General features: G+C 63.9%; 95 protein-coding genes and 12 pseudogenes (1 of these 107 running past the window's edge). 54 read left to right on the forward strand and 53 right to left on the reverse strand.

Translation table 11 applies throughout. From position 1 onward, the window contains the following. Positions 1-322 precede the first annotated feature (322 nt). The 3 genes and pseudogenes from BM013_RS40770 to BM013_RS28860 all read right to left on the reverse strand — a co-directional run bounded on the left by BM013_RS40770 (position 323) and on the right by BM013_RS28860 (position 2,267). Positions 323-895 carry a plasmid pRiA4b ORF-3 family protein gene (locus BM013_RS40770; protein WP_143098401.1) on the reverse strand — a complete coding sequence of 191 codons (573 nt, stop codon included), beginning with the start codon at positions 893-895 and terminating at the stop codon, positions 323-325. Between the two features lie 99 nt (positions 896-994). Further along, positions 995-1,174: pseudogene (locus BM013_RS40775) on the reverse strand (transposase domain-containing protein); the annotation flags it as partial. A 775-nt stretch (positions 1,175-1,949) separates the two neighbouring features. Beyond that, positions 1,950-2,267, reverse strand: coding sequence for an ArsR/SmtB family transcription factor (locus BM013_RS28860; protein ID WP_093131507.1), 318 nt, complete (start codon positions 2,265-2,267; stop codon positions 1,950-1,952). Between the two features lie 474 nt (positions 2,268-2,741). On the opposite strand from BM013_RS28860, the gene BM013_RS28865 reads away from it, so the two are divergent. Then, positions 2,742-3,713: a zinc-binding dehydrogenase gene (locus tag BM013_RS28865; protein ID WP_093131509.1), complete on the forward strand. Its 972-nt coding sequence runs from the start codon at positions 2,742-2,744 to the stop codon at positions 3,711-3,713. Positions 3,714-3,776: 63 nt separating this feature from the next. Further along, positions 3,777-4,019 (forward strand): nuclear transport factor 2 family protein, encoded by a 243-nt coding sequence (locus BM013_RS28870; RefSeq protein WP_093131511.1) that lies wholly within the window; start codon positions 3,777-3,779, stop codon positions 4,017-4,019. Positions 4,020-4,217: 198 nt separating this feature from the next. Here BM013_RS28870 and BM013_RS28875 read toward each other — a convergent pair whose 3' ends face one another. Genes BM013_RS28875 through BM013_RS28885 form a run of 3 tightly spaced genes read right to left on the reverse strand, consistent with a single transcriptional unit; the run spans position 4,218 to position 7,825 of the window. Further along, positions 4,218-5,195 carry a Bug family tripartite tricarboxylate transporter substrate binding protein gene (locus tag BM013_RS28875; protein ID WP_093131513.1) on the reverse strand — a complete coding sequence of 326 codons (978 nt, stop codon included), beginning with the start codon at positions 5,193-5,195 and terminating at the stop codon, positions 4,218-4,220. A 30-nt stretch (positions 5,196-5,225) separates the two neighbouring features. Beyond that, a complete protein-coding gene (locus BM013_RS28880; RefSeq protein WP_093131515.1) occupies positions 5,226-6,488 on the reverse strand; it encodes a DUF1254 domain-containing protein in 1,263 nt (420 codons plus the stop codon). Further along, positions 6,485-7,825 carry a CaiB/BaiF CoA transferase family protein gene (locus BM013_RS28885; protein ID WP_256221740.1) on the reverse strand — a complete coding sequence of 447 codons (1,341 nt, stop codon included), beginning with the start codon at positions 7,823-7,825 and terminating at the stop codon, positions 6,485-6,487. Before BM013_RS28885 ends, BM013_RS28880 begins: the two co-directional genes overlap by 4 nt. Here BM013_RS28885 and BM013_RS28890 point away from each other — a divergent pair. Beyond that, positions 7,778-8,755, forward strand: a complete 978-nt coding sequence (locus tag BM013_RS28890) for a LysR family transcriptional regulator (protein WP_093131688.1) — start codon at positions 7,778-7,780, stop codon at positions 8,753-8,755. The two genes, BM013_RS28885 and BM013_RS28890, sit on opposite strands and share 48 nt — an antisense overlap. A gap of 260 nt (positions 8,756-9,015) precedes the next feature. Here BM013_RS28890 and BM013_RS28895 read toward each other — a convergent pair whose 3' ends face one another. Further along, positions 9,016-9,570, reverse strand: a complete 555-nt coding sequence (locus BM013_RS28895; RefSeq protein WP_093131519.1) for a tripartite tricarboxylate transporter substrate-binding protein — start codon at positions 9,568-9,570, stop codon at positions 9,016-9,018. A gap of 137 nt (positions 9,571-9,707) precedes the next feature. On the opposite strand from BM013_RS28895, the pseudogene BM013_RS41910 reads away from it, so the two are divergent. Beyond that, a pseudogene (locus BM013_RS41910) lies at positions 9,708-9,905 on the forward strand (transposase); the annotation flags it as partial. Positions 9,906-10,022: 117 nt separating this feature from the next. Here BM013_RS41910 and BM013_RS28900 read toward each other — a convergent pair. Together BM013_RS28900 and BM013_RS40790 are read right to left on the reverse strand one after the other, a co-directional pair. Beyond that, the gene (locus BM013_RS28900; RefSeq protein WP_093131521.1) at positions 10,023-10,424 is read right to left on the reverse strand and encodes a hypothetical protein; all 402 of its coding nucleotides are present in this window, start codon (positions 10,422-10,424) and stop codon (positions 10,023-10,025) included. Between the two features lie 307 nt (positions 10,425-10,731). Next, entirely contained in the window at positions 10,732-11,691 is a 960-nt protein-coding gene (locus BM013_RS40790) for a LysR family transcriptional regulator (protein ID WP_177225600.1), read from the reverse strand. 115 nt (positions 11,692-11,806) lie between these two features. Between BM013_RS40790 and BM013_RS28915 the strand changes: the two genes are divergently transcribed. Both BM013_RS28915 and BM013_RS28920 read left to right on the forward strand, forming a co-directional pair. Beyond that, positions 11,807-12,787, forward strand: coding sequence for a Bug family tripartite tricarboxylate transporter substrate binding protein (locus BM013_RS28915; protein ID WP_177225601.1), 981 nt, complete (start codon positions 11,807-11,809; stop codon positions 12,785-12,787). 3 nt (positions 12,788-12,790) lie between these two features. After that, positions 12,791-13,672 (forward strand): alpha/beta fold hydrolase, encoded by an 882-nt coding sequence (locus BM013_RS28920; RefSeq protein WP_093131527.1) that lies wholly within the window; start codon positions 12,791-12,793, stop codon positions 13,670-13,672. A 155-nt stretch (positions 13,673-13,827) separates the two neighbouring features. Here the strand turns inward: BM013_RS28920 and BM013_RS28925 are convergent. Further along, positions 13,828-14,284, reverse strand: a pseudogene (locus BM013_RS28925) (integrase core domain-containing protein); the annotation flags it as partial. A gap of 109 nt (positions 14,285-14,393) precedes the next feature. On the opposite strand from BM013_RS28925, the gene BM013_RS28930 reads away from it, so the two are divergent. Further along, the gene (locus BM013_RS28930) at positions 14,394-14,828 is read left to right on the forward strand and encodes a TOBE domain-containing protein (RefSeq protein WP_256221765.1); all 435 of its coding nucleotides are present in this window, start codon (positions 14,394-14,396) and stop codon (positions 14,826-14,828) included. Here BM013_RS28930 and BM013_RS28935 read toward each other — a convergent pair. Then, positions 14,806-15,711 carry a GntR family transcriptional regulator gene (locus tag BM013_RS28935; protein ID WP_218153694.1) on the reverse strand — a complete coding sequence of 302 codons (906 nt, stop codon included), beginning with the start codon at positions 15,709-15,711 and terminating at the stop codon, positions 14,806-14,808. The genes BM013_RS28930 and BM013_RS28935 overlap by 23 nt on opposite strands. A gap of 129 nt (positions 15,712-15,840) precedes the next feature. Here BM013_RS28935 and BM013_RS28940 point away from each other — a divergent pair, with 129 nt between their 5' ends. The 7 genes and pseudogenes from BM013_RS28940 (at position 15,841) to BM013_RS28970 (ending at position 24,994) form a co-directional block, all read left to right on the forward strand. After that, positions 15,841-17,205 carry an omega-aminotransferase AptA gene (locus BM013_RS28940; protein ID WP_371281098.1) on the forward strand — a complete coding sequence of 455 codons (1,365 nt, stop codon included), beginning with the start codon at positions 15,841-15,843 and terminating at the stop codon, positions 17,203-17,205. A gap of 23 nt (positions 17,206-17,228) precedes the next feature. Then, positions 17,229-18,320 carry a C45 family autoproteolytic acyltransferase/hydrolase gene (locus BM013_RS28945; RefSeq protein ID WP_093131530.1) on the forward strand — a complete coding sequence of 364 codons (1,092 nt, stop codon included), beginning with the start codon at positions 17,229-17,231 and terminating at the stop codon, positions 18,318-18,320. Between the two features lie 46 nt (positions 18,321-18,366). Beyond that, on the forward strand, positions 18,367-19,962 hold the full coding sequence (locus BM013_RS28950; protein WP_093131532.1) for an ABC transporter substrate-binding protein: 1,596 nt from the start codon (positions 18,367-18,369) through the stop codon (positions 19,960-19,962). Between the two features lie 7 nt (positions 19,963-19,969). Further along, positions 19,970-20,914 carry an ABC transporter permease gene (locus tag BM013_RS28955; protein WP_093131534.1) on the forward strand — a complete coding sequence of 315 codons (945 nt, stop codon included), beginning with the start codon at positions 19,970-19,972 and terminating at the stop codon, positions 20,912-20,914. After that, entirely contained in the window at positions 20,911-21,726 is an 816-nt protein-coding gene (locus BM013_RS28960) for an ABC transporter permease (RefSeq protein ID WP_093131536.1), read from the forward strand. Before BM013_RS28955 ends, BM013_RS28960 begins: the two co-directional genes overlap by 4 nt. Then, entirely contained in the window at positions 21,723-23,435 is a 1,713-nt protein-coding gene (locus tag BM013_RS28965; protein WP_256221742.1) for an ABC transporter ATP-binding protein, read from the forward strand. Before BM013_RS28960 ends, BM013_RS28965 begins: the two co-directional genes overlap by 4 nt. 534 nt (positions 23,436-23,969) lie before the next feature. Then, positions 23,970-24,994: pseudogene (locus BM013_RS28970) on the forward strand (IS110 family transposase). Between the two features lie 348 nt (positions 24,995-25,342). Here BM013_RS28970 and BM013_RS28975 read toward each other — a convergent pair. Next, a complete protein-coding gene (locus BM013_RS28975; protein ID WP_177225603.1) occupies positions 25,343-27,325 on the reverse strand; it encodes a YadA family autotransporter adhesin in 1,983 nt (660 codons plus the stop codon). A gap of 150 nt (positions 27,326-27,475) precedes the next feature. Between BM013_RS28975 and BM013_RS28980 the strand changes: the two genes are divergently transcribed. After that, the gene (locus BM013_RS28980; protein ID WP_093131541.1) at positions 27,476-28,477 is read left to right on the forward strand and encodes a helix-turn-helix transcriptional regulator; all 1,002 of its coding nucleotides are present in this window, start codon (positions 27,476-27,478) and stop codon (positions 28,475-28,477) included. A 673-nt stretch (positions 28,478-29,150) separates the two neighbouring features. On the opposite strand, the gene BM013_RS28985 is transcribed toward BM013_RS28980, so the two are convergent. The 3 genes from BM013_RS28985 to BM013_RS28995 form a co-directional block, all read right to left on the reverse strand. Then, positions 29,151-29,474 (reverse strand): hypothetical protein, encoded by a 324-nt coding sequence (locus BM013_RS28985; RefSeq protein WP_143098387.1) that lies wholly within the window; start codon positions 29,472-29,474, stop codon positions 29,151-29,153. Then, positions 29,471-30,289 carry a response regulator transcription factor gene (locus BM013_RS28990; RefSeq protein ID WP_256221766.1) on the reverse strand — a complete coding sequence of 273 codons (819 nt, stop codon included), beginning with the start codon at positions 30,287-30,289 and terminating at the stop codon, positions 29,471-29,473. Before BM013_RS28990 ends, BM013_RS28985 begins: the two co-directional genes overlap by 4 nt. Positions 30,290-30,562: 273 nt before the next feature. Further along, positions 30,563-31,282 carry a response regulator transcription factor gene (locus tag BM013_RS28995; protein WP_093131547.1) on the reverse strand — a complete coding sequence of 240 codons (720 nt, stop codon included), beginning with the start codon at positions 31,280-31,282 and terminating at the stop codon, positions 30,563-30,565. Between the two features lie 27 nt (positions 31,283-31,309). Here BM013_RS28995 and BM013_RS29000 point away from each other — a divergent pair, with 27 nt between their 5' ends. Both BM013_RS29000 and BM013_RS29005 read left to right on the forward strand, forming a co-directional pair. Continuing rightward, positions 31,310-33,400: a sensor histidine kinase gene (locus BM013_RS29000; RefSeq protein ID WP_093131549.1), complete on the forward strand. Its 2,091-nt coding sequence runs from the start codon at positions 31,310-31,312 to the stop codon at positions 33,398-33,400. A 408-nt stretch (positions 33,401-33,808) separates the two neighbouring features. Next, positions 33,809-34,753 (forward strand): annotated as a pseudogene (locus tag BM013_RS29005) (IS110 family transposase); the annotation flags it as partial. A gap of 310 nt (positions 34,754-35,063) precedes the next feature. Here the strand turns inward: BM013_RS29005 and BM013_RS29010 are convergent. Then, positions 35,064-37,343, reverse strand: a complete 2,280-nt coding sequence (locus tag BM013_RS29010; RefSeq protein WP_256221743.1) for a TonB-dependent receptor — start codon at positions 37,341-37,343, stop codon at positions 35,064-35,066. A gap of 141 nt (positions 37,344-37,484) precedes the next feature. On the opposite strand from BM013_RS29010, the gene BM013_RS41655 reads away from it, so the two are divergent. After that, positions 37,485-37,619, forward strand: coding sequence for a transposase (locus BM013_RS41655; protein ID WP_143098388.1), 135 nt, complete (start codon positions 37,485-37,487; stop codon positions 37,617-37,619). Between the two features lie 1,642 nt (positions 37,620-39,261). Here the strand turns inward: BM013_RS41655 and BM013_RS29015 are convergent. Beyond that, complete coding sequence (locus tag BM013_RS29015; RefSeq protein WP_093131553.1) at positions 39,262-39,882, reverse strand: ATPase; 621 nt, start codon at positions 39,880-39,882, stop codon at positions 39,262-39,264. Positions 39,883-39,912: 30 nt separating this feature from the next. Then, positions 39,913-40,497 (reverse strand): hypothetical protein, encoded by a 585-nt coding sequence (locus tag BM013_RS40800; protein ID WP_143098389.1) that lies wholly within the window; start codon positions 40,495-40,497, stop codon positions 39,913-39,915. Between the two features lie 293 nt (positions 40,498-40,790). Between BM013_RS40800 and BM013_RS29025 the strand changes: the two genes are divergently transcribed. Then, positions 40,791-41,141 carry a hypothetical protein gene (locus BM013_RS29025; protein ID WP_143098390.1) on the forward strand — a complete coding sequence of 117 codons (351 nt, stop codon included), beginning with the start codon at positions 40,791-40,793 and terminating at the stop codon, positions 41,139-41,141. A gap of 307 nt (positions 41,142-41,448) precedes the next feature. Here the strand turns inward: BM013_RS29025 and BM013_RS29030 are convergent. From BM013_RS29030 to BM013_RS29045, 3 genes and pseudogenes are all read right to left on the reverse strand, one after another. Beyond that, positions 41,449-41,766: pseudogene (locus BM013_RS29030) on the reverse strand (IS3 family transposase); the annotation flags it as partial. Positions 41,767-42,210: 444 nt separating this feature from the next. Further along, positions 42,211-43,071: a DMT family transporter gene (locus tag BM013_RS29040; RefSeq protein WP_093131561.1), complete on the reverse strand. Its 861-nt coding sequence runs from the start codon at positions 43,069-43,071 to the stop codon at positions 42,211-42,213. Further along, positions 43,071-43,907, reverse strand: a complete 837-nt coding sequence (locus tag BM013_RS29045) for a MurR/RpiR family transcriptional regulator (protein WP_256221744.1) — start codon at positions 43,905-43,907, stop codon at positions 43,071-43,073. Before BM013_RS29045 ends, BM013_RS29040 begins: the two co-directional genes overlap by 1 nt. A 129-nt stretch (positions 43,908-44,036) precedes the next feature. On the opposite strand from BM013_RS29045, the gene BM013_RS29050 reads away from it, so the two are divergent. Further along, positions 44,037-44,933: an oxidoreductase gene (locus BM013_RS29050; protein ID WP_093131565.1), complete on the forward strand. Its 897-nt coding sequence runs from the start codon at positions 44,037-44,039 to the stop codon at positions 44,931-44,933. A gap of 511 nt (positions 44,934-45,444) precedes the next feature. Here the strand turns inward: BM013_RS29050 and BM013_RS41915 are convergent. Continuing rightward, positions 45,445-45,828, reverse strand: a complete 384-nt coding sequence (locus BM013_RS41915) for a tripartite tricarboxylate transporter substrate-binding protein (protein ID WP_371281107.1) — start codon at positions 45,826-45,828, stop codon at positions 45,445-45,447. Here BM013_RS41915 and BM013_RS41365 point away from each other — a divergent pair. From BM013_RS41365 to BM013_RS29075, 4 genes and pseudogenes are all read left to right on the forward strand, one after another. Further along, a complete protein-coding gene (locus BM013_RS41365) occupies positions 45,775-45,957 on the forward strand; it encodes a hypothetical protein (RefSeq protein WP_177225594.1) in 183 nt (60 codons plus the stop codon). The genes BM013_RS41915 and BM013_RS41365 overlap by 54 nt on opposite strands. A 533-nt stretch (positions 45,958-46,490) precedes the next feature. Next, entirely contained in the window at positions 46,491-47,822 is a 1,332-nt protein-coding gene (locus BM013_RS29065; protein WP_093131569.1) for a HipA domain-containing protein, read from the forward strand. Positions 47,823-47,918: 96 nt separating this feature from the next. Further along, a pseudogene (locus BM013_RS29070) lies at positions 47,919-48,748 on the forward strand (DDE-type integrase/transposase/recombinase); the annotation flags it as partial. Between the two features lie 363 nt (positions 48,749-49,111). Next, entirely contained in the window at positions 49,112-52,339 is a 3,228-nt protein-coding gene (locus BM013_RS29075; RefSeq protein WP_218153695.1) for an EAL domain-containing protein, read from the forward strand. Between the two features lie 43 nt (positions 52,340-52,382). Here the strand turns inward: BM013_RS29075 and BM013_RS29080 are convergent, their stop codons facing one another. Both BM013_RS29080 and BM013_RS29085 read right to left on the reverse strand, forming a co-directional pair. Continuing rightward, on the reverse strand, positions 52,383-52,823 hold the full coding sequence (locus BM013_RS29080; RefSeq protein ID WP_093131571.1) for a DUF932 domain-containing protein: 441 nt from the start codon (positions 52,821-52,823) through the stop codon (positions 52,383-52,385). 471 nt (positions 52,824-53,294) lie between these two features. Beyond that, on the reverse strand, positions 53,295-53,726 hold the full coding sequence (locus BM013_RS29085; protein WP_218153696.1) for a LysE family translocator: 432 nt from the start codon (positions 53,724-53,726) through the stop codon (positions 53,295-53,297). A 106-nt stretch (positions 53,727-53,832) separates the two neighbouring features. Between BM013_RS29085 and BM013_RS29090 the strand changes: the two are divergent. Then, a pseudogene (locus BM013_RS29090) lies at positions 53,833-54,186 on the forward strand (penicillin-binding protein 2); the annotation flags it as partial. A gap of 85 nt (positions 54,187-54,271) precedes the next feature. Here BM013_RS29090 and BM013_RS29095 read toward each other — a convergent pair. Continuing rightward, positions 54,272-54,640 (reverse strand): YkvA family protein, encoded by a 369-nt coding sequence (locus BM013_RS29095; RefSeq protein WP_093131573.1) that lies wholly within the window; start codon positions 54,638-54,640, stop codon positions 54,272-54,274. Between the two features lie 537 nt (positions 54,641-55,177). Here BM013_RS29095 and cheY point away from each other — a divergent pair. Continuing rightward, positions 55,178-55,576 carry a chemotaxis response regulator CheY gene (gene cheY / locus BM013_RS29100; protein ID WP_093131575.1) on the forward strand — a complete coding sequence of 133 codons (399 nt, stop codon included), beginning with the start codon at positions 55,178-55,180 and terminating at the stop codon, positions 55,574-55,576. Positions 55,577-55,789: 213 nt separating this feature from the next. On the opposite strand, the pseudogene istB reads toward cheY, so the two are convergent. Further along, positions 55,790-56,527, reverse strand: a pseudogene (istB, locus tag BM013_RS29105) (IS21-like element helper ATPase IstB); the annotation flags it as partial. A 104-nt stretch (positions 56,528-56,631) separates the two neighbouring features. Next, on the reverse strand, positions 56,632-56,871 hold the full coding sequence (locus tag BM013_RS29110) for a hypothetical protein (protein ID WP_093131577.1): 240 nt from the start codon (positions 56,869-56,871) through the stop codon (positions 56,632-56,634). 806 nt (positions 56,872-57,677) lie between these two features. Here BM013_RS29110 and BM013_RS41920 point away from each other — a divergent pair. Beyond that, positions 57,678-57,973, forward strand: a pseudogene (locus tag BM013_RS41920) (DNA polymerase ligase N-terminal domain-containing protein); the annotation flags it as partial. Between the two features lie 778 nt (positions 57,974-58,751). Here the strand turns inward: BM013_RS41920 and BM013_RS29120 are convergent. From BM013_RS29120 to BM013_RS41380, 9 genes are all read right to left on the reverse strand, one after another. Then, positions 58,752-59,264 carry a nucleoside 2-deoxyribosyltransferase gene (locus BM013_RS29120; RefSeq protein ID WP_093131579.1) on the reverse strand — a complete coding sequence of 171 codons (513 nt, stop codon included), beginning with the start codon at positions 59,262-59,264 and terminating at the stop codon, positions 58,752-58,754. A gap of 22 nt (positions 59,265-59,286) precedes the next feature. Next, positions 59,287-59,544, reverse strand: coding sequence for a hypothetical protein (locus BM013_RS40810; protein WP_143098391.1), 258 nt, complete (start codon positions 59,542-59,544; stop codon positions 59,287-59,289). After that, the gene (locus tag BM013_RS29125; RefSeq protein WP_093131581.1) at positions 59,541-59,732 is read right to left on the reverse strand and encodes a hypothetical protein; all 192 of its coding nucleotides are present in this window, start codon (positions 59,730-59,732) and stop codon (positions 59,541-59,543) included. Before BM013_RS29125 ends, BM013_RS40810 begins: the two co-directional genes overlap by 4 nt. Before the next feature lie 33 nt (positions 59,733-59,765). After that, positions 59,766-60,008, reverse strand: coding sequence for a hypothetical protein (locus BM013_RS29130; protein WP_093131583.1), 243 nt, complete (start codon positions 60,006-60,008; stop codon positions 59,766-59,768). Between the two features lie 388 nt (positions 60,009-60,396). Then, on the reverse strand, positions 60,397-60,936 hold the full coding sequence (locus BM013_RS29135) for a hypothetical protein (RefSeq protein ID WP_143098392.1): 540 nt from the start codon (positions 60,934-60,936) through the stop codon (positions 60,397-60,399). Further along, positions 60,933-61,616 (reverse strand): hypothetical protein, encoded by a 684-nt coding sequence (locus BM013_RS29140; protein WP_143098393.1) that lies wholly within the window; start codon positions 61,614-61,616, stop codon positions 60,933-60,935. The genes BM013_RS29135 and BM013_RS29140 overlap by 4 nt, the downstream gene beginning before the upstream one ends. A 248-nt stretch (positions 61,617-61,864) precedes the next feature. Continuing rightward, the gene (locus BM013_RS41370) at positions 61,865-62,077 is read right to left on the reverse strand and encodes a hypothetical protein (RefSeq protein ID WP_177225604.1); all 213 of its coding nucleotides are present in this window, start codon (positions 62,075-62,077) and stop codon (positions 61,865-61,867) included. A gap of 53 nt (positions 62,078-62,130) precedes the next feature. Then, positions 62,131-62,415 (reverse strand): hypothetical protein, encoded by a 285-nt coding sequence (locus tag BM013_RS41375; protein WP_177225605.1) that lies wholly within the window; start codon positions 62,413-62,415, stop codon positions 62,131-62,133. A gap of 60 nt (positions 62,416-62,475) precedes the next feature. Next, entirely contained in the window at positions 62,476-62,838 is a 363-nt protein-coding gene (locus BM013_RS41380) for a hypothetical protein (RefSeq protein WP_177225606.1), read from the reverse strand. 2 nt (positions 62,839-62,840) lie between these two features. Between BM013_RS41380 and BM013_RS29150 the strand changes: the two genes are divergently transcribed. After that, a complete protein-coding gene (locus BM013_RS29150) occupies positions 62,841-63,095 on the forward strand; it encodes a response regulator transcription factor (RefSeq protein ID WP_093131589.1) in 255 nt (84 codons plus the stop codon). Positions 63,096-63,979: 884 nt separating this feature from the next. Here BM013_RS29150 and BM013_RS29155 read toward each other — a convergent pair. Further along, complete coding sequence (locus tag BM013_RS29155) at positions 63,980-64,384, reverse strand: hypothetical protein (protein WP_093131590.1); 405 nt, start codon at positions 64,382-64,384, stop codon at positions 63,980-63,982. Between the two features lie 777 nt (positions 64,385-65,161). Between BM013_RS29155 and BM013_RS29160 the strand changes: the two genes are divergently transcribed. Then, a complete protein-coding gene (locus tag BM013_RS29160) occupies positions 65,162-67,639 on the forward strand; it encodes a membrane-bound PQQ-dependent dehydrogenase, glucose/quinate/shikimate family (RefSeq protein ID WP_093131592.1) in 2,478 nt (825 codons plus the stop codon). A 798-nt stretch (positions 67,640-68,437) separates the two neighbouring features. Here the strand turns inward: BM013_RS29160 and BM013_RS29165 are convergent. Then, positions 68,438-69,244, reverse strand: coding sequence for an alpha/beta hydrolase family protein (locus BM013_RS29165; protein ID WP_143098394.1), 807 nt, complete (start codon positions 69,242-69,244; stop codon positions 68,438-68,440). 1,364 nt (positions 69,245-70,608) lie between these two features. Here BM013_RS29165 and BM013_RS29170 point away from each other — a divergent pair. The 7 genes from BM013_RS29170 (at position 70,609) to BM013_RS42245 (ending at position 76,479) form a co-directional block, all read left to right on the forward strand. Continuing rightward, a complete protein-coding gene (locus BM013_RS29170) occupies positions 70,609-71,124 on the forward strand; it encodes a hypothetical protein (protein WP_143098395.1) in 516 nt (171 codons plus the stop codon). A gap of 133 nt (positions 71,125-71,257) precedes the next feature. Further along, on the forward strand, positions 71,258-71,752 hold the full coding sequence (locus tag BM013_RS29175; RefSeq protein WP_093131598.1) for a response regulator transcription factor: 495 nt from the start codon (positions 71,258-71,260) through the stop codon (positions 71,750-71,752). Between the two features lie 1,457 nt (positions 71,753-73,209). Then, positions 73,210-73,509 carry a DUF3619 family protein gene (locus BM013_RS29180; protein WP_093131600.1) on the forward strand — a complete coding sequence of 100 codons (300 nt, stop codon included), beginning with the start codon at positions 73,210-73,212 and terminating at the stop codon, positions 73,507-73,509. A gap of 321 nt (positions 73,510-73,830) precedes the next feature. Continuing rightward, a complete protein-coding gene (locus tag BM013_RS29185; protein ID WP_256221748.1) occupies positions 73,831-74,067 on the forward strand; it encodes a hypothetical protein in 237 nt (78 codons plus the stop codon). A 1,004-nt stretch (positions 74,068-75,071) separates the two neighbouring features. Beyond that, positions 75,072-75,311: a hypothetical protein gene (locus BM013_RS29195; RefSeq protein WP_093131606.1), complete on the forward strand. Its 240-nt coding sequence runs from the start codon at positions 75,072-75,074 to the stop codon at positions 75,309-75,311. Between the two features lie 437 nt (positions 75,312-75,748). Then, complete coding sequence (locus BM013_RS29200; RefSeq protein ID WP_256221749.1) at positions 75,749-76,057, forward strand: hypothetical protein; 309 nt, start codon at positions 75,749-75,751, stop codon at positions 76,055-76,057. Positions 76,058-76,368: 311 nt separating this feature from the next. Continuing rightward, positions 76,369-76,479, forward strand: a complete 111-nt coding sequence (locus tag BM013_RS42245) for a non-homologous end-joining DNA ligase LigD (RefSeq protein ID WP_371281154.1) — start codon at positions 76,369-76,371, stop codon at positions 76,477-76,479. A 963-nt stretch (positions 76,480-77,442) separates the two neighbouring features. Here BM013_RS42245 and BM013_RS29205 read toward each other — a convergent pair. Together BM013_RS29205 and BM013_RS29210 are read right to left on the reverse strand one after the other, a co-directional pair. Further along, positions 77,443-77,844: a hypothetical protein gene (locus BM013_RS29205; RefSeq protein WP_093131608.1), complete on the reverse strand. Its 402-nt coding sequence runs from the start codon at positions 77,842-77,844 to the stop codon at positions 77,443-77,445. Positions 77,845-78,679: 835 nt separating this feature from the next. Beyond that, positions 78,680-79,243 carry a TetR/AcrR family transcriptional regulator gene (locus BM013_RS29210; protein ID WP_093131609.1) on the reverse strand — a complete coding sequence of 188 codons (564 nt, stop codon included), beginning with the start codon at positions 79,241-79,243 and terminating at the stop codon, positions 78,680-78,682. Positions 79,244-79,398: 155 nt separating this feature from the next. Between BM013_RS29210 and BM013_RS29215 the strand changes: the two genes are divergently transcribed. Further along, positions 79,399-80,808 carry an amidase gene (locus tag BM013_RS29215; RefSeq protein ID WP_093131611.1) on the forward strand — a complete coding sequence of 470 codons (1,410 nt, stop codon included), beginning with the start codon at positions 79,399-79,401 and terminating at the stop codon, positions 80,806-80,808. Between the two features lie 139 nt (positions 80,809-80,947). Here the strand turns inward: BM013_RS29215 and BM013_RS29220 are convergent, their stop codons facing one another. Beyond that, on the reverse strand, positions 80,948-81,169 hold the full coding sequence (locus BM013_RS29220) for a hypothetical protein (RefSeq protein ID WP_143098398.1): 222 nt from the start codon (positions 81,167-81,169) through the stop codon (positions 80,948-80,950). Between the two features lie 375 nt (positions 81,170-81,544). Here BM013_RS29220 and BM013_RS41925 point away from each other — a divergent pair. Further along, a pseudogene (locus BM013_RS41925) lies at positions 81,545-81,628 on the forward strand (NAD(P)H:quinone oxidoreductase); the annotation flags it as partial. 3 nt (positions 81,629-81,631) lie between these two features. After that, positions 81,632-81,913: a hypothetical protein gene (locus BM013_RS41385; protein WP_177225607.1), complete on the forward strand. Its 282-nt coding sequence runs from the start codon at positions 81,632-81,634 to the stop codon at positions 81,911-81,913. A gap of 138 nt (positions 81,914-82,051) precedes the next feature. Here the strand turns inward: BM013_RS41385 and BM013_RS29230 are convergent, their stop codons facing one another. Continuing rightward, on the reverse strand, positions 82,052-82,342 hold the full coding sequence (locus tag BM013_RS29230) for a helix-turn-helix domain-containing protein (protein ID WP_093131614.1): 291 nt from the start codon (positions 82,340-82,342) through the stop codon (positions 82,052-82,054). A 1,259-nt stretch (positions 82,343-83,601) separates the two neighbouring features. Between BM013_RS29230 and BM013_RS29235 the strand changes: the two genes are divergently transcribed. Next, positions 83,602-84,030, forward strand: coding sequence for a response regulator (locus tag BM013_RS29235; protein ID WP_256221751.1), 429 nt, complete (start codon positions 83,602-83,604; stop codon positions 84,028-84,030). Positions 84,031-84,637: 607 nt separating this feature from the next. Here the strand turns inward: BM013_RS29235 and BM013_RS41930 are convergent. The 3 genes from BM013_RS41930 to BM013_RS29255 form a co-directional block, all read right to left on the reverse strand. Beyond that, positions 84,638-85,027, reverse strand: coding sequence for a Ku protein (locus tag BM013_RS41930; protein ID WP_371281124.1), 390 nt, complete (start codon positions 85,025-85,027; stop codon positions 84,638-84,640). A gap of 720 nt (positions 85,028-85,747) precedes the next feature. Then, positions 85,748-85,978, reverse strand: coding sequence for a hypothetical protein (locus tag BM013_RS29250; protein WP_093131618.1), 231 nt, complete (start codon positions 85,976-85,978; stop codon positions 85,748-85,750). A 111-nt stretch (positions 85,979-86,089) separates the two neighbouring features. Then, positions 86,090-86,713 (reverse strand): response regulator, encoded by a 624-nt coding sequence (locus BM013_RS29255; protein ID WP_256221753.1) that lies wholly within the window; start codon positions 86,711-86,713, stop codon positions 86,090-86,092. Between the two features lie 824 nt (positions 86,714-87,537). Here BM013_RS29255 and BM013_RS41390 point away from each other — a divergent pair. The 3 genes from BM013_RS41390 (at position 87,538) to BM013_RS29270 (ending at position 89,618) form a co-directional block, all read left to right on the forward strand. After that, on the forward strand, positions 87,538-87,729 hold the full coding sequence (locus BM013_RS41390; protein ID WP_177225608.1) for a hypothetical protein: 192 nt from the start codon (positions 87,538-87,540) through the stop codon (positions 87,727-87,729). A gap of 586 nt (positions 87,730-88,315) precedes the next feature. Next, on the forward strand, positions 88,316-89,047 hold the full coding sequence (locus BM013_RS29265) for a glycosyltransferase family 2 protein (protein ID WP_256221754.1): 732 nt from the start codon (positions 88,316-88,318) through the stop codon (positions 89,045-89,047). A gap of 28 nt (positions 89,048-89,075) precedes the next feature. Further along, positions 89,076-89,618 carry a DUF421 domain-containing protein gene (locus BM013_RS29270; RefSeq protein ID WP_093131624.1) on the forward strand — a complete coding sequence of 181 codons (543 nt, stop codon included), beginning with the start codon at positions 89,076-89,078 and terminating at the stop codon, positions 89,616-89,618. A 1,177-nt stretch (positions 89,619-90,795) separates the two neighbouring features. On the opposite strand, the gene BM013_RS29275 is transcribed toward BM013_RS29270, so the two are convergent. From BM013_RS29275 to BM013_RS29290, 4 genes are all read right to left on the reverse strand, one after another. Beyond that, positions 90,796-91,653 (reverse strand): alpha/beta fold hydrolase, encoded by an 858-nt coding sequence (locus BM013_RS29275; protein ID WP_093131625.1) that lies wholly within the window; start codon positions 91,651-91,653, stop codon positions 90,796-90,798. Positions 91,654-91,680: 27 nt separating this feature from the next. Continuing rightward, positions 91,681-91,896, reverse strand: coding sequence for a DUF3606 domain-containing protein (locus BM013_RS29280; RefSeq protein ID WP_093131627.1), 216 nt, complete (start codon positions 91,894-91,896; stop codon positions 91,681-91,683). Between the two features lie 31 nt (positions 91,897-91,927). Further along, positions 91,928-93,148, reverse strand: a complete 1,221-nt coding sequence (locus tag BM013_RS29285; RefSeq protein WP_093131629.1) for a zinc-dependent alcohol dehydrogenase — start codon at positions 93,146-93,148, stop codon at positions 91,928-91,930. A gap of 406 nt (positions 93,149-93,554) precedes the next feature. Continuing rightward, positions 93,555-95,852: an FdhF/YdeP family oxidoreductase gene (locus tag BM013_RS29290; RefSeq protein WP_093131631.1), complete on the reverse strand. Its 2,298-nt coding sequence runs from the start codon at positions 95,850-95,852 to the stop codon at positions 93,555-93,557. Between the two features lie 148 nt (positions 95,853-96,000). Between BM013_RS29290 and BM013_RS29295 the strand changes: the two genes are divergently transcribed. The 7 genes from BM013_RS29295 (at position 96,001) to BM013_RS29325 (ending at position 104,066) form a co-directional block, all read left to right on the forward strand. Further along, positions 96,001-97,137, forward strand: coding sequence for a cytochrome c oxidase subunit II (locus BM013_RS29295; protein ID WP_256221755.1), 1,137 nt, complete (start codon positions 96,001-96,003; stop codon positions 97,135-97,137). Further along, a complete protein-coding gene (gene ctaD / locus BM013_RS29300; RefSeq protein WP_093131633.1) occupies positions 97,134-99,077 on the forward strand; it encodes a cytochrome c oxidase subunit I in 1,944 nt (647 codons plus the stop codon). The genes BM013_RS29295 and ctaD overlap by 4 nt, the downstream gene beginning before the upstream one ends. Beyond that, positions 99,074-99,724: a cytochrome c oxidase subunit 3 gene (locus BM013_RS29305; protein WP_093131635.1), complete on the forward strand. Its 651-nt coding sequence runs from the start codon at positions 99,074-99,076 to the stop codon at positions 99,722-99,724. Before ctaD ends, BM013_RS29305 begins: the two co-directional genes overlap by 4 nt. Before the next feature lie 165 nt (positions 99,725-99,889). Beyond that, positions 99,890-100,711, forward strand: a complete 822-nt coding sequence (locus tag BM013_RS29310) for a cytochrome c oxidase assembly protein (protein WP_256221756.1) — start codon at positions 99,890-99,892, stop codon at positions 100,709-100,711. After that, positions 100,708-102,012, forward strand: a complete 1,305-nt coding sequence (locus BM013_RS29315; RefSeq protein ID WP_256221757.1) for a c-type cytochrome — start codon at positions 100,708-100,710, stop codon at positions 102,010-102,012. Before BM013_RS29310 ends, BM013_RS29315 begins: the two co-directional genes overlap by 4 nt. A 152-nt stretch (positions 102,013-102,164) precedes the next feature. After that, positions 102,165-102,467, forward strand: a complete 303-nt coding sequence (locus tag BM013_RS41935) for a proteophosphoglycan ppg4 (protein WP_256221758.1) — start codon at positions 102,165-102,167, stop codon at positions 102,465-102,467. Positions 102,468-103,571: 1,104 nt separating this feature from the next. Beyond that, a complete protein-coding gene (locus BM013_RS29325) occupies positions 103,572-104,066 on the forward strand; it encodes a hemerythrin domain-containing protein (protein WP_093131637.1) in 495 nt (164 codons plus the stop codon). Between the two features lie 536 nt (positions 104,067-104,602). Here the strand turns inward: BM013_RS29325 and BM013_RS29330 are convergent. The 3 genes from BM013_RS29330 to BM013_RS29340 form a co-directional block, all read right to left on the reverse strand. Continuing rightward, a complete protein-coding gene (locus BM013_RS29330) occupies positions 104,603-105,133 on the reverse strand; it encodes a DUF2243 domain-containing protein (RefSeq protein ID WP_093131639.1) in 531 nt (176 codons plus the stop codon). After that, positions 105,130-106,491 carry an alpha/beta fold hydrolase gene (locus tag BM013_RS29335; protein ID WP_093131641.1) on the reverse strand — a complete coding sequence of 454 codons (1,362 nt, stop codon included), beginning with the start codon at positions 106,489-106,491 and terminating at the stop codon, positions 105,130-105,132. The genes BM013_RS29330 and BM013_RS29335 overlap by 4 nt, the downstream gene beginning before the upstream one ends. A 625-nt stretch (positions 106,492-107,116) precedes the next feature. Continuing rightward, positions 107,117-108,043 (reverse strand): AraC family transcriptional regulator, encoded by a 927-nt coding sequence (locus BM013_RS29340; RefSeq protein ID WP_093131643.1) that lies wholly within the window; start codon positions 108,041-108,043, stop codon positions 107,117-107,119. A gap of 669 nt (positions 108,044-108,712) precedes the next feature. Here BM013_RS29340 and BM013_RS29345 point away from each other — a divergent pair. After that, a complete protein-coding gene (locus BM013_RS29345) occupies positions 108,713-109,039 on the forward strand; it encodes a DUF2591 family protein (protein WP_177225609.1) in 327 nt (108 codons plus the stop codon). 324 nt (positions 109,040-109,363) lie between these two features. Here BM013_RS29345 and BM013_RS29350 read toward each other — a convergent pair whose 3' ends face one another. Beyond that, positions 109,364-111,337, reverse strand: coding sequence for an alkyl/aryl-sulfatase (locus BM013_RS29350; RefSeq protein ID WP_093131647.1), 1,974 nt, complete (start codon positions 111,335-111,337; stop codon positions 109,364-109,366). 99 nt (positions 111,338-111,436) lie between these two features. Here BM013_RS29350 and BM013_RS29355 point away from each other — a divergent pair, with 99 nt between their 5' ends. From BM013_RS29355 to BM013_RS42250, 3 genes and pseudogenes are all read left to right on the forward strand, one after another. Beyond that, the gene (locus tag BM013_RS29355) at positions 111,437-112,336 is read left to right on the forward strand and encodes a LysR family transcriptional regulator (RefSeq protein WP_093131649.1); all 900 of its coding nucleotides are present in this window, start codon (positions 111,437-111,439) and stop codon (positions 112,334-112,336) included. Positions 112,337-113,856: 1,520 nt separating this feature from the next. After that, a complete protein-coding gene (locus tag BM013_RS29360; protein WP_256221760.1) occupies positions 113,857-114,861 on the forward strand; it encodes a GGDEF domain-containing protein in 1,005 nt (334 codons plus the stop codon). A gap of 331 nt (positions 114,862-115,192) precedes the next feature. Then, positions 115,193-115,343, forward strand: a pseudogene (locus tag BM013_RS42250) (transposase); its annotated part runs 228 nt beyond the window's last position; the annotation flags it as partial.

Below are 115,343 nucleotides of genomic sequence, written 5' to 3' on the forward strand. Positions count from 1 at the left end.
TTGCCCTGTCGGCCGTGAACCGAAGCCATGAACAGGTTCGGCCGGCAGCAGGGGAACTCGGTAGAAGGAGAGAGCCCGTCCCTCGGGACAAGGACGCGAAGCGCGTAAAGCCCCGCAGAGCGGTTTGTAGCTGGGGCCGTGCTGCCGCCTGTGCAACGAGCCCGTCAGTAGGTGTGCCGTCTGTGCTTCGGCTTCGGTCACTTCTTGATCGACTGCAGCAAGAATACCGTCATCAAGAAAGAACTTCTCAAGAGCACAACGATTGACTGCACGGGAAGTCGCAGTCGCCGTCATAGTCCGACGGTGGCCGTTATTGACGCCTTCACTCGCGGGCGTTCAGTCGCGCATTGACCTCGTCGATGTCGAAGCCGCGAGGATCGAAGGGACGTCCGATCCATTCCTTCATCTCGATGTGCTCGGGATGTTGAGGATCGACCAGCGCTTTGAGGAACTCCTCGTAGCCCAGTGACCCGCCCACGTCTTCTGGCGGGCATGCGTTCTCGCCGCCGATGCACTGTGCATACGCAATCGGTGAGTCCAGCTTGACGATCTGCTCGACCTTGATCTTGTGCCACCAGCTGTCGCCGAAGTCGTAGAGATACTCGAAGGTTTTGCGCATGCCGAGCGCCTCGGTCAACGTCACGTCCTCCTCGGGCATCAGGTCATCGGGGAACTCCCGTCCTGGCTCCGTTGCTCCGTAGTGGTCGCGGCCGAAGACCAACTCGTGCACATGTCCTCCGTCCCATCCCATGCCGCACAGCAGCATCACGTGCAGGCGTGGCAGTTCGATCGTCAGTGGCACCAGCAAGCGTCGCCACACCTTCGGACGCACGTCCTCAAGTTCAACGTATAGCTGCCAAGCGTGAAGGTCTTTCTGAGTGGAAGTCGTGCTCATGACGGCACTGTAGCGCCAGCACAATGCGGTGGATGCCCGCGGTTCTCGCAAGCCTTCAGGCTTTGGCCACTGGCGGGTGCCACGCCGTTTGCAGCTGTGTGCCACAACCCAGGGCAACAATTCGTCGATCCGATTGATCGGGTGGTCGGCGATGCGCTCCAGCACATAGCGCAGATACGCCTGTGGATCTACACCGTTGAGCTTGGCCGGGCCGATTAACGTGTACAGCACTGACGCACTGTTGCCGCCAGCATCGGAGCCGAGATGCAAACCCCGCTTTTCCGCTCCGCCTTGCGCGCGCACGTTGCCGAGAACAGAGGCCCGCAATCCTGTGATTGCCCTGACCGACGCGCATGCGGCGTGACCCAGACGTCATCGACGCCACGGGATTTGCGTCAGCAGCGCTGAGCGTGTCCCGCCTGGCCTGACCGCGGAACTGAACACCCACGACTTTCGCGCCGTGCGTGGGCCTCGCGGCCATGCGAGACTGGGCCGAGGTACTCGGTGACGTGTCGATCGCCACGTTACGCGCCGCGCGCGGCGACCAAGCGCCACGCGACGGCTGGAACACCGGCAAGGTGTCAACCCGAATGGCGCCCGGGTCGCGGCCTCATGGGGGCATGGCGCAATCCCGTCCTCGCCCCGACAAGAAAAAGCCGACGCGGAATGCCAATGCGCGTGACTCATCCAGGCCAAGCGGAAATGGCCACAGCTCGGAGGTTCACCCGCCGGGTGGGCTCGCATTCCCGCCCATAGCGATCAGACACCGGTCGCCCACCGCCGCGAGGGGGCCCAAAGCTCGAACGTCGAACTCTCCCAAGCTGACATTCAGCGACGAGATGAATTGCCGCCCCATCGGGGCCCTCTTGTAAGCAGTCATTCCCGCCGGAGGTCCGAAACGCTCATGGCATGGCATGGCATGGCATGGCATGGCGTGGCGTGGCGTGGCATGGCATGGCGTGGCGTGGCGTGGCGTGGCGTGGCGTGCACCATCCTCAGCGAGGAACGCGAACTCGTGCTGGGAATTTCTACGTCTTCTTTGGATCGGGCGGATTCAAAGTTCCGCCTGCAGCCGAGCAACTACCGCGCCGATGGCCTTCTCGTTGCGCTTGTAGTAAGACCACTTACCGCTTCGTTTGACAGTGACCAGGCCGATGCGGGCGAGGTCCGCAAGGTACTTGGAGGTCGTCGAAAGCGCCAGGCCCTGGCCAGCCTGTATCGATGACACGCAGACACCATCCAATACCGGATCACCCTCGTCCTGCGCAGGAAAACTGTCCCGAGGCGATTTGAGTTTTCGAAGAATTTCCATGCGCTGCGCGTTCGCCAGGACGTCAAGGATTTGGATGAGGGGGACCTGTTCTTCGTTCATCAATCAGCATCGGTTCGCGGCTCACGGGCCGCTTCTGTCAGGTCGAAAGCCAGAGTCACTCTAGCAGGTTCCCGAAGGGCAAAAGGTCACGCGGATCCGAGCTCGACTGGCCGCAGCCCCTTGCGCAACGGGGACACGGGGACGTCCCTGTCCCCTTCGGCCGAACTGCGCGCCAGCGCACTGCAGAGCTTCCGAACACATCAGACAGTGCGGAAATTTCGGTCACAAAGGGTTCCCGAAGGATGTCCAAAGTGGGCCGGCACGAAAAACCAGCACGGCCCGCGGCATGGTCATTCCCACACGCAGCCCCTGAATTTCGTGAGGGCTGAAGCAAAGAATCGTCATTTCGCGATTTGTCGATATGATCGCCCGCTTGTCATGTCGATTTGGGCAGCGCTGAGGCACCTACTGGCACGTGGCCAGCGCCGTCCAGGCGTTGCCCGACAAGTTCCTGTCCCCTATGGAGATACTGAAATGAAAGCGATCGTTCTGAAGAAGTTTGGTGGCCCTGAGAGCTTCGAGCTCCAGGAAGTCGCAGTTCCTGAAGCCGGTGCAGGCGAAATGTTGGTGTGTGTTCTCGCCACCGCCATCAACCCACTGGACTGCCAAATCCGCCGCGGCGACTATTCGGGCCATGTTCCCCTGCCCGCCATCATCGGCCACGACGTCTCCGGCATCGTGGAAAAAATCGGCCCTGGCGCGTCCGACTTCGCGGTGGGAGACGAGGTGTTCTACACCCCACAGATCTTCGGTCCGAAAGGAGGCTCCTACGCCCAGTACAACGTCGTGCCGCAGACGCTGGTGACCCGCAAGCCTGCCAACCTGACGCACGAAGAAGCAGCCGCCACAACCCTTGTGGGAGGAACAGCCTGGGAGGCCCTTGTCACGCGGGCCCGGCTACAGCCGGCCGAGTCCGTCCTGGTCCACGGCGGAGCCGGAGGTGTTGGCTCCGTCGCGATTCAACTCGCCAAGGCGATGGGGGCAACGGTGTACACGACGTGCAGGGGCCGCGATATCGCGTTCGTTCGCCAATTGGGTGCAGACCATGCCATCGATTTCACGAGTCAGGACTATGTCGAGGAGATCGCCGTCCTGACGGAGAAGAAGGGCGTGAACGTGGTGCTCGACACGATCGGGGGGACGACTTTGAGCCAGTCGCCGCATGTGCTCAGCGACGGGGGCCGCGTCGTGTCGATCGTCGACCTGACCACGCCCCAGAACCTGGCCGCGGCGTGGGGCGTGAACGCCGAATACCATTTTGTCTTCACCCGCCAGAATCGGGGCAAATTGCTTGCGCTCAAGACGCTGCTGGAAAGCGGCCGCATCCGGCCCATCATCGGGGCAAGATTCTCACTCGAGCAGATCCCCGACGCACACACTGCCTTGGAGCGCGGTGAAGTCAACGGCAAGCCTTTTCACGGGAAAGTGGTGATCTCCGTTGCTTGATCGACGCATGCGCCTGCGCATCGCGCGCATCCGACCTTCAGACGATGGGCAAGGAGCCAATGGATGCCGACCACCGAAGAAGTTCTCGCGAGCCACGAGGCTGCGCTGGGCGAGCAGAACCCCGACAAGGTCTCGACCTGCTATGCGAAGGACGCCGTGGTGGTCGTCAATCACGCGCGGTACCGTGGCCGGCAGGAGATCGCCCATCGCTATGCCACCTTGATCAGTGATCTTCCCCACGCACGGTGGCGCTCCGATGTCACGGTGATTCACCAAAGACTTGGCGTATGTGGAATGGGCATGTGAAGCTGCGGCTTCCAGCGTCAAGTTTGGAACCGGCACCTTCGTGGTGAGGAATGGCTTCATCACCCGGCAGACGCCGAGCCTCTCCATCTCCATGGACGCCGGAGAGGTCAGGTGCAGGCCCTGCGTCGTGTGAAAGCGCTCGTTCACCGCCGCCGTCGGTGACCGGCGCGCCTTCCCTGCGGGTTGCATCGGGGTCGATCACTCGGCCGTGATGTTGGCCGACTTGATGATCCGCGCCCATTTGCCCGTCTCGCTCGCAATGAACGCACTGAATTCGGCACTGGTGCTTCCGCGCAGTTGGAGGCCCGCCGCCTCGGCCTTGCGTCGGACCTCCGGGTCGACCACCGCAGCGTTGATCTCGGCATTGAGCCGCGCCACGACACTGGCCGGCGTTGCGGCCGGCGCGAGCATGCCGTACCAGCCATAGCCGACAACGGAGGACATGCCCTGCTCGCGCAACGTTCGCGCTTCGGGGTAGAGCGGCGTGCGCTCCTCAGTGGCGACACCCAGTACACGCAGCCGGCCAGCCTGGATGTGGGGAACCGCCGTGGAGATGGCCGTCAACGTCGCGTCGATCCGCCCGGCAAGCAGATCGGTGTAGGCTGGTGCGTCACCGCGGTATTGCACGACGACCCCTTTCGCGCCGGCAGCGCGCAGGAGCAATTCGGCCGTCAGGTGCGGTGCGGAGCCGGCGCCGGGCGAACCGAAGCTCGCGCCCTTGGGGCTGGCCTTCGCGAACCCGACGAACTCGGCGAGCGTTTTGTAGGGCGCATCGGCATTGACCACCAGGAACAGCGGCGCGATGGCAGTGCTGGCGATCGAGGCGAAGCTCTTGTGCACGTCGTAGAGCAGGTCCTTGTAGAGCGCTTCCCCGATGGCGATCGGGGCGGCCGCGTGCAGCAATGTGTAGCCGTCCGCCGGCGCCTTCGCGACGAAGTCGTTGGCGATGCGCGTGCCCGCGCCGGCTTTGTTTTCCACCACGATGCCCTGCCCCAGCCGACGCCCGAGGAAGTCGCCGAGCACGCGCGTCAGGATGTCGTTCGACCCACCGGCGCCATAGGGTGAAACCATGCGGATCGGCCGTGTCGGCCATGCTTGGGCTCGGCTCGGCGCGCACCACGGCATGGCCAGGCCAGTTGCGGCCGCGGTGAGAAGTTGTCGGCGGGTCGTTGTCATGGGTGTTTGTCTCCGTTGCTTCTTAGATGGTCAGATCGGCTGGATGGGCGGGTAGTCGAACCGCAATTCCAGGTGGTCGGCGTGCGGCTGGTAAAGGCGCAGCACGACATAGAACCGCTCGCCGGCGGGCGCCGGCAGCCAGTTGGCCCCGCGGCCCGGGTCGTCGGCCTGCAAACGGATGGCAAGGCCGCCATCCGGATCGTGGCGCAGGCCGGGCGTGCGGTCACCGATCGAATAACGGTCGATCGGATTCGCGACGAACAGGCAGTCGCTGCGACGGTACATCGTGAGCGACCAGAAGGCACCTACCTTCAGGCCCTTGCCCGGTGCGAATCGCAACTCGTAACGACGCGATCCGTCCAGCGGCGCACCAACGGCGTCAACCTCGGCCGTGGGGTACATCGCCTCCTCCACGCCCAGCGCCCCGATGAAATTGCGCGCGATGCGCGCGCGCGTGACGTGGTCGTCGCCCCAGTGGGTCTTCACCAACACCGGTATCGCCCACCCGCCGCCAACGTCGTGGGGCTGGTTTCCAGCGCGCAGTCGCTCAAAAACGGCAGACAACGAGGACGCGAGGGCCGCCGGCTTCGCTGGAGGCCAGACCAGGTTTTCTCCGCGGGGCGTCGGATTGCGTGTCAGCGCAGCGCTGACCACCTTCAGGTACGTGCCGGGCGCCGGGACGCCGGTATCACGTCCGTCGAACCCCGTGTCCACACGCATGGCGGCATCCGTGCCGTCGGCACGCACGATCTGCATCGCGCGCTGCGCGTCGCGCACGCGGGCGGCATCCTCGCTGTCGTCCTCGACGAGGTGGCGGCCGATCAGCCACACGTCGTCTCCCGGGGCAGCGACGGTCTGCGTGATGCCGCACGGGATCGCGCCACTCCAACGGGGGCCATGGACCAAGGTGCGCTGGGGCTTGTTTCCGGTCGTGCGTCGCCCGACATAGGCGAAGGGGTTCGTCCAGGCGTCGAGCAACCCGAGCGTCCAGTAACGCTCGCCCATGTCGGGTGTCTCGATGACGATGGGCCCCTCGGACAGGTCCAGCCAGGCGTTGCTGTAGACCGTGTCGTTGTTCGGACTGACCACTTCCCTGTCCTGCGGTCCAAGCCGACGGTGAGTGTGGGTGAACTGATTGACCCAGCGCAGGGTCGAGGCAGGATCCGCAGCTGCGAAACCAAGAACCGGGTGCCGACGCGCGGTGGTGCCCGCGCGCATGCGCATCATCTCGAACAACGGCAGCGTCTGGATCACCACGCCGTCGAGGCTGCCGGGGACGGAGGTGGCCGTCATGCCACGGCTCCGGTGCGGCGAAGTCCGGCAATCTCGTCGGCGCCGAGGCCAAGCTGTGCAAGCACGCTGTCGGTGTCGGCCCCACAGGCAGGCGCAGCTGACGGATTGGCGCGCGGCGCATCGCCCAGCCGATAAGGCAGTCCCAGGGAGGGGTAGCTGCCGCCATCGGCGCCGGGCGCATCGATCAACAGTCCGCTCGCCTGCACGTCCGCGCTCTGCAACACCTGCCGGTAGCTGCGAACGAAGCCGACCACGATCTGGTTGGCGCTCAGCAGCGTCACGCATTCCTCGCTCGTGCGTGATGAGAGGCATTCACGCAGCACCGCGCGCAGCTCGGCGCGATGCTCCACCCGAAGGGCATTGGTTCGGAACCGCGGATCGGTCGCAAGCAAATCGCGACCCATCACGCGGCAAAAGCGCGCCCAATGCGCGTCCGCGTACGCCGACAACACGATGTGGCCATCCCGCGTGGGCACCACCTCCGCAGCTGGCGCGTTGTGGGGTTGACCGTCTCCGATGCGCGTCGGCTCCGGCGCCCCGCCCAGGTAGTCGCACACGGTAGTGGCCTGCAGGTGGAGTGCCACTTCGAGCAGCGAGGTGCGCAGCGTCTCGCCCACACCGGTTTGCGTGCGGCCATAGAGCGCGGCAAGCACCGCCTGCGCACCGAGGTGCGCGGCGGCAGCATCGATGATCGGCACCCCCACCTTCTGCGGCAGGCGGTCAGGCTCGCCCGTGACGGACATCAGCCCGCTCTCCGCCTGCGCCGCGATGTCGTAGCCGGGGCGTGCACTCGACGGCCCTTGGTCGCCGAAGCCCGAGATCGACAGGTAGATGACCTTGGGAAACCGCTCGCGCACCGCCTGGGGGCCGAACCCCAGGGCCTCCACGGCGCCAGGGCGCAGGTTCTGGATCACCACGTCACAGCCGCCGATCAGGCGCCATGCAATGTCACGTCCGGTCTCGTTCTTGAGGTCAAGCGCAATCGACTGCTTGCCACGGCTGTATGCACGAATCATCGACTCGCCATAGCGCCCGATGTGCCGGGCCTGATCTCCCGCCAGCGGCTCGATCTTGATCACCTGCGCGCCCAATTCGGCCAGCACCATGGCCGCGCCGGGTCCCGCGATGTACTGCCCCATGTCGATCACACGCACGTTCTTCAAGGGTGTGGCGGGCTCGGATGTCTCGTTTGTTTCTTTCATCGGGGCAACGTTATCGGCATAGCCGATTCTTGAAAATTCGATAATCGTGAGGGAGTGATCACCATCAGTTATGCCATCGGACCCGACATGGACACCAAGACCGACCGCCTGATCCGCACGCTGCGCCTGCGCCATCTGGAACTTCTCGTGGCGCTTTCGGAAGCCCCCACCATGCGCGCCGCAGCGACACGGCTGCATTTGAGCCAGCCTGCGATCAGCAAGATGCTCGGCGAGATCGAGGCATGCTTTGGCGCTCGCCTGTTCGAGCGCAGTCACCAAGGCATCCACGCGAACGCGCTGGGATCGAGCGCGGCCTTCAGGGCGCGCGCGGTGATGAACGAGCTGACCCGCGCGACCGCGGACGTCGAGGCCCTGCAAAGCGGCATCACCGCCGTGCTGCGCGTGGGTGCGCCCTCGGTGACCGCAGCCGTTCCGGCCGCGATCGTCGAACTGCGGCGACGCATGCCGGGCGCAGCCGTCCACCTGCGCGAGGGCCGCGTCCATGAACTCATCCATCGACTGCTCGAGGGTGAGCTCGACTGCGTCTTTGGCGCCATCACGCCCGAACTCATCGCCAGCGACCTGATCCCCCTGCTCGAGCCGGTCGTGCTGCTCGAGGACGAGCTTTGCGTGCTGGCGTCGATGAAGAACGACGGCCTCGCCGGCCGCAGGTTGCGATGGACCGACCTGCAAGCCGCCCCCTGGGTGTTGCCGCCGAAGGAGACGTTGGTTCGCCAGGCATTCATGACGGCCTTCCTCAACAAGGGAGCGACGCCACCCCTGCCCGTCATCGAGGCGCTTTCGTCTGTGACGATCGGCACCGTGCTGCGCAAGGATCCTTCGCTGCTGTGCGCGGTGCGTCTCGAACACGCTGCGGACGAGGTGGCCCGCGGCGGCGTGCTGCGGCTGCAGGTCCTTCCCAAAATGGGCCTTCCGTCATTCGGCCTGTTCTTCCGGCGAGACGAGACGGAAAGACCGGCCATCCTGTCGGCGTTCGCCGATGCGATACGCCGCGTGAGCAGTCCGCTGAGGAAAGCGGGCTCGAGGCATCAGGAACCGAGCTGACTCGGCGCATTGAGCACCTGCACCACGCCTCGGCTTTGCTCAAGGTCAACGGCGTCAGCAGCGAAGGCACATGAACTATGGAACCCTTTACTGTGGCCAGACCCTGGGCGCCGCGAGGCAGAAACCATACTTCACGACGAGATTCCGGTAGACGAAGCTTTCTCGATTCGAGCGGAGGCGTTTGAGAAGCGCTTTCTCGTGGGGCAAACGTGCCGCAAGGGCGGCTCTGCAGCGAGTGCCGTTCTGGGAATTCGGTTGAGTCAGTCGGTCGCAAGGAGGCGCACGTCCTGCTGCGCCAGGCCGCCCTGCGACACCACGCCTTGCCAACGAGCGAAGTCGTGGAGAACGCGCTCCCGCAACGCATCTGGAGGAGCGGCTTCTACGCGCGCGCCCTGGCGCTCGAATCGGCCAACCACTTGCGGATTGGAAAGAGCCTTGTTCAAAGCGCGGTTGATCTGGGCGATCACCGCGGCCGACGTGCCGGCGGGCGCAAAGAGACCATACCACTGCGAGACATCGACCCCATTCGTCTCCGACTCCAGCAGTGTGGGCACGGCGGGCAGGGCCTCGAGACGCGTCGGCGCTGCGACGGCGAGCGCGCGCAGTCTTCCGTCCAGGATGAAGGGATACGCGGTGAACAGGCTGGGAAACATGACCTGCGAGCGGCCATCCACTGTGTACCCGATGGCCGGCGCCGCACCTTCGTAAGTTTTGCCTTCCATCTTCGTGCCTGAGGTCAGCTGAAAAAGCTCCGCCGCAAAGTGTGGCGGCGCACCGTCACATGCCTGTTCCGGCGAAGCGAGGCCGCCCGGCATAGTCGGTCAAGTCAACGGGCACGATCACTACGCTGACATCCGGGACGTGTTGACCAGATTACTCACCCATCCCGCCATCCGTATCGAAGAGCTGCTGCCGCATCGTCGGCGGCAAGGCTGATCGCACCGGACGCTTAATGACGCGCTACATAGACGATGGCGATCTGCTGATCTCGAACGCTGGGTGGAACATCAAATCCGCCCAATTGCCCTCGAAAGAGCCAACTGGTTGTTCGCCGGGAGCTTGCCGACCGGTAGGCGCGCCACAGCAATCGTGAGCTTGGGTCACTCGGCTCGGATCCAATGGACACGATCCCAACGCTTACCTTCGGGACTGTCGTTTGGGGTGACCACATCGAGCCGTTCGGCAGCCGTTGGACGGGCTATCGGAAGCAGGCCGACAAATATTTGGCCGCAGTGTCGAACGCCATCCGCCGTTTCGCAGGCCGTCTTCATTCACGTCCGAACCATCGCGCCGCAGCGTCCGCCGTGTCCTGCGGCGTCGTGTTGAAGGCGATGGCCGTGCCCGACGCGGCCCGGTGCACGGCGTTCACCAACTGCTCGAAGAGCAGCAGGCTCTTCGGCGGGATGCGGATGCCGCCGCCGATCACGACGCAATCGAAGGCCTTGCCGGCGAGTTGCTTCGTCACCATCTCGGTCGCCGAAGCGTCGGGCGGCACCAGGCACAGCTCGGCGGCCCAGCCGCGATCGGCCATCTGCTGCATGCCGACGGCGATGCTGGCATGAATCTTCGCGGCGTCAAAGCCGGGTGGCAGCGCCGGATCCGAAAAGTCAACGGTCTCGGGCTGCTGGCCGATGAATAGCACGCGCTTGGGGGAAATGGACGAGGTCATGACGATCTCCTGTTTCGTTGAGAAAATGAAGTGCTGGTAACAGGCAGTCGATCGCGCCTGCCAGCTGCTGGCCGTCTCGCGCGCGAAGTTGCGGGTAGCTGCGCGGCGGGCGGCCCAGCAAGGGGCGTAAGTCGGACGATGCCGTCTGGTGTGGTTACCGCGCCGTCGGCCTGGTAGCGACGCATCATTGCACGCAGGTCGTACGCCAGCAAGGCCGGCGCCTTGGTCTTGACGGCCTCTCGAACGCGCCGAGATCGCCGCCACGTGTACCGTGGCGTATTCCCGGCGGCTACATGCAAGCGGCGTCTCAGGACGCACCCAGCTTGGCGCGAGCAGGCGTCGACCGTGCACTGAGGAATCGCGCGAAGCGGTCCAGCGCAGCGCTGCGTTCGCGCAGCGGCAGCAGCATGCCGATGTCGCGGAACGTGGAAGGCGAATGCCAGTGCAACTCGACCAGATGACCTCCATCCAGCAGATGCCGCACGACACTGCGCGGCAGCAGCGCCAGCAGCTCCTTCCTGGCGAGCAGCGCCCAGATCATCGTTGGGGACGTGGTCAGGACATTGCAGGTCTTCGGCGGCTGCGCGGAGGCGGCGAAGAGTTCATCGAAGGCCTGGCGTGCCACCACCGGCGCTGGCGTCGTGAGCCAGGTCGCAGCCTCCAACTCGGCCAGCGACACCCTTTTTTTTCGTGCCAGCGGATGGCCGGGCGCGGCGACAACGGCAAAGCGGTCTTGCTGCAATGCGGTGAATTCCCAGCCTTCAGGCAAAACCTCCGGCGCACGGCATACGAAGCAGTCGATCTCGCCCGCGGTCAGCAGCGACGGCTGGTTTGCCGCATCGGCCTCCTGCAACTGCACAAGGATGTCCGGATGGGCGCTGGCGAACGCCGGCAATGCGTCGCCGAGCAGGCTGCTGATGCCTGCGGCGTTGGCCGCCACGCGAACGACTGAGCTTGCATGGCTTGTGATGGCCACGGTTTGGGTGGCCGCTTCGTCCACGAGCGCCAGCATGCGCCGAGCCATCGGCAGCAGCGCAACACCCAGCGCCGTTGCGGACATGCCCTTCGAGTGCCGAAGGAACAACGCGCTCCCAAGCAGCGTCTCAAGGTCCGACAGCGCCTGCGTGGCGGTCGGCTGCGCCATGCCGATGGCCTCTGCCGCGCGCTTGACGGAGCCCAGGTCGGCAGTACGAACGAACACTTCGAGATGGCGCAGGCGCGCGCGGCTCAGCAGGCGGTTGCGCAGCACGGTGGCAGACAAGGTCATGTGTCGAAAAAGGTATTGGAAATGTCGATAGCAAACACAAACAATCGATTGGAAGTCTATCGCTCCAAGGGCCAGACTGCGACCCCATACATCATTGAAAAACGGAGACATTCCTTTGGCCCTCTTCACACACGGACGACGCCTTCGGGTGCTCCTGTTCCTGACCCTCGCTGCTGCGCCGGCGTTGCCGTCCTTCGCACAGCCCTACCCCGACAAGCCCATCACGCTGATCGTTCCCTACCCTCCGGGTGCGGCCGTGGACCGCGTGGCACGCGGACTGTCGCTCGAACTCAGCAAGCGCCTGGGCCAGAGCGTGATCGTCGATAACGTCGCCGGCGCCTCCGGCACCGTGGCCGGAAAACGGATGCTCCGCGCGCAGCCCGACGGCTACACCTTGATGATCGGAACGGTCAATGAACTGGTGGTCGCACCGCCTGTGCTGAAGGCGGGTTATTCCACGCGTGATTTCACGCCGATCGTGAAGATATCCAACAACTCGACGGTGCTGGTCGCGCATCCGGGGTTCGGCGCCAACAATGTCGACGAGCTGATCGCACTGGCCCGCAAGAGCCGCGAACCTCTTCTGTCGGGCGCCACGGGTACGGCGACGATGCAGACCTTCGGTGGCACGATGCTGGCCGACGCAGGCGGCTTCAAGATGACCCACGTTGTCTACAAGGGTGGCTCTCCGCTGCTCAATGACCTTGTCGCGGGGCAGGTGCAGATCGGCACGATCGCGATGAGTTCGGCGCTGCCCTTCATCCGCGACGGCAAGCTCAAGGCCATCGCCGTCATCTCGATGCACCGCGACCCGACGGCCCCCAACATCCCGACGGTGAACGAGGGCAAAGTCGTGAAGAACGTGCAGGCCGACCTCTGGACCGGGCTGCTGGGCCCGGCGCGCATGCCGCCTGCCGTGGTAGCCCGCCTGAGCAGCGCCGTGCGCGAGATCATGGCCAGCGCAAGCTACCGGGAAGCCGAATTCAAGTCAGGCAGCGTGGTGGCCGAATTCGCGGAGCCCGCGGCCTTCGGCCAATTCCTCGTTCAGGAGGAAGACCGCGTGCGTCCTCTGCTCGCCAACGTCAAGCCGGAGTAGACATTGAGCCTGACATCCCTGCCGCTGAATCGGATCGAAATCAAGAACAACATCGAAATCCACTATGCCGAGGCCGGCGTCGGTCAGCCGTTGATCTTCGTGCATGGCGGAATGGGCGATTGGCAGTCGTGGGCGCCGCAATGGGAGGCGTTCGTGCCGCACTTTCGCTGCATCAGCTACAGCCGTCGCTTCAGTTCTCCGAACAGGAACCAGCTCCACAGCACCGCTCACTCGGTCGTCGACGAGGCAGAGGACTTCGCCGAGCTCATCGACGCCTGGCATGCGGCGCCCGCGATACTGGTCGGCACTTCCTATGGCGCGTACACCGCGCTCGCGCTTGCCCTGCGCTGGCCGGACAAGGTTCGGGCGCTGGCGCTGACGGAGCCGCCCGTGCTGCCGTTCGCAGACCGAGTGCCCGGCGGACAGGAGGCCCGCGAAGCCTTCGAGCGCGACGTGCTGCGGCCTTCGGACAAGGCGTTCGCAGCGGGACGGATCGACGATGCGATCGGCATCCTCACCGGGGGGATCAACGGGCGCGACAGCGAGGCGATGTCCGAAGCCGGGCTCGCAGGGCGCCGTCGCAACGCGCAAGCCATGCGCGCGCTCGCTTTGTCGAGCGAGGCCTATCCCGCGCTGGACCTCCAAGCGCTTGCGGCGCTCGAGATCCCGACGTTGCTGCTGCGCGGTGAACGGACCCAGGCCATCCATCGGGCAGTGTCCAGCGCGCTCGCGGCACTGATGCCGCAGACCCGCACGATCGAAGTGCCGTCTGCGGGGCATGGCGTGCACCGCGACAACCCTGTGTTGTTCAATGCGGTCGTGCTGCGCTTTCTGGCAGCCCAGCCTGTCGCCTTGCCGGATCTCGGACTTGCGTCCTGGACGTGATGCCCGACAGGCGTCCCGAGGTCGCCGCGCCTCGGGACTTCGCTCGCCACGCCTACGAGCAGGTGTAGCTCGCGGCCGATCCGGCATCGCCGCTGGTATTGACCTGCCCCCCTCTTGCCGTGCCATTCATAACGAGGAAGTCCGGGGTTGCAAGATTAATTGATCTCAGTGGTGTTTGAACTGGGTCGAGCTGCATCGCCAGCGCGCTGGCGATGCAGCTCGGCGAACTTGGCTGGCCGCAAGCGATTGCAACTGCTGTGCGGCCTGACCTCGTTGTCGTCCTGCCGCCAGGCGGTGATGGCCGACCTGGCCTGCACCAGCGTCTCGAACCACTGCTCGTTCAGGCACTCGTCCCTGAACTTGCCGTTGAAGCTCTCGATGTAGCCGTTCTGCATGGGTCGCCCAGGCTCGATCAGGATGTGGCGGATGCCGTGGGTCTGCGCCCAGCCCATGAACGCCCTGCTGGTGAACTCCGGGCCGTTGTCCGTGCGCACGGCCAGCGGATAGCCTCTGAAGACCGCGGCCTGGTCCAGTAGCCGCGTCACATACCGCCCCCGAGATGCCCCAGTCCACCGAGATGCTCGTGCACTCGTGGCTGAAGTCGTCGGCCAGCCATCGCATCATCGTGATGGACCAAGGCGTGATAGCCCAGCGCGGCGCACCCCACGAGCTCTACGAGTCACCCCCGTCGGAGTTCGTCGCGGGCTTCATGGGGGAAGCCATGTTGTTCGACGGCGGCGTCTGCACCGAGCAGCAAAAGGTGTCGCTGGGCACGTTGAGCATCACGGCACAGGTGGGCGTGCAGTCCGGCCCCGTGAAGGTCGCGGTGCGTCCTGAGGCATGGACCATCAAACCGGTTGCAAACGACGGGCTTGCAGCGCGCGTACTCAAGACGACCTATGTCGGAAGCACCGTCGAGTACACCTTCTCCAGCCAATTCGGCGAGATCTTCGTGGTCCCACCCGAGGTCAAGCAAACACCGGCTCAAGGTGCACCTGTAAGCCTCCACCTGGCCGACCACGGTGTCTCCATCGTTGCCGCAGTGAATTGGCAGATACCAGCATTCGGATCTGCGGAACTAGGCACGCGCAAGCTTTCGGTCAACAAGAATCCTTCGGCGGAGAAAAGGAAGTTCAATCGCCCAACACGCCCTTGACGCGACTTTCCAGCATGCTGCTGGCGCGGCTGAGGTGGTCGTGCATGTGGCGCGATGCGGCCTCGAAGTCGCGCGCCTCGACCGCATCGAGGATCTGCAGATGCTCGCGGCACGAGGTATGCAGCAGCTCGATGTCCACGCGCGGATAGTCTGAGAGATCGGAGATGCGGCGCAGCCGGTTTTGCTGCCGCACTGCGTCGAGCACGAAGCGGTTGCCCGAGGCCTCGGCCAGCAGCTCATGCAACTGCGCATTGGCCTCGAACAGCTCCATCCACGAATAGCGCGACGAGCGAGCGAGCAGCCCCCGCTGGCGCTTGCGGCAGGCCTGCAGGCGCGCCGGGTCGATGGCAAAGCCGGGCTCGCGCAGCGACGCGCATTCCACCATCAGGCGGAAGCGGTAACTCTCGCGCTCGCTCTCGATCGAGTCGAGCGTTTCGGTGAACTCCCAACGCTGGTAGTGGCGCCCGCGCAGCACGCCATCCTGTAGCAGCGTGGTGAGCACGGTGCGCAGCAAGGAACGCGGCGCACCGTACGACTGGGCCAGCTCCAGCTCGTTGACGCGCGTGGGCAGGTGGCCCGCGAGGCGGTCTCGCAGCAGGCGGTAGTAGAGGGTTTTCTCTTCGTCCTCGGGCAGCTCGCGGCGGGCCTGGCCCAGCGCATCGCGGTCGGCCACGAGCGTATAGCCGCGGTTGGGCGCGTGTTCCAGCAAGCGGCGGGCATGCAGAAAGCGCAGCGCCGCACGCACCGGCGTGCGCGAAATGCCCAGCCGCCCGGCGAGGTCCGCCTCGGTCATGTGGCTGCCGCTTTCATAGCCGCCGGCCAAGGCCTGGTCGAGGATGTAGCGGCTCACGCGCTGGGTGAGCGGGGGGATCGGCTTGTCCATCGAGGTGTCCATGATGTTGGCGATGATCGCGGCAGGTTTGTATTTTTGCTGCAAAAAAGACATGTACAAACAACGCCAAAAATACAATCGATCTTTCAAGATGAGCCAAGTTTCAACGGAGATATTCGCTTGGCCGCCCACGACACCCTCACCCGACCGACTGCGCCGATCGCCTCGCTCGACGCCTTCTGGATGCCCTTCACCCCCAACCGCAAGTTCAAGCAGGCACCGCGCCTGATCGTCGGTGCCGAGGGCCTGCACTACGACCTCGCGGACGGCCGCCGCGTGCTCGACGCCATCGCCGGCCTGTGGTGCGTGAACGCGGGGCACCGCAACCCGCGCATCAGCGCCGCATTGAAGGCGCAGATCGACGTGCTCGACTACGCGTCGAACTTCCAGATCGGCCATCCCGCCGCCTTCACACTGGCCGAGCGCCTGGCGCAGTTCGCGCCGGCGGGCATGAACCATGTGTTCTTCACCAACTCGGGCTCGGAGTCGGTCGACACGGCCTTGAAGATCGCGCTGGCCTGTCACCGTGCGCGCGGCGACGCGGGCCGCTACCGCCTCATCGGCCGGGAGCGGGCATACCACGGCGTGGGCTTCGGCGGCATTTCGGTCGGCGGCATCGGGCGCCAGCGCAGCACCTTCGGGCCGCTGCTCAACGGCGTCGATCACCTGCCGCACACGCTCGACCTGGCGCGCAATGCGTTCTCGCGCGGCGAGCCCGAACACGGCCTCGACAAGGCCGACGCGCTGGAGGCCATGCTGTCGCTGCACGACGCGTCGACCGTGGCGGCCGTGATCGTCGAGCCCGTGTCGGGCTCCACCGGCGTGCTGCCGCCGCCGCGTGGCTATCTAAAGCGCCTGCGCCAGATCTGCGACAGGCACGGCGTGCTGTTGATCTTCGACGAGGTCATCACCGGCTTCGGCCGCCTGGGCACCAACTTCGCGGCCGACCTGTTCTGCGTGACGCCCGACATCATCACCACGGCCAAGGGCCTGACCAACGGCGCGGTGCCCATGGGCGCGGTGCTGCTGCGCGACGAAGTGCACGACGCGTTCATGCAGGGCCCCGTCGGCGCGGTCGAGCTGTCGCACGGCTACACCTATTCGGGTCACCCGCTGGCCTGCGCCGCCGCCCTGGCCACGCTCGACTGCTACACGCAGGACGGCCTCATCGACAACGCCGCCGAACTTTCGCCCTACTTCGAAGACGCGCTGCACGCGCTGCGCGGACTGCCGGGCGTGACCGACGTGCGCAACACGGGCATGCTGGCCGGCGTCGAGCTGCAGGCCTGGGCCGACGGCGCGGGCACGCACGCGCAGGCCGTGGCGCAGCACTGCGCCGACCATGGCGTGCTGGTGCGCTCGGTGGGCGAAACCATCGCGCTGTCGCCGCCGCTCACCCTGGCACGCACGCACATCGACCAGATCGCGGATGCACTGCGCGGCGCCATCGCGCAGACCGCCCGGCCCACCGACACCACCGCCTGAACGCACAGCAAGGATTCTTGAACATGGACATCGACGCCTTTCCCCTCTACGACATCGAAGGCGAGCCCTTCCAGTGCGGTCAGCAATACGGCCGCGCCGCAGGTGACCGCATCGACCTGAGCCTGCGCACCTACCGCGCCGCCTTCGAGCGCGTGGGCCTGAGCTGGGAGCGCACGCGCGCGCTGGCGCGGCGCTTCATGCCCGTGATCGGCGCCTTCGACGCGGGCATGCTGCGCGAGATCGAAGGCGTGGCCGACGGCGCGGGCGTGCCAGCCGAGGACATAGTGGCGCTGAACGCGCGCAGCGAAATGCTCTACGCCTTCCAGCAGCTCGAAGCCACCGAGCCACCCGACGGCTGCACCGGCATCGTCGTCATGCCCTCCGCCTCGCGCAGCGGCAAGCTCATCCACGCGCAGAACTGGGACTGGCGTGTGGAAAGCCTCGAACTGGGCGTGGTGCTGCGCATCCAGCCCGCCAAGGGCCCGGCCATGCTGACCTTCGCGGAGGCCGGCACGCTGGCGCGCGCGGGGCTCAACAGCGCGGGCATTGCGGTGACCGGCAACTTCATCAAGGCCGACGGCGACGGTGCGCAGCAGGGCGTGCCACTGGCACTGATCCGCCGCGGCATCCTGCAGTCGGAACTGTATGCGAACGCGCTCGGCGTGGTGTGTCGCACGGCGCGCTCGATCTCCAACAACATGATCCTCACGCACGCCGAGGGCGAGGCCGTGAGCCTGGAGACGTGCCCGCAGCAGGTGTTCTGGCAGCAGCCCGAGGCCGGTATCCTCGTGCACGCCAACCACTTCAAGACACCAGCTGCGCTGGCCCGCGTGGTCGACCGCAGCCTGGAGACCACGCCAGATTCGCTCTACCGCGACCGCCGCGTGACCGAGGCGCTGCACCAGCGCTCCGGCGATCTGACCGAAGACGACGTGATGGCCGCACTGCAGGACCGCTTCGGTGCGCCGCGCGCCGTATGCCGCAGCCCGAGCGCGGGGCCAGGCGGCGCGTCGTCGGCCACCGTGGCGACCATCGTGATGGACCCGGCGGCACGAAGGATGCTCATCGCGCCGGCACCCTTCAAGGCGCACCGTTTCACCGAATATTCGCTCTGACTCTTTCGCTCTGATGTTTCGCCCAGCCCACGCCAGGAGTGCCGCCATGAATCCGCATCTTTCCCGTTCGTTATTCGCGCTGCGCGGCGCCGCGCTCTCGCTGCTGTGCCTTGCCGCCGGTGCCGTGCAGGCCCAAGGCGGCACGGGTGCCGGCCAGACTTTGCGCATCCAGATCAACTCCGACATCCGCTCCACCGACCCCGGCGGCAACCGCGACGACAACACCGACAACGTGCTGGCTCATGTGGTCGAAGGGCTGGTGGCGCTGCGAGAAGACACCTCGGTGGGCCCGATGCTGGCCAGCAAGGTCGACACCTCTGCCGACGGCCTGACCTACACCTTCACGCTGCGCGACGGCGTGAAGTTCCAGAACGGCGCCACGCTGGCCGCCGACGACGTGGTGTGGAGCTGGCAGCGCTACCTGAAGCCCGGCAGCGGCTGGCGCTGCCTGTCGGAGTTCGACGGCAAGGGCATGACGAAGATTCTTTCGGTCGAAGCGCCCAACCCCAAGACCGTCGTGTTCAAGCTGGAGCGCCCCACCGCGCTCTTCCTCACGACCATGGCGCGGCCCGACTGCGGCAGCTCGGGCGTCGTGCAGCGCAGCTCTGTGGGCGCCGACGGCCAATGGAAAGAGCCCGTGGGCACCGGCCCCTACAAGTTCAAGGACTGGAAGCGCGGCCAGTACATTGAGCTCACGCGATTCGACGGCTACAGCTCGCGCAGCGAGCCGCGCGACGGCTTCACGGGCGGCAAGAAGGCCGAGATCGAGAACCTGCGCTTCGTCATCATTCCTGACTCGGCGGCGGCCAAGGCCGCGCTCTACAGCGGCGGCATCGACGCCTTCGTGAGCCCCAGCCCGTCGGACGTGATCGAAATGCGCGGGCGCAGCGACGTCACCGTCGACACCACGCCCGTGATGACCATGGTCGCGCTGCTCATGCAGACGCAAGACCCTGTGCTCAAGGACGCGCGCTTGCGCCGCGCGCTGGCCCTGGCGCTCGACACGCCCGAGATCGCACGCACCGTGACGGAAGGCCTGTCGAAGGTCAACAACTCGGTCGTGCCTTCGACCAGCCCCTTCTACGACGCGACGCAGGCCACCGGTTTCAAGCGCGACCTGCCGGCCGCCAAAAAGCTGCTGGCAGAAGCAGGCTACCGCGGCCAGCCCATCAAGCTCATCGCCAACAAGCGCTATGAGGCGCTGTATTCCGCGGCCGTGCTGGTGCAGGCGATGGCCTCGGAGGCGGGCATCAATATCGAGCTGGAGGTGCTCGACTGGGCCACGCAGCTCGACCGCTACACCAAGGGCCAGTACCAGAGCATGGCCTTCATCTATTCGGCGCGCATCGACCCGTCGCTCAACTACGAGATGGTCACGGGCGACAAGGCCTCGCAGCCGCGCAAGGTCTGGGACAGCCCCTATGCGCAGACGCGCGTCGCCGAGAGCATGACCTCGCAGGACAAGGCGCGCCGCCAGATGCTGTTCGACGAGATGCACAAGCAGATGCTGCAGGACGTGCCGATGGTGGTGCTGTTCAACGCCAGCGACGCCACCGCGCTGCGCAAGAACGTGTTGGGCTTCAAGGGCTGGGCGCCGGCCAAGCCGCGCTTCTGGAACGTGCGCCTCGACGCGCGCGGCTGAGGACGCCATGTGGGCCTACCTGCTTCGCCGCGTCGGCATGACGATCCCGACGCTGCTGCTGGTGTCGGTGGCGGTGTTCGCGCTCATGCGGCTGATTCCGGGCGATCCGGCGCAGCTCATGCTGGGCGAAGGCGCCGACCCTTCGCAGCTCGAACTGCTGCGCCACCAGATGGGCCTCGACCAGCCGCTGGTCGCGCAATACTGGCTGTGGCTGCGCCACGCGCTCGCCGGTGATCTGGGCCTGTCGACCACCAACAGCCTGCCCGTGCTGCCGCTGATCTGGGAGCGCTTTCAGGTGAGCGCGGTGATCGTGCTTGCGGCCGTGGCGCTGGCCACGCTCATCGCGGTGCCGGCCGGCCTCGTCGCGGCCTGGCGCAAGGACAAACCGACCGACCTCGCCATCATCGGCGCGGCCACGGTGATGCTGTCGGTGCCCAGCTTCTGGCTCGGGCTGCTGCTGCTGATGTTCTTCGGCCAGTTCCTGGGCTGGCTGCCCGTGGTGGGCTATGTACCGATGTCGGAGAACTTCGGCCAGGGCCTGCACTACGTGATCTTGCCGGTGGCCACGCTGCTGCTGGTGGAGACGGGTGTGCTCACGCGCATGTCGCGCGCCAGCACCATCGAAATCCTGCGGCTCGAATACGTCACGCATGCGCGCGCCAAGGGCGTGCCCGAGGCGCAGGTGCTGCGCCGCCACGTGCTGCCCAACGCCTTCAATCCCACGCTCACGATGATCGGGCTGATCCTGGGCCACCTGCTGAGTGGCATCGCCGTGCTCGAAACCGTGTTCACGCTGCCCGGCCTGGGCCGCCTCATGATCGATGCGATCTTCGCGCGCGACTACCCGGTGCTGCAGGGCTGCCTGCTGTTCACTGCCTGCATCTACGTCGTCATCAACCTGATCGTCGACCTCTGCTATCCCCTGTTCGACCCCCGGGTGTCGGTGCAATGAAGAAACGAATCAAGACTCACACGCTGATCGGCGGCACACTGGTGGCGCTGGTGCTTCTGCTGGCCGTGGTGGCGGTCGTCTGGACGCCCTACAACCCGCTGGCCCTCGACCTGCGCGGCAAGCTGCAGCCGCCCTCCATGGCGCACTGGCTGGGCACCGACGAGTTCGGTCGCGACGTGGTGAGCCGTGCCATGCGCGGCGCCTCCACCAGCTGCCTGGTCGCGCTGCTCACGGTGCTCGTGGCCACGGCTGCCGGCACGGTGGTCGGGGTGGTGGCCGGCTTCCTGCGCGGCTGGACCGACCGGGTGCTGATGGCGCTCAACGACACGCTGCTGGCCTTCCCCGGCCTGTTGCTGGCGCTGGGCGTGATGGTGATCGTGGGCGCCAACCAGTGGGGCATCGTGCTGGCGCTGAGCATGTCGTATGCCCCGTCGGTGGTGCGCGTAGTGCGCGGCACGGTGCTGTCGCTGCGCGAGCGCGAATACGTCGAGGCCTCGCGCATGATCGGCAACGCCGAGGGCTACACGATGTGGCGCCACATCCTGCCCAACTGCGTGGCGCCGGTGGCCGTGCTGGCCACCAGCATGTTCGGCTGGGTGCTGCTGTCGGAAAGCGCGCTGAGCTTTCTGGGCCTGGGCGTGCCGCCGCCCGCGCCCACCTGGGGCAACATGCTGTCCAGCGCCCGCCCCTACATGGCCTCCGCCGTGTGGCTGTGCGTGGTGCCGGGCCTGTGCATCGCGTTCACGCTGCTGGGCATCAACCTGCTGGGCGAATCGCTGCGCGACCGGCTCGATCCACGGACCGAAAAATGATGCGCGATCTCTCACATATCGAGGCCGTGCTGTCGGTGCGCCAGCTGAAGATCGGACTGCAAGGCGGCCGCGCGACGCTGGTCGACGACCTCTCGTTCGACGTGCACCCCGGCGAGTTCCTGGCCGTGGTCGGCGAATCGGGCAGCGGCAAGACCATGGCCGCGCGCGCCGTGCTGCAACTGCTGCCGCCGGGCATCGAACAGACCGGCGGGCAGATCGTGTTCGACGGCGAGGACCTGGCTGCGCGCAACGCCAAACAGATGCGCCCCATCCGTGGGCCCGGCATCGGCATGGTGTTTCAGGAGCCGATGGTGTCGCTGAACCCGGTGCACCGCATCGGTGAGCAGATGGCGGAGGGGCTGCGCATGCACACCGCGCTCACGGCCGCCGAGATCCGCGCCCGCTGCCTCGACATGTTGCGCCGCGTGCAGATTGCCGACCCCGAGCGCTGCATGAACGCCTACCCGCACGAGTTCTCGGGCGGCATGCGCCAGCGCATCATGCTGGCCAGCGTGATGCTGCTCAAGCCCCGCCTCCTGATCGCCGACGAGCCCACCACCGCGCTCGACACGCTGAGCCAGCGCGAGGTGCTGGACCTCATGGTCGAGCTGGCGCGCGACAACGGCACGGCCGTGCTGCTGATCACGCACAACCTGGGACTGGTTGGGCGCTATGCGCAGCGCGCCATCGTGCTGGAGAAGGGCAAGCTGGTCGAGACCGGCAAGCTGCCCGACATCCTGGTGGCGCCGCGCGAGCCCTACACCCGCAAGCTGGTCGATGCGCTACCGCGCCGGAAGCCTGCATCCGGCGACGGCGTGGCGCGCAGCGGAGCGCCGCTCGTGCAGGTGCGCGGCCTGTGCGTGAGCTATCCGGGCGCACGCACAGGCCTGTTCAAGCGCCACCCGACGCAACGCGTGATCGATTCGCTCGACCTTGACATCCACGCGGGCGAGATGATCGCGCTCGTGGGTGGCAGCGGCTCGGGCAAGACGACGTTGGGCCGCGCAATCCTGCGGCTGGCCGACGCGCAGGCCGGCCAAATCCTGTTCCGTGGCGACGACGTACGCACGGCTGGCCGTGCTGCGCTGCAGCGCTTCCGGCTCACGTGCCAGCTCGTGTTCCAGGACCCGTTCTCGTCGCTCGATCCGCGCATGCGTGTGCGCGACATCGTGACCGAGCCGCTGCGCCATCTGCCCGAACTCGACGCCGCCGGGCGCATGCGCCGTGTCGCGGAAACGCTCGACGAAGTGGGCCTGGCCCAGCTCGGCGCGCGCTATCCGCACGAGTTGTCGGGCGGCCAGCGCCAGCGCGTGGCCATTGCGCGGGCGCTGGTGCGCCGACCCGCCTTCGTGGTGGCCGACGAGCCCGTGTCCGCACTCGACATGACGATCCAGGCGCAAGTGCTCAAACTGTTCCAGAGCCTGCAGGCCCACCACGGCTTCGCGTGCCTGTTCATCAGCCACGACCTGGCGGCTGTCGAGCAGATCGCCGACCGCGTGATCGTGATGGAGCGCGGCCGCATCGTGGAGCAAGGCACGCGCGACTCGGTGTTCGACCGCCCGCAGCACGCCTACACGCGCGCCTTGCTTGCCGCTACGCCGCGCCCACTCGCAGCGCTGGACCACTCCAATGCCATCCCCTGGACGTCCTCGCTTGACCTTGCTACGCGATCTCCGTCAAATGAAAGGCACGCCAAGCCGAAGAAGTGAACGCGCAGTAGATAACAAAGCTGGCTAGCCCACGGATTTGAGCTGACCCCGGAAGTTGGACGAATTTCCAGGGGCTTATGGAGAAGTACACGACAGAGTTCAGGCTCAGGGGTTGTTACGCGTTTCTTAGCCGGCGAAGGCGGTACAAGTTGCTTGCACGGTGCTGGTCGGACGCCAGGTCTCGAAGTGGCCCGATCGGCCAACCTGCGATAGATCCAAGAGGTGCTTGTCGCACGCGTTGACGTCAGCGGGTTCATTGGCAGTCGACGACCTTTATCCGACGCGGTCATCCAATCCTTGCGGCCGAAACAAAACAACTTACAACTGCTCCGAGCTCAATGACGTGCTGAGCATCCGAAAAGCTGATTTTGCTCGTCGTTGGCGCTCCTTCAGCTGGGTGATCAACGTTCAGGTCGGCCATCGGTGGACTTGATCAGATGGTATGGGCGCCTCCCTCCTGCTGCTGCTGCTTGCACCGCACTGCGGCTAGTGCCAGATTGACGATCCCACCGTCAACATTGAATGGAGACCATCATGGAGCGCACCGTCATTGCCGTCGAATTGCCAAGAAGGTGTTTCAGCTGCACTGGGTCGACATGGACACCGGTTGCATCGAGCGCTTGCAGCTGAAGTGCGCAAAGTTGCTCGAATGGTTTGCCAATCGCGCAGTTGTTCTGGTCGTGATGGAGGCTTGCGGCGGAGCTCATGACTGGGGTCGAGCGCTGATGGGAATGGGCCATGAGGTACGACTTATCTCGCCCAGGAAGGTCCGTCCGTTCGTGCAGCGCAACAAGACCGATGCCGCGGACGCTCAGGCGATCTGGACGGCATGCCAGCAGCCCGGCATGCGCTTCGTTCCCGTCAAGTCCGAGACAAAGCAGATCGTGCTGTCACTACACCGGCTGCAAGCACAGCTCATGAAGACCCGCATCATGCAAACCAACGAGTTTGGGGGGACTGCTGTATGAATTCCGCATCGTGCTGCCAGAGGGTCATGCCGCGTTGCTCAAGACGTTGCCCGACGCCATGTGCGACGCAAGACACGGTTGCCAGCGATGCTCATGGAAAGCCTGAACGAGCAACTCAGGCGAGTCCAGCAACTCCAGGCCGACATCGGCCTCATCGAGCGACGGCTCTCTCAGCAGATGCGCGAAATGCCGGCCTGCAAAGCCGTCGCCGAGATCCCTGGCATTGGTCTTCTCACAGCCACGGCCGTCGTCGCCAGCATGGGTACGCCGACAGCGTTCAAAGACGCCCGGGAGTTTGCTGCATGGATCGGATTGGTCCCTCGCCAGACCGCCACCGGTGGACGGATACGCCAGCTCGGCATCAGCAAACGAGGCGATGCTTACCTGCGAACGTTGCTGATGCACGGTGCCCGAGCCGTCGTGATCAGATCCAAGGATGGCCCAACATGGCCATGGCTGACAGCTTTGTTGCAGCGCCGACCTTACAGCGTGGCTGTCGCCGCGGTGGCGAACAAGCTGGCGCGAACGATATGGGCGGTGCTGGCACGCGGTCAAGCCTGGCGCCCCGAGGCGTGGCAGGCCGTGCACTGACGACGAAGAGAACGATACAGCCAGTTTGAAGGAGAGCAAGCGGCCACGCGTGGGATGGGCCAGACAGGTCGGACCGGGACGAGGACACTCCGATAGGGAAAAAGAGCGCCAAGCTCGTTGATCAGATGGGAGACTCGTCAGCGGAAACCATCAGGGCCAGCAGGCATACCCGCCTGCACAACAGGCCGGACATAAGACTGCAGTCCTGCCTCATGAATCCTCACACACACGAGTTCTTGCAATCCGGGAGGCGCCCATATAAGACGTTCCCAATTCACATCGACCATCCCGGACATCGAGGACTGGCGCTGGAGCAGGCAGCCCGGCGCGGACGCGCCCGCCTGCCGGCTACCACTGGTAGCCGGCCTGCACCCTTGCACCGACCTGTGCGCCGGAGCCGGCGGCGACGGAGAGTCCGCCGCCCATCTGCCAGTGGTCGTCCAGCTGGTAGGCAAAGCCCACACCCACGGCGCTCTGGCCCGCATAGTGGGCCGCCGCGGCGCCGAACCAACGGCGGCCGGCCTGCAGCATCGGCACCGACGGCATCGCCATGGCCTGCGCGACACCGCGTGCCGCGAAGTCGCGCACCGCCTGCAGCTGGGCGCCGAACTGCGCGCTCGTGCGCTCCAGTTGCGCGAGGTTGACTGCGTCGGTGGGCAGGGTGCCTGGCGCAACGTTGACGATCTGGCGCGGCGCCGCCGCGCTGCCCACGCTCACCGTGGAAGGACGGTCCGCCACCGAGCCCTGCCCCAGCGCGACCGAGTCCGGGGCCACCGCCCGAGCGTTCGCGCCCGGCGCCACGGCATTGACGCCGCTGGCCAGCGAGGCTGCGCCGATGGCCGTGGTCGGGTCGGCCAGGGCCCGCGCACCGTCGCCGATCGCCAGCGAGCCCGCATGGAGCGCTTGTGCATCCCGGCCGATGGCCTGTGCGCCATCGCCCTGCGCCGAGGCGCCGATGCCCACGGCGACGGCCCCCATGCCGCTGGCGCTGGCCGGCGCCTGCCCTGCCACCGAGCAGCGCAGCGCCCCGCCGTTCACGGTGCACACGCCCAGCTGGCCGTTCACCACCGCCTGCAGCTGCACCGACTGCTCCTGGATCTGCGTCGTGTGGGTCTGCAGCTGCTGGGTCATGTCGATCACCTGAGCGCCCTGGTTCGTCGCCAGGGTCAGGGCCTGTTCGGCGGTGGTGCGCACGCCATACAGCTGCGCCCCGTTGACCGCGTCGGTCGAGGTGGCGCTGACATTTCCGGCAACGACTCCGCTGATGCGCCCGGCGTTGACGATGCCTGCGCCCCGATTGTCGATGCCGCCCTGCGTGACCAGTTGGCCGCCGACCACCGCACCGCCGCCGACGGACAGCGTGCCGGCATTGACCTGACCGCTGGCCTCGACGTCCGCGACGTTGGTCAGCGTGCGCTGGTTGGCCGCGGAGCCGAAGGACACCACGTTGCCGCGGCCGCCGTCGCTGCTCTGGGCGCCGATGGCCACCGAGTTCTCGCCGCTGGCGGTGCTCAACGCGCCCAGGGCCATGGAGCGCAGACCACTGGCCCACGCATTGCGGCCCATCGCCAGTGCTGCGTCGGCGTTGGCGAAGCTGGCGTAGCCCAGCGCCATGGCGCCGTCGCCGGACGCGCGCGCCGCCGAACCCAGCGCGGCGCTGCCATATCCGCTGGCGTCGCTGTCGGAACCGACGGCGAGGCTGCGCTCAGCGCGGGCCTTGCTGTTGACGCCCAAGGCACTGGCCCGCACGCCACTCGCCTGGCTGTCGCTGCCTACCGCGACAGCGCGCTCACCGCTGGCCGCGCTGTCCGCGCCGATGGACACCGCCTCCACGGCCGAGGCCGCGCTGCGATAACCCATGGCCACCGAGGATTCGCCACTGGCCTTGGCGACGTTGCCCATCGCCAGTGCCGAGCCGGCGCTGGCCTCGGTGAACGAGCCGATCGCGGTGGCCGAGTTCGCGCTCGCGTTGCTGCTCAGGCCCATGGCGGTCGCGCCATTGGCGCCCGCCTGAGCACGAATGCCGTAGGCCGACGCATTGCCCCCGTAAGCCGTGGTCAAGCGCCCGATGGCGATGTTGCCCGTGGACAGGTCGATGCCGGCCTGGGACTCGGCGCCGCCGGCAATGTTGCTGTGACAGTCGGCCTGCACCACATTGGGTGCGCTGCTGAAGCCGGAATACGCGCCGTCGTCGCGGCTGCCGTAGAGCGTGCCGCCCGGACACACGTTGGGGTTGAGCACCTGGGCCTGCACGGCAGGCACGGTGCAAAGGCTCAGGGCGCACAGCAGCTGCGCGGCAGGCGCCAGGCGCGGTGATGGTTGGCGTTTCATGGTCTGTTCTCCTCGCTCGCGCGGCTCTGGAAGCCGCTCGGGCGATGCTGCCCGCGCGGCGTGCCCGGCCCATACCATACTTTGTGGTAGCCTGCGGCGCCCTGGCTGGGCCTCCCCGCCCGCCGCCTCCCCGATCGCGACCCGCGTGCCATGCCCTCACGGACACCACCCTCCGATTCCGACGCCCGCCCCACCCGTACAGCCGAGCCGCTGTCGCTGCTGCGCCTGGCCCGCAACACCGGCAGCGAACGCTTCCAGCACGAGCTGCTGCGCCGCCTGCTGGACGAGTTCCGCGCCGATCACGGCGCCATCAACACGTGGCATCCGCGCAGCTTCGTCTGCTCGGTGGGCATCGGCTACGACCTGGCCGCGATGAGCGAGCAGTGGAACCGGATCAACGGGGCGGAACTGGACTTCATCACGTTCGCCATGCGCGCGCAGCCCGAGCAGGCCGCGATCGCCAACGACGACGATCCGCGCTGGCAGCGAACGCCGCCGGCCTGGCGCGAATTCCTCTCGTGCCACGGCATCGTCCACCAGATGGGCGTGGCGATTCCCTTCGAGGGTAGCGAGACCTTCGTGCACCTGTACCTCAACCGCGGGCCCGGCTCGCCGCCGCACACAGAGCGCGACGCGCGCGCGCTGACCGCGCTCACGCCGCAGATCCGCGAGTCGCTGCTGGTGAACCGGCTGTATGCGCACGCCCGCCAGGGCCTGGACGAGGAAGCGCATCCGCTGGCCCTCACCGACGCGGACGGCTGGGTGCTGTTCGCCAACCGCGCCTTCTGCGCCGCCTGGCCGGCGCTTGCGGCGCTGGCGGGCGCGATCTCTCCGCGCCTGCCGCAGGCATGGCTGGCCGGCCACCGGGGTGCGCTGCGCCTGCTGGAAGCCGCCGGGTGGTCGATGGAGGTAGGCCACGACGGCAGCGGCCTGCGCGTCGCCCTGCGTCGCAGTCCAGCGCGCGACGGCATCGCAGCGCTGACCCCGAGGCAAGCCGAGATCGCGCGGCTTTACTGCGTGGGGCATTCCAGCAAGGACGTCGGCCTTCGGCTCGGCCTGTCCCCCGCCACGGTGCGGGTGCACCTGCGCAACGCCTACAGCCGCGCGGGCGTGAGCAGTCGGGCTGCGCTGCGGGCCTGGCTGGGCATCTGAGTTCGCACCGAAGGGGTGCCAAGACACGGCCTGCGTGCTGCGCTCAGGACAGGTCGGACCATTAGGGTGTCCGCGCCGAAGTAGAACTGAGCCGCTCAGTTTGCGGTCGGCGCCAACGTGAGCCTGCTTTTCGTGGATGACGACCGAGAATCCCTCAAGATGCTCGATGCGCTTCGTGCGGCCCAAGGGGCGCGCGTCACTACAGCGGGCACTGCAAAGGAAGCGAGCGCACTGGTCGTAGTAAATCAGTTTGACCCGATCGTGTCGGATATCGGCAGCCCGGCATGGACGGATCCGCGATGCTCGGCAAGATGCGCAAGCTGCGCAAGATGCATTGCGGGGCCTCACGGTCGCAAACGCGCATTGGCAGCGGGGTTCAACAAGCATCTGGATAAGCTGCTTGAGACGGATGCACTCTTGGACTTGCTATCCGAATTCGGAGCAACAGCTCGCCGGTGAATGCAAACCGACACTTGGCCGCTGCAAGCCGTCCTTGTCAGCCAAAGATGCGGAGCTGCTGCGGCTGGTCAGCTTCGGGTTGGTTGGCACGCGATCTTATTGGTCCCACGCGGTTTGCTGTCTGCACCAAGTTCATCGCTGGAGCATTGTTGCGGCACCCACATCGAATCGCCCCACAGGAACCACCACGCTTCCAGTTCACTGAGACGAGGTCTTAGACGTCCGAAACGACATAAAGCCGAAAGGACTGGTCTTCCGGGTTGCTCAGCCAGGGCTTGGCTTTCTGGTGTGCAAGGCCATGTGCAGCCCTCCAGCGCATCACACGCTCCAGCTGCTGATCGGAGACATCTGCCGGTCGTTGCTGGGAATCCTCCTGCCAAGCCCGAAAGCAAAGCAGCATTTTCTCGGCACTGTCGAAGTGGCCCTCAAGCGACTGCAAATAGAGGGGTGCAGCGACCATGGTGTCGCTGAGCGTCGCTTGCGGGCCTTCAACGCTCACGCAGAACAACCGGCCGCCGGAGGTCGAAAGATCTTTCATGACGGACCGCAGCTGTACAGGCAGGCCTTTGACGGGGGTGCAGGTCGCGAAAGCGCATCCTGTTTGCGATAGAAGGAAGGCGTGCAACCGAAACGCGCGCGGAACGCGGTAGAAAAGTTGGCCGCCCCGGAAAATCCCACGGTCAGTGCCACCTCATCAATGCTGAGGGCGGATGCCTGCAGGAGCGTGCAAGCTCGCATCAGCCTTGCGGCACGCACGAATTCAAACACCGTCTGCCCGGTGTGCGCGCGGAACGCCCACGACAGGCGCTTCTCATGTGTGCCGACCTGAGCCGCCAACACCGGAAGCGGCGGGACATTGGCCAGGTCGGCTTCGACGATTCGCAACGCGGCCTGCACCAGGACTTTTTCCGCGTCGTATGCCACACGCTCGATGCCGCCATCGCGGTCATCGTCCAAATTCTGGTCCCGATGTTGAACGACGGTGTTTGTGCGCCGCGTTAGCGCGAGGTGAACTGCCACGCGCATCAGCAGTTCGTCGGCCTCGAGCGGCTTTTCCACACAGTCGACCGCGCCTTCTTGAATGCTCTCAAGCCGCTCATCGAGGGTGGCGCCGGCGGTCATGAAGATCACCGGAATGTGCGAGGTCGAGGGATCTGCGCTCAACAGCCGCGCCGTCGCGAGGCCTGTCGCCACGCCGGGGCCCACATCCAGCAGGATCAGGTCGGGCTGGAGCGCGGTAGTGCGACGGTAGCCCTCGATGCCCTCGGCAGACAGACTGATGCGGTGCCCCGCCTGGCGCAACACCGTCAGGATTGTTTGCTGGTCCCTCGCGCCTCCTTCAACGACCAGGATGTGCCCGGGAGCGGCCGAAACGCCGGACCGGTCCGCGGCCCGAAGCGACGAGACATGCCTCGCGCCAGCGCTGGCGTGTGAATGGCGGGCAGCTGCGATCCCGCAATGTGGCCGCTCCAGCAATCTCGTGAACATGTATCGGGCAGATTCGTCGTGGTTCGACCTGCATCGTGCCGTCTCCGTCGCCCACAAGCATGGTCCTTTTCTGACGGTTCCTCACCGTTTCTGACCGTGCAGCCTGGCAGACGCTGGCACCTTGCCAGCGTCGAGGCACTAACTCGCGAAGACGTAGCCCGTACCGCGAACCGAATGCACCGGCAAACGCATGCCCAGCTTTTCGGCCTTGCGACGCAGGCGGCTTGCCATCGCATCGATCCGGTGTTGATCGAAGTCGAACAAGTCGCCGCCCAGCGCGACGATCAAGTCGTCGCGGCTCACCGCCGCGCCACGGCGCTGGAAAAGGCAACCGAGAAAGGAACGCTCGGTGGCCGTGAGCGTCATGCGGCGGCCGTCCGGGTCGCTGACCACCCAACCGCCTTCCCTCAATGACCATTGCGCTGCCGGAGGGTCGGTCGACCCAGGCGACGATGGCCCGACGCCCCGTTCGGCATGCAGTCGCCGTCCGACGGCCCGGAGCGTTTCCGCCAATTCCATCATGTTCACCGGCTTCACGAGGTAGGCGTCGGCGCCCTCGCGCAGCCCCAGCACCCGGTCCTGCACGCTGCCGCGGGCCGTGAACAGCACCATACCCACGCCGCGGGCTGCTCGCAGATGCGACACGATCGACAGTCCGCTTTCACCCGGCAGGCCGATGTCCACCACGGCGATGTCGCAGGCCTGGACCGCGAACGCCTTGTAGAACGACGGGGCGTCGGCGAAGCCCTCCGCGTCGAAGCCAAGCTCTCCGAGCGCGAAGACGGTTTCTGCACGGATGTCTTCGTCGTCCTCGATCACGTGGACGAGAAGACCGGTACGCTGGCTCGGGGATGGCATGCGCGGAAAGTATAAAGTCGCGTCCCAATGCGCCTCGACGTCAAAACCACCCGGGCAGATCCGGGACGCCTGCTCGCTCTTCTGTTCCTGCTGCTGTGGTGCTTTGCGATGCCCGCCAGGGCGCTGGTCCTGTCGGCTTCCGACGGCCTCGGCCGCGGCGTTCAACTCTCCGGGGACCTTGAGATCCAGCGCGACCCCTCGGGCGGGTGGCGTATCGCCGACGTCGCGCGCGGCGCGCAGCAGAGCGGCTTCGAGTCGCTCGAAGGGCCGGTGCAGGAAGGCTTCAGCCGCGACGCCGTGTGGCTGCGATTTTCGCTCGCGCGCACGGTCGACGCGCCCGCACGATGGCTGCTGCGCGTGCGACCGCCGCGCATCCATGAAGCCACCTTGTATGCGCCGGACGGGCGCGGCGGATTCGTCGAGACGCCGCTCGGCGACGCCCGCCCGTTCGCGACGCGCGAGATCCACGACCACAACTTCGTGTTCCCGCTCAACATCTCGACCGAGCCAGCTGTCTATTTCCTAAGGGTGCGCAACGATGGGCCGTCGCTGCGGGCCGAACTGGACCTGTGGCAGCCTGTCGGCTTCGAGCACGACCGCACGGCCGACTACACCATCATGGGCATGCTGCTAGGCGCCGTCCTGCTCGCCATCTGCATGAATCTGATCTTCGGGGCTTGGCTGCGGGACGGGCTGTACGCCCATTACGCGCTGTACGTGCTCTGCATCGCGGCTCTGTCGATCAACCGCCAAGGGTTCGCTGCGCAGTGGTTCCTCGACGCTCGACCCGAACGCGTCGCTCAAACGCTGCTTGCCGTCAATTGCTTCTTCAACATGGTGGGTACCGCGTTCATGTCGCGCATCTTCCAGTTCCGGCGCCATTGGCCGCCTGCGGCATATTTCTTCAATGCGGTGGTGGTGTTCAATTTCGCTGCGCTCGTGCTAACCCTGGTAGGCCATCAAGCGGCCATGGCGACCTGGGCGAGCGCGGGCAGCACCGCGTCGACGCTGTTCGGCACGGTCTTCGTCTGCTACCTGCTCTTCGTGCGGCGCCAGTTCCAGTACCTGCTTCCGGCCTCGGCCTTCGCGGTGGGAACGGTGCTCGGGCTCTACGGCCTGTTGAAGCTCTGGCTCGGTGATGGGATGCCCGGCGTGCCGCCTGACCGCATCTATTGGCTCGGCACCATGTGCCACCTTGTCCTGCTGAATGTGGCCGTGGCCGACCGGACGCGGCGCGCCGAGCGCGATTACCGCGCCGAGCGCGAGCGTGTGCGCGCAGTGCGGCTGGAAGCCGAACAGGCTCTCGAAGGTACGGTCGTGCGGCGCACCGCCGAACTGCAACAGACCAATGCCGCGCTGCATGAGGAGATCGCGGCCCGCGCCCGTCTGGAGGCCTGGCTGCGTGAGTCGCTCGAGGTCGAGCGCCAGGCGATCGTGCAGCAGCGCGAGTTCGTCTCCATGGTGTCGCACGAGTTCCGCACGCCCTTGTCAGTGATTGACGGCGCGGCGCAATCGCTCGACATCTCGAAGCTCGGCGGGGAGCCCGTGGTGAAGCAGCGCACCGAGCGAATCCGGCGCGCCGTGCAGCGCCTGACCATGCTGATCGAGAACATCCTGCTGGCCGACCGCCTCCAGCCCGAGAACCGGGTGCTTCGCCTCGAAACCTTCGAAATGGCGGCGCTCGCGCGCGGCCTGTGCGAGAGCTTCCACTTTCCCGGCGCTACGCGCCTGTTCGTCGACGTGCGTGAACCCCTGTCCAAGGTGCGCGGCGATCGAGCGCTGCTCGAGATCGCACTGCAGAACCTGATGCAGAACGCGTTGAAATACTCGCCGCCGGAGCAACCGGTACATGTCGTGCTGCGGCAGACTGGCGACATCGTGCAGGTCGACATGATCGACCGCGGACCTGGAGTCGCAATGGCCGACAAAGCCCGTATCTTCGAGAAATATTTCCGGGCGAAAACCGCGAGCGCAGTGGCCGGCACCGGACTGGGGCTTCACCTGGCGAGAGAGATCGCGATGCGCCACGGCGGCGACGTGATCCTGCACGAAACAGGCACCAGCGGGTCGACATTCCGCCTTACGCTCCCGGCTGCGCCGCTCGAGCCAGGCATATGACCGTCGCACTGCATGCGGGAACACGGCCCATGGCCTTCGCACCGACTGCGGCCTCGGGAAGGGGAAAGCGCCTCACGCAGGCCCACTCAGGTCCATGCCCTCTGGCTGTCCGTGCAGTAAGTTCGTGTCAGGTGCTTCATTAGTAACACTCCGTCCACCTACGCAGTTCTTGGCGTGTTGCATCGACCCGGGATGCGGACAAAAACTTGGACTACCAGGAGATGTAATGGATGCCTCCCTGCCTACCGGCAGCTCAAACGCCGCCACGAGTACCGAGATGAACAGCGCGACCGTTGTGGGCGTGTGGCTTGCCCGCTAGACAAGCTGGCCCTCGACTGGATACGGCATCAAAGTGCCCATGGGGTCGCGATAGATCAATGTCTTCACAATCACCAGCGAGGTTCCGTCATGCATCGTCGTACTGCACAAAGCGCGGGCAAATCATCGGCCAGATGAGCGACCTGCAGGTCATTGGGCTGGACATCGCCAAGAATGCGTTCCAGCTTCGCACCGTGGACATGAGCACAGGTGAGATCGTCAATGTGCAGCTCAAGCGGGGCCAAGGTTTTAGGGCACTTCGCCAATCGTGCGCCTTGCCTGATCGGTATCGAAGCCTGCGGCGGAGCACACCACTGGGCCCGTGTGTTGACGGCGCAGGGCCATGCCGTGCGGCTGATTCATGCCAAGGCCGTGCGCCCGTTCGTGAACGGCAACAAGACCGACGCCACGGACGCACGCGCCATCTGGCTGGCGATGCAACAGCCGGGCACCAAATTTGTGGGCGCGAAGACGCTCGCGCAACAAGCCACGCTCACCTTGCAACGTCAGCGGGAGATGTTGATGCGGATGAAGATCACGCAGATCAGTGCGTTGCGGGGGCCGCTCTATGAGTCTGGGGCCACCTTCAGGCGAGGCAAGAAGGCGCTGTTGGGCGAGTTGGAGCTCGCGCTGGAGGCGCTTGCCAACAGCGTTCCACAGTATGTCGCCGACAGCCTGCGCGAGCGGGCCCAGCGCATCACGCAATTGGCGATAGACATTAAGGCCATCGAGGTGAGGCTTGCTGAGGTTCTGCGCATTGACGTGGACATGAAGCGTGTGGCGGCGATGCCCGGAGTCGGCATGCTCTTGGCTACAGCGGCTGTCGCCACGATGGGAGAACCCAAGGCATTCAAGTCAAGGCGCGAATTCTGTGCCTGGCTGGGTCTGGTGCCCAAGCAACCGGGCACAGGTGGCCGGGTGACTCTGCTGGGGATCTCCAAGCGGGGCGACACCTACCTGCGCACCTTGATTGTTCACGGCGCTCGTGTGGTACTGAGACATGCGAAAGACCCCGGCCCATGGCTGGAGCAACTTTGCACAGCAGGGCTGGTGGCCCGATCCGTCGAACAACGCAAGAACTTGCTTGAACGCCGTCCGTCGCCGACGGGGTTACCGGGGCTGTCGGTCACCGCACCGTGAACGTCCAGTCCAACCATCTCGAAAGCTGTATGAACGTTGGCTGTCCATTGCCACCAGAAATTGCCCCTCTAACCCCCCTGATTTCGGTCAGACTGACCCACGTAAAACCCTCGCGTCGCGCCACGACCATTAGAAGCGCTCAGGAGGTGTCCATCCCATTGCTTACTGTGCATCGCCGGCGCTTTGAGGGAACGCACGGGAACGGTCAGTAGTCCAACCGCACCGTCAGTCCAAGGGTGCGCGGCGTGCCGACCGAGGCCACGTAGGCACCGTTCGCGGTGGCAGCCACGGTTGGAAAATACTTCTTGTCGAGCGCGTCGCGCAACCAGAGCGAAATGCTCCAGATTTCATTGCCCCGTGCGACCTTCCAACCGGCGGCGAGGTTCAGCAGGCCGTAGGCTGGGATGCGCGAGTGGACCGACCCGTCGAGCGTGCCATCCTGTGTGGACCGCCACGCGTATGCCGCTGAAACGAAGTGCTGGGTGGTGGGGCTCACGGACCTGCGGTATTCGGCGCCCACGTTGAATGTCCAGCGCGGCGCCCCGGCAACCTGCCGTCCGGTCAGGCTGCAGCGCCCCTGCGGCATGAACGCGCGTTCTGACGGACAAGGCGCGTCCTCGTAGCGTCGATAGCGTGCATCGTTGAAGGCGGCGTTCGCCCACACGGTCAGCCCGCGCGCCAGTCGCGCAGTAGCATCCAGCTCCAGTCCCCGGCTACCGAGATCGCCCGCGTTCGTGAGGATCTCGACGTAGTTGCCCGCGCCTGCGCCGGCGGGCACGAACATCGACGTCTGGTAGCCGCGTACGCCTGCCAGGAAGACGTTCAGGTTAAGTGTCAGGCGATCATTCCACAAGCTGCTCTTGACGCCGACGTCCAGGCTGTCGACACGTTCAGGCCCGATGATCAGCGACGAGGCGCCGAGCGGGCCGGGAGCGGCACCCGGCCCCGCCAGATTGATCCCGCCCGACCGCTCGCCGTGCGAAAAGCTCACGTAGCCGATCGCGTCGTCGTCCAGCCGGTAGCTCGCACTCAGGAGCGCCGATGGGCTGGTCTTTCGGATCGCCAGCGAGCCGGTATCGTAGGCACCGAGCACGATCGGACGATTGCGCAGGAACGCGGTGGCAGCGGCACCACCGGTCGAGTCGCCGCGATGGGTGCGCCCGTCCTTGCGCTCCTGCGTGATGCGCAGGCCGGCCGTGAGGTCGAGCCTGGACGTGGCGTGCCACGTGGCCTGGGAGAAAAGCGCGAAGCTCTCCGTGTCGAGCGCGCCGAAGCTCACAGTGCTCGCGTTGGCGAGCACCGGCAAGGACGTTCCCTGCAGAACGATGTCTGCCCGCGGACCGAACACGGTGAATATCTCGTTGCGCATGCGCTGGCGCATGTAGAACGCGCCCATCACATAGTCGACCACGCCGCCGCTGGGCCCCGCGTAGCGCAACTCCTGCGAGAACTGCTGCTGGCGCACGCGGGAACCCCCGTCGATCAGCACGGGGATATTGAGGTTGTCGTTGGTCGTCGGCACGAACCTCCATGAGCGGCCGGCAGTGATGGACGTGACGGTGGCGCCGCTCCCGAGCTTCCAGCTCGCTTCGGCCGACACGCCACCCTGCTCAAGATCGACGCGCTCCACGCCGTCGGTATTGACCGCATAGCGCCTAGGGTCGGTGACGATGCCGGTGGCGCCGCCGGCCAGTGCGCGGGCCAGCGCCGATCCGCTTCCCAGCGAGTAGATGACGCGTGTGCCGTAGGTGGAGCGTTCGCGGTGCGCATCGGCGATCAGGCGCAGACTGAAGGCGTCGCCACGACGCAGCAGCCATTGGCCGCGAATGCCGAATCGATTGCCTCCGTTGACGCGGCCGCCGTCGTAGATGTTCTCGATGGTGCCGCCTTCATGGGTGCCGTACATCAGCAGTCGGCCCGCCGTCTCTTCCGACAAGGCGCCCGAGAAGATGACTTGCCCCTGCGCAAGGCCGCGCTGCCCGATCGAGAGTTGCAGGCTGCGCTCGGTCTCGCGGCTTGGTGGACGCGTGTGCAACGCCAGCACGCCGGCGGTCGTGTTCTTGCCGAAAAGCGTGCCTTGCGGCCCGCGCAGCAGATCCACGCGCTCGATGTCGAGCAGATCGAACGTCGCCATGCCCGCGCGGCCCAGGTAGACGTTGTCGAGGTAGATGCCCGTGCTGCCCTCGAGGCCATCGTTCGATGGATTCCTGCCGATGCCGCGCACCGCGATGGCCGATTGCCGCGGATCGCCGAAGGTGATGCTGGTACTCGGCAACCATTGCTGCAGCTCTTCGAGCCGCCAGCTTCGCTGAGTCTCGAGGGCCTCGCCATTGATCGAGGTCAGCGGGACCGGTACTTGCTGGGTGGATTCCGAACGGCCCCTGGCATTCACGGTGATGGCGGGGAGCGTTTCGCCATCGTCCAAAGGCGTCGACTGTGCAGGGGCCGCCGCGGCGAGCCCGAAGGCAAGAGCGCTGACGGCCAAGGAACGGGCGAGGCGATCACATGGGCAGAAGGACATGCCCGTACTCTAGTAGACGCTCGCGGACGCGAAGTCTTGCCGGGCCAGCCCCCGTTTGCCGCCGGGCTCGCCAGCTGGCCGATCTCGACATTGACGACCGCATCCTTGAACAGCGGCAAGTTCGCTTGGCCCAAGAACATCGATGGAACGCTGACGATGAGCCGGCCGCAGTTCAATGCGCTGATACCGGGACTGCCTTGGCAGCTCGTCGGTGAGGCCGGCGCGATCACCACGATGTAGTGCGTCCGTTGCGGAATCTGCGGATGGTGCGTGGACATTGTTGCCGGTATCACTGTCCGTGATCGCCGACGACATCGACACACTGCATCCCGCCCGCAGAAGGTGAGGCAAACGACTGCAGGCGACCGCCGACAAGGCTGCCACGATGGCGGCATGACTCAAGCCAACCGGCCTCGATGACAGCCGGGGGCGATTCACTTTCTCATGTCCGTCATTCTCCAAGTTGACGGCCCTCACTGCCATTACTCTGGTACGGCCGGGAGCGGCAGGTCAGATCGCGCTCGCTCCCTACTGATCGATGCAGGTCAGCTACATTTCGAAATCAGTTGGCCCCGAAAGCGCTTTGTTTCGACCAGCCCGACGGTTCAAAGCCCATGCCATATGTGCGGCTCAGTTGGAGGCCGGTTCTCGACTCGACACGGAATTGATCGAGTTTTCCTGCGCCTGGGTGGAATCGAGCCAGGAGGCTCGCAGTTGGGTCGCGAACCGTGCGCCATCAGAGGCTCGTGCAGCGCATCTTCAGCTTGAGTGGGCTCGCCCTCGTAGCCGACAGGGACAGGACCGAGAAGCTCTCGTGTGCCTAGCCAACTGCACGCAACCCGGCAGCGATGAGTCACGTGCGAAGCAGACCGGCTTGTGCAGCGAGCGGCCTTGCGCCTCGCAGAGCACCTCCGCATCGGCGCCGAGAAACGGCCGCAGCGCCTCAAGCACGCTGCGCTCGCGCGCGCTCAAGGTGGCAATCGCCGGTGCGCCGTCAGGGATGTCTCTGAAGAAACAGCAACAGCGACAACGGAGGAAATGGAAACGTTCATGGTGACGAACTCCTGTGGTTGAGACAGGCGGGATCGCCTGCGAGACCCCGCCACCCCGTCGCAGCGCAGCGCTCCAGGCCGCCGCAGGCGCGGCACGCGCCGAGCACGCGCAGCGCGCAGGGCCTTGAACGCGAGAACGAGGGGTTGCCTCAGGGCTCACAGGCAAGCCCACCCGCCCTTCGCAAAGCGCCATGAGCGTGCCTGCATCCGATCCGTCCGACGTCAGCGCACCAGCCCCGCCGCCGAACACGCCACCTCGGCATGGTCAGCACGAGAGAGTTCGCGGCTGCTCTGCCGGCCGTTTGGCGTCCCCATACTTTGGGCGACGGACAGCCAGCGCTGGGCGCGGCAATCGTCCCATCGTGCACTTCGGTCCGGGCTGTGCCCCTGCGGCCGTCTCCACGCTTCGTCAAATGGGAGATGCGGTCAGGGCGAGACGCAACGAGTCAGGGCTGACGCAGGAAGCTTTGGTCCGAGGCGGCGCGCCGTCGAGCGCCATCGACCCTTCATCTGCGCATCGCCAAGGTCAGGTCTTGCTTTCAGGCCGAGAGATCGGCAATGACGGTCCCACACCCGTCACCGCGCGTCCCAAGAAAGACGCTGCCCCGCGCACGCTCTGTGCTGTCGCGTGCCTCGGTGACCGCGAACGCGAACGCGAGCGACAGGCTCCAGGGGACGGTTTTCCGACCGGGCGCAGCGCTGACGCGGCATGGTGCTGGCAGTGCACAGTCCCCATGCTCCCTTGTGCGGGCGCGACGGGACGAGGTGCCTACGTCGTTGCTGGCCGCGGCAGTTCACGAACGATCCGATCGGCACGGCCCCCGAAAAAGCTAAGCCAACGCGGCGGCCATGATCGGCTTGGCCCATTGCGGCACCTGGTCCAGCGGAATGTGAAACGCGATGCGGCCGCCTTCCATGTGCAGCAGCAGCCGAGGTTGGGGTTTGCATCCGGCCTTGGGATCGCCCTCGGCGCTGTTGTCGTAAAGGCGCAGACTCGCCAGCCACGGCAGCAGCCGGATCAGGTTGGCGCGACTGGTCTCATAACGCTCGCGAATCTTCGCCTCGGGAATGTCATGGCCTCCGGCGACCACGCGGGAGCGCACGCGTTGCAGATGGAGTTCGGGCGAGGACAGCCCGGCGTACCAGAGATGTACCTGCGCCCCCAGACGTGCGCCGTCGACCAGCATTTGGGAGATCGTGCGGGCACCCAAAGTCGTCTCGAAGGCGAAGTTTTGGCCCTCGGCCAGAGCCCGCGCAAGACCCTTGCGCCCGATTTCCCAGGCCTGGGCATTGGCAGCCTCGGGCGCCAACCGCGGGTTGGCATCGAGCAGCACGCGCGCGGCCAGATCAGGGTTGAAATAGTCGACCTTCTTGTGCAGCAGGGCCGCGCCGCCCACGCTGCTCTTGCCGGCCCCGTTGACGCCGGCAAGCACAAAAATGCGCGCTGGCATCAGCGATCAACGACTCGTCGCATCGCGGGGCTAGGCGGTGGCCGCCGCCATCGCCGCCTCGCCGAGTTCCGAAGGATCCATGGCGAAGGCATCCGCCATCGCCTGAGCGGCTGCCTCGCCTTGCATGTGCGCAAACATGTCGTCGAAGCGGTGCGTGAGCGCATCAAGGTCTGGCTCGGACGCCTGCTCCATCTGCAGATAGCGCTCCACCGACATCAGCACCATGGCGGGCCGCTCGTGGCGCGTGATCACCACCGCGCCGCGTGCCATCACAGTGGTGGTCACCGCCTGCATGCCCGAGGCAAGCTTGGTTGCGGAGAACGAAGGAAGGTTGCGCGACAGACGCGCGATCCGTGCGGGATGAATGGACGCGGTAGGGGTAGACATGAAAATCCTCGAATTCCAGATTTTCCCTATTTTACCCGTTTTCCGTAATTCTCTGGACCTTTCCCTGTCGGAGGCCGGCCGGGAACCGAAGAACTCCAGCGACACGGGCCTTGTCGCCGGGGCATCGGGCCTCTCAGCACGCCAGCCGCGATCCGCCTCGTCAACCCGAGACATGTGCTGTCGCTGCAGCGGCTCCAGCGCAGGGCGCCGGCGGTCTTTGCCGAGCATGCGGCCGGGATCACCGGTCCGCGGCGGAAGGGTACGAAGAGTAGGAAGAAAAGGAGGAAGAAGAAGTTGTGATCGCCCGGAACGACTCGCGTGCTGCGTGACGTGGGCGAGGAGTCTTCGGGAGCGCGGTCCGCGTTAGAGGCGCACATCGCGAGCGTGCACCGAGCGGATAAAATGCTGGCCGCCATCCTGCATGCGCCGGCTGGCGGCCACGCCAGCGCAGCGGAATGCCGCTCGGCGAGACGTTGCGTACAGCGCCAGGCCCATCGCGCCCCGCCCACGAAAGAACGAAATTGAACACCACCGCAGACCTAGACATGTTCCAGCGGGGATACCGCGCGGGCGACAAGGCGACGGTGGATCTGTCGGACGAAGAAAACGAGACCCTGCTCAGGGCCTTCAAGGCAGGCTTTGTGCATCGCCGCGCGGAGCGCGCGGCGCTCGCTACGGGAAGCTTGAGTCCGGCCTACATGGGTCAGGAAGCCGCACACCGCGCGGGACTGAACGCCGACGACTTCACACCCTACGTCAGCATCGCGGCCATGCGGGACTGGGCGGAGGTACTCGGTGGACGCCCTGTCACCACCTCACACGCGCACCGCAGCGGCCAGGCGCCGCGGGACATCTGGAACACTGGCAAGTGAGGAGCGCGGACCGCGCCTAGATCAGCGCCCCTGTCGGCGTGGGCTACCGCTTCACCTCATTCGGCCAAGAATAGGCCGGCGCGGGATGCGAAAGTTGGCGATTCTGGGTCAAAGGATGAGAACTGTGCGTCTCTCGAACTTGCGCTGAGATGCGCCCAAGTCGCGAAAGGCCCGACGCAACCGCACGTCCGCCGCCAGTGCCAGCCCGAAACCCTCTGAGCCAAGGCCGGAGCGCCATCACTCCCGTAGCGTGGAGACCACCGACAGGTAGGAGACCTGGGCCGCTGCCGGTCTCATGGACACCAACCTAAGCTTTTTGAGCTTTCTCGAACTCTATCGGACCGACGTAGCCGAGCGTCGAATGACGACGCGTCGGGTTGTACAACCGCTCGATGTAGTCGAACACATCGGCGCGGGCCCGTTCCCTGAACCGGTACACCTTTCTGGCCGTGCGCCCAGCCTTCAGTGAACTGAAGACGCTCTCCATGGCCGAGTTGCCCGAGACCTCGCCCGCGGGGCTCATGCTGCACGTGATGCTTTGCTCCTTGAGCAGCTCCTGGAAGTGCTCGCTGGTGTATTGGTCGCTATGGTTCAGTTCGGCTGAACTTGTAGACTCCCCGCGCCTGCATGGAATCACATTGGCGAATGCGGCGCTGTGCTACCCGGCTGCGGCCGATGGATTGGGGGTTGCCTCGCCCAGCGAGCCTACGTTGACATCGACCTCCGCAGCGGGCGGCTCGTGATTGCCGTGGATCACGTCGCCAGAACGCAGTCTGGTTACTACTTGTTCTGCGGTCCACTGAAAGCCGCAGAGGCTCCCGTGAAGCTTTTTAGAGATTGGATCCGTTCTGTCCGGTAGCAGCGATGCGAGGCGGCGCGCCGGATTCCCCCCTTGCGCGTCGGCAACACTTCTCCGCAGGCTGCCGTCCCAAGCCGCCGGGAGCCGATCAAGAAGGCATGTACCGCTGATCCACGGGGTCCATCGTACTCAGGCTGAAACTCGTTAGGGGCAACCAGTCATTACCTGTGAACCCTTGCTACCGCGCGCGGCGCCGGCTCGAAGACAGCCTCAAAGACTGATCGCCGCGATTCCAGCCAGCACGACGGCTGCGCCGGAGAGGCGGCGCGCAAGATGCCCTTCGCGGAACCATAGGCACGCGACGAGCGAGCCGATGACGATCGACGATTCGCGCAGCGGCGCGACGAGCGCCACCGGCGCCTTCAGCATGGCGGTGAGAACCAGGATGTACGCAAGCGGGGAGAACACCGCCACGATGAGGATCGGAACGGCGTCGGCACGAAGGGCCGCGCGAACATGACGGCGTCGGCGCAACAGGCTGGGCGTCAGGATCAGGCTCTGCAGCAGCAGCGTAGAGGCGTAGTAGCTCAGAGGCACCAGGTGCAGCCCGATGACCGAATAGCCGTCCCAAAGCGTGTACGCGGCGATGGTCGCCCCCGTCGCAGCGCCCCAGAGCAAGCCCTGCAGCGGGCGGCCGCCCCCGCGGCCGAACGGGTTGCCGGTGACCACGAGAATGCCGGCCACGACAAGCGACGCACCGAACATCGCGCCTGTGCTGAGCCGTTCACCCAGGAGCAGGATGGCGAAAAGCATCGTCAGCACCGGTCCGGTACCACGCGCGACCGGATAGACCACGCCCAGTTCGGCACGGTCGTACCCGGCTTGCAAGATGAGCGAGTAGGCAGCGTGCCGCACGGCCGAGACAGCGGCACCGCCCCACAGCCGCCCGTCGAGCATCTGCTGCGCGCTTGCGCCGAAGGCAAGGCTGATCGGGAAGCACAGCAGCGCCGAAGCACAGGTGTAGGCGCCGACGAACAGCACGGCATCACCGCGCTTGAACTTCGAGGCCAGGTTCCATACCGCGTGGGCGATCGCCGCGACGAGGACGATCGCGACGGTGCCGGGCAGCATCAGCCGATGTCGGGCAGGTCGATGCCCGCCCGTTCCGCACGGCGGCTGCGCTGCGGGTCGCGCAGAGCAAGGGCCGCGACCAGAGCGTCAATCACCACGAGCTGCGCCAGCCGACTCCCGGCCGCAGCCATCTGGGCCGGCAGCGGTGCACCCCCGACAACCAAGGCGACGTCCGCGAGGGCCGCCAGGGGTGTGCCGTACTGGTTGGTGACGGCGATGAGCGAGGCACCGGCAGAAGACGCCGCATCGGCGATGGCGAGCGTCGTCGACGTGCGCCCGGTCGAACTGACGGTGATGACGGCGTCACCGGGTCCGAGGAGGCGCGTAGCAATCATCGCCGACAGGTGATCCGGGATGCCGATAGTCATCACGCCGACCGCGCGCAGACGGAACACCGCATCGGCGGCGACCGTCGCAGAGGGGCCGGCGCCGAAGGCGATCACCTGGCGCGCGCGCTGGATGGTGCTCACCGCCCGGTCGAGCGCGGCCAATTCGACGGCCCCGCCGAGCGCGGTCAGCGCGTCGGTGCCTGCGCGGATCGAGGCCTCGAGCACCGCGGCCGTCGTCGCGCCCGCGGCGAGTGCGTCAGGGGGCGCGAAGAACCGGGTAGTTCCGCGTGCACGAGCGATTTCGATCTTCAGTTCGGCGAACCCGTTGAACCCGATTGCACGTGCGGCACGGACCACGCTCGGCGGCGAGACCCCGGCACGGGCAGCCACCTGCGCGGTCGTGCTCGCCCCGACGAACAAGGGATCGGCAAGCAGGAGCTCGACGACCTTTGCTTCGCTTGCCGCGAGGTCGCCACTGCGGGCCTGGATGCTTCCGATCCACTGCATCAGTCGCGCGTCACCCGAAACTGAATTACCATTTTCATTCATATTTCGTAATGTATTACATTGTCCACCGGTCGTTGCAAGCACGATCGAAACGACACCAAAACACGCCAGTCGAAGGAGCCTGTCTTCATGAATGCACTCAACGATTCATCCATCGCCGTTGTGGGCCCGGGGGCCATTGGCACCGCGGTCGCGGTGGCCCTGCACGAAGTCGGTCGCACGCCGTTGCTGTGCGGCCGAACACATCGCGACCGCCTAACGCTGGAGGATGGCGACCGCCTCGTCACCGTTTCCGTCCCGGTCTGGGTAAATCCCGCACAGGTCGGGCGCACCGTCGACCTCGTGTTTCTCGCGGTCAAGGCGACACAGCTCGAGGCGTCCGCCGCATGGCTCGCCGCGTTGTGCGGCCCGGATACGGTGGTATGCGTGCTGCAGAACGGCGTCGAGCAGTTGGAGCGAGTCGCCCTCCATGCCCCACGCGCGCGGGTCGTTCCCACGGTCGTGTGGTTTCCTGCACAAGCGCGACCCAATGGCTCGGTGCGCCTGCGCGGGGACATGCGCCTCAGCCTGCCAAACACGCCGGAGGCAGGCGTAGTGGCAGAGGCGCTGCAAGGCAGCCGGTGTCGCGTCGAGCTGTCGGCGAGCTTCACCGCGCTAGCATGGCGCAAGCTGCTGCAGAACGCGGCGGCCGGACTCATGGCGCTCACGCACCGGCGCTCCGGCATGTTTAGCCGGTCCGATATCGCCGAGCTGGCCCTCGCCTATCTCGGGGAATGCCTCGCTGTAGCCCGCGCCGAGGGTGCGGAACTCGGCGACGAGGTGCTGCGGGAAATTCTCGACAAGTTCCAGGCATCTCCCGCGGACATGGGCACCTCCATCCTCACGGATCGCGAGGCCGGCCGGCCGCTGGAATGGGATGTCCGCAACGGGATCATTGCCCGTCGCGGCCGCGCTCGTGGCATCCCGACGCCAATCAGCGATATCCTGGTGCCGCTGCTTGCGGCCGCGAGCGACGGCCCTGGCTAACCCTGCGGCCGACGAGCGCACTGTCGCGCCTCTTTTTCTTCGAAGCCGCAATCCTTGGTCGAGCTGCTCTCTGGAAGCGTGCGATCACCGGCCCCCCCACGGCCCACGGTCCTAGTCCGCTTTGAATCCCGAAGCTTTGACGACAGGCTCCCAGAAGGCACGCATCTCGCCGAACCTGGCTCGGGCCTCAGCCGGCGAGCTTCCCGTCTTCACAAAGCCGAGCGTGCGGACCTTGCGCGCAGATTGCTCGGTTGCAACGGCTTCTCGGATCGCAGTGCTCCATTCGGAGACGATAACGGCAGGCGGTCCAGGAGGCAGACATATGGCCAGTACGCCCACCGCGGTGAGCTCTTTCGGCCGAGTTCGCCGAACGTCGGAACGTCAGGCAGAAGCGGTGAGCGCTGCGCAGAGGTGACGCCAGCACGCGAAGCTTGCCGGCCTTGTGGTGCTGCGCGAAGTCTCCAACCGTCGAACTTCCCGCGGCGACATTGCCGCCGATTAGCTTCACGAATCATCGGGGCTGCACCCTGAAACGGCACGTCCTGCAGCGGTGTTCCGATGAGCTTGGCGATCTGCAATCCCAAGCAATGGGCTGACCTTCCGATGCTGCGTGGCCGAAGTTGGCATGCTCGGAATGGGCGCGCACCCATTGGGCATATTCGGCAGAGGTCTTGACGGGCGAGGACGCGGGGACAGCCAGCGCCATCGGAAACTCGACGACCGTCGACGCCGGCAGGATATCCCGCTGCGCAGCGTAGTTGAGCTTGTTGAAGACAAACGGATAGGTCGACTGCAGGGAGTCAGGGCACAGCATGGCACGCTGCCGTCGCCCGGGGGCGGCATGCAGCGCATCAACCGCGATCTTTCCGCCGGCGCCGGGTTTGTTCTCCACCACGAGCGTGTGTTAGCGCCGGTGCAAGCGGAGCTGGAGCAGATCATCGATGTGCGCCTGCAGGGCATCGTAGACCTCGAATTTGCCGGACTCGCTCTACATCCCCGCGCAATTTTGATGTTCCCGAAGTAGTCCACCAGCTCCGCAAATGCCTGCTCCGCCTCCCGCTCCCATCTCGACCGCCGGCTCCAAGAGTCCATGGTGCTCGTCTCCGCCAGTTTGGCCGGCGTTTCGGGCGGCGTATTGTTCCGTTATATCGAAACAATCCGGCATTCTGATCGCATTCCGTATTGTTCCGAAATAGCGAAACTAATTGGTGACTTTAGCTAGTGAGCGTATAGTTTCGTTAAACCCGAAACAATAATGGCCCGTACCCTTCCCACATTCCAGCAAAATTTAAGTCCAGCAGCTGCGACGCTAGAGCAACTGGGAAAGATCGTTCGAAATCGACGCGCGCACTCTCACTTGCGTATCGATGACGCGGCATCGCTCAGTGGCGTCTCCAGTGACGTGCTGTCACGGCTGGAAAACGGGAAGCCGGTGACGGTGGACAAGCTGATGCGGGTGCTGGAGAGCATGGGTTTGCACATGTTGATCGTGCCCAAAACTCTCGTAACTGACCTCGAGGACGTGATACAGCATAAACACAGGGGTGGGGCTCCGTAATGGAAGGGTACCTCCTCGATGTGTGCGCTGGAGCCGCACGGGTCGGCACGCTGGGCTATGACCAAGCGCAAGATGCCTTCCATTTCGAATACGAAGCTGCATGGCTCGAGCTTCCGGGCCGGTACCCGCTCTCGCCACATCTGCCCCTGGAGGGTGAAGCGGCGTCCCAGGCAATCCGCCGCTTTCTGGAGAACCTGCTTCCTGAAGGCGAAGCCCTGGTTGTGGCTGCCAGCGATGCCCGGGTGGCGCGCAACAACGTCTTCGGGCTGCTTCGCCATCTTGGTCACGAGACCGCCGGCGCGCTGAGCTTCATTCCCGCCGGCCAGGTTCACGCAAAGCAAGAACCGCTGCGCCGGCACTTGACGTTCGAGGAACTGCAGGCTCGCATCGACAACCGCGCGAACGAACCATTCAACCGGTGGGACGGGAAGGTTCGAATGTCGATCGCGGGGCATCAGGACAAGCTGCTGGTGGCCATCGAAGACGGAGAACTGTTCCTGGTCGACGGGACGCTGTCGTCGACGCACATCCTTAAGCCAGAACCGACGGGCGACGCGGCACGGTTCATGGTGGCCAACGAGCATTTCTGCATGCAGCTGGCCAATCGTATCAGCCAGCGGCGCTGGCATGCGTCATTTGCCGCGGAGGTGAGCATTCTGCGCGTGCCGTCGCCTGTGTTGAGCATCGTGCGATTCGACCGTCGTAGAACGCCAGCCGGCGTCGAGCGGGTGCACATCATCGATGGCTGCCAGGCGTTGGATTTGCCTGTGAGCGCGAAGTACGAGCGAAACGTGGGGGATGCGCCGGACGTACGGCACATTCGCGATGGCGCCAGCTTCGAAAAGCTCGGCAGGCTCAAGCCAAGCTTTCTCGAGCCTGCTCTGGCCACCCAGCGGCTGGTCCTGTGGGCAGTGACGACGCTGCTCCTCGGCAACCGCGATTCACACGGCAAGAACATCTCGTTTTTCGTTGACCGCACAGGCCTCACGCCGACACCCCTGTATGACCTGGTGAGCGTGGTGCAGTACGAGAAATTCGATCACGACCTTGCAATGGCATTCGGCGACGAGTTTGAGCTGGAGGCCGTGCTCTCGTTCGCACTTGCGGACTACTGCATGCGCGCGGGCGTTGACCGCAAGTACTTCGCACGAGAGCTGAAGCGACTATGCGAGCTCGCGCTAAAAGAGGCTCCCGTGCAGGCGGCTGACACCGCATACACGGGGGAGGAGGTCGCATTCGTTCAGACCCTTGCTGCGTTCGTGACTGCTCGAGCGAAGGCCTTGCTGGACATGGCGCACGACATACCGAAGTTCGACGCAGCCAACTTCTAGCCGTCGGCTCCGCTGAACGAGGTCGGCGGGCGCGCCCATATGGCTGTTGAAGCGCCCCGGATCTGTGGAGGCTCAACACTTTGAGAGGATTGAGCCATGAAGAAGGCAAACAAGTTCTCACCCGAGTTGCGTGAGCGCGCGGTGAGGATGGTGCAGGAGCACGGTGGGGAATACCCATCGCTGTGGGCGGCAATCGAATCGATTGGGCCGAAGATCGGCTGTGTGCAGCAGACGCTGAACGAATGGATCAAGCGCGACGAGGTCGACAACGGCGTTCGAGAAGGCGTGACGACCAGCGAGGCCCAGCGGATGAAGGAACTCGAACGCGAGGTCAAGGAGCTGCGCCGAGCCAACGAGACGGCTCGACCCCGAAGGTGTCACGATGCCTGTCTTGTCGGCCCCATAGACCTGCATGTTGGCCTGCCAGACGCGCTGTATCGCCGACATGAGGGCATCGTCGCGTTGCGCCCTGGCGCAGCGCCTGTGCGGCTCGCGCAGCAGTGCCGCGTGCCGCCGATAGCCCGACGGGGCGACCTGCAAGACCTTGCAGATTTCTGGAGGCAGCTGGCACGCGGGGGCACTACGGTGGCGCGCTGCACAGTCGAGCGGCTGATGCGGCGCCTGGGACTGCGGGGCGTGATGCGCGGCAAGGTGGTGAAGACCACGATCAGCGATTCCAGAACACCGTGCCCGCTGGATCGGGTCAACCGGCAGTTCTGCGCGCAGCGACCGAACCAACTGTGGGTCTCGGACTTCACTTACGTGTCGACATGGCAGGGCTGGCTGTACGTCGCCTTCGTGATCGATGTGTTCGCCCGGCGCATCGTGGGCTGGCGGGTCAGCAGTTCGATGCTTTGGAGCAAGCGCTGTACGACTGTCAACCTGAACGCGACGGCAGTTTGATTTTTCACTCTGATCGCGGCTCGTACGCGAAGGTGCCAGTGCTGATCGGCGCCAACACCCCGCGCTGTTTCCGCTTGCCGGCGGCACGGGCAGCGCGCGGCTTCTGGGCGATCCGCAGGTGTTCTCCGCCGCATACAACTACCAGCCCGACGCCGCGCCACAGAGCACGCTGGCAGACGTGCAAGCGGCGCGATGAAGCGACTCGCGTTTTCCGCGCGCCGTGGCGGCCAACAACTGCCGTCGGTTTCACGCGTTTGACTCATGGCCGTCGGCCTGATCGTGTCTCTCCAAGGAGAAATAGGACTCAAGCTTATTGCCCAAAGGCGCGGGCACACTTATCGTTGCGAATCAGAAAAAGGTAACTGCTAAATCATCAGGAATTCAATATGGGCAGTTTCGAGACCCAAGGTGACGACATCGCACACGCATTTCCCTGCTTCATGCCCGTGCTCGATGCTGTTGACCAAGCGGTCATCATCAAGGACGAGGCATCACGTTTCTTGTATGGGAATCTCGCGGCGAGCGCCTTGCTCGACACCTCAAATGACCATTTGAGAGGAAAAACGGTTTACGACTTCCTTGATCCGGAGCAGGCCGACCGATCCAGGAAAACAGATCTTGAGGTGCTCAGTTCCGCGCACAGTCACGTCTGCGAAGAAACCACCGTGCTGCTAAATGGCCGGATTCGAAGCTTGAGAACGAAGAAGCAGTGCATTAGCGCGCCAGAGCTGGGTCCCGGCAAGCTGGTTCTCGTTCTCATTGCCGACGTTTCCGAGCTTCGAAACGCGGAGGCAATCCTGCGGGCAAGCAAAGAGCACTATCAGTCGTTTGTTGAACTGCATCCACAGACCCCGTGGACGGCCGATGCAAGTGGCGCCGTGATAGAGATCGGGCCCGGCTGGCGACAAGTCTCGGGCCTGCCGGCCCAGAAAGCCCTGGGCCACGGGTGGGAACAATCTGTGCATCCAGAGGATCTGGAAGAAGTACGGACTCGGTGGACGGCCTCGATCCGGCACGGCACGCCGCTGGACGTCGAGTGCAGAATATCAAGCTCTTCCCACGGAAAGTATCGGTGGTTTCGCAACCGTGCCGCGCCTCGCCGCGACGCAGAAGGCAATGTGGTGCGGTGGTACGGGGTTCTGGAGGATGTGCATCAGCAAAGGCTTGCGATTGACGCATTGCGCGAGAGCGAGGCGCTGTTCCGAGGTATCGCCGACAGCGTTCCGGTGATGATGTGGCTCACCGACGCAAACGGGCAAGCGACCTATCACAGCCGCTGGTGGCTCGAGTTGACCGGTCAAAGCGAGGCCGATGCCCTAGGGTCCGGTTGGAGCCGGTCGGTGCACCCGGAGGACCTTGGAACTGTCATGACCAGGTTCGCAGACGACATCGAAAAAAATGCTCTCGTCAGGCTGGAGTACAGGTTGCGGCGCGGGGACGGCAGTTGGGCCTGGGTCATCGACACCGGCGCACCGCGGCTCTCACGCAGCGGCGAGTTGCTCGGCTATGCAGGTTCAGTCGTCGACATCACGGACCGGCGGACGGCCGAGCTGGCACTGCGAGAGAGCGAAGCCTCTGTCAGAAGCATCTTCGACAGCAGTCCCGACTGCATCCGGCTTTTGGATCTGGAAGGCTACCCACTTCTCATGAACAAGGCGGGACGGGAACTCATGGGCCTGAGTCCGTCAGACTCGCTGGACAACCATTCATGGCGCAAGATCTTCGCCGAAGGCGTGACACCGAAAGTGCTCGCATCGCTTGAACAGGTCAGACGGGGGCGCTCATCGCGGTTCGAGGCGGGCATGACGGACGCTCGGGGCAATCCTCGGCACATGGACGTCATCGCGGCACCGGTTTTCAGCGCCGACGGCGCCCCCACCGGCATGGTGACCATCTGGCGTGACATGACCCAGGCAAAAGCTGCGCACGATGATGCACAGGCAGCCCGCAGCGAAGCCGAGGATGCAGCACGACGCTTGTCGGTGGCGCTCGAAGCCACGATGGACTGCGTCTTGGTAGTTGACCGCGCATGGCGCATCACTTTCCTCAACGAAAATGCCCGCACGTTCTTGACGCTCGGTCAAGAGGCGATCGGTTGCGGGCTCTGGGATCTTTACCCAGCCGAGGCGAGCGGGCCGTATGCGCAGAACTACCACCGCGCGCTCGAGAGCGGCAAGCCGGTTTCGTTCGAGGAGTACCTTCCAACCCTGGGTGTGTGGTTGGAAGTGCATGCGTCACCCACGCAGGACGGCCTTTCCATCTTTTTTCGCGACACCTCGGCTCGCCGAGCAGCCGAGCAGGAGCGCCTCCAAGCGCAAAAGCAGCTGTCCCACATGGCACGTCACGACGTGCTGACAGGACTGCCCAACGGCACGGCATTTTTAGAGGTGATGGATGAAAGCGCGCGCCATGCAAGGAAGGACGCCGCGTTGGCTTTGATGACAGTCGGCCTTGACGCCTTCAAGACATTCAACGACACCTACGGCCTGCGTGCTGGCGACAGCGTGCTGCGCCAAGTGGCAGAGCGGTTGCGGGGCTGTCTCGGAGAGACCGATTTTGTTGCGCGGCGGGCAGGTGACGTGTTCGCGGTGTGCTTGCCCGGACTTCGGCGAAGCAGTGACGCAACGGAGATGGCGCGCCGCCTGATTGCCGTGCTCTCGCAACCTTTCGAATTGGATGGAGCCCACGCAAGTCTCAGCATCGGGAGCAGCATCGGCATCTCGATAGGGCCGGACGATGGCACCTCGGCGGAACAACTGACAAAAGCGTCCGAAGTGGCTCTCAATCGAGCGAAAGCCCTGGGCAAGGGAACGTATCTCCGGTACATCGAAGGAATGGATTCGCAGCTTCAGGCCCGCTTGGCGTTGAAGCACGCTCTTCAAGACGCGCTCGCTCGAGGCGAATTCGAGGTGCACTACCAGACGCTGGTCAACCTGCGTTCGCGCCGAATCAGCACATGTGAAGCGCTGGTACGCTGGAGGCATCCGCACAAGGGTTTGATCCCTCCTGCGGACTTCATTCCCATTGCCGAGGAGACGGGCCTTGTCGTGCCGATTGGCGAGTGGGTCCTCCACGAAGCCTGTCGGCAGGCGGCAAGTTGGCCTGGCGACGTCAGCGTCGCCGTGAACCTGTCACCCGTGCAATTCAAGAGCCCTCATCTAGTGCGGACCGTCGAGGAAGCCTGCGCCAGTGAGGGACTGGTCGCATCGCGCCTGCAACTGGAGATCACAGAATCGGTGCTTCTGGATGAAGACGACAGGAACTTGCAGACGCTGGAAGAACTGAGACAGTTGGGGGTGCGAATCGCCATGGACGATTTCGGGACCGGCTATTCTTCGCTCGGCTATCTGCGACGTTTTCCTTTTGACAAGATCAAGGTAGACCGAAGTTTTATCTCCGATTTGCCGCACGGAAGAGAATCGCTGGCGATTGTCAAAGCAGTCGCTGGGATTGGAAAAAGCCTCGGAATCACCACGACCGTTGAGGGCGTTGAGACGCCAGAACAGCTGGAACTGGTGTGCCTCGAAGGCTTCGACGAAGCGCAGGGTTACCTGTTTTCAAGACCGCTACCCGCCTCGGAGATGCATCGCTTGATAGTTTCGCAAGAACTTTGAATCAAACGCTCACGGAACTTCAAGGTTTCAGCTGACGTTGGCGTCACCTGCGTTCGCACCGGTGCGCTGGGCAGCTCTGGTGCGTGGCCATCGTGAAAGACAGTGCGATGAACTCGCCTGTCTCGGAGGTTCTCTCGCCGGTCGGCGCCCGAGCAACTGCACGGGCGCCGGCCGGCGCCGCGTCCTGGCCCGCGAACCGCAACGCTAACCCCTCACGCGCGAAGTCGAGCTGCTGCCCCTGCGGCTGGTCCCGCGTGATCTTCTGTGTCGCATCGACGACGTTGGGCATTACGCTCCTCCGATGGCTCACATGAACGAAGCCCACGTCGCCCAGCGCCGGCAGCATGCGGTTCGTGCAGACCGGCTGGAACAGACCCGCGCGCAACTGGTAGGCGCTGCGCCCGTCATGTGAGTTGATCAGCATGATCTCGCCCAGCACTTTGTCCAGCGAGAGCGCCTGCACCAACGGTTTGAAGTGCAGCATGTGCCGCGCAAACCGGCCGCTGTCGACGTGCGCGCCCGTGTCTGCCGCACGTCGGTCGGCTCGAAGCCCGCAGGTGCCAGCTTGAGCGCCTCGAAAAACTTGCGCTCCCCGGCGTTGCGCCGCGCATATACCGTGGTCTGCTCAGCGGAAAAAGTGCCATCCCGCTGCCCTCGCCTGCTTGCATTGCCTTGTACGTTGGCGCCTCCAGCGGTCGTCAACGGGCGATGGCCTAGCGTCAACACTGGAGCGCGGCGGACCCGATTGGCATGGCACTACACGCAGATCGGGGAGCGGAACTGTATTAAGCCCTCCGCGCAATTAATGCAGCACAGCAGCCAATCACCGCTGCTGCTCCTCGGTTCACTACGCGACGATGTCGGGGCGTGGAGATGAAACGTCGCGCCTTGGATGCTGTCTTGAGGTATGCGCACTGCACGGCAAAATCGACGAGCACTCCAAGCACGATGATGACTAGGGCGTGCAGGTGAGACAGTGCTGTGAGGTCAAAGGCTTGCGGAAGAACGGCCCCAAAGAACACAGCTGCTTGGGATTACCCAACGTGAGCATTGCTCCGGCTAGGAAGCCGGTTGGCTTCGCTTCGTCGGGCTGTCCCACCGAAGGGGAACTCGTCCACAGCTTCCACGCAACAAATACAAGGTAAGCCACCCCTCCCCACTTGACTAGCAGGAATAACAGTTCGTATCGCGGCGCAATAGCGGCAAGCCCGAAGATTGCGGCTACAAGCCATACCGCGTTCCCGAAAACCATTCCCGCAACGAACGGAAACGCCGAAGCTTTGCCGCGCGAGAGTACGGTTGCCACCAGCGTTCCTTGCGCCGGCCCGGGCAGCGCCGCCGCGATAGCAAAAGGAACGAGGAACAGCCAAATGTTGGACCAATTCATGAGTGTGAGCCCTTGAGACAACCATTGCACGGGTCGACAGTTTTTCCTACCGCAGCGCGAGCTGACAGCCTCAGGCTAGCCTGCAGATCGCCGTGCCATCGAATCGCTGCTTGCCAGCCGCGGCCGCATCCTCGACCGCAACGGGCTCATCCTCGCGTCCAGCTTGGTGGCGCCCAGCAGGGCCGTTCCCGAAGACATCAAACGCGACGGCCCCGAGGTGCTCGCCAAGCTCAAGCAGGTGGCCAAGCTGCTCGAGATGCCGCAGAAGGACTCCGACAAGAAGCTCGAGAACGAGGACGAGGACGAGGACAGGACCTTCGTGTGGGTCAAGCGCCAGGTCGACGAGCCCATCGCCAAACAGGTTGCCGCGCTCGGCATCAAGGGCCTGTACTAGCGCCGCGAATGCAAGCGCCAGTACCCCGAAGGCGAAGCCGCCGCGAACGTGGTGGGTTTCACCAACTAGGGAGAGCCAAGCCAGAAGCAGCGCGACCACGGCGCTCCCGGTCGTGAAACTCAGCGCTCTAACTACAGTGCGACACCCAAAATCATATGGCAGCGGCCGTCAGGAGCCACACGGTGACGATCAGAACGGCCCCAAATCTGCTGCGTGGCTTCGACCCTTTGGTGTCAATCCAATCGTCGACTTGGGCTCTGCAATCAACCAGGACATCAGGCGGCAGCAATTTGATGGTTAACCAGATCAGACCGGGAAGTAACAGCACATCGTCAAGGTAGCCCAGCACCGGAATGAAATCAGGAACAAGGTCGATAGGACTCAACGCGTAGGCCACTACCAACATGCCTAATGCCTTTGCATACCAAGGCGTCTTGGGATGCTTACCGGCAAACCAGAGCGTCAGTCCGTCCCGTTTCAGTCGGTTGGCCCATGCCTTCAAAGTGCTGCTGATGCTCATGGCGCAGCATGCCAGACCCGTATGACTATTGCGGGAGCAGCACACCGACGTCGCGCGCTGGGTGCGTCGACAGACGTGCCCGCACATCGCTCAGTTAGGCACACGGGTCGTGCCCGTGGAGCGACTGAATGAGGCTCATGATCGCCGACGGAGGAAGTACTCGGTCGGGGCCAGCTTTCCGAGGCGGAGCAGCAGGCGATCTTCATGCGTACAGGCATCGATCGCCAGTTCCTCGCCATGGCAGAAGCCTGCAATGATCGACGCCAGCGAGGCCTTCGAGCCATCAGAGTCGCTTTTCTGAGCGCGGACAAGGTGAATGCGGTGCTCTCTGCTTTGGCATGGGCCAGGAAGTTAGCCCCGCCGACGTCGCGTCTAGTAAGACGCGCAAGCAGCGAAGCTTGATCTCGCTGATCGGCTGGAGGGTGCTTCGCGGAGTCGGCTTCCTTGGGTGGGGCGAGAATCCTTGCAATAGCTCACTGTGTGCGGGCAAGAAGCCCCTGAGCCCTATTTGCAACCCCTAGCTTGACCAGCAAAAACATGATCGACAAGAGCCTTCGAATTTTGGTCGTAGACGACTTCCCAACGATGCGCCGTATCGTGCGTAACCTGCTGAAAGAGCTCGGATTCATGAACGTTGACGAAGCCGAGGACGGTGTGGGAGGGCTGGCGAAACTGCAAAGTGGCGACTACGCCATCGTCGTGTCAGACTGGAATATGCCCAACATGGACGGCCTCACCCTGTTAAAGACGATCCGCGCCGACCCCAAACTGGCGACGCTACCCGTGCTGATGGTCACCGCGGAGGCCAAGAAGGAAAACATCGTTGCTGCGGCGTTGGCAGGGGCCAATGGTTACGTGGTGAAACCGTTTACCGCCGCCATCCTAGAAGAGAAAATTACCCGGATCTTCGAAAAATTGAACAGGTCCGCCATCTGATACTGGCTAGCCATTCGCTGTAACTTGCTGGGCCGCTCAGCGTCGTCCATCCACCGCAGAGAAGGCCACGGATGTGCGCGCCGAAGTAGAACTGAGCCACCGTGCCGCTCGAACCGTGAGCCAGGGGTGGAAGCCGACGCAGCGATGGTCGGCTGTGGATAAGTGTATGTCTTGCCTTGTTCTGTGACCTCCTTTCGCTTCTTGTGATCGAACTCATAGGGCGCGAAGGGCGAAGCCCGTAGCGCCTTGCCACGAGCGGCGCCGTTGGTCGGTGGCGTCGGTTGTATCGGCTTTGGTGCCTCTCTTGCGGGGCTGCTCCCTGGCCTTGATGCGCTTCTTCGCGGTGGAGCTGCTGTGCAGGAGCCGATGGCTCTCGTTGCCCGTCTCCACGATGTGGCAGTGATGCGTGAGGCGATCAAGCAAGGGGGTTGTCATCTTCGCGTCGCCGAACGCCGTCGACCATTCGGCGAAGTCCAGGTTGGTCGTGATCACCACGCTGGTGTGCTCGTACAGCTGGGACAGCAGGTGGAACAGCAGCGCGCCGCCGGCCTGGCTGAACGGCAGGTAGCCCAGCTCGTCCGGGATCACCGCATCCATTCGCAGCAGGCTCAGCGCGATACGCCCGGCCTTGCCTTGGGCCTTCTCCTGCTCCAGTGCATTGACCAGATCGACCGTCGAGTAGAACCGCACGCGCTTGCCGTGGCGCGTGATGCCCGACACGCCCAGAGCCGTTGCCAGATGGGTCTTGCCTGTGCCCGGACCACCGACCAAGACCACGTTGTGCGCGGCCTCGGTGAACTCCAGCATCGCGAGTTGGTGGACCAGCTTCTGGTCGACCACCGAGGCATCGAAGTCGAAGCCGGCCAGATCCCGGTGCACGGGGAAGCGCGCCGAGCTCATCTGATGCTGCACCGAGCGCATCGAACGGTCTGTGGTCTCCGCCTGCAGCAGATGCCTGCTTCAGCATAGCCTTAAGAGACTGCACGCGGGCGCCATTCGGATTCGCCTTGCCTTGGCTTTCATGCGGCGCAGCGAACAGTGAGCGGGCTATCCGCTCAATCCTCGAGGTCGAACTGCCCCTGCAATGTGCGAATGATTTGCGCAATGTCAGCGCGGTCCGTGCCCCGACCGTTTACAAATCGCACGGTCCAATTGGGGCCACCATCCTCGGGCGGGATTCCAATGACCCCTCCCCTGTGGACGTCGGTCTGCTGGCCTCGAAGACCCGGCAAGGCCGCGATACGCATGATCAGCATCTCCTTGAGCTGCTTGGACGTCCGCGTCGGTTTGACCATCTCTACTTGCCTCGTCAAAAGGTCCCAGTATGAAGCACCAAGCGAGCTTCGTCCGAGGGGTCGAGCGTCTGCTGTTTAGCGCATCAGACGCGTGGCACCGCTGGTGAACTCTCTTCTGCCGACCAGACTGGTATCCCCAAAAAAAGCGTGATACGCAGCATCAGGCTTCGCAACCATCGCATCGACAAGACTTTGATCAGATGTTTTCCCTGCTTCACTCGCTGGACCATTGCGTCAAAGTCCTCACGCACCGCGCGCCAAGCGGGGGTAGCCCTCAACCAGCCAGCTCCATCCGACCTCCATCTTTACCCCCCAACCCAGCGCGTCAGTATCGTCCTGTTCTTAAGCTGGCCAACACGCGCGCTCGCACCGATCTACCACCGCGGAAATGGCCGTCGCGCTCAAGCCCACCGTGCGGCCATACACGAAAGACGGTTGCATGGAAGTAGGTCTACCAAGTGCTGCGATCACTTGCCGTGCGTAACCCCGTGCATGGTCTCTCGGATGGCTTGACGCCTTCCAGGCGCTTCGTCCGTTCAGCATCGCCAAATTCCTCGCCTAAAAGCGCAACGTTCCGTGCGCGCGCGGCGAGGACATAACGCGAGGTTTCGTGATTGGCGCGTTGCGCATGGCATGGTTTAAGGCACCACCCACCCACGCACTGCGCATCGAGCGCGACGACCAAGGCGGCGCGGCGGAAGATGGCTTGCGGTTGATACAGCTGTACGGTTCAAGATGATCCGAGGTGAGTCAACTTTTCTTCGAAGCACCGCACAGATAGCATTCCCGCAGCAGGTCCCTGCACCATGGGCAACGGCGACGCGCTCTCGAGCTACAAGGCGAAGCGGAATTTCGCCGTCACCAGTGAGCCCGCGACCTTCAGGCTGCACTTCGATTTCCGGCTTGAGTTGGATGGCGTGATGCTGTCGTGGGTCGTGCCGAAGGGGCCAAGCTTGGATCCGAAAGAAAAGCGGATGGCGATTCACCTCCAAGGACCATCCAATTTCTTGCTCGTCGTTTGAAGGAATGATTCCACCCAAAACAACACGGCGCTGGCACTGTGATCGCCAGGGACCACGGTACCTCTGGCGCCTTGAGCGATGCCGGAAAGCCTTTTGTACTTACATCACCGGTCAACCCGCAACTGCTTCTGATCGACCAGTTAGCACGATTTATCATCCTGATAGCTCCTGGACACGGGGCGGTACTGTCCTTGACGATCAACCAGACCACAGGAGAGCTGACCAAGAGCGCAGCGTTGAGCTCGATTTTTAGCGCCTCACTGGGCATCTTCTTGGTTCCCGCGGGGCGTTTTTTCACTCTGAGTTGCGCCCCCTGTGTACGTTCGACTCAGCAGGCGGATCGGCGCATGTTCAAGACACTTCTGGCACGGCCGGCCTAGGATTCAAAGTCGACGCCACCTCGGGGGCATTGACACCGATGGCCACGCCGTCGCTTCCACTGCTTCTTGGCGCGACCATGTTGGTGCTTTCCAGGTACCCGGTCAACGAGGCCAACCTGACCATTCAGTTTGGTGGCCTGACCAAAGTGCCGCCTTCGAGGCGGCTTTTTCCTCTTTCGGGCGCTCGCGAAGGGGTCGGTCAACAGTCCACGAATTTGATGCCGCTGCGTCGTCCAAACGACTGCCTTCTGCCCGAGTCTCGGACTTAAGGACCCTAGCTCTGTCGCGACGGGCTTCGCGCGCGAGAGCGCGCTGTTTCTGACATTGATCGCAACGAACACGAGTATTCGTCAGACGCAGACGTCGTTGATGACCTGAACGCTTGTAGCGTCGGCAAACTTTTTCTCCTTCGGGGGTCGACCTTTTGCGTGACTGCGAAAGGCTTTCGCCCAGATCACCCAGGCGTTTCTTTGCAGCCTCAGGCGGCAAGCAGCAGTTCCTTGAGCTTGCGAAGGGCCCGCACTGGCCCATCTTCGATTGGCACTGCGCAGGCGAGCATGAGATTCATGGGAAGGCCAAAATCCTCTACGACTCGGCCGGCACTGTCGCGCAGCACGCCTCGTTCGCCGGCGATGGCGCCGTACAAGGCCCCGACACGATCCGAGAAGCTGCCGGCTCCGACGGCGTACGCAACCACCGGAATTCCAAGTGCATGAGCGGCACCCACCTCGAAAACCGTGCCGGCATCAGGCTCCCCTCCCCTGAACGGAGCCAGATTGGCGACCACGCCGTCGGCGCGGCGAAGCATGCGCATATTTTCTTCGAAGATCTGCCGCGGAGTGCCGGCTTTATGCGCTGCGTCCAAGGGGGCCAGTGCTTCGAAATCAAACTCCTCGCAGGCGTCGGCCAGTCGCTGGAAGTTCGAGATGCCATCCGGACGGTAAACGTCTGGGCCTGCCAGGTAGATGCGAGGAAAGGACAGCGACGGCATGGCGGGAAGTATGCCGAAGCCCTTACGCGGGATCTACATTGGTATCTGCTGCACCGTCGCCGACAAGATCGGCATCTTCGTCTTCATTCGACATTTCGGAACGCCAGCGAATTGCTCCGCCATCAAAAGCGGCTTGCGCAGACTCGAAAGAGTCCTCGGACGCTGCGAACTCGCGGATCGGGTCGATCTCGGTTCCGGTTGCTTCCAGAAGGATCCAGTGATATCGATCGGAGCGGTTGGGATCTTCAATCACCGTGAGCGCGAGATGAGACAGCTTCAAGTGGAATGCCCTCCGCTGAGGCGGCCCTGCTTGGCCAGTTCGATGACACCTTCGGCGAAGGCAACCTGCTGGTGAGAAAGCGAAGCGCCCGGAACCAGCAGGCCTACACGCTGCGCCAGGCTTTGGAGGATGGCCCTGCTTGGTTCAAACTCAGAGGGAAGGGGAATGGTCGCGTTGGCTGCAGGCATATTCGTTCCTAAGGTGGTGACGGTCGGAGCAAGTCAGAACTGTCCCTGCCCTTCGCCAGTCCGGTCATGGACCCAGCGCATGGCCTGCTGTTCACCGTGCCGAAGGGCCTCGGCTTCGCTGCGGTAGGGCTCGGCATCCTCTGGGAGGTCTTCGGCGGACGCAAGCGCACCGGACAGGTAGCGCACACGAACGCCGAACGTTCCGCCTAGGCACGGCAGCGGCGTGCACGAGAAAACGGAGCCGCGGTAGACAAATTGGTGTGGTTTTTCTGTCATTTCAAGTCCTGTCGCGGAACGCTCTCCTGCGAATGGGGTCGCCTATAGAACGCCTGCTACGGCGCAACCAGCGAAAGCGCCGTTCTTTGGGCTTGGGCTGCCTTACACCCATGCTGTCTATCGGATGCTGCGGCGCCCGCTGGCCAGCATCCGTTAGTTCCTGGCCTTGTAGGGCAGCATGCCGGCGAGCCTTCCCACCCTGCGTCAGGAGCTGGCCATCCGTGCCGGTCCGCGGCTGGCCGACGGCCAGCCCAGTTGGACACTGCACGACCCCGTACGCTGCAATCGGGCCGCTCGCTGAGCTGGCTGCAACCGCGCCTGGCGTTTTTGTCTGGTCCCACGTTCCGCCCCTGGCCATCGCCGCCGGCTTGCTGGGGCTGGTGGTTGTCTACCGCGAACGGGACCGCTTCTCGGCCACGCTGCGCTGGGACGGCGCGGTGCTATGCCCCTGCGCCATCGTGCCCGCCAAAACATGCCTCGAGGTCCCCGGCTGGGGAGGAAAGTGAAGCACAAGATCCTGCAGCAGTTGACGCACGATCGCGCAGGTCCATGTCGAGTCGACGCAGGCGTGGCCGTGGATTGGCGCGTCACCCTGCCAACAACGCCAAGCCGCCTGCACGCGCCCCGTCAGCACGTCGCCCGTAAAGACCAATGCATTGAGCGGTCCACCCTGGCCTCCCCACCGGAATCCCACGTGCGGAGGCTCCAGCAGCGTCTGCACCTCGCCCCGGTCCACATAGCATTCGACCGCCTCACCTAGCGTCTTCTCGAGGTGAGCCTCGAATTCTTGAAAGACTTCGTGCGCCAGCTCGTCCAAGCGCAGCGCCATGCCTTCCAGGTGCCAGGCCAAGTCCTTGGGCGCTGCGGTCGGAGGACCGCCGTTGTGACAAGGCTCGACATCGAGAATCGGAAGCTTGGAGGTTGTCATGAAAAGGCCGTTCGTAAGAGAGCTTGCTCCGCAGGCGAGCGCGTCGGGGGTACCTCGCCTAGGGTGCGCCGCGCTAGCTCCTCACGTCCGAGCGGTGTGATGCGAAGAAAGAGCGCCTGTTGGGGATTGTCAGGATAAAGGGGCGAGACAGAACTGATGGTCGCATCGAGCAATGCGGCCGCCTTCAACAACGCGATGCTGCCAATCGCCGCCCTGTCTTCGACACGCACCGGGAACGCGCCACCTTCGAGCTGGCGCAGGTACGCCAGCGGGGTGAGCGTGCGTGCAGTGTTGTCCTGCGACGATCTGAGCAGATCCAGACTCATTCGCGCAAGCTCGGCGATGCCGTGTTCGGTGATGCGTGTGACCGTCGCAGTGCTGCTTTCCCAGTAACGGTTCTTGGCCTCACCCGGCGACCAGAGCTGCGCTTCGATCAAACCCGTCGCCTTGAGCAGCGACACCAGCCTCAACTCGTTCGCGTTGACCACTCCCAGCGGTAAGCGCATGTGCATCAACTGCAGCAGATACTCCAATGGCCCCGCCGCTTCGCCGTCCCTTGGCGCAATCACCGCACTGCCCCACTGCTTGCCATGAAGATGGAGGCGACTCGCAAGCGGTTTTGCATGATCTCCTCGGCTCGTTGACGGCCCGTTGATTGTGAATTTTTCACCTTCTTGCAACGCGCGCGAGCTTGTGTGTAGGACGACATCCAATACCGGGACCGGACCCGCCGCTATAGCGGAGCTCCGACAAAGTGCGGGGGTCGTACGCGCAGTCAGGTGGCGTAGAAATGATGCTTAAGAGCCCAAGAAGACCCGACTTTTAGTCGGCGCGAGGCGCAAAACCTCTGCTGTCGGGCTGTCAATCGTGTTTGCCGGTAACTGCTTCCCGCATAGCCCTGATCGGCCGCGGGCCAGGCTGGGAAGGATCAGCCCACCCCCCGAGAGAACGACAACGCGCCGTGCGCATCCAACCAGCGTCGGTGCCCCACCGTGCGGGTCGGCACCGCGTAGCGCAATGAACACAGCGCCGCTTGAATGCGAGCCCACTGTTGCGCGCTGACCAGCTTCGCGAGCACCTTCTGAAGCCGTGGCTCCAATGTGCCGGAGACGATGTACTGCCAACGGTAGGCCTTCAACATCGTGGCGTTGACCTGCTCGGTACGTGCCCGGTCCCAACCCATGCCGCTGACGCTCAGAAAATACGCTGCATCGGCCTTGGCTTGGCTTGCAAGATGCCCTCGACGCCGCCGACCAGGGCGATCAGGTGGTCCACCGCCAGGTCGCGCTGCAGTTCGCTCGTCAGCTTTGCGTCTTCACACTCCCACTCCAGTTCGTCGATGATTGCGTGCTGGGACTCTTCCTTCCAGTGAAACAAGAAGACCTCGTTGAAGAGTGGCGATAGATGCTCTGCCGCATCAATGCTGGCGCGGTAGTGCGACTGTGAGAACAACTCGATGTGACAAGTCAACGCGAGCACGGCCCACGCGCACTTGCCGAGCGCGGATGCGGCGACGCCGTTGGGGACTACATCGAAGCGCTAGCCCACGAGCATGTGAGCGCCCGCCAGCACTTCCAGCCGGCGCAACAGCTCTTGGTGCTTGAGTTCTTCGTCGGTGAAGCGCACGATCGCTTCGAGCGCCGTCTGATCGCTCAGCCAGTCATCGCGACTGACGTCCAGCATCTTTGCACCGAGGAATCGCTCGACGAGGACAAACATGTTGGCGTAGGTGCGGCCCTGGACTTGGCTCAGGAAGCGATGCTCGGCTGGCGCCAGAAACGGCAGCTCATCGGCCAGCGAGAGGCCGTCTGGCAGGAAGAGCGTTCCATCAGGTGGACGTGACTGAGTTGGCGCGCCAAGTGCAGTTGCCCACGTTGGTGCTCCATGCGAGAAGCGATGCACGTGTGCCGTCCGAAGAAGGCCTGCGGCTGGCGGCACTCATCCCCGGCGCGCGCTTCGTGCCGCTGGACAGCGACAATCACGTGCTGCTCGACAGCGAGCCGGCATGGGCCATTTTTCTGGCCGAAGTCCGACGCTACTTGGGTTCCGCTTCGGCGGATGCCCTGAAAGCGAATGGCGACGACGCACTGACGCCGGCCGAGCGCAGCGTCCTGCGCCTGGTGGCACTCGGCCTGGACAGCAGAGCGATCGCACGATAACTGTGCAAGAGAGAGAAGACGGTGCGCAACCAGGTATCGAGCATCTTCGCTAAGATCGGCGTGCGCACACACTCGGCGGCGATTGTCCGCCGACGCGATGTAACGGCTCGAGAGAAGGAAGATTGACGGTCCTTCAACACTTTTGCATCGTGCCTCGTCGGCAACGATCGCCCAGCGCCGCTGTGGCGTCATGAACCGGCGTCAACATAGTCCTCGCCGTGCCCGACAAGCCATCGTCGCTCGCCGCTTCCGTAGCCAGCAACCAGCGCGCTGACTCTGTCGCCGATGTCCGCCGCACCTCTGCGAACGCGACGCATCGCCAACGAAGCGTGCGCCGCGTGCCCATCGGCGCGGTAGCTGCCGACGGATTCGATGCCTCGGGGACCAAAATCACGGATTAATCAGCCCGCCATCAGACAGCACTGCTCGAAGGTGCTGCGTTCCTGCGACAAGTCAGGGTGTAGTCGCATCTTCGTCAATGCACGCGACCAAGTCCCGAGCCACAGCCAGTGATCCCAGGCCCATCGCTTTCATACCGAAAGTTGCGTGCATACGCGTCGCCACCGTCGATGGATTTTGAAGCCACTTCAAGAGCGTCTGCCACCACGCCGCCGGCCGTGTCGAAGACGGCGCCCGCAACAGCCTTGGCACCCTTCGGCATGCCGTTCAGGGCCTCGGAGATTCAATCGCAACTGACCAGCATCGGTCAACGCCCCGGCCTCTACCGTGTAGGGCGGGCAGTCGACGTGCGTCGGCCAACATCAACAGGGGTCGTCGCGGGGCCCCAGACTAGACAAAACGCCGCAAAAGCCGGATGCCCGAGAGTCTGTGGGTGCGTCACCGCAACCCCGCGCGAGCTAGTCCCCACGCGCGCGCGGCCACCCTCAGAGATCTTCGATGACCAGCGTGCGGTAGCGCTGCGCCATGGCATATGGCACCGTTCGAACCACCTCCATCAATCGCTCGGCAGTCTCGCTGTCGTGTGTTTTGATGAGAAGGGCCGCATGCCCTTCCAGGGCGAGCTTGGTGTAGGCGCGCACGGTGGCACCCTCGGTGCCCGCTGACGGCAACGGATCGTCAGCTTGAACTACTGTGGGCGCGATCTGAGAGAGGATCGTCTTCGGGGGCAGGAAAAAGATGTCCTCTGCACCCATGCCGTCGCGGATCAGGCGCTGGCCCACAAGGAGTGCGTCTGCTTCCTTGGGAAAAAGCACCATGGAGTAACCGGTGGGATAAAACGCGCCGCCGATGGTTGCAAGCATGCTCGGGTCGAGACTGAAGGGTTGCATTGCGTTTCCTTGTTTCGCAAAACCGGACCATAGACGCTGCAAACCACCTGGTGTGTAGGAGGAGCGCGAAAAGCTGGAGGGCCCCGGATTTGCCGAGCTGCAGCAGCCAAGCACCTGAGACCCAGCGACATGCCGTAGTTCGCAACCCGAGTGTCTCGCCGGAAACACGCAGATGGAATGGCGCTCACACCGGGGACGAATCGGCCGATTCCGGGCACCTCATGGCACATGGCCAGCGGCCGTCCCGCACGGGAAAGACAGGATGGCGCAGGGGGAGCGCGAGAGCTCAAGAAACTCAAAGCAAACCAGCCACTGCGGTTTGGCCATTCGGGGGCCCTCCGCTAGCCCCAACGCATTCGAAACAAGGCAGTGCGCGACCATGCTGTCCCGCAGCGCAGGTCGCATCGTCGCGCACGCTCCAAAGCGCGCAGGACGCCAAGGCCCATCGGAACAAGGTTCGCCACGCCATCTGTCTGCCTGAATTGGCAATCCGCTCGTGGCAACGAGCTCAAGTGTGAACGCGGCGAAGACAGGAGCACCGCAGCGACTCAGCTTTCTGTCTTAGATCTTCAACACTGCACCCTTGAATTGGTCTTTGAAGTCCTCGGGCGACCACTTTTCCGAATGGAGGCTGCGTTGCGGGACGTCGAGGGGTGCGGCTTCAGACGGGCACGAAGCCCAACGATGGCCGCTGATGCGGCGGCAAGGTGAAGAAGTCGGCCTACGCACAGGTCACTCTTGCAGGCCTAACGTGCGGCGCCACTGTCGGAGAAATGAATGACTTCGGAAACCAACGCCCGTTTCCGTCGGGCTCTGAACGCACGCGCTCCTGGGACCTCGGGCCTGCTGTACATCGCGACAGCACTCGTTGCGCTCGTCGGGCTGGCGCTCGCCATCGGCGGGGGCTGGCTCGTGGCGGTAGGCGGCTCATGGTTCTACATAGCGTCCGGCGGCGGACTCCTGCTTTCGGCTGCGCTGCTGTCGCGCGGTGGCGGAGCCGGGCTGTGGGTGTATGCACTGGTGGTGGCCGCCACGCTGGGCTGGTCACTGTGGGAGGTTGGACTCGACTGGTGGCCCATGGCGGCGCGCGGCGACGTCTTCTTCGTGCTCGGAGTGATCCTTCTCACGCCCTGGGTCGAACGCGCGCTGGCTCGACGCAACCCCGCTGGCCTGTCCAAAGGGCGAGCGGGGCTTGGCGTGGCGCTCGGCTTGTTTCTGATAGCGGCCGTGGCATCTTGGACGCGCGAACCGCAACGCATCGAGGGCAGCATTCCCGCCGTCGACGCCGCGGCAGCCGCACCGGCAGCCGCGACAATCGACGCGGTGCCGCCTGCCAAGGAAGACTGGCCAGCCTATGGCGCAACCGGCGCGGGCCAGCGTTATTCGGCCCTCGGACAGATCACGCCGGAAAATGCCAGCCAACTCGAGGAAGCTTGGCACTTCCGTACCGGCGACGTTCGTGGTCAACCGGGCGACCCGGAGGAAACCACATTTGAGGTGACGCCATTGAAAATCGGCGATCGCCTTTTCCTCTGCACGCCGCACCAATCGGTTTTGGCGCTGGACGCCACCACGGGCCGCCAAGTCTGGCGCTACACGCCGCAGGTTGAACGCGCACTCGCATTGCAACACCTGACCTGCCGTGGTCTCTCGTACCAGGCCGCACCCGCCGTCGCAGGGCCTGCGGCAAATGCGGCACCGGTGCGTCCTGCCGCACCTGCGAGCGCAAGCGTTTGCGCCGCCAAGCTCTTCATGCCCACGGCCGACGGGCGCGTGCTGGCGCTGAACCCCGACAACGGCCAGCCGTGCACGGACTTCGGCGGCGGAACCGGCCAAATCAATCTATGGCAAAACATGCCAAACGTGAAGCCCGGGGCCTACTACTCGACCTCGCCGGTGGTCGTCACCCGCTCGCTGATCGTGGTCGGCGGCACGGTTCTCGACAATGTTTCCACGAAGGAGACATCGGGCGTGATCCGCGCATTCGACATCAACACTGGCGCGCTTGTATGGAATTGGGATTCGGGCAATCCGGAGGACACGGCTCCGCTTGGGCCGGGGCGCACCTACACCTCCAACTCCCCCAACAGCTGGTCTATCGCCAGCGTGGATGAAAGCCTCGGCATGGTGTACATGCCGATGGGCAACCAGCCACCCGACCAGTGGGGCGGCAAACGCACCCAAGGTGCCGAGCGATTCTCGTCATCGGTGGTTGCGCTCGAGCTCGCGACCGGTCGCGTGCGCTGGCATTTCCAAACGGTCCACCATGACCTCTGGGACTACGACGTCCCCTCGCAGCCGAGCCTGATCGATCTCCAGGTGGGGGGCGAGTTGGTACCGGCGCTCGTGCAGCCCACAAAGCAGGGCGAAATCTTCGTGCTCGACAGACGCACCGGCAAGCCCGTTCTGCCCGTCACAGAACATCCGGCGCCGCAGGGCGCCGCGAGCGGCGACTACACGTCTCCGACCCAGCCTGTCTCGGCCCTGTCTTTCGACCCTCCCGCACTCACGCCGGCGCGCATGTGGGGTGCGACCATTTTCGACCAACTGGGTTGCCGTATTGCATTCCACCGCCTGCGCTACGAGGGCCGTTTCACACCGCCCTCACTCAAGGGCTCTCTGATCTACCCGGGCAACTTTGGCGTTTTCAACTGGGGAAGCATCGCCGTCGATCCGGGCAGGCAGATCGCCTTTGTCACGCCCGCCTCGCTCGCCTTCGTGTCGCGGCTCGTGCCGCGTGCCGATGACACCTCGCTCTACGTGCAGGGCGGGGCGCGCCCCCACGACAGCCTGCCCGCACTCAACGAGAACTTTGGCGCTCCTTACGCCGTGAAGCTCAGCGCCTTCACTTCGCCGCTGGGCCTGCCCTGCCAAGCGCCACCGTGGGGCCATGTGGCCGCGGTAGATCTGCGCAGCGGCAAGGTGTTTTGGAAGCACAAGAACGGCACCGTGCGCGACAGCTCGCCGGTGCCCCTGCCCTTTGCCATGGGCGTTCCGAATCTCGGCGGCCCGATCATGACTGCTGGCGGCGTGGCCTTTCTATCGGGCACGCTCGATTACTATGTGCGCGGCTACGACGTGAGCAGCGGCGCGGAAATCTGGCGCCGCCGCCTTCCCGCCGGCGGCCAGGCCACGCCAATGACTTACCTGGGCGCGGACGGTCGCCAGTACGTCCTGGTGGTCGCCGGAGGCCACGGCTCTCTAGGGACGCGCACGGGCGACCACATCATTGCCTATGCGCTGCCGCGCCGATAGGCACATCCAGACAGCGCTCCCGCACGGGTTTGCAAGATTTTCGCCATGGGCCCGAGCGCTTCGATGCGATTCGCCTTGGCCTTGCACCAACGCACACGCTACCCGAAAAGTGGGCATAAAGCTGGGCTCCGGTCCACGCGTGTTCGAGCACCATCAGGCAAAGCACTTGAAATCGCGGGTGCAACGCCGTCCGCAAAACATCGTCGCGCTCCGGCGCAAGGCGTTTCCGTTGGCATTTCGAGAGCGGCGAACTTGGGGCCGCTGGACTTCGAGAGTCCTGGACATGTTGCTGCGTGCAGCCGTGCTGGCTCGCACGGTTGCCTGCATCGGCGGCGACTCGCAGACGTGACGTCGGATAGCTCTGTTCTTCCGGCATAGATCCTGGGTCCCCGATATTGCGCAACTGCGGTATCTGTTCTCTCCCTCTGTCGAGGACCTGCGGCCCGCCGTTCATGTGCGACGGGCAACAGCCTGTGGCGGCTGCTCAGCCGCAGGAGCACGCGCAACGCCCTTGCCCAAAGGGTAAGGGGTTCGAGGGTCATGAAGCTGCGCCGCGAGAATCCCGTGCAGCCATGGGGACGTGGCGGCCGTCTTTCGAACGAAGTGTTGATGGGTCCCACTCAGTTTTCACCATGCCGAACGCGCTTCAGCGCCGCGCCTTTCGATTTGACAGTCGTTCGTGCGTCCAGCGCATGGCTTGCTGTCGCCCCTGCTGCAGCGCTTCTGCGTGCGTGAGACAGGCCGCCGAGTGCGGCGGCAGTTCGCAGGGCACCGGCTGCAGCGGTCCGGACAGATAACTCACGTGAACGGCGTACACGTCGTCGTGCCCGCGCTGGGGCACGCACGCGAAGACGCACTCCCGGTACACGAAAATGGACTCGGCGTCGGGTGCTGCGAACGCCTCGGGGGGCTCGGCGGCATCGCAGTGCGCGGCGCTTCCTCGGCCTGGCGCACGAGCCAGCTCACGACACCGGCCACATAAACGTCGCGCGCTGACGCCTGGGTCAGCCGATGGTCTGCGCCAGCCAGCATCCATCGGGCAGAAGTGCGCGCTTGACGGAACGCCGCCTCGTAGTTGTCGATGACCGTGCGTGGAATGACCTCGTCCTGCTCTGACTCGATCAACAGTACGGGGCCGCGAAAACGACAGCAGCAGTCGAGCACGAGATTCTCGCCCGGCGCCAGCCGGTGTTGGCGCACCGCATCCACCGCGTCTTGATCAAGCAACTGCTTCGGCGTGCGCCACTCATCGTCCGGGTAAATCGCCGGGGATCGCAGCACCATGAAACCCACGGGCCGCAGCGACGTCAGCAGTGCCGCGGCGTAGCCGCCGTAGCTGAACCCGAGCACGCCCACCCGTGCCGGATCGACGCTGGCATGCGACACCAACTGGTCATAGTCCCCGAGCAGCTGTTGCATGCTGTCTTCACGGGTGGTCCGTGCCCGGATGTCGGCCGGCCAGGATTCATCGGGAAGACCGGCACGCAGGCATCGCCATCCCTGTGCGCTTAACAGTTCGTTCATCGCGTCGAACTGATCCTTGCCATCGTCGTCCCAGCCGGGGCAGACCAGCAGCGCTGGTGAGGCGCCTTGCCGGGCATACACACACGATCTCTCCGCATCCGTCACTTGGGGTTTTCCTCATTTCCGGATGCGAGCCTGAGCGTTGGCTTCGCCAGCCAAGTCGGACAACGCAGCTTCGCGTCGAAGGAATCAGCCGCTCGTGCCCATGCCGAATGCGACATGGCAATGTTCCGATGGCCAATGCGAGGTGTCTGACGCTGCGCCGCGCGGCTGTTTCACCAGGAGCCGCTTTCATAGCCAGGAGCTTGGATGAACACACCTGGATGGCGAACCACCAACTTGGATCCCCGCATCTCGACACCCATGGACCCAGGCGATGCTGGAGTGGGTGGGGAGCGGGGCGCTCGAATTCCTCACGCGGCTCGCGCGGCTGGCTGCCTGACGCTCGCCCGCGCCATCGGTTGGTGCTCGTCGTCAAGGCAGTGGCGCACATTGGAGCGTCGGCCGCGCGAGCGCGCCAGGATGGCGCAACGCCGGGGAGGCAGAGAGCGCGTGTGTGGCGCACGCCATGCACAGTCGTGCCAGATGCTGCTGGAGCCGCTCCACGGGTTGAGTGGAGGCGCATTGCTGCCTTAAGCGGACTGTGAACTATGGCGGCTGGGTGGGGATGCTCGGCGGCGGGGAAAAAGATTTGGACACGCCCGGACACGAGCGTTGCCTTTTCTTTAACTCGCCCATGCAGACCTGCAGAGTCGAACCTGCTTGCGCGCCTTCCGGGCTGCAGCAGAAGCTGCTTTCGATCGGGGTCATCGGATGTTGAGCGATCCGTCGAACCGGCGGCAGAAGCCCCGACCTGATGGCCACTCTGTGGCGAGGCAGCGCCGCCCCAAATCGAAGTTGGCTGCAGTGCACGGCGGTGGGAGGTGCGGACTGGCTGCGGGCGGCCAATAGGATGGGACGGGGTGTGATGAAGCGAGTGCTGTCGGCCTCACACCAGCCCCTGCGACAGTCCAGCGGTGGTTGCTGCGTTGCCGCACGCTGCCCACGCCTCAACATGATTCTCGCAGCAGAAGGCGCCGTGAAGTGAACAGGGGCTTGAATGCCGGTGGAGCATCGGTCGGCGCACCTTCGGGTGCACTCCGAAAATCGGCCATCGCGAGCGCCGGACATCCAAGCAAGGACCACTCTCGGACGACCCAACGCACCGCTTGTCGGACAAAGGCGGGCGCGCGGGTCGGTGGCGAGCGCCATCGGCAACACGCGGGCCCCTTCCGACAAAGCATCCGTGTCGCGCCAGCGCCTCGCATGCGCGGCGACTTGACTTCACAAACCTGAAGCCAATCTGAACGACCCCCCTCCATCCGATGTGATAACTTAGCCCTGAATTAGAAAGTACTAATCGGCTTTACAGCCGCTAGCCCGAATCAGTCCCCACGAACAGACCGATGCCACTGCGTTTTTTGATCGAATTAGGAAATCGGCCTTTGCCAACGGCGGTGACATGTCCGCGTCAGTTGAGACATGTCACGCTCCTGAAAGCCACGGGCCTTATCGAAGCCACTCTTGCAATATCTCACGCACAGCAGCGCTCCACCACAGCTGCCTTTGTCCGCGGCATCACAAGCGACGGCATACAGGAAATCATTGACGCCACAGGCCGGAGCCCGGCGTGCTTCAACTGGCACGAGAAGAACAATTTGGCGCTCGAATTCCTGCGATTCCTGGAACGGGTCGACTTCCCGGTGATCGTGAAGGAAAAGCAAGAATGCGACAGCGCAGCCATCTTGATAAACCAGCGCTTGATTCACGGCGCAGTGGATGATGTCGAAGACGGCGAGCATCGCGAGGCTGTTATCAGAGGCCTGACAGGCGTCGCAAGAGAATTCTTTTCGCGGCGCATTGAGGATGCAGCGACTGCGCCGCGAACCTGGCCCACCTCCGCGGACATGACCGTCGGCTGACCTGCCAGTGCCCGTTCGACCCTCCTCAGCTCCGCTGAGTCACGACCCCGACCTACACCGGGCGGCGACTGCATCGTCTATAAAGAAACCGCTCAGTCTCTATCGGAACGAATCCTCCGCATTGAGGTCATGTATGTTGCTTTCAGCAGTACTCATCGAAGACAGCCAGACCATCCGGGACAGTTTGATCCCGGCACTGCGTGATCTCGCAGAAATCGAGGTTATTGCCGTTGCGGAGACCGCCAGTCATGCGGTGGCCGCGCTCAGCCGCTCGTCCGACTCGTGGCAGCTTGCTGTGGTCGACCTCTTCTTGCGCGAAGGTTCGGGCCTTGACGTGCTGCGATCGATGCAGCACCGCTCGTCGCATCAACGCATGGTCGTTCTGACGAACTATCCGACCCCGGAGATGCGAGAACGCTCCGTGCGACTGGGCGCCGATGCAATATTCGATAAATCCACCGAACTTGAACTGTTCTTCGAGTGGTGCAATCAGCTTCACATGGTGCATCTCGCAAGCAACGTGGCTCCTCGCAAAAAGCAGCGGCCGACCATCACGCAAGCCGCTTTGCTGCCGCGAGTCACTGATGCGCCCGCCTCGCATCCTGCAGGTGCAAGCTGGCGACGTTGACGAGCGGCAGCCATTCGCGTCACCGGCGCGCGCACGCTTCCGGCTCAGCTTGACAGCCATGGAACAGACATGGAACAGACGTGATCACATCGATCCGGACGGACCCGGCGCGGGCGCTGGTCGCCGAAGGAGCGAGGCGGTCCCAGCCGTCGCTCGAGGCGTCGGGGGCGAACTGGATTTCACCGTCAGATCGAAGAGGTCCCGTCCCGTAGTGACCGCGGATCGATGCGCGACTTGACGCAGGCCCAGCCTGCCGTCATCTGCACCACCGCCACAAGAGTTCGCCTGTGGAATCGCATGGCTTACCTTCTCGACGAGTTTGGGCCCAACAACCGTTCGCGTCGGCGCCGCGCGGCGATGAATTCCCGCAGCTGTAAGGCGGCCAGCGCGATTCAGTGATTTCCCGTTGCAGGCGCGATGCAGCAGATCCGGAGGCATTCAGGACGATGGTCACCGCGCTGATCAATCCCCCAGACTTCAACTGAACCGGAGAGAGATCACTGCCACGCTCAGGTCGTGTGACCAGATCGCCGGCCTCTCGGCAAGCCTCGTCAAGTACCCAGCCACCGAACAGCGCGATCAGGCCGGTCTCCACGGTGAGTGGGATGAAGTCGATGGGCGATATCAGCCTTTGTCAAATGACGCCAACGTACCAGTGCCGACAGGTCGTGACCTGCCGGCACCACACACAGCCGCACGAGGGGCTGGTAGTGCACCTCGAATTCCCCTCTGCTCAGCGCCTGACGCCACGACAGCTTCAAGGCTTGACGCAACTAGAGTTGCACGTCCATGCCCTTGGCATACCTGCAACAGGTGCCCAAGTCCTGTCGCTTTCGCACGGTAGAGGGCCACGTCGGGACGCACTCTTCGAACATGCCAGCTCTATCCACCTGTCTCGCGATGAGCGATGCAGGGGCGCGCGGCTTTACGCGCTCCTTACCCGCTGAACGATTCCAGACACCCCCGCGTTTTTCAACACCCGGATGCGCCCGGAACCATTCGACCGGATTGAGCAAAAGCTCGCCGCGATTGCGGCCATGGCAGCGTAGGAGATCGCCGGATCGAGACGGCTGCGAAGCACAGCCGCGGCGACGCACGCCGCGTATGCCAAGGTTCGCGACGGTACCCGGCCTATGCGCCGGTGGAGCGGCGTAACCCTGTCGTCTGCACACGCGAGGAAGTAGCCACCCGTGAAAGACCCGACCACCATAGGCCAGGCACGGGTTCACTGGATCTTCTGCACGGACATCGGGTCGGGCAGTGGATGGCGTCCGACAAAATCTTTCGAACTCCCTGCGTAAACTGTTTAATGGCGCTTGAGCGCCTTGTAGGATGTCCACGCTCCGCCTGCGGCGACGGACAACGATGTTCATTCATCCGGATTTGACTCGCCGCCACAGCGCGGCCGCGATTCTGTTCCGAGCACTGTGGAGCGCGACGAGCCCTGTATTACCGATATGAACACGCAGGACTTCAACGAACTCTGCGCAGCAGAGCAAGCCGATTTCGGCCGAAAAATAGCCGCCAGACTGTCCGGCAGCAGCCAAGCGCTACCTGGCAGGATCAGCGATCGCCTACGCATTGCCCGCGCGCAAGCACTGGCGTCGCGCAAAAGAGTTGCTGCGTCGCAATGTTCATCATTCGAACCGGAGATCGTGCCGGAATACGACGGCCACAGACGCATGGCAGCAGAGCGGACGGCAGTGCTTGATCGCCTGTCGGCGGACCCTGTCATTTTCAGCCGCATGAAGGACTGAACGGCGATAGCCTTGCACTGGAGTCGAAGCATCCAGGCCGGACGCCCAAGCTTCACTTGGCTGGGCTGTATTTCAGAACCTCGCATGGGCCCGGAGGAGCGCGCCGTCCACCGAGTTTCGCCGCCCATTCGCCATCAGAATCCCACAACACAGGACGTCCGGGCAAGCCAGCCCGATCGCGAATTGCAGCGTCTCGGGGGTATCGATTTGTAGGCGAACGTCCCGTATTCCGACGAGGCAGGTTAATCCAGCTTGCGTTCGAGTACGGCCGACCCGATTATTCAACAGCTTTCAATCGCAATGAAAGGAACTGCGTTGCCCATGGACTTTCTTCGGCGCATTGAACATGCGTCCTTTCCGCTGATCATTCATGAAGAAAGGGACATTCAGTGTGCTGCCGTGTTACTTGCAGCCAATCTCGTTGAGGCGAATCTAGCTGAGCCGAACGACTCTTCCGCGCCGCTGAGCGTCATCCTCCGCATCACGCCTCTGGGACGTGCGCAGTTGAATCGCTCGCGCTTGCGAGACACCTCCGCTGCTGGAGCGGCTTCGGGATGAGAGCACGGTGTCGACGGCTAGTGTGCGAATGATGGGGCGATCGATCTGCCGACGAAACGGACCCGGTGGCACTTCTCGGCGCTTTGTGCGAGAGCTGATTCGGGCTGCGCCAGAGCAGCTGAACCCGGCGTCCCGGGCCAGCGCAGCTGCTACTTGGTGGTCGGCGGGCTCCCGTTGTTGCGCAACGGTGTGACGGCACCATCCGCGGGCACATTCCCTGGTCCCTGTTGGGGACTGCGAACGCCGTAGAAGAAGAGCGTAACGAAAACGACAACCGCGATGATTGCCAGCATGGTCGCCATCAAAAGGCGCCCGAGTCGACCGCCCTTTCCCACTCGCTCAGCTCGCTTTGCCTGATCTACCGGTCTTCCTTTCATGAGATCCTTTCGTGGTGTCGCCGGAAGGGCGTTCATATCGTCCCGTCTCCCGCAACCTTTGCCGTGCGCGCATCATCAAACAGGCTCTAAGGATGTAAGACTTCGAGCCACCGAGCTGACGCTTACTCAGTCGCTCTGCAGCCGGCGCCGTCACTCCTTACCTCCACCTGCCGCAGCGCTGAGAGGGGAGAAGGAGGCGTTGGGAGCCACGCCAAACGAGAGGCGCCAACGAGCGGGCAGCTGAGGAGTTGACATTGGGCTCCGTCGAAAAGCCGAAGGATCGCGCCTCCAATGGACAACGTCCGACATGCGAGAACATCGTCCCCGCCTGGATGTTGCAAATCTTCGAAAAACGGTATGTCTACGCCAACAGAACCCGTCGAATGCCGCGCGAGCGTGCGTCCGTCTACGCCAATGATCACTTCAAGTGCGCAGACCGAAGCTCCGCTTCACTTCTCATGCGATGGGCAAGATTGCACGCAAGGCGGGATCTAATGCATCGAGCCGAATAACCGCTGTCGGTAGAACAGGTTGCAATCCATCTCACTGGAAATATTTTTCCATGGATGAGTTGCTTTTTGGATCGCCAACCGCGCCGACTCTCCGGCCCCGGTCCAGAATGAGCGAATGGCCAAGATCACTGAATTGGATGTCGCGTCGCTCGCGGCTTACGCGTCGGCGCTCAGAGGGCGTGCATTGCTCGGCGACCGAGACGCGCGCGCCATCGCGAACCAGTTGGATGCCGAGCTGAGCCGCAGGCTGGGCGAAGCGGTGATGCCGCCGCTCGTGCCGGGAGAGCCGAAAGCCATGCGATCGGGCCCGCGCCGTGGCTGGACGCGCTGGTGGACCGCGCCACCATCTCAATAGCTGTCCTACATCCACAATCTTCCAGGCACGCGTGGGCTTTTCCGGTCGCGCTGGCTAAGCGCATTGGTGTGTCAAGTGCGGCGGCACAGCCCACAGGGGATCCAAGAGGTGCTGCGGCGATCTTGCCAGTCTCCCCCACGAGCGACAGCAAAGCCAGCACACGAATCCCTCAGGCAAGTCGACGGCGCCCCGGGCGATGCGAAGCCGCAAGCGATGACCGCTCCAATACCGGATCGCCTGGCAGCACAAGCGCCCGACGAAGCCGCTGCGCGAATATCGCGATCGGTGACGATCCTTCACCGCTGTCAGACGATGAAGCTGCGACGCGCGCCTCAGATAAACGCCACCAGCAGCTATTCCTGCGCCTGAGTCGATGGCAGCATCGGCCCCTTTCTTGGAAAAGCGAGCGGTCCCGTCCTACATCGGAGTCGGAGTGCATGTTCGATATCAAAACCTGTAGACCTTCAGTCGACTTGGAAAGGATGAACATGAGTACCCCCTCAGTTAAAGGCAGCGGCGACGGCACTCGGCCGACCACGAGTGGTGGTGTGGACAACATCGGCGCAGGCGAAAGCTTCACCTCCACCAAGAATGCGGCCGGTGAAGACGTTGCGGGGCCCGCGCCCGAAGAGAGAATGCAAGGCAAGCGTATCGATGTGGAATCATCGAGGCACGACGATTCGGCCGCCTACAACCTCCGCGAGGACCTTACGCCAGCTTCCAATCGAGAGAATCCCAGCCGATGATTGCGTTCGTTCAGCTTCCTCGATGGCCGGATTCATACGTCCATGTTCTAGGCGCCCATGCTCGCTTGTTTTGAAGCCCCGCCAGGGTGAGCGGCGAGCTGTTGTTCCAGACGCACGGTGACAAAATCCGGATTTTTCAGGGATCCACTAGATTTCGGACTCGTTGTGGCCTGGGCATAACCCGCTCCTTGAAGTCGGCAATGCTCGGGCCCTCGTGGGCGCCGCTGCAGGCGTAGTGTCGCTGGCGCCCCGCAGTGCCTGCGACACGGTGAGGGGCTTTTTCCAAGCCGTAGTTCGAGACATCCCCCTTTCTGTTTGTCGCGAAGAGCGGCCCCAGCAACCGCGTCGGCAAGCGGTTCGTGGACTATTTGCACAACGGCCATGGAGTGACTACTGCGGCTGCATTCTCGGCGCGCGCCTGACCATGTCTTGGCGTCTCAATCCCGGTGAGTTGGGACGACGTGGCCGACCTCGAGAGCGGTGCGCAGCGGGACGTACGCACGACACGTGAGCACCTGTCCTTCCAGGCTGCTGACCCTCAAGGCGCCCATTCGAAAACTCGTCAGCCGGGAACAAAAGCCATGTGCGCCTCGGCTTCAGGAAATAAGGTTGGCGCCAAGTACGCAGGCGCAGGTTCGCCGAAGGGAAACGCCGCGGAAGAAAATTAGGATGACTGCTGCGGAGACCGAGTTAGCGTCCGGGGCGCCGATGCGCGCGGGGAACCAGAAACCGGTCAACCTGTTCTGGGTCTAAAACGCGCCGCCGGCGGCGAGACTGTGGCCATCCTGCCCTCGCAGCAAGAGGATTTAAGCGCCCTTCAAAAGGTGCAACTTGCGCAGCCGTTTTCCCAATCCGAAACCCTATAGGAACAGAACCCGGAGGCGGCACCAGCGCTGGACCCGCACGTCCTGATCGATGAGACGGCGCATGCGCGCGCGCACTTGGATCCAGATTTCATGCCGCTCGAATCCGGGCGGTCCGAATCCACTGTCCAGGTTATTGCAGACGGCGTCCGCTTCTGCCCTGGCGACCGCTCTGATTCAATTCCGCCGCGCTTTGGCGCTGGAAGGTCTCGGCAGCGCGTACCAAGGTCGGCCGCCTGTGTTCACAGGCGCCACTGGCAATTTCGTTCGGGCGCGCTTCCCCGGCGCTGTCTTTGGCACTCCCATTGAGTCGGAGGCTCTCAAGTATCTCGAGCATTGAATTGCTGCGCCAACGCCAGCGACCGGAAGGTCTCACCACTGCTGTTCCCCTGTGCGTCGAGGCAGGGCTGTCCGAGAGCTGCCATGCGAGCAGTCAGCCGGACCGTCTGGACGCGCCTGACACGAGCGAAACATTCTGTCCCGTTCCTCTTCACCCTCCGGCGCGGGAGCGCCGTCGGCGCGCTACCCGCCTGCGCGAGAGCGGCGGCGCATCCACAGAGCCACGGCCTCAAGCTCGTCAGCGGTGAACCTGCCGGCAAGCTCGCGGGCGGCGTGCTCGAGCTCCGGCAACGACACCAGGTCCGCGTACATCGCCCGTCGAAGGTTCTCGAAGTCGCGCGCGTCAAGGCTGATCAGCGTGTTCGCGCCGCTAGGCCCCAAAGCTGCCAGCCTGACACGCGCCCGCTCCTCTATCACATCGACGTTTTCCGCATAGATGTTGACGAGGCTTTCGCCCGCGGCCGACCGAAAACACCTCTCCAATGCGCGCCGGCTGATCCGGGCCCGCGTGCGCTGACGACCACTCTTGAAGAAGAAATAAAGCCAGTCATCGCTGTCCGCGGTGTAAGTTGTTTCTTCTCTCATGAAGGGTTGGATCGATCGTGTTTCAGCTGCAGGGCTCATGGCAGCGCCGAGATCGCCAGGCTACCCATCTGTCCTCGCACTGGAGTGGCCGCCCAGCGTCGCGCTCTGACGTCGACGCATGGTGGAATCCCAAGGGGACGCCCCGGTTGTACTGGCGGACGCGCGCTCGGGCTGGGAACCAGCATGCGCGTCGGATGTAACCGTACCCAGCGTACGCACAAGCGCCTGTCAGCGGATGCGCCGCGAAACCCTAGTTGTTCATTTCGAGACGCACAGGCCAACCCGGACGAAACTGGTGACGATCCGAATGGCTTTCCTGCCGACTTCGGAAGCGAAGAAGCCCTGCGGCAGAGCCGCGGCACCGAATTGGTTGAGCCGTCGTATGTTTCTTGCGCGAAAGGCCCAGGCTGCGTGCGCCGGCTACAGCGCAGACGTCCATCGAGTTTGCGCAGGCCCCGCGGCGCTTGTTGCGGTGACTCACCGAAGCCTGCTATCGGTCGATTCTGTTCAAAGATTCAGGTTCGCCCATTGTGCTCGTGGAATGAGTTTGCGCATCCGTGCAAACGTGCCCAGGAGAGCGCCAGTGGTCTGTCAATAAAATTGGCCACGGGCCGAGTTTCGCTGCTGCGCTCCAGTACATTGGCTTTCCGTTGGCAAGAAGTATTCGAGCGAATGAGTCGCCGATCACGCGAAGCGGCCACCCTCCAAACGGCGCTGCCAAGCTAAACGAACGGTCAGCTCTCGCAGAAACTCAGGCGAATCTCCAAGTCCGCTTTGGGAGCGCCTATGCAGGCACGCGGCTTACTTGAGCTGGTGCACCGAGCCGCTCTCTCGCTCATGCCGGCAGCAGGCCGGAGACGCGGTAAGTCGCGAGCAATTCATCAAAGAGCGCGATGTCCGACCGGCTGCGAGCGATCAACTGAGCGCCGGCAACGGCGGCAAAGATGGCGCGGGCGCGCTGATGGGCCGTGGCAGGGCTATCTGAACTCGAAGCCACGAGGACCTTTTCGAGCCAGGCGACATTGATGTCGGCGAAGACCTGAACCTCGGTCTTGACGGCGTCGGGCAGGCCCTCGGATTCCGCGCCCATGAAGCTGCCCAGACACAGCCGGTTCTGGTCTTCGAGCGATTTGCGAAAGATACGGGGATATTCGTGCAGCGCGCGCTGCGGCTGCGGGCTTTCGGCCAGCAACGCTTCAAGCGCTTGGGCGGTGTCCTCCCAATAGCGCCTGGCCACCGCCGCGCCGAGGTCGGCCTTGCTGGGAAAGTGGTAATGCACGCTCGAACTCTTGACCCCGACGGCGGCTGCCAGATCGCGAAAGTTCAGGCCGTTGTAGCCGTGCGACTGGGCGGCCTTGCGGGCCGCTTCGAGCAGGGCTTCACGCACGTTCAAGTTCATCGGGTGCCTAGGTCTCTTTCTTGCCGCGGCGGGATCGCCTCGCAGAACCCCGATTTTAGGCCCCTGTTGCCTCCTCTATCAACTGGTAGATAGTTCTTGACGCGCAGCGAAATGCCGCCGTATGATTTGTCTACCATTTGATAGATAGGCAACTGATGACCAACCGACTTTTCAACTTCGACGCCACGACGCTGGCGGCCCTGATCCGCCAACGCGAGGTTTCACCGGTGGAAGTGATGCAGGCGCATCTCGAGCGCATCGCCGCTGTAGACCCGCAGGTCAACGCCATCGTGACCATCGCCGAGGACGCCATGGGGTCGGCGCGCGCGGCCGAAGCGGCCGTGATGGCCGGTGCCGAACTGGGGCCGCTGCACGGCGTCCCGTTCACGGCCAAGGACTCCATCGATACCGCCGGTGTCGCCACCCAGCGCGGCTCGCCCATCTTCCGGGGCCGCATTCCCGAAGCCGACGCGGTCAGCGTGGCTCGAATGAAGCAGGCCGGTGCCATCCTGCTGGCCAAGACCAACCTGCCCGAGTTCTCCTACTGGATCGAGAGCGACAACCTGCTGAGCGGCCGGTCCAACAACCCATGGGATCTCTCGCGCACACCCGGAGGATCCAGCGGCGGCGAATCCGCGGCCATTGCCGCGGGCATGTCACCCCTGGGGCTGGGCACCGACCTGGCCATCTCCGTACGCGGGCCCGCGGCCCAGACAGGCATCGTGTCGCTCAAGGCAACCCATGGCCGTGTGCCGATGACGGGCATCTGGCCGCGCGCACCGCGCCGCTTCTGGCATGTCGGCCCGATGGCGCGCAGCATTCGCGACCTGGCGCTGGCCTTCTCGCAATTGGCCGGGCCTGACGGGCAGGACGCGTTCTCATCCAACCTGCCGTCCTTAGAAGCCAACGCAGAAGGCGTATCCGGTCGCCCTCTGCGCGTGGGCTGGATGGTCGGTCCCGGTTTCGGTCCGGTCGACCCTGAAGTCGTGGCGACCGTGGTCGCGGCCGCCGACGCACTTCGCGGCCTCGGCATTCATGTGGAGCCGGTCGGCATCCCGGCGCTGGAGCGGGACTTTGCTCTGGACGTTTTCAATCGCCTGCATGTGATGGAGATGAAACCCGCCTTCGCCGAGGCGACGGCGGGTCGCCGACCTGACGAACTCTACAAAATGGCGAAGACCATGCTTGGCCTGCCGGACACGTCGATGGCCGACTACATCGAGGCCGAACAAGCGGCTGAACGCCTGCGCGACGGCTACGCCGGATATTTCAAACGCTTCGATGTACTGCTCACCCATGTGTTGCCGATTCCCGCGCACAAGCATGGCGTGGGCGAGTTCGTCATCGAGGGGCAGAAGGTCGACGCCACCTACCTGCAGGGCGCGACTGTTCCTCTCAACGTCACCGGCCTGCCCGGCATCTCGATGCGCTTCGGCACCAGCCGGGAGGGCATGCCGATCAACGTCCAGTTGGTGGGTAGTTGGTTGGCTGAATCGACCATCCTGCATGTCGCGTCGCTGCTCGAGAGCGTGAGCGCGGTGCGTGAGCTGCGCCCGTCTCTCTAAACCCCACGTCAACTCCAAGTTCAGCAGTGAAGCCTTCTGACCGTTGATGTCCTGTCGGCGACGCCATCGGGGGCGCCGCCGCGGCTGTCATTGGCGAAAAATGAAAAGCAGGGGCGCGGAAGCGCCCCGATGGCCTCGCTCAGACGGGGCTGCAAAGCAGCTGGCTGCAACCAGGCAGCGACGAGGTACGCGCAAAGAGGATCAGCTTGTGCAGCGAACGGTCCCGGGCCTCGCAGAGCACCTCGGCATCGGCGCCCCGGAACCGACGCAGCGCCTCCAGCACGCGCAGCCCGCGCGCGGTGAGTGCATGGCAAGCGCCAAGGAAGGTGGAGGAACAGATGGTGGGCATGAACGCGTTCATGACGAACTCCTGGGCATGACACAGGCGGGTTGCCTGCAAGACCCCGCCACCGCGTTGCAGTGCAGCGCTCCAGGCCGCCGCAGGCGCGCGGCACGCGTCGAGCACGCGCCAGCGCGGGTGGGGTCTTGAATGCGAGAACTGCGGGGTAGCCTCAGGGCTCATAGGCAAGCTTCGCAGGTAGCAAGGGAGCGCTTGGCCTTCACAAGCCAACTGGCCCAAAGTAGAAATTCATTGTCATACCGAGGGAGAGCGAGGGTCGTGCCGGCCGACCCCGTTTGTAGTCGTCGAGCCAGAACCGGGCGTATGCAGCGAGGGACGCATACCGCGGTCCATCGCAGCCAAGACCGCGTCGCGAGTATTCCAACGTTGCCCAAGGCATCGATCGCGACGCCAGACGAACTCGCCGGCTACGACGCCATTGTCTTCGGCGCACCCACCCGCTTCGGCAACGTGAGTTCGTAGATGCTCACATTCGTCGACCAAACGGGCGCGCTCTGGATGAAAGGCAGTCCCCGCGAGAGTGACTTCGAAAATGGAATCATCGACGCTTTCTACCAGGGCGTGAAGCATCGCCCAGACAGCACCTTCGGCACCTTGAACGACGATGTGCTTGCGTTAAAGGAAGCGCAGTTCCATCGGACAGACATGTGCAGCGTCATCCTGAATTCAAGATGGGCAAACCGCCGCATCGAGTCGGCTTGTATGTTGCCTCACGAGGGCTTAGGAAGTTGCAGTCAGGGCTGAGGACATTGACGCACGACGACGATGGTCGCATCAAGAGGGACAACAAGCGATAAGCGCAGGATCCCCGGTCGCTCTGACCGATCACGGCTGCGCCATCTTCCCACCGGCTCGCTGCTACAACCCCGCCCGCGGTACGCTTCAACGGGGGCACGACACGCGAACCACTGCCAGCTTGAGACCCAACATCCCGAAGATCCGGTTCATCGTTTGAACGGTACCGGCGCTTCGTCCCTGCTCGATGTCCTGGATCGTCTTCGACGACACGCCTGCCAGGGCCGCCATCTCGTCGCTGGTCAAGCGCATCTTTTTTCTGAGATGGCGAACGCACTCCTGGAGGGTCCAATCGGGATTCGAGACGACATCATCAACGGCCTGGCGCCGCAAGGCCAGTTGCTCGTCCAATGGAAGGGGGTAATGGCGTTTGTCCATGGCAACCCGATCGCGGCTCAGCGCGTCGCCCTTCGTCTCGCACCTGTTTTGAGCCGCCCATCCCGCTCGTCGATCCTCCCGAGAAAGCACAACCGAACGTCCACCCTGGTGCCCAACGCTTCGCCCAGCCGCGCCTTCGGCCCCTCGGTAGATTTCATCGTCTGCGGTGTTCGGAAGCTCGTCATGGGCCAGCGGGCCCGTCGGCAGCACCGCGAGCCAGTGTGCCGGCGCGACTGAACGCGCCCTCAGCGGCGCACGCCGCGCGCATGCAATGAAGGACGAAAAAGAAATTGAGCATCATGGCGGACTCTACCCAAGACAACCCGGGCAGGTCAGCGAAACGTATGAGAACTTCCGAATGTCGCGGGTGTAAACGCGACGGCCCTCTTCGGCGTCTTGTACGCAGCCGTATTCGAACCGCCACAAAAAATGCCCAGCCGCTGAAACGGCCCGCGATCCCGGCGGCCGCGGCCCTGGGCTCGTCAGGTTCCCGATGTCGAAGTCACGCGACAGGGAGCGCCATACACGGCGGACCACATTTTCTGAATTAGGTCACCCGAGCGGTCCCCGGAAAAAGAGCCTCCATGTCTGAAGCGAATCCCGTCATTGTGCTCCCGAATGCCACCGAATCCAGTCTCCAGATCCTGCAGGCCCGCGCTCCACGAGCAGGCCTTCTCGTGCCGCAAGCATGTTTGTGGCACGAGCAAATCGCCTTCGTGGAAGGCGCGGTTGACCTCCTGACTCACGCTCGCACCATGGGAAAGCAAACGAATGAAGTTGTTTCCCCTCGCGTTGCCGGTGATCGAGGACCCATACGGTCCTGGCCGCTATCGCTGCCTTTGGCGCGAGACCAGGAGACGCGAGGTCGAACAATTCTGAGACTTCTTTGCCTCAAGCGACGAATTCGCTCCGCACTCGCTGCGTTCGAGGATGGCGCCCGCGCTGGCGAATCGAGATGTCCGCTGAAAATGAAGAAGCAGGTCCCGTCAGGGACGCCTGGGTCATTCCGCCGTGACCTGTCCGGCATATTTGATGGGTGCTTGACTTGGTCAACCGCGCTCACCTTGCGGTCAGCTGTTTTCCCGTCAGCGTGGACCAACATCTCCGCAAGTCAATAGAACTTGCGAGGACCTGGGGATGGAAGCTCTCTCACCACCCGAAACCGTCGAGGGACGTCCCCGATACCCTCCGAGTCTTGCGAAAAAAAGCTCGGAGCAGGACATTCGATCAAACCTTCCTACCTTTCTCACCGCCATCGCATGCCCATTCCTACAAGACGGCCGTTGGGGGCCGCTAAGTTGCGGCAGATGGCACTGCATACACTTTTAGTCGAAGACAACAAGGTCATCCGCGACAACCTGATCCCGACGTTGGAAGCGCTTTCCGTTGCGCGTGTACAAGGGGTAGCGGAAACAGAGTCTGCCGCCATGGAATTGATTGAGGCGCATGACGGCCATTGGGACGTAGCAGTCGTGGACCTGTTTCTGCGCGAGGGGTCTGGTTTGAGCGTTTTAAAGCGCTGTCGCGCTCGCGAAGATCATCAGTACGTCGTTGTTTTCTCGAACTATGCAACGGCGGAAATGCGGCAGCGAGCCTTGCAACTTGGTGCGGATGCGGTCTTCGACAAATCCACCGAAATCGACGGCCTGTTGGACTTTCTCGATCGTCTGTCTACCGCCTCTCATTGAGAGGGTGAGGCAGAAGTAGACCCGCTCCTTCAGCGAACCCCTTGCACCCCAGCGGGGCGATCCTCTGAATCACTTCTGGCTTGGTGACTTCAAGCCAGGCGCAGAACTGGGGAAGGCGCCACAATATTGTTGATGTTGTTGGTGGGCTACTCGCGCCGACTGCTTTACCGGAGCGCCCGCCTAGCCAGCCTTGCGGTTCGTTCCAGGCAAGGCCCTTTGCGGCGCGGTTTCCCGGCCGGGTCGGGTTGTTTTCCCATCGTCCTTTGCCGCAGCCGCATCCCTCGCGGGAGCCTTCGCGCGCCCCCATCTTCAAACTATGCGCGAGGAGCTCGGTCAGATCGATGATCTGAGCGAATTCCAAGCGTGTCCTCCTCCGGCTGGAGCACGGCTTCGGTGTCACCTGCCTTTACCTTCTTGTCGACGATCTTCATCACCGCGTGCTTGAACTCGTCCTTGAAATCATCGGGGTTCCACTTGCCTGACCTGTCTTCGACCAATTTGCTCCGCCATCTTCATCTCCGCGGCCGTGACGCCAGCGCCTTTCACCCCCGCCGCTGGCAGGTCGAGCCCTCCGAGCGACTTTGCCTCGTCGCCCCAGCGCACAGGTTCAACACGAGCCCACTGCCCGAAGGCCCTCATATGCGAGGAGCTTCTTCGTCGCGATCACGACCTTGGCAAGGCCGACCTTGCCGCTCTCGATAAGCACCTCGCGCAGCAGCGCGTATACCTTCTGGTCCTTGTTGATCGGCGCGACATAGTGGGGCCGCTCCAAGTGCATGAAGGGACTCTCGTTGGCATCAAGGAAGAGCTGGATCTCAATGGTCTGCGTGGTGCGCGGGAATACCGCTCCGATCTCGTCAGAGGAGACGATGTCGTCCTTGTCGATTTCCTTGCCAGTCGTCTTGCTGATTCGCTTGTAGCCCACCGGGTCCATGCTGCGCTTATGGAGCCAATCGAAGTCGTCTCCCTGCTCGATGCTGGCGGCGTGCAAGCCCAAAGGAATGTGAACAAGTCCGAACGTGATCGGGACCCTTCCAAAGGGTTCTGCTGCTGATGGCCGAGCAAATCCTTGCCGGATTGGCTGCTCGTCCGCCTTCGGCGGCGGCTACTGCGGCGCAGGCTTGGCAGACCGATCGGCGCCGCCGGCGGGCGCCCCGCTGCTGGGCCTGCCGGGCTCGCCGTCCCTGGTCGCCTTGCCGGCACCGAAGGAGGCAGGCGGGTTGCTGGTCTGGGTGCGTGCCCGGGCGGTGCTCTCGTCCGTGATGATCTTTCCGCTATCGCCGAACCCTGTGGTGGGCGGCCGGACCGCTGGCGCCTTCTGTGCGTCGCCGGACCTCGGCGCTACTGTTCCCTTCGGGTTTCCAGCGGACTGGGCGATTGCCTGGCTCGTCGCTACCGCGCACAAGGCAACACAGACGAGCATGGGGACGGTTGCGGGAAGAAATGGGTGTTTCATGCTTCCGTTGTTGGACCGGAAAAGGCCCTCCGACGTAGGAAATTCAGGCCTTTGCGCGTCAGCAAGATCGCGGTGCGTAAGGTGCTCGGCGTCTGCGCTGCCGCCGACTCCTCAAGTATGTCCACCCTGTCCCGCAGCGCTGCGCACTTGGCGCGAAGAACCGCGCTTGTGTCCTGAACCATACATCGCACCTCGCACGTTGCCACCCGGCGCGCCTCGACGTGGCGAACTGGCTCGGCACACCCCCGGCTACGAGCCGTGCTACTTGGTCTTGTTCAGGCCGCGAACATTGAGCGCTGCGAGGCAGATCTGCAGCGCGATGAGCGCATAAGCCGACGTGTGCATGCCCCAGACGGTCCATGCAATATTGCTTAGCAGGAAAACCCAGAAGCCGATGTTCCTACGACGCTCTTTGGACGACGCGACGAGCCAAGCCGCCATCAGCGATAACGCGAATGCGGCCCATTGAATCAGGTCAAGAGCTTCACTCATTAGTTTTCAAGGTATTTATCCGGCTACGGAATGGCATTGCGCGATGGTGGAGCAGCGGAAGTGTCTGGCCAAGCACTGCAGATGCGCCTGACCCCTGCGATCGGGGCTCATTTATGCCATCAAGCCATGCTTGACCGCATAGGCCGTAAGATCGCTATTGCTTACCAAATCCAGCTTTCGCATCAGCCTCGTTCGGTGCGTGGACACGGTCTTATAAGAGAGCGCCAGACCGCGTCCCACCGCAGTCACAGTTTCCCCGTGCGCGAGTCGCAGGAATACCTGAAATTCCCGTGTGGTCAACGCGTCATGAACTTGCGTTGGTCGCTGGCCGCAAACGGCAGTTGCGAGCATGGAAGCCACCCTCGCGCTCCAATAGCGCTTGCCACTTCCCACTGCGCGGACCGCTTGGATTAGGGTGTCCGGTGCCGTGTCCTTGCCAAGGTAACCGGCGGCGCCGAGCCGTATCAAGGTGATGGCGTATTGCTCTTCGGAGAATGCCGAGAGAATCAAAACCGACAGATCGGGGAATTGCCCACGAATGCTTCCCAGCGCGTCGAGACCTCCCTTGTTTGGCATGTCGAGGTCCAAGAGCAATACATCCATTTCCACACGACGCGCGAGTTCGATCGCTTGCCCTCCATCGGATGCCTCGCCGACCACTTCGATGTCAGGCATTCCGGCAAGGACATATTTGAGGCATTCGCGAAAGATGGCGTGGTCATCGGCAACGCCCACCCTCAGGACTCCACGGACACGATTCTCGTCGGGTGGCCGTACGGAACCACCCGCCCCTGATCCCAACGCTACGGGATCTAGCTGGGCGGGTGGTTCGAGACTAGCCGTCAAGGCCGACTCAGTAGGAACAGCGTCGCGCATGCTGGAGGTGTAGCGGGATTGACAAGGGCGGTGCGTAGGCAAAAGCCGCGGTTGGCGATTCGCTCGCTGGACCATATGGCGGCGCGGGGAGTGACAGGCCGTTGTAGGAGACGGGAGGTCAACAAAATCATCTTTCTTCCCAATCCCCGTCCCCCTCGCGACTCTCACGATGGCATCGCGCTAGAAACGGTCCGAGGTACGCCACTTGATCAGCTAAGTGGCTTCGAATCACGCGAGCTATAGAGCATCTAGGAGGTGGGTATTTTGGGCTGTCTTTGGCTCTATTTAGGGAATAAGAGAATTTGGATGGTAGTTGCCACGCCTCATGATGCTGAAATCGCTCGCGTCGGCCAGCGCGATGGATGGTCCTACAAGGCTTCGTACGCTAGAAGCAATTCCTAAAAACAAGACCAGGCTCTGGTCTTACCCCCTTTTTAAAGAAGGACGTTTAACGATGCACAACTCTCGTCGTCGCTTTTCCGGCGGACCCGGAGGCGAATTTTGGCTGCTTATCGCAGTCTTGGCATTGCTCGCAATGCTCGCACTTCTGCACCTAGCGGTACAAAGAGAGCGTGCCTTGGGACTTGCTGTTATTGATGCGCAGACGTCGTCCGCATGGTTCACGCGTCCGACCCCAGCACCGTCGGCGAGCGTCCCACGATCGCCAAGTTAGGGGAACGGTGTTGGAAGAAAAGAAGATCAACGTGCGCTCAGTTGCTACTCAGACCGCGACGTTCGCTTTGAAAACCAAGCCCCTGCGATTCGCGGCGAGCGTCGAAGTCACGTCCAAGGGATTGTTGGCCATTGCGGCATTGGTGTCGAGCATTCTTCTGGCAACGGCCGCGGTGGTGCGCTCTGCCACGCGTGGTCGCTAGCGTCGCGGAGGAACATTCATGCAGCGAGTGCATTCCGCTGACGATGCCCGATGGCGCGGTCGGTCCGGGCCTCATCCTGGTGGACGCCGAAGGGGCCGATGAGGGCATCGCGTCATTCATCGCCGCGATGGGTGCATTCCGTCACTTCGCGCACGAAAACGCCCCCCGAAGGTTTGATCGAACACACCTCGCCCTCGGGGCGAGACAGCAAAGGAGCCATCTATGAGCCAGAGTGGAACTCAAAGGCAAATGGCGCCTGTCAACATCGACCAAGGCTCGGGCCGTTGGCCAGGGCAGCTCCACCGAGGGGAGTCGAATGGGCGCGAAGAAACAAGTCTCATGCCTACCCGGGTGAGGCCGAGCAAGCAAACGTTGGTAATTCACCGGCCGAAGGCTCGTCCGGCAAAGGGAGTTTCGATTCGACCGTGTCTCCATCGCCCGCGCGCGATGACGAGGTCCGACGCGCCGCTTACGAGGCTTTTCTGCGTCGCAACGGGGGACCCGGAGACGAAAAAGCGACTGGCTTGAGGCCGAAGCCAAGGTGGCCCAAAAGAACGACACATCGCAAGGAATTTCTCGCCCTTCAATGCAAAAGCAGAAACTCCGCGGAACGATTTCCATCATCGGCACCGTTATACCGGCGCACGAGCAGGCCATCCGCTGCTGCTTTGTCGCCGTTCAGCGCGCTGCGCAGCATCCAGCCTTGATGGGAAAGCCTGTGGAAGCGCTCGTCGTGCTGGAAGACTGCACCGACGCACCATGTGCCGTGGCCACCGCCTCCGGCACAGCGACCCTGAGCGTTCGCGCGCGCAACGTGGGCAAGGCTCGCAACGTGTGCGCGCAGGCCCTCCTGGCACGCGGCGCTCGCTGGCACGCCTTCACCGATGCGGACACCGTGCTCTCCGAAGCGCGGCTGGCGAACCAGCCTGCATTGCAGGCCGATGTGGTGTGTGGCACTGTCTGCGTGCAAGACTGGTCACCGCACGGCGCCGCCGAGGTGAAGGCGCACTTCGGCGAAACGTACTTTGAACGCGACGGCCATCGTCATGTCCACGGTGCCAACCTCGGTGTGTCGGCCGAGGCCTACCGTGAGGTTGGCGGGTCTAGGCAACTCGCCTGCGGGGCAGACGAGGCGTTGGTCGCCGCGCTGCTGGCGGCCCGCCAGCAAGTCGCGTGGAGTTCACTGCCCAATGTGGTGACGAGCGCGTGCGTCAACGCGCGGACGCCGGCCGGGTGCTCAGGCGCGCGGTCGAACGCTGTTGCGCAGCGTCTCGCCGGGGTGGCCGCGCCCCTGCACAACGCGGCTACTGCAGCGTGACACGCCCACCGCGTGCGCCGCCACTCCGATGAACAACCTTGCCGAACTGTTTGCCCGAGAGTATCCCATTTGGCACATGGTGCTGCGCGGCACTGTCGTCTACTGGTTCCTGCTGCTTGTCTTCCGCTTTGTGCTGCGCCGCGACATTGGCTCGATGGGAGTGGCCGACCTATTGTTCGTAGTGCTCGTCGCCGACGCTTCGAGCAACGCGATGCAGGGCGAGTACAAGTCCATCAACGATGGGCTCGTGCTGCTTTGCACACTCATCGCCTGGAATTTCGGTCTCGACTGGTTGAGCTACCGATCGCCAGCGTTCGCGCGATTTCTCGAGCCTGTGCCCGAAGTGCTGGTGCGGCACGGCCGCTTCAATCGGCGTGCCATGAAGCGGGAAATGATCACCCGCGAAGAACTCGAGGGCAAGCTGCGCGAGCAAGGCGTAGAAGACATAGCAGAGGTGCGCATCGCCCGCCTTGAAAGCGACGGCACGCTGAGCGTGTTCAAGAAGCGGCGCGACGGGAACCCCCCACCGACTGGCGGTGGGCCTCGTGGGGGGGGTTTGCCCGGTGCTTGACGTCCAGTCAACCCTCCTGCGCCACCCTGGCAGCGCGTTGCTTCCCATCAGACCCTGACGACCTGCTTCCACGGTTCTCGCAAACTCCCTCGCAGCCTGGGTTTTCTGTACCTGACCTGCTCCCTCCGAGCCGTCCCAGCACGATGCAGCGCAGTCCGTCAGCTCAGAGAATGACGGCATGAGAAAGAGCGGATCATCGGCTTCATCAAGCAGCCCGAGGCCCGCCTGCCAATCAAAAAGCTGTACCACAAGGACGGATTCAGCGAGGGGACCTTCTACGAGTGGCGTGCCGGTACGGTGGCATGAAGGCGCCCGATGCAAAGCGCCGGCGACCGATAAGGCGGGCAACAACAAGCTCGAGTAGTTGTTGGCCGAAGCTCACCTGGACATCCACGCTGAACACCGCCTTCGAGGCCAGGCGCTAGCCCCACAGACCAAGCGTGCAGGGGGCGCGCGTCGCAAGCGAACAGGGCACCTGAAGCCGAAAAAATCCACAGGAATGCATGTTTTCCTCCCGCACGTCGAAGCGCACTGGGCACTCATAAGCTGGACGTGCGGCCGGAGCGCGGGAGATCTTAGCCAGAGTTGTCGCAGTTGGCGCTCCCCCGGCGCAAAAGGGGGCATTGCCTGCGCAATTCAGCTCCGCCAGCAGTCGCTGAAGTTTCGGGGAAAAGATCCTGTTTCCGAAACGGTCGACCCATCAATAAGTAATCCAGGAAGTCATTGAAAACCGCCTTTTCAAGGCAGCTGAGCGGTGGATGGCTGCCGGCCCCCCTCACCGTCAGCCAAGCCCTTCGCTCGTGTGCACGAAGCAGAGCTTGTGCCCCTCCGAGTCCAAGCAGTACGCCGCGTAGAAGTCCGGCGCGTAGCGTGGTCGCAGGCCGGGCCGTCCCTGGTCCACGCCCGCGCTCGATATCGCAGCCTGCCAGGCAGCGTCGACCACCGGGCGGTCGGCCGCAAGAAGCTCACCTGGGTACCCTGGCCTACTGTGGCCTCCCCGCCGTCGAAGGGCGCACCGATGGCGAACTGCGGCCAGCGCCGCCCCGGCGCTCGCCAAATAATGCCCGCTGGGCCCACCGCTTCCAACGGCACCGCCCGCTCGAGACGGTCAGCCCGCTGCTGCTGTCCTTGACGTGGCTCGTTTCGAGGACCGCAATGAACGATGGGCTGCCGTCGCTCAACTTCGCAAGAATTCCAGCAGCCGCGCGGCGAGCTCCGCGGGCCTTTCTTCGGCCATATGGTGCCCGCAATCGAGCGAACCGCCCTGCAAATCGCTTGTCCAGGGAGCCCATACGCCCAGCACATCCCCGTACAAATCTTCGAGGTCGTCCTGCTTTGCCCATAGGCACAGCGTCGGGCATGCAACCCTGCGACCCTGACGGCGGTCGGCCTCGTCGTGCGCACGGTCCACGCCCAAGCCCGCCCTGTAGTCCTCGACCATCGCGTGAACCGTGGCGGGGTCGTGGATGGCGCCGCGGAAGTCAGCGAAGGCCTCTTGGCCCATGTACATGGGCGAGCCGCCGTACCATGCATCGGGGTCGGCGAGAATCGCGCGCTCGGGCTTGTCTGGCTGGGCGTAGAAGAACCAGTGCCACCAGCGAGTAGCGAACGTGTCGTTGCACCGTGCGAGCGCCTCCGAAATCGGTACACCGTCCAGCACTGCCAGCCGGCTGATCGCTTCGGGATGATCGAGCGCGGCCCGCAATGCGACATAGCTGCCGCGGTCATGTCCCACCACGGCAAAGCGGGCGTGGCCCAGGCGATGCATAAGTTGGACGCAGTCCACAGCCTTGGCTCGCTTGGACGAGCCCGTATGGTCGTCGGCGTCAGCCGGCTTGGAGGATTCGCCGAACCCACGAAGATCCGGACAGACCACCGTGTGATGCTGCGCCAGCAATGGCGCGACGTGGACCCAGGTGGCATGCGTGCGCGGGTGACCATGCAAGAGCAACACGGGCGGCCCTGCGCCGCCGTGGCGAACACGCAGGGTTGCGGCTTCCAACTCGATGCGCTCCAGTTCGAAGCCTTCAAACATTGGGCCTACCCCTCAGTGCCTGCCGCGCTAATTCGCCTTCGCCGCGTCGTCCGCGGTGTCCGCATTGGTCGAGCTACGGCTGCCCTTGAGGTAAAGCTCCACGTCGGCCGCCTTGTCACCGACCTCGGCGATGGCGTGGGCCAACTGTTCGTCCGTCACGTCGAATTCACGCGCCCAGTGCGCGACCTGACCCGAGTCGTTCTTGTCGATACGGGGTGTCGTGGAATCGCTCGGATGTGCCATAAAGTCTCCGTTTTGGGATGAAAAGTTCAGCTCAGAGCGGCAGCGTTCGCTCGGCCTCGGCGGCGACAGGCGCCGGGTTTCGCGGACCCGAAGGCGTCAGCACCACCTTGCGGCACTCCTCCTCAGCCTTCTCGAAGATGTCGTAGCCGCGCGCCGCGTCTTCCAGCGCCATGTGGTGCGTGATGATCACTTCCGGCTTCAGGTCGCCGACCTGGATGTGTTCGAGCAGCTTGGGCATGTGCTGCTGCGCATGTGTCTGGCCCATCTTGAAGGTCAGGCCCTTCTCGAACGCGTCGCCGAACAGGAAGCCATGGATGAAGCCGGCGTACACGCCAGGCACGCTTACCACCCCGCCTCGCCGCGTGGCCGCAATGGCCTGGCGCAGCGCCTTGCCGCTGGAGCCTTCAAGCTTCAGGTCGGTCATGACCGTCTCCAGGGTGCTGCCCTTGGCCTCGAAGCCGACTGCGTCGATGGAGGCGTCGACGCCGCGAAAATCGGTGCGCTCGATGATGGCACCCGCGGGGTCGTCGATGTCCTTGAAATTGATCGGCTCCACACCGTAGGTGGCACGCGCGAACTCGAGCCGGTAGGCATGCTCGTCGACCATGAAGATGCGCTCCGCCCCCAACAACCGCGCGGAGGCGGCGGCCATCAGGCCGACCGGACCCGCGCCGAAGATGGCCACCGTCGAGCCCGGTCCCACCTCGCCGTTCACAGCGGCCTGGTAGCCCGTGGGCAGGATGTCCGAAAGGAACAGCACCTGCTCGTCCGCAAGCCCTGGCGGAATCACGAGCGGGCCCACGTTCGACTTGGGGACGCGTACAAACTCCGCCTGCCCGCCCGGGTAGCCGCCATACAGGTGGGAGTAGCCAAAGAGCCCGGCACCGGAGCGCACGTTCTTCTTGTTGAGGATGGCGCCGCGCCCGGGGTTGGTCGTCTCGCAGGCGGCGAACAGCGTCTTGTTGCAAAAGAAGCATTGGCCGCAGGCGATGGTGAAAGGCACGACCACGCGGTCGCCTTTCTTCAGACGTGTGACGCCCTTGCCGGTTTCCTCGACGATACCCATGAATTCGTGGCCCAGGATGTCGCCCGATTCCATGTCCGGAATCTTGCCGCGGAAGATGTGCAGGTCCGAGCCGCAGATGGCCGTGGCGGTCACACGCAGCACCACGTCGTCATCCTGCTCCAGCACCGGGTCGGGCACGGTCTCGACGCTGACGTTTTTCGAAGACTGGTAGGTGAGAGCTTTCATGGCGCATGGTCCCTTCGAACGCTTGAAGTAAATGAAAAGAGGGCTGCGAACCGCGACCCTGGACGCCTGAACGGCGTCGGACTTAAAAAGCTAGCTATCGCGCTTTGTCGTTTGCGTAGGAACGGGCGCACTCAGGACGCGCGCTTCAGCCTTCCCCTGCGTCGGCCAGAGCATGGACCGTGGGGTGCGAGGGATGCGACGTTTCTTCACTGAAGTTGCGGCACCTTCCTACGCCCACGTGACGCCGGCACCCCATGTTGGTCGTCTTTCGTCACACGGCTGGCCGCCCGCAACGCGATCTTGCGTCGCGAGGTGTCGGCGAGCCGATGGTGGGTTGGAAGCCGAAGCCGAACTGGGCAAGCTCAACTGTCCTTAGGGCACACTCGCCTGTAAACCATTTTCCACGTCAGGCCGCCAGGCGCAGTCGCACTGGTATCGCCTTGGCTGCGGGCACCTTGCTTTTCTCGGCATGGTGTGACAGCGGGATCAGCGGATTGCATTCCGGGTAGTAGCCGGCGGCGCACCCAGCGGGAATGTCGTACGGCGTCACGCGCAACCGAGGAACCGTGCGCGGTCGCTCCTCATCGCTCGCGGTGCTGACGTCAACCAGCGCCCCTTCCACCACTCCGAGGCGTTCCATGTCGCCACGGTTCATCAACAGCACGCGCCGCGTGCCGTGAATGGCCCTGAAGCGGTCGTCCAGGCTGTAGATCGTGGTGTTGAACTGGTCGTCGCTGCGCAGGGTCATGAGCCGCAGCACATCGGCGCCCCGCTCGGGCATGTCAGCGTCGGCATGGAGGTTGCCGAAGCCCTTGAAGTTGGCCTTGCCCGTCGGCGTCTTCCACTTGCGCTCTCTCGCGGCCAGTGGCCGCGGGAATCCGCCGGGTGCCGCCAGCCGCGCATTGAAGTCGTGAAAGATCTCGGGGAAAGCCTGCGCTATATGGTCGCGCACCAACGCGTAGTCAGCCACCCATTGATCCCAGGGGACACGGGGGTTCTCCGGCAGCGTGGCATTCGCGATACCCGCGACGATGGCGGCCTCCGACAGCAGCGTGTCTGCCGCCGGTTCCGCCACGCCCTTGGAAGCGTGCATCACGCCGGTCGAATCTTCGATGCTGACGGTTTGTTCGCCACTGGCTTGGCGATCGATCTCGATGCGTCCCCTGCAAGGCAGCAGATACGACACCTCGCCATGCACCAGATGGCTGCGGTTGAGCTTGGTCGCCACGTGCACGGTCAATCGCAGCTTGCGCCACGCCGGCTCGATGCGGTCGGTGTCGGGCACCGCCCGCACGAAATTGCCGCCCAGCCCCACGAACGCGCGCACGCGCCCGGAGAGGACACCTTCGCAGGTTTCCACAGTGTTCAAGCCTTTTTCGCGCGGCGGTTCGAAGCCGTACAACTCCGCGAGCTTGTCCAGCGGCGCCAGCTCAGGCTTCTCGGTGATGCCGACAGTGCGCTGCCCCTGCACATTCGAATGGCCGCGCACCGGGCAGATGCCCGCCCCCGGCCGGCCGATATGGCCTCCAAGCAGCAACAGGTTGGACACCATCTGCACGTTCTCGACGCCCTTGCGGTGCTGCGTGAGGCCCATGCCATAGATGCCGATCACGGCCTTTGCCTTGGCGAAGGTGGTGGCTGCCAACTCAAGCGCCTCGCGCGCCAGGCCCGACTCCTTTTCAATCTCGGCCCACTGCGTGCGTCGCACCGCGGCGGTGAACTCCTCGAAGCCATGCGTGTGCTGCGCAATGAACGCAACGTCGAGGATGCGCGCAGCGCCCGCGGCCGCCGCCTGGTCGTCGGCCTCGATCAAGGCCTTGCAAAGCCCGGTCAGCGCCGCCAGGTCCCCGCCATTTTTCAACTGGAGGTATTGCGTGCTGACCTCGGTGTGGGCCGGCGTGAGCATCTCGGTGGGCGACTGCGGGTTCACGAATTCCACCAGCCCGCGCTCGCGCAGCGGATTGAAGGTGACGATAGGAATGCCGCGTCGGCGCGCGTCCTGCAACTGGTGCAGCATGCGCGGACTGCTCACGCCCGTGTTCTGCCCGAAGATGAAGATGGCGTCGCACCGCTCGAAGTCCTCGAGATGCACCGTACCCACGGGCACGCCGATGGTCTCGGGCAGCGCCACAGAGGTGCTTTCGTGGCACATATTGGAGCTGTCCGGCAGGTTGTTGTTGCCGTACAGCCGGGCCAGCAGTTGGTACATGTAGCTGGTCTCCAGCGATGCGCGGCCCGAGGCGTAGAACACGACCGACGAGGGGTCTTGCGCGCGCAAAGCTCTCAGCTCGGCGCCGATGTCCTCAAAGGCCTGCTGCCAAGACACCTCGAGGTAGCGGTCGCTCTGAGCGTCCCACTTCATCGGCACAGTCAGCCGGCCGCCGGCTTCCAAGTCGTGGTCGCTCCAGCGGAGCAACTCGCTGATGGAATGCTCCTGGAAAAAAGCAGGCGGCAACCGCTTGGCCGTGAGCTCCCAGGCAGTGGCCTTGGCGCCGTTCTCGCAGAACTCGGCGGGATGGGGATGCTCCGGTTTGGCCCACGCGCAACTTACGCAGGCGAAGCCGCCTGGCTTGTTCTGCTTCAGCAGCGCCTGCGTCCCCACAATGGGTATGCGCTCGCGCAGCAGCTGGGTGCCAACTGCCTTGAGCGAACCCCAGCCGCCTGCGGCGTGGGTGTACGGGTCGGAATGCTTTTTGTCGGTCACGATGTGTGCTCCGGCTTTGTTTTGTACCCACCACGCTAAGCCCGGCGATGCATGGCGATGTAGGCGCCCACCGAATGACCGCGTGCGAGCGAGGCGACAGGCGCGCAGCGCTACTACCGTTCCGCCTCCTATTCGCGTTCATCGCCGATTGGCAAGTCGCGTCGCGTTTGCTAAGAAGTGGTTCTCTTCCGACGAACGACGAAAGGCCCGGGTGATGCGCTTTGGATCATCCATCGACATGTCCCTGCTCGATACCATGGGGCTGGGCCGCGTGCTCGCGCAGGCTGCCATGGTCCTCTCCGACCTGTCCAGCCTCTCCGGCTCCGCGACGCACAGCGCCCTGCGCCCCGCCGGCGTACAGGCGGCGCGCATCCATGACCTGTGGCAACTGACCCTGTGGATCTGCATGGGCGTCTTCGCTTCTATCCTCATCGCGCTGCTGGTTGCGCTGATGCGCGGCGCCCGCAGTGCGGCACACGTTGCGTCCGAAAAGCCGCGGCCGACCGCCTCCGAGCGGGCTGCGAGGCGGTGGGCGACCGGAGCCACCCTGGGCTCAGCTGCGCTGCTCGTCGTGTTGCTCGCCGCAGACATGTGGACAGATCGAGCGCTTTCCCGCCTGCCCGCAGCCGACGCGCTGCGCATCGAAATGACGGCGCAGCAATGGTGGTGGGAAGCGCGCTACCTCGACGCGCAAGGCAAGCCGCAGTTCGCGGTGTCCAGCGAATTGCACGTGCCGGTGGGCCGGCCCGTCATCGTCACGCTGAAAAGCATCGATGTGATCCACACCTTCTGGGTGCCCAGCCTGCACGGCAAGAAAGACATGCTGCCGGGCAGAAGCACGCAACTGCTGCTGCGTGCCGACAAACCCGGCGTCTACCGCGGCGAGTGCGCCGAATTCTGCGGGCTGCAGCACGCTCTGATGGCGTTCAGCGTCAGCGCCGATCCGCCGGACACCTACGCGCAATGGCGCGCGACCCAGCAGGCACCTGCTGAAGCACCGTCGGGGGTGGATGCCACACGGGGTGCGCAGCTGTTCCTGTCTTCGAACTGCGCGCAGTGCCACACCGTGCGCGGCACAACGGCCTCAGGTACATTGGGGCCCGACCTGACCCACGTGGCGAGCCGGGCACTGCTCGCGGCCGGTACCGTCAGAAACGACCCCGCCACGCTGGGCGCGTGGATCGTCGATCCGCAGTCGCTGAAATCGGGCAGCACCATGCCTTCGAGCCGGCTCTCCCCGGACGACGTGCGGGCGCTGGTCGCTTACCTCGGAGGCCTGGAATGAGCCCGCAGGAGGCAGCCGTGGTTTCGCAGCCGCTGTGCGACGGGCCGTGGTCCGGGCCCAAAGTGCTGCGTGCGCTGCACAACACCTGGAGCGACCCGCCGGGCTGGCGCGGCAGCCTGCGGGCCATCGATCACAAGACGATCGCGCGGCGATTCATCGTCGCGACGTTCGTGTATTTTCTGCTGGGCGGCGTGCTCGCGTTGGCCATGCGCCTGCAACTCGCGCGGCCCGGACTGCGGCTGGTCAGCCCCGAGCTCTACAACCAGCTGTTGACCATGCACGGCACGACCATGATGTTCCTATTCGCCGTGCCGGTGATGCAGGCAGTGGCCCTGTACCTGGTCCCGCTCATGATCGGCGCGCGCAGTGTGGCGTTCCCGCGCTTGAACGCATTTGCGTATTGGATCTTCGTGATGGGCGGCGCATTTCTCTACGCGGGCTTCTTCCTCGGCTCGGGTCCGAACACCGGCTGGTTCAGCTATGTGCCGCTGGCCTCGTCGGACTACGCGCCAGGCAAGGGCGTGGACATCTGGGCGCAGATGATCACCTTCACCGAACTGTCGGCGCTGCTGGTGGCCATCGTGTTGATCACTACGATCTTCAAGATGCGCGCCCCCGGCATGTCGCTGGGCCGCATGCCGCTGTTCGTGTGGGCGACGTTGGTCACACAGTTCATGGTGCTGTTCGCCATGCCCTCTGTGATGCTCGGCAGCACGGCGCTGATCCTCGACCGACTGGTCGGGACGCATTTCTACAACCCTGCGCGCGGCGGCGACGTGCTGCTGTGGCAGCACCTGTTCTGGTTCTTCGGGCATCCGGAGGTGTACCTGATCTTCATCCCGCCGCTGGGCTTCATCTCCTCGATCATCTCGACATTTGCGCGGCGGCCCGTGTTCGGCTACCGCGCGATGGTGCTGGCGCTGGTCGCTACCGCGTTCCTCGCGTTCGGCTTGTGGGTGCACCACATGTTCGCCACCAATCTGCCCGAGGTGGGAAAGGCGTTCTTCACCGCTGCGAGCCTGGCCATCGCGGTGCCCTCGGCGATACAGATTTTCTGCTGGATCGCGACGCTGTGGAACGGCCGGCTCGCTTTCAGGACGCCGTTGCTCTTCGTGCTGGCTTTCTTCTTCATCCTGGTCGCGGGCGGCATGACGGGGTTGATGCTGGCCTCCGTCTCACTCGACCTCCAGGTGCACGACACCTACTTCGTGGTGGCGCACCTGCACTACGTGCTGCTCGGCGGCGCAGTGTTTCCGCTGTTCGGCGCCATCTACTACTGGTTCCCCAAATTCACCGGCCGCATGCTGGGCGAGACGCTGGGCCGTTGGCATTTCTGGCTGTTCTTCGTCGGGTTCAACGTAGCGTTCTTCCCGATGCACTTGCTGGGCCTGCATGGCATGCCGAGGCGGGTGTGGACCTACCCGCAAGGTCTTGGCTGGGACGGCATGAATGCCACGGCGACGATCGGCGCCTTCGTCATCGCAGTGAGCGTGGCGGTGTTTCTCGTCAACGTGGCGCGTTGCGTACGCGGCGAGGCGCACGCACCCTCGGACCCATGGGGCGCCGGAACACTGGAGTGGAGCACGGCGAGCCCGCCGCCGCCGCACAACTTCGACACGCTTCCCGTGATCCGCGGGCGCGAGCCGCAGTGGATGCGGACTGGCCATCCCTCCCATGTGACGGGCCTTGCCGCCGACGCCAGGGAGGTGCTGGTGACCAGCGCATTCGACGCACGGCCCGAGAGCCGTTCGCTCTTTCCCGAACCGAGCCTGTGGCCGCTGCTGGGCGCGTTGGCCACGACCGTGCTGTTCATCGGGTCGGTGTACACCCCATGGGCCGTGGTGTGGGGCGCAGTGCCGGTCACTGTGGCGCTGGTGGGCTGGTTCTGGCCCGGCCGCAGGGAGACCGAGCAGGCGCTCACGCTGGAGCGATCACCATGACGGCCACGGACCAACTCGGCGGAGCTGCATCGGACATCTCCGGCGAGTCGGGCGGATCGGGCGACCTGGACGTGCGCCACCTGCCCTCCTATTCGTTCGGCCAGGGGAGCCTGATGTGGTGGGGCACGATGGGCCTGATGCTGATCGAGGGCACGGCCTTCGCCATCGGCGTGATGATGTACTTCTATCTGCGAGGCGTCGCATCGGCATGGCCGATCGATGCGGTCCCGCCCGCGCTGCGCTGGGGCACGCTCAACACGGCCGTCCTGCTGCTGAGCCTGTGGCCCAACCAGATGGCCAAGCGCGCGGCCGAGCGGCAAGACCGCGTGCAGGCGCGGCGCTGGCTGACCGTGTGCGTGCTTTTCTCGCTGGTCTTCCTGGGCGTGCGCACCCTCGAATTCACCACGCTCAATGTGAGCTGGCACGCCAACGCCTACGGGTCGATCGTTTGGCTGCTGCTGGGGCTGCACACCACCCACTTGGTCACCGACACCATAGACACCAGCGTGCTGGCGGTGTTGCTCTACACGGGGCCGTTCGAAGGCAAGCGCTTCGTGGACGTCAGCGAGAACGCGCTGTACTGGTACTTCGTGGTGGGCAGTTGGCTGCCGATCTACGCGGTCATCTATCTCGCGCCGCTGGGCTGAGCCTGCAAGATGACAAGCACCACCAGGCCCCCTCTGTCTTTCCCGTCGTGTCGCGGCTTGGCCCGCGCCCCAGGCCGCATGATGCCGTGGGCGTGCGTGCTGCTGATCCCTGCGGCGAATGCGCACGTGCTTGACCCATCGGCGCCAGCGCCGTCAAGGGTTTCGTTGAGCTTCGACCCAGTGGTGCTCGCCGTGCTTGGGGCGAGCCTGGCGCTCTACGCGCTGGGCTACCGAGAGCTTCGGCAGCGCAGCCGACACCGGACGCGAACGTTGCGCGCGCGGCAAGCCGCAGCTTTCCTCGGAGGCTGGATTTCTCTGGGGGTGGCGCTGGTCTCTCCGCTGGACGGACTGGGCGCGGCACTGTTCTCCGCGCACATGGTCCAGCACGAGCTCCTGATGATCGTGGCAGCGCCGATGCTGGTGCTGGGGCGGCCTTTGGCTGTATGGGTGTGGGCGCTGCCGGCCCGCTGGCGCAAACGGCTCGGCATCGCAGTGCGCTGGCGTCCGTTGAAGGCGGCCTGGGCTGGAATCACCACGCCGGTGGGCGCATGGCTGATGCACGCGGCGGCGCTGTGGCTCTGGCACTTGCCGGCGCTGTTCCAGGGCGCACTGCTGCATCCATGGATTCACACGCTTCAGCATACGAGCTTTCTGGCCAGTGCCCTGGTGTTCTGGTGGACGATCTTCCGTCACCCTGGCGGCGCCGCCCTCCTGTCGCTGTTCACCACCATGGTCCACACCGGCACGCTGGGCGCGCTGATCACGCTTGCGCCCGAACTTTGGTATCCACTGTACCTGGAGCCCACGGCCGCGCTCGGCATTGACGCGCTGCAGGACCAGCAGATGGGCGGCCTCGTGATGTGGGTGCCTGGCGGGCTCGCGTACTTCGCGAGCGCGCTGGTCATCGTCGCACGTTGGCTCGATGAGCGGCGAGCGCCCACGCTATCGCCGTCGCCGTCGCCGTCGCCGTCCCCGGAGGTGCCGTGAAGTCGCACTGCCTTTCCTATCGGCTGACAGCGCTTGCGCTGGCAACCTGCACGCTGGCCCCTTGCGCATGGGCCCAGTCCGACGCGCTCGCAAACACAGACTTACTGGGACGCGGCGAATACCTTGCACGCATCGGCGGCTGCGCCAACTGTCACACCATGCCGCGCGACGGCATTCCGTTTGCGGGCGGGCGCCCCGTGTCCACACCGCTGGGCCCGATCTTCAGCACCAACATCACACCCGACCCGGTACACGGCATCGGTGGGTACAGCATCGACGACTTCAAGCGTGTCATGCGAGAAGGGACAGCCCCTGGCAACAGGCACCTGTATCCTGCCATGCCCTACACCGCTTACACCAAGGCGAGCGACGAGGATCTCAAGGCGTTGTTCAGCTATCTGATGCGCGCCGTGCCAGCGTCCACCTACGCGCCCCCGCCGACGCGGCTGCCTTTTCCTTTCGACCAGCGCTGGGCTTTGCGATTCTGGAAGGCCGCTTTCCTTCCATCGGGCCTCTACGTCGACAAGCCCGGCAAGGACGCAGAGTGGAACCGAGGGGCGTACCTGGTTCAATCCTTCGGGCATTGCGGTTCGTGCCACACGCCACGCGGGCTGGCCTACCAGGAACGCGCATACGACGAAACGTCGCGCCTGTTCCTCACCGGCATGGTCAACGACGACTGGCACGCGACCAACCTCACCGGGGCACAAGGCGCGGGGCTCGGGCGCTCAGACGCCGCAGCGATCGCACGTTTCCTGCGTACCGGCCATGCCGACGGGAAGGCAGCATTCGGCTCGATGGCCGAAGAAGTGGAGCAGAGCATCCAGCACATCAGCGAAGCCGATGCGCGTGCGGTGGCCAAGTATCTGAAGACGCTGCCGGCGCAACGCGAGGAAGGCGCATACACGCCACAGGCTCTGGCCGCGCCAGTCGGACCGGGGCCGCGCAACGGCGACCGCACGGCCGACGTGGAGTCTGTGGGTGCACGCGTCTATACGTCTTTCTGCGCACAGTGCCACCAGCCAGACGGCAAGGGCGTAGCGGAGGTCTTTCCTCGTCTTGTGGGCAATGCATCGGTGTTGAGCGATGACGCCACCTCGTTGATCCGCTTGGTCGTGCAGGGCGGCAGAGGGCCGCGCAGCGCGAGCGGGCCTTCTCCACAGGTGATGCCGGGGTTCGATTCGGCGCTGACCGATGTGCAAACGGCACAGGTGCTCACCTATGTACGCCAGTCGTGGGGCAACAGGGCGCGACCAGTCACGACCAACGACGTCACCACGCTCAAGCGCAAGCTTCGCTAGGCCGGCGGCGGGAACCTCTCCTACTGCGTGCGATGTAGAGCGCCGACGCAGGCTGCGCAAGGTCAACGCAGATTGGATATCACCCGGTGACTCTGCACCGGCCTTTCGAATGCCTCACCGCATCCATCATCGACCTTCCAAGGAGACTCGCCATGAACAAAACTTCCGCGCTCGCGGCGCTGGCACTGGCCGCCGCAGGAACTGCGTTCGCACAAGGAAATCCGCCGACGACGGCGCCCCCTAATCCCGCCACGGCGGCCGGCCAGCAAAGCCCAGCGGGCGGGCCGATGGGCACCACGGGCACAACGCCGCAGAACAACAGTGCCTCGGGCTCCGGTGGTACTGCAGGAAGCGCGCCAACGTCCGGAAGCATGAGCACGGGCAGCAGCAATGACACCACAGCCATGGGATCGAACAGCAGGCCGACGCGGCCCGCCCGCGCCGACCGCAACTGACACCTCCCCACTGACGACCGCGCAGCCCGCGCCGATTGAGGTTCTGCCAGATAGTGCGCCTTAGCTGCGCTGCTGCTGGATCCGGTAGCGGCAAGGGTCCGGGCCGGACGGTGCGCTGGGGCCCTCATGCCCGGCAGTGGCGGCAGGCAAAAAAAGCCGGCGGCGCTTGCCGTCATCAAGCGCCAAGCCGGTATCTTCGTCTTCCACGGGCGAATGCCATGTGATGGCCTCTTCGTGCTGCGATGGTTTGCTTACCGTGACCTGTCCGCGCCGCGCACCGGCGCGCGAAACATGTCGGAGATCAAGCCGAACGAGTTCACCACGCCGGTGGGTCGCTTCCTCAGCGAGCCGCGGGACACCAGTCGGGCGAAGACGTCCTCTGAAAAGACTACCACGCGGCCTTGCCACCCCAGGCGGAACGCCCCTCGAACATCTCGCTTCCGATGGCGTCCGTCGACAATCGAATCAGTTACCGCTGCATCAATGTGTCTGCCCCGTCCTATGACCGGTGCGTGATACCCGCGCTTAAGAGCCCACAGGCCGGCCTACGTGCTGCCCCACGAGGCGACGAGTCGATCGGTATTCGGCTTGCTGAGCAACACGTTGGCCCGCCGTAGCCCTTTTTCTCCCATCGAGAAGATGAGGTTGCTTCGCGGGTCGAGCCAAGACAATGCGCCATTGCCTGACCACCCCGGCAGCCGCACGCCCCAGAACTCTCGGAATCCGCCCAACTACAAGGCGACAAGCGCATCGACCCGCCGACGCGTGAGCTTCTTCTCGATGATCGAACGGGCAACTCGCAGCTGCCGTTTTAAGCGGCGAGCCTGAACGAGGTCCCCGTCGCGCGAAGCGGCAAAGTGCTGGCGCGCATGGGCGCGTCGGCAGCATGCAGGCGTTGTCGCGTGGAGGCGGGAAGCACCTTCGGACCGGGGCCGGCCGCCTTGTCTGCGCGGCCTCGGATCAGCAGCGGTGCTGGCGGGCGTTCTTGCGAGGGCGAGCGGGCATCTTCTTCTGAGGATGCTGCGAGATGCAATCGTTGTCGTCCTACGTGAACACCGACTTGATGACGCCACTCTCCACATTCCACACGAAAAGGAGATTCAGATGGCAACCAAGACCCGCTCAACCCCCGACGCCTGCACCTTGCTTGACGCCGACCACCGCAAAGTCAAAACGATGTTCAAAGAGTATGAGGCATTGACCAAGTCACGGGCCGCCAGCGCGAAACAGAAGAAGCGCGATTTGGCCAATCAAATTTGCCTTGAGCTCACGGTCCATGCCCAGATAGAAGAAGAGATTTTTTACCCTGCGCTGCGCGAAGCGATCAAGGATACCGACCTCCTCGATGAGGCGGAAGTCGAACATGCCAGCGCGAAGGATCTGATCGCTCAAATCGAGCAAGCAGCTGACGTGGACGATAAGTTCGACGCCAAGGTCACAGTTTTAGGCGAATACATCGACCATCATGTGAAAGAAGAGCGCGCCGAGATATTTGTTGAGGCCCGAGCGGCACGCAAGCTCGATCTCGTCGGCATGCGCGAAACTTTGAACGCGCGAAAGGAAGAACTCATGGCCGAACTCACAGGCGCCGTCGCCTGAACGATGTACAGGGCGACCCGGGACGCAGGCTTCAGGCCCTGAGAGGAGCGGTCTGCGCGATTTAAAACCGGCCAAGTTCCGCCGGTCCAAGGGCGGCATCGCCATGGTTCCGTCTACACCGGAGGCGTTGGAAACTGACCGCGGCAGCGTGAGCCAGGGAACGCTGCCGTGCAACCGTAGCACCGACAGCAAGCCGCCTCGGCTACACAGGTTTTTTCGCCCGCCCTTCGAAACCTGGCGGAGGCATCCAGGGAGTTGCCTTCCCAGGCCCTATGCGCGATCGTCGTGTTGCTATTTCCTTCCCATTGGAAGCAAATTGCGCGGACTTCGCGCGCTTCCACGTCGGACAAAAATACCCAGTTCCGCGGGTCGGTGTTATTCAGTTCGCGGCATCTGTGGCACCGAACAAATGAGTTCGAGCAACTCGTTGAACGTCGGCTCGCTGCCCAGAAGCACGACGCTCCATGCGGGATACGTCGCGATCACCAAGGCCGTCGCGAAGCACGTTCTGACTATCCAGGGATTAAAGACAAGCTTCATCCTTCGTCCCCCCGGGGCGCGCGGAGGGTGACAGCACGACGGTGACCGTGCATCCGGTTACCGGCCTGCCAGAGCAGGAATCCAGCGAGCAACATCGCCGCGCCCCAAAGGATGAATCCGAGGTCCCAAGTCAAACGTTGGTCGCTCGAGACTGTTTCGTTTACGTGGTGAATACCAAGCAGGTGATGATCTATCAGGCCCTCGACAAGGTTGAACGCGCCCCACCCCATCAAGGAAGTCCCCGCGATCAACTTTCCCGACCAATACAGATGGCTCCGATGAGCGATGCGCCACAAAAGGTAGAGTGCCATGACGATGAAGACATAGGTTGCGCTATGAAAAATCCCGTCCCACAGGGTGTTGAGCCTGAGATTCTCAAGAGTCGTCGGCGGATACCAACTGCTCACCATATGGTGCCACTGCAGCAGCTGGTGCAACACGATGCCATCAAAAAATCCCCCCAGGCCCAGACCGAAGAGAACGCCGGATGCGGTGGGGAACTGCCCCAATGGATTGGAGCGTGTCATTGGCTCTCCTTGGTCGACTGCATCTCATGCATAAGGAAGTCGCAGAGTTGTGCGCTGATTCGGACAGGCTGCTCATGGTGCAGCCAGTGCGTGCCGTCTTCTACCCGACAGAGGCTGCCTCGCGCGCAGTATTTCAGCGCCTCATCGGCCAGCCCTGGCTCCAACGCCGCATCCAGATTTCCCCAAACGATGAGCGTTGGCGCTTCGACCGGCGTGGACAAAGGTCGCGCCATCGCCATCGCCCGATACCAGTTGAGCATGCTCATGATCGCCCTCGGTTCGCTCCACGCGTCTTGGTAGTCGCCGAGCAACTTCGCATCGAAGGCATCCGATTTGCTTGTACGCGTGAGGGAGGCGCGTAGCAGGGCAAAGCCGTTCGCGCTGAGCAACGCCTCGGGTACAAGCGGCAGTTGAAAGAAGCCGACGTAGGCGCTACGGGCAAGCTGGAAAGGGTGAGTCAGCGCGAAGCCCAGCAGACTTGCGGGGTGCGGTGCATTGAGGATCGCCAGACGCTCAACTCGCCCGGGGTTACGTGCTGCGATATGCCACGCAACAATTCCGCCCCAGTCATGACCGATGAGCGCGAATTTCTCAGCACCGAGCGCGGTCGCGAGCGCACACACGTCGTCAGCCAGCACATCAAGAACATACGCTCTGACAGAGGTGGGCTTGCCGGACTTCCCGTAGCCGCGTTGGTCCGGGATGGCCACGCGCCACCCGATGGCAAGCAGGGGTTCCACGTACCGCTGCCACGCTTGCCAAGTTTCGGGAAACCCGTGCAGCAGGATCACCAGAGGGGCGCCTTCGTGGCCAGCGGTAACGACGTGAAGCACGACTCCGTTAGCGGAAACCTGGGAATGTTCCATCCTTCCGCTCCTTTCAGTGTGATCATGCTCGTTTTCCGACCATGCCGTAGACGGCCAGCACGATGACGGCTCCGGCGACCGACGCAAGGAAGCCCAGGATAGCCCCTGCGGTGTACCAACTCGTTGCCTGAGTGGGGTCTTCTTGAGCAATCTCTCCGTCACCTCGTGATCGCCAGCGCCCGCTTGCTTGACGTAGCGATTGTCGAACAGGCCATCGGACAGCGTCTTGAACTCGACCATCACTGCCTTGTGCTTCGCGTCGTCGGTCAGACCGTTTGAGTGATCGTCGGCCATCAGTTGCGCAAATTTCCTGATCCCAGTGTTGGCGGATTTTCCGACGGCGAGCTTGCAGCTTTCAACTTCTGCGACGTTGGCCTCTGCAACATTTTTCAGCAGGGACTTGTCCGCGCAGGCGAGCTTGCCCGCAGCGAGGACAGAAGTCCCCGAAGCCATCAAGGCTGCGACTGCTGCCAAGTGGGGAATTTTGTCCATAGTGGGCTTCCACCCCTGTTTTAAGGATGCAGCAGGCTGGCATTCGCCATGGCGCAGTGTTGTAGGAGGGCGCCGAGATTTGTCCGCCGATCAGAGAAATTTCCAACCCCGTGAGCAATTCGCACTCAGCCGAAGCCTGCACTCGCGCGCTGCAGCACGCCATCGGCACCCTCCGCGCTCAACTGGAACCGGCAAGTTGCGCCGCAGTCGCCGAAGGCCAGCTCGCAGCAAACATGCGCAAGCAACTCGACGAGCCGTCAACCGGCGGAATCGCGTTTCATAGAGGAGACCGCGCCGTCGCTGCCCGCGCGGGACCGACAGGCGCAAGACACAGAAGAACGGCACATTGCGGACGAACGTCGCTTTCTTGCGGAGGCCGACCGGCGCGCGAGAGCGCCAAGTGCACGACCCACGGAAGACCGAATCGCCGACGCAAGTTCGTGCCTTTGACTATCGCTGCGCCTGCAAGTGGGACATCGGACAGCTTGGAATAGCGTGCAGCAAACTGCCATTGCAAGTCAAAGTAAGCCTCCGAGGCGGCTGCGAATCATGTCGCAATGATTAGTTCGGCCAGAGGACGCGCAGCGACAGGTGGCACCGGCGGGGCATGCGCTTGGATCGGTCGCTAGGCGCAATGTCTGCGCCACTCGCCAGGGGACATCCCCTCTCGTCGACTGAACATGCGTGTCAAGTGACTCTGATCGCTGAAGCCACAGGCTCCGGCGACCTCCGACAATGCCATCGAACGCTGTCGTATCAGGCGCTTGGCCATGTCCAGACGTTGTTCCAAAACCCACTGGTAGGGGGTCAGGCCAACACTTTGCTTGAAGGCTTTGCCGAAATGGCTTCGCGACAGTCCGCATTCGTCTGCCACCGCTTCGATCGACACAATCTCGGCAAGATTTTCTCTAAGGAAATCTATCGCGCGCCGCAGTTGCCACGGCGCAAGCCCGCCTCCGGATGGCAGCCCCATCTGAATGCCGGCACGATTTCCGTAGCACGAAACCAGGTGCGCATGAAAGGCAAGGTTCAGGTGTTCCAAGAACAACGGCGCCAGTGTGTCAAACCCGGAAACAGCTGGGAGAAGCACGCTTGCGAGGTGCTGAGCCGTCTCGTCGATTCTGCTGCTAGAAGGTGCGCAATTCAGCCGGAGCCGCCCCCTCACGCCTGATCGATCAGCAATGTCGTCGAGGGCACGCTGATTGACGTGAAACTGAAGGCAGTCGAACGATTCTTGCATTCGCGCTTGCCAACGTCTGTCGAGATCGTAGATTGACAACGTTCCAGCGGCGTGACCGTCGTGACTGATGCGTTTTCCGTCCACCCACAAATCATGCACACGAAAAGAGGTCAACCGCAGAACTATCAAATAGGCTTCATGAGGTTCGTAGGGGGCGGTGTGCACGCCCGCCCTGTTGCGATCGCTGCGAACATGCGAAAGGCCTAGACCATTTCGCTCGAGAACGGCACTCGCCAGCGGCGCGGCGTCCCCGATACCCATATGCGCCGCAAAGTCCCATCCACCCCGTTCCTGAACCACGCTTTGCCTCATCTCGCTCCTGCTGTCAAACCCACTGACTGCCCTAAAAGGTCACATTATCTGTGGCAGTGTCCTGCGGCGCCGGGAAACACGCTTACCAGACATGCGAGTATTGCTCGTCGGTCCGAGTCAGCATTCGAGAGGTGAGATCGGAGCTCGCCTCCAACGCGTCAATCGCCGCGCTATTCGTGAGTGGAAGAGCGGCCGCCTGCGGTGGCCCAGGCTTCAGCACGGACGACTGCAGCCTGAGCGCGATGCAGAGCTCGATCAGTGCACCACATGGCCAGCGGCAGAACTCAGAGCCCCTTCAACCACAGGCCTGCCGACTTCGCCCACTCCCGCAGGTTCGTTCTGCCGCTGGTATTGCAAATGGTGCTCTATGAACGCTTCTAAATACTTCGACTTGTCGCACATGCCTGCAACGTTGGGCGTGCAACAACAGGGCATTCCTGAAGCTTTTCCTTCCAGCGCCGGGAGGTTGCCATGCTCAGCCGGCGCGCGCGACGCGCCGCAAGCGGTCAACGTCAACGCATGCGACATTGGAACGCTCCTATACGATCCGGTGTCGTCGCGCATGAGCGCCCCGTAAGACGAGCCCGGCGACGAGGTCGCCTCAACCGGCGCTGAGGTCATTCGTGTCGCCGCCTTGGCGCCGCGATGAACATTCGGCATCATCGCGCGATGAAAACCGACGATCTGACCGGGGAAGACCTGGATTTATGGACAATCCGGGCGATAAAGGCCAACGGAACTCCCAAGCTTGTCGAGCTTCTCAAGCGATGCGCTCGAGCCAAGGTCGCTGTACAGCCATCGACTGTTGCGGCTCAAGCCGAATATGTGATCACCCACGCGGGTCTTGAATGTCGCCAGATCGGTGAGCAATGGTGGGCCTATGCGTCGATGCTCGGCGGTACGGTTGAGGCATCGGGCCCGACTTTCGGGATCGCCGCAATGAGGGCATTTGTAAAGGCGACTATTGGTGACGCTGTTCCACCAGCGGGGCCCTGAGGCAAATCGGCCCTCCAAATCTGGGCTCCGCTCGAGCACGCGCTGGTCCGTGCGCACATTGCAGGGCGTTCATTCCCGACCGCTGTGGTCTTGCGCAGGTACCCCGTCAACGGCCGGTTGTCGCTGACAGTGGAGCGCTCCGCGAGCGACGTCGTGCGGATGGCCTCCGGCTCGTCAGTTCGATGCGCAAGCGAGGACGTGATGGAGCGGCGTACAGACACCCTAGACGCGATTTCGTCACCCGTTGCGCGCTGTTCCAACCGATGCCCAAGTCCTGAGGTCGATACAAAGAGCCGCTTGCGGCCATCTTGTCTTTAGATCGATTCATGGTTTCGGTTCGACGATGGGAAACATGGGCTCGAAGGTGTCAAGCATGGCCATGAGTTCAGCCAGCTTTGCGCGGTCGCCGGCGACCTTCATCTTGCCCGTGAGCATGGCCTCGGAAAAGCTCGTCTGCTTGAGCGTAACCGCGTCGAGCACGGCTCGGGTCAGCGTCAAGGTGGCGTCAGCGTCGGCCTGCTGGCCAGCGATGTGCGTGAGTGCCGAGTTTTCCAGCGTGAGCACGAACTGCTCGTTCGAGTCGGCGAAGTTCCAGTTGATGACGAGGTGCTTGCCTTCTGCCTTGACCGCGTCCAGGCGCACTGCCATGAAGTCGAAGAACAGATCGTTGCTCACGGCCTTGAGCGTGTCGCCGTTGGCGCTGCTGCCAACGGAAATTTTTGGCACGCCGCTACGCAGTTCCATTGCGCCCACGAGGTAGGCGCTGCGCCATGTGCCGGCCTCGGCCTGGTAGCCCAGCTGCTCGAGGGCGTCAGCGCCCAGCTCGCGCGCCGCACGGTTCGACGGCTCCGCTCGGACCACGTTATTCATCACGCTGGCCACCCATCGGTATTCGCCCTTGCCAAAGTCTTCTCGCGCGCGAGCGATCACCGCTTTGGCACCACCCATGTATTCGATGGTCTTCTTCGCCGATTGACCTTCCGGGAGCGGATTGAGGTTGGCCGGATTGGCGTCGTACCAGCCAAGGTATTTTTGGTACACCGCCTTGGCGTTGTGACTCAGCGTTCCGTAGTAGCCACGTGCGGACCATTCGTTTTCCAGGCTCGCAGGGAGACGCAAGGTTTCAGCGATCTCGTTCGCGGTGTACCCGCGGTTGAGCAAGCGCAGCGATTGGTCGTTGATGAACTTGTACATGTCGCGCTGTTTCTTCATCAGCGATATTACGCGTGCGCTGCCCGTGATGGGCCAATGGTGCTGCGCCATGAGGACGTCGGTGCGCTCGCCGTATGCCACGCGCGCCTCATCGATGTACTTAGACCACAGGTTGCCGTCGCGCACCTCAGCGCCGCGGAGGGTATAGAGGTTGTGCATGGTGTGAGTGATGTCTTCGGCCATGTCGAGTATGCGGAACTGCGGCAGGTAGATCAGCATCTCAGCCGGTGCCTCCGAGCCCGGCACAAGCCGAAACTCGAACTGAACGCCGTCGATGGTGCGTTGCTCAACAGGCTTGACGATGCTGGAGGTAGGGGCAATGAGCGACACCGTGCCGCGCGCCAACGCCTTGCCCAGCCCCGTGTCGACCTGCCCTCGCACGCCGGGCGGCAGGTAGGTGCCGAACTGGTACTGGGAGCGTCGGCTCATCGCATTTCCCGCAAGAATGTTCTCGGCCACGGCCGTTTCCATGAAGCCCGCGGGTGCGATGACCTGGACCTTGCCGGAGTTGACGGCCGCCTCGTCGATGACGCCGCGCACGCCGCCGAAATGGTCGACGTGGCCATGCGTGTAGATAACGGTGCCCACAGGCTTGTACGGGCGGTGCGCGTGGTACAGGGCAAGCGCCGCCCGCGCAGTTTCCCCCGAGAGCAGCGGATCAACGACGATGAGCGTGCTGTCACCCTCGATGATCGTCATGTTGGCAAGGTCAAAGCCACGCACCTGATACACACGGTCGCTGACCTGAAACAGGCCGTGGATGGCGTTGAGTTGCGCCTGCCGCCAAAGGCTGGGGTTGACGCTGTCGGCGGGCGTATCGCTCTTGAGGAACTCGTACGGCTGCATCGTCCAGGCGGGGCGCTTGCCGTCGGCGCTAGTCACGAGAGCATCGGGGACGGTGCCGATGAAGCCGCGCTGAGCGTCCTCGAAGTCCTGGCGGTCGGAGAAAGGAAGCGTCTTAGCGAGCGCGGCGTTGGCTTTCAGGGTGGCGGGCTGCGGTGGCAGGGAAGGGGCGGCAGCGGCGCTTGACGCGAGCGTGCAGGCGGCGGCAACGAACATGGCAAGAAGGGCGTGATCACGTCGCATGGTTCAAACTCCGGGAAAGCGGGGAAAGCCGGATTTTGTTTAGCGGCCGATTGAATGGCAAATGCAAAATAGGCTCCTCGAATTACCAACAAATGCAAAATGCAATTGCGTCAACTGCAGCAACTCGTTGCCCTAGCCGAGCAGGGTAGCTTCGGCCGCGCGGCCCAGGCCTCGCACCTGTCGCAACCCGCCTTTTCACGCAGCATCGACAGCCTTGAAGAGTCGTTGCAGGCACGGTTGGTCGACCGTGCCTACGGCAGCGTGCGCTTCACGCAGGCGGGCGAACTCGTGCTGGCGCGCGCGCGCGACTTGCTGGCCGGCGCGCAGGACATCCGCCGCGACGTGCGCGCGCTCGAAGGGTTGGACCTGGGCAACCTTGGTATCGGGGTCGGACCGTTCGCGGCCAGCATGATCGGGCGCGCCGCGCTGTCTTTGATCGCACAGCGCCATGCGCAGCTGTCGGTGCGCATGGAGGTGGCCGACACAGCGACGCTGTGCGAGCGACTCGATCGAAGGCAGATCGACCTGTTCATTGGCGACACGCGCGACTTGAAGAATCGCGCGAAACTGAATATTTCGCGGTTGCCAAACGTGCCCGTGTCCTTTTTCGTTCAGTCAAAGCATCCGCTGCGCCGCAAGAAGCGCGTGACGCTCGACGACGCGATGGCGTATCCCATCGCCGGACCCAACTTGCCGGACGCCGTCGCAACCCGTGTGCAGGCTCTCTCACGGAGCAACGAGCGCGCCGTTTTCAACCTCGTGTGCGACGACCCCGGTACGCTGCGGCACCTTGCACTGACCGCCGATGCGGTGATCCTCGCGCCCGACGCGCCCTCGCTCAACAGCGAGATCGCCTCGCTCAAGTCGCTGTCCATCGACGGTCTGCCACGCATGCTCACGCACTACGGCATCGTCACGCCGGCGGGCCGCACGTTGTCGGCCGCGGCGCGTGTCTATACCCGTCTGGTGACTGATCTGATGGAACGGGCGGGGACCTGATCGCGAGCGATCTGTCCCGCCGACCGGCGCGCATCGCGAAGCTGCACCTCGAACGCGGCGCACGACGCCGCCGCGAAATGGTCTGAAATGCTTCACGGCGTACACCTGGGCCGGTATGACGTCCTGCAAGTGCGCGTACGCATCGAATCATTCCGCTCGGAAGACTGGAATGCCGCTGTAAAAACGTCAGTGAAATCCATTGCCGTTCTTTACGGGTGAATAGCCTCGTCACCCTTCCCTGAGACGGCGAGTAGTGGCAGCGCCAGGCATTGCGCTGGGAGGTGGCCTGAGGAGGCGATGGCCATCGCCCAGGGCCTAACTTCGCTGCTGAAATCCACGCCCACTCATCTTGGGGCGAGGCAAACCAACGCACTGCCTACAACAGCTTTCCCTGCAATCCGGTGACGCATCGATACGCCTAGCCGCCCGCCTCCTGCGTGCAGCATTCGAGCAGGGGAGCGCACAACTGACGCCTAGCAGGTGTCGCGATGCGCTCATGCATGAACACCAAACAACCTGTTGCGACAGAAGAGCCAGCGACGGCCGAAGAAAAACGCAAGCCGAAGCCAGATGCCGAATCCGCGCTGTACATGCGATCGGTCGAGAAGGCGACGAAGGTCGCGGTCGCTTTCGACGGACCGCGACGCGATTTCGCTTTCCAACCTTTGTGGCCTCGCCGAGTTGGACCTCGGTGCCACTCAGCGCTTCACCTTCACGCTGGTCGCGTTGGGCCACCTCAAAAAACATCCGCAAACGCGCAGGCCGAGTTGTAGCCCCATCTTCTCGAATTCCGCATCACTACCTCGCATCCAACGGCGTCGCCAGCCGCGCCGCCCCGTCTTTCAGCAACCGGGCCAGATGAAGGAGGAGGTTTGCAACCTTACGTGCCTGACGAAATCGACATCTTCTTGCGCAGCGAATCATCAGCCGAAACGTTCTCGTCCCGGGCATCATCGTCTGCTCGCGCCTGCCAGCGTAATGCACGGGACTGGGCCTGTCCATGATGTACACCCTCTCCGAAGAGAGGTGGGGGCGGTACTTGACGCCAGCGACTTGGTGCAGCACACGCGACGACACTCACGAGCCGCAGCGCATTCAAGGGGCGGCTCACGGCGGCCGGGATCGACGGCGTCGTGCGCACCGAAGACGAGTACTCCGTGGGTGGCATTTAGACCGGCGCGTCAATCATCGATGCGCAAGGTCGTGTCGTTGGTCGCCGTCAATTTTGCGATGCCGCGTGCAAGGTGGAATACGGCCCATGACGCACAACGCAGCTCCGACCTGGTGCGTCGCACGGCCCTCGCTATTTCAGCGCATCACAAGCAGCCGTGGCACCCATGCGGGACCACATTGGTGGACGGGCCGAAGCGCGGGATCAACGAGCCAGGTTAGTGTGGGGCCATGTACACTGCCGCCGACCATGAGGTTCCAGCGGGGCCAGCAAGAAGGAATCTACGTTGAACCAGAGTACGAACCCTGTCCCTGAAGACACTGCCTCGGATGAACCTACCGCTTTGGTCATGGCTGGTGCCGCCAAGCCCTTCAATGAAGACCAGCGCCTCGCGGCCCTGCACCGCTACCAGGTGCTCGACACCGCCGCGGAGCAGGCATACGACGACGTCACGACGCTTGCGTCGGCCGTGTGCAAGACGCCGATCGCTCTCGTCTCGCTCGTCGACGAGGACCGCCAATGGTTCAAGTCGCGTGTCGGGCTGGGGGTCAGCGAGACGCCTCGCGAGCTCGCGTTTTGTGCCCACGCCATCTTGCAGCCGGACGAGGTGTTCGAGGTGCGGGATGCCCAACTGGACCCGCGTTTTGCCGGCAGCCCACTGGTGACAGGGGAGCCCGGCATCCGCTTCTATGCGGGTGCACCGTTGGTCACGGCGGACGGGCTTCCGATCGGCACCGTCTGCGTGATCGATCGCGAGCCGCGCGCCTTGGCGGCGCCCGAACGCAAGGCGCTGCAGTCGCTCGCCCGACAAGTCGTAGCGCAACTCGAACTGCGCCAAGCCATGGCCGGCTTGGAGCTCGAAAGCATGACCGATCCGCTGACGTCGCTGTGGAACCGCCGCAGTCTCGACCGGCGACTGCACGCGGCCTGGAATCTCCATGTCCACGAGGCTGCACCACTGAGCCTGTTGATGATCGACCTGGACCATTTCAAGCGCATCAACGACGCCCACGGTCATCCCACCGGCGATCGGGTGCTGGTGCAGGCCGCGGCCATCATCCGTGACCAGATCGGCCACGACGGCCTCGCCGCACGCTTCGGGGGGGAAGAGTTCTGCGTCGTGCTGCCAGGAATGGATGCCGGGACCGCCCAGCAACGCGCCGAGCAGTTGCGGCGCGCGCTCGAGGACGCGTCCTGGCCCGACGTCAAAGTGACTGCCAGTGTCGGTGTCGCGACCGCCGCGGCTGACGAAGATGGTTCTCCCAACGTCATGCTCACGCGCGCGGACCGCGCGCTGTATGTCGCCAAGCGGGACGGCCGCAACCGCGTACGCCACTTCGAGGGCTGGTTCTGATCAAGTCGGCGCCAGCCTGCGTGTGCGCCACGGCGCCCCAACGTGCTACCTTGACAGACGACGAAGCCGCCGACGCACAACTCCGGCAGACGCCGCACGTCCTGAAGGGCAGGCGGCAGCACCTTCGCGCATGTCTGCCCGAAAATGTGCCGCCCTTTCAACCGCAGCGGCATCCGGTGGGCTGAGGCGTGTGGCGCGGCTGCGAATAAGGATTGCGGCAAAGAGGCCGAAGCTCCGGGCTAGCTTCGGCTTTCGGCCGAGGCTGTGTGAAAACGCTTCGCCGTAGGCAGTCATCCAAATAAATCATGGCACCGTTCTCGGCGTGGTGCCCATGAAGCGAGTCATCGAAGGCGAAGACCGACACCAAGTTGTTTGCTGCCCGAGCGTCTTGATGACTATATCGGCGAAAACAACCCGGTGCGCATGGTCGACGTCTTCGTCGAGGAACTGGATCTTCAGGGGCCGGGCTTAAAGGTACGGGT

Source organism: Variovorax sp. OK605 (assembly GCF_900115445.1).
GTDB lineage: Bacteria > Pseudomonadota > Gammaproteobacteria > Burkholderiales > Burkholderiaceae_C > Variovorax.

Excerpts from the sequence above, each read along its gene's own strand:
- BM013_RS28945 (WP_093131530.1), top strand. The coding sequence starts at position 17,229 with ATGGACATCGACGCCTTTCCCCTCTACGACATCGAAGGCGAGCCCTTC.
- BM013_RS29045 (WP_256221744.1), bottom strand. The coding sequence starts at position 43,907 with ATGCAGTGGATCGGAAGCATCCAGGCCCGCAGTGGCGACCTCGCGGCA.
- BM013_RS29160 (WP_093131592.1), top strand. The coding sequence starts at position 65,162 with ATGACTTCGGAAACCAACGCCCGTTTCCGTCGGGCTCTGAACGCACGC.
- BM013_RS29270 (WP_093131624.1), top strand. The coding sequence starts at position 89,076 with ATGAACAACCTTGCCGAACTGTTTGCCCGAGAGTATCCCATTTGGCAC.
- BM013_RS29110 (WP_093131577.1), bottom strand. The coding sequence starts at position 56,871 with ATGGTCAAACCGACGCGGACGTCCAAGCAGCTCAAGGAGATGCTGATC.
- BM013_RS29210 (WP_093131609.1), bottom strand. The coding sequence starts at position 79,243 with ATGAACTTGAACGTGCGTGAAGCCCTGCTCGAAGCGGCCCGCAAGGCC.
- BM013_RS28865 (WP_093131509.1), top strand. The coding sequence starts at position 2,742 with ATGAAAGCGATCGTTCTGAAGAAGTTTGGTGGCCCTGAGAGCTTCGAG.
- BM013_RS28975 (WP_177225603.1), bottom strand. The coding sequence starts at position 27,325 with ATGAAACGCCAACCATCACCGCGCCTGGCGCCTGCCGCGCAGCTGCTG.
- BM013_RS29155 (WP_093131590.1), bottom strand. The coding sequence starts at position 64,384 with ATGCAACCCTTCAGTCTCGACCCGAGCATGCTTGCAACCATCGGCGGC.
- BM013_RS41935 (WP_256221758.1), top strand. The coding sequence starts at position 102,165 with ATGAACAAAACTTCCGCGCTCGCGGCGCTGGCACTGGCCGCCGCAGGA.
- BM013_RS28980 (WP_093131541.1), top strand. The coding sequence starts at position 27,476 with ATGCCCTCACGGACACCACCCTCCGATTCCGACGCCCGCCCCACCCGT.
- BM013_RS28890 (WP_093131688.1), top strand. The coding sequence starts at position 7,778 with ATGGACACCAAGACCGACCGCCTGATCCGCACGCTGCGCCTGCGCCAT.
- ctaD (WP_093131633.1), top strand. The coding sequence starts at position 97,134 with ATGAGCCCGCAGGAGGCAGCCGTGGTTTCGCAGCCGCTGTGCGACGGG.
- BM013_RS29275 (WP_093131625.1), bottom strand. The coding sequence starts at position 91,653 with ATGTTTGAAGGCTTCGAACTGGAGCGCATCGAGTTGGAAGCCGCAACC.
- BM013_RS28965 (WP_256221742.1), top strand. The coding sequence starts at position 21,723 with ATGATGCGCGATCTCTCACATATCGAGGCCGTGCTGTCGGTGCGCCAG.
- BM013_RS29200 (WP_256221749.1), top strand. The coding sequence starts at position 75,749 with ATGTTCGATATCAAAACCTGTAGACCTTCAGTCGACTTGGAAAGGATG.
- BM013_RS29305 (WP_093131635.1), top strand. The coding sequence starts at position 99,074 with ATGACGGCCACGGACCAACTCGGCGGAGCTGCATCGGACATCTCCGGC.
- BM013_RS29285 (WP_093131629.1), bottom strand. The coding sequence starts at position 93,148 with ATGAAAGCTCTCACCTACCAGTCTTCGAAAAACGTCAGCGTCGAGACC.
- BM013_RS29230 (WP_093131614.1), bottom strand. The coding sequence starts at position 82,342 with ATGGACAAACGCCATTACCCCCTTCCATTGGACGAGCAACTGGCCTTG.
- BM013_RS28995 (WP_093131547.1), bottom strand. The coding sequence starts at position 31,282 with ATGCCATCCCCGAGCCAGCGTACCGGTCTTCTCGTCCACGTGATCGAG.
- BM013_RS29325 (WP_093131637.1), top strand. The coding sequence starts at position 103,572 with ATGGCAACCAAGACCCGCTCAACCCCCGACGCCTGCACCTTGCTTGAC.
- BM013_RS29175 (WP_093131598.1), top strand. The coding sequence starts at position 71,258 with ATGTTGCTTTCAGCAGTACTCATCGAAGACAGCCAGACCATCCGGGAC.
- BM013_RS29000 (WP_093131549.1), top strand. The coding sequence starts at position 31,310 with ATGCGCCTCGACGTCAAAACCACCCGGGCAGATCCGGGACGCCTGCTC.
- BM013_RS28860 (WP_093131507.1), bottom strand. The coding sequence starts at position 2,267 with ATGAACGAAGAACAGGTCCCCCTCATCCAAATCCTTGACGTCCTGGCG.
- BM013_RS40770 (WP_143098401.1), bottom strand. The coding sequence starts at position 895 with ATGAGCACGACTTCCACTCAGAAAGACCTTCACGCTTGGCAGCTATAC.
- BM013_RS29335 (WP_093131641.1), bottom strand. The coding sequence starts at position 106,491 with ATGGACAAAATTCCCCACTTGGCAGCAGTCGCAGCCTTGATGGCTTCG.
- BM013_RS29215 (WP_093131611.1), top strand. The coding sequence starts at position 79,399 with ATGACCAACCGACTTTTCAACTTCGACGCCACGACGCTGGCGGCCCTG.
- BM013_RS29015 (WP_093131553.1), bottom strand. The coding sequence starts at position 39,882 with ATGCCAGCGCGCATTTTTGTGCTTGCCGGCGTCAACGGGGCCGGCAAG.
- BM013_RS29135 (WP_143098392.1), bottom strand. The coding sequence starts at position 60,936 with ATGACAACCTCCAAGCTTCCGATTCTCGATGTCGAGCCTTGTCACAAC.
- BM013_RS29130 (WP_093131583.1), bottom strand. The coding sequence starts at position 60,008 with ATGACAGAAAAACCACACCAATTTGTCTACCGCGGCTCCGTTTTCTCG.
- BM013_RS28960 (WP_093131536.1), top strand. The coding sequence starts at position 20,911 with ATGAAGAAACGAATCAAGACTCACACGCTGATCGGCGGCACACTGGTG.
- cheY (WP_093131575.1), top strand. The coding sequence starts at position 55,178 with ATGATCGACAAGAGCCTTCGAATTTTGGTCGTAGACGACTTCCCAACG.
- BM013_RS28875 (WP_093131513.1), bottom strand. The coding sequence starts at position 5,195 with ATGACAACGACCCGCCGACAACTTCTCACCGCGGCCGCAACTGGCCTG.
- BM013_RS29360 (WP_256221760.1), top strand. The coding sequence starts at position 113,857 with ATGGCTGGTGCCGCCAAGCCCTTCAATGAAGACCAGCGCCTCGCGGCC.
- BM013_RS29265 (WP_256221754.1), top strand. The coding sequence starts at position 88,316 with ATGCAAAAGCAGAAACTCCGCGGAACGATTTCCATCATCGGCACCGTT.
- BM013_RS41365 (WP_177225594.1), top strand. The coding sequence starts at position 45,775 with ATGCAGCGCATCAACCGCGATCTTTCCGCCGGCGCCGGGTTTGTTCTC.
- BM013_RS29195 (WP_093131606.1), top strand. The coding sequence starts at position 75,072 with ATGGCCAAGATCACTGAATTGGATGTCGCGTCGCTCGCGGCTTACGCG.
- BM013_RS28895 (WP_093131519.1), bottom strand. The coding sequence starts at position 9,570 with ATGCCGGGCGGCCTCGCTTCGCCGGAACAGGCATGTGACGGTGCGCCG.
- BM013_RS29065 (WP_093131569.1), top strand. The coding sequence starts at position 46,491 with ATGGAAGGGTACCTCCTCGATGTGTGCGCTGGAGCCGCACGGGTCGGC.
- BM013_RS29050 (WP_093131565.1), top strand. The coding sequence starts at position 44,037 with ATGAATGCACTCAACGATTCATCCATCGCCGTTGTGGGCCCGGGGGCC.
- BM013_RS29345 (WP_177225609.1), top strand. The coding sequence starts at position 108,713 with ATGAAAACCGACGATCTGACCGGGGAAGACCTGGATTTATGGACAATC.
- BM013_RS29340 (WP_093131643.1), bottom strand. The coding sequence starts at position 108,043 with ATGAGGCAAAGCGTGGTTCAGGAACGGGGTGGATGGGACTTTGCGGCG.
- BM013_RS29220 (WP_143098398.1), bottom strand. The coding sequence starts at position 81,169 with ATGAACGCGTTCATGCCCACCATCTGTTCCTCCACCTTCCTTGGCGCT.
- BM013_RS29250 (WP_093131618.1), bottom strand. The coding sequence starts at position 85,978 with ATGAGTGAAGCTCTTGACCTGATTCAATGGGCCGCATTCGCGTTATCG.
- BM013_RS29125 (WP_093131581.1), bottom strand. The coding sequence starts at position 59,732 with ATGCCTGCAGCCAACGCGACCATTCCCCTTCCCTCTGAGTTTGAACCA.
- BM013_RS29330 (WP_093131639.1), bottom strand. The coding sequence starts at position 105,133 with ATGACACGCTCCAATCCATTGGGGCAGTTCCCCACCGCATCCGGCGTT.
- BM013_RS29180 (WP_093131600.1), top strand. The coding sequence starts at position 73,210 with ATGAACACGCAGGACTTCAACGAACTCTGCGCAGCAGAGCAAGCCGAT.
- BM013_RS29205 (WP_093131608.1), bottom strand. The coding sequence starts at position 77,844 with ATGAGAGAAGAAACAACTTACACCGCGGACAGCGATGACTGGCTTTAT.
- BM013_RS29040 (WP_093131561.1), bottom strand. The coding sequence starts at position 43,071 with ATGCTGCCCGGCACCGTCGCGATCGTCCTCGTCGCGGCGATCGCCCAC.
- BM013_RS29235 (WP_256221751.1), top strand. The coding sequence starts at position 83,602 with ATGCCCATTCCTACAAGACGGCCGTTGGGGGCCGCTAAGTTGCGGCAG.
- BM013_RS29280 (WP_093131627.1), bottom strand. The coding sequence starts at position 91,896 with ATGGCACATCCGAGCGATTCCACGACACCCCGTATCGACAAGAACGAC.
- BM013_RS29080 (WP_093131571.1), bottom strand. The coding sequence starts at position 52,823 with ATGCTGCACTTCAAACCGTTGGTGCAGGCGCTCTCGCTGGACAAAGTG.
- BM013_RS28955 (WP_093131534.1), top strand. The coding sequence starts at position 19,970 with ATGTGGGCCTACCTGCTTCGCCGCGTCGGCATGACGATCCCGACGCTG.
- BM013_RS40800 (WP_143098389.1), bottom strand. The coding sequence starts at position 40,497 with ATGCTCGGCAAAGACCGCCGGCGCCCTGCGCTGGAGCCGCTGCAGCGA.
- BM013_RS28870 (WP_093131511.1), top strand. The coding sequence starts at position 3,777 with ATGCCGACCACCGAAGAAGTTCTCGCGAGCCACGAGGCTGCGCTGGGC.
- BM013_RS29185 (WP_256221748.1), top strand. The coding sequence starts at position 73,831 with ATGGACTTTCTTCGGCGCATTGAACATGCGTCCTTTCCGCTGATCATT.
- BM013_RS41370 (WP_177225604.1), bottom strand. The coding sequence starts at position 62,077 with ATGTTGAAGGCCTACCGTTGGCAGTACATCGTCTCCGGCACATTGGAG.
- BM013_RS28935 (WP_218153694.1), bottom strand. The coding sequence starts at position 15,711 with ATGGACAAGCCGATCCCCCCGCTCACCCAGCGCGTGAGCCGCTACATC.
- BM013_RS28880 (WP_093131515.1), bottom strand. The coding sequence starts at position 6,488 with ATGACGGCCACCTCCGTCCCCGGCAGCCTCGACGGCGTGGTGATCCAG.
- BM013_RS29350 (WP_093131647.1), bottom strand. The coding sequence starts at position 111,337 with ATGCGACGTGATCACGCCCTTCTTGCCATGTTCGTTGCCGCCGCCTGC.
- BM013_RS29075 (WP_218153695.1), top strand. The coding sequence starts at position 49,112 with ATGGGCAGTTTCGAGACCCAAGGTGACGACATCGCACACGCATTTCCC.
- BM013_RS29355 (WP_093131649.1), top strand. The coding sequence starts at position 111,437 with ATGCAATTGCGTCAACTGCAGCAACTCGTTGCCCTAGCCGAGCAGGGT.
- BM013_RS29170 (WP_143098395.1), top strand. The coding sequence starts at position 70,609 with ATGCCACTGCGTTTTTTGATCGAATTAGGAAATCGGCCTTTGCCAACG.
- BM013_RS41385 (WP_177225607.1), top strand. The coding sequence starts at position 81,632 with ATGCTCACATTCGTCGACCAAACGGGCGCGCTCTGGATGAAAGGCAGT.
- BM013_RS28985 (WP_143098387.1), bottom strand. The coding sequence starts at position 29,474 with ATGAAAGATCTTTCGACCTCCGGCGGCCGGTTGTTCTGCGTGAGCGTT.
- BM013_RS28885 (WP_256221740.1), bottom strand. The coding sequence starts at position 7,825 with ATGGCGCAGGCGCAGCGTGCGGATCAGGCGGTCGGTCTTGGTGTCCAT.
- BM013_RS40790 (WP_177225600.1), bottom strand. The coding sequence starts at position 11,691 with ATGACCTTGTCTGCCACCGTGCTGCGCAACCGCCTGCTGAGCCGCGCG.
- BM013_RS28900 (WP_093131521.1), bottom strand. The coding sequence starts at position 10,424 with ATGACCTCGTCCATTTCCCCCAAGCGCGTGCTATTCATCGGCCAGCAG.
- BM013_RS28950 (WP_093131532.1), top strand. The coding sequence starts at position 18,367 with ATGAATCCGCATCTTTCCCGTTCGTTATTCGCGCTGCGCGGCGCCGCG.
- BM013_RS29095 (WP_093131573.1), bottom strand. The coding sequence starts at position 54,640 with ATGAGCATCAGCAGCACTTTGAAGGCATGGGCCAACCGACTGAAACGG.
- BM013_RS29085 (WP_218153696.1), bottom strand. The coding sequence starts at position 53,726 with ATGAATTGGTCCAACATTTGGCTGTTCCTCGTTCCTTTTGCTATCGCG.
- BM013_RS29120 (WP_093131579.1), bottom strand. The coding sequence starts at position 59,264 with ATGCCGTCGCTGTCCTTTCCTCGCATCTACCTGGCAGGCCCAGACGTT.
- BM013_RS28930 (WP_256221765.1), top strand. The coding sequence starts at position 14,394 with ATGTTGTTCGACGGCGGCGTCTGCACCGAGCAGCAAAAGGTGTCGCTG.